The organism is Klebsiella pasteurii (assembly GCF_018139045.1).
Classification (GTDB): Bacteria; Pseudomonadota; Gammaproteobacteria; order Enterobacterales; family Enterobacteriaceae; genus Klebsiella; species Klebsiella grimontii.
Genome location: NZ_CP073236.1, coordinates 3,266,061 through 3,378,925, shown reverse-complemented (window position 1 = coordinate 3,378,925; position 112,865 = coordinate 3,266,061). Strand labels below are relative to the sequence as shown.

The 112,865-nt window shown below is 54.4% G+C and carries 117 protein-coding genes and 2 tRNA genes (2 of these 119 cut by a window edge); 68 read left to right on the top strand and 51 right to left on the bottom strand.

The features are described from left to right. The 3 genes from yhdP to fucR all read left to right on the top strand — a co-directional run. On the top strand, positions 1 to 58 hold the 3' end of the coding sequence (gene yhdP / locus KCG39_RS15890) for an AsmA2 domain-containing protein YhdP (RefSeq protein ID WP_004125823.1). Its footprint begins 3,740 nt before the window's first position; the window shows 58 of its 3,798 coding nt (coding positions 3,741–3,798); its start codon lies beyond the left edge, outside the window; it ends in the stop codon at positions 56 to 58. Between the two features lie 88 nt (positions 59 to 146). Continuing rightward, positions 147 to 1,592, top strand: a complete 1,446-nt coding sequence (gene tldD / locus KCG39_RS15885) for a metalloprotease TldD (RefSeq protein WP_142467986.1) — start codon at positions 147 to 149, stop codon at positions 1,590 to 1,592. Positions 1,593 to 1,650: 58 nt separating this feature from the next. Further along, positions 1,651 to 2,397 (top strand): L-fucose operon activator, encoded by a 747-nt coding sequence (fucR, locus tag KCG39_RS15880; protein ID WP_004125812.1) that lies wholly within the window; start codon positions 1,651 to 1,653, stop codon positions 2,395 to 2,397. Here the strand turns inward: fucR and aaeR are convergent. Further along, positions 2,394 to 3,323: an HTH-type transcriptional activator AaeR gene (gene aaeR, locus KCG39_RS15875; RefSeq protein ID WP_004125810.1), complete on the bottom strand. Its 930-nt coding sequence runs from the start codon at positions 3,321 to 3,323 to the stop codon at positions 2,394 to 2,396. The two genes, fucR and aaeR, sit on opposite strands and share 4 nt — an antisense overlap. Before the next feature lie 131 nt (positions 3,324 to 3,454). Between aaeR and aaeX the strand changes: the two genes are divergently transcribed. The 4 genes from aaeX (at position 3,455) to KCG39_RS15855 (ending at position 6,987) form a co-directional block, all read left to right on the top strand. Then, complete coding sequence (aaeX, locus tag KCG39_RS15870) at positions 3,455 to 3,658, top strand: p-hydroxybenzoic acid efflux pump operon protein AaeX (protein WP_002918640.1); 204 nt, start codon at positions 3,455 to 3,457, stop codon at positions 3,656 to 3,658. Between the two features lie 7 nt (positions 3,659 to 3,665). Next, the gene (aaeA, locus tag KCG39_RS15865; protein ID WP_142446448.1) at positions 3,666 to 4,598 is read left to right on the top strand and encodes a p-hydroxybenzoic acid efflux pump subunit AaeA; all 933 of its coding nucleotides are present in this window, start codon (positions 3,666 to 3,668) and stop codon (positions 4,596 to 4,598) included. Between the two features lie 5 nt (positions 4,599 to 4,603). Next, a complete protein-coding gene (gene aaeB, locus KCG39_RS15860) occupies positions 4,604 to 6,571 on the top strand; it encodes a p-hydroxybenzoic acid efflux pump subunit AaeB (protein ID WP_142467985.1) in 1,968 nt (655 codons plus the stop codon). A 140-nt stretch (positions 6,572 to 6,711) separates the two neighbouring features. After that, complete coding sequence (locus KCG39_RS15855; protein WP_004125798.1) at positions 6,712 to 6,987, top strand: barstar family protein; 276 nt, start codon at positions 6,712 to 6,714, stop codon at positions 6,985 to 6,987. Positions 6,988 to 7,037: 50 nt separating this feature from the next. On the opposite strand, the gene yhcN-B is transcribed toward KCG39_RS15855, so the two are convergent. The 3 genes from yhcN-B to argR form a co-directional block, all read right to left on the bottom strand. Then, entirely contained in the window at positions 7,038 to 7,304 is a 267-nt protein-coding gene (gene yhcN-B / locus KCG39_RS15850; RefSeq protein WP_049114908.1) for a DUF1471 family stress response protein YhcN-B, read from the bottom strand. 102 nt (positions 7,305 to 7,406) lie between these two features. Continuing rightward, positions 7,407 to 7,670 carry a peroxide/acid stress response protein YhcN gene (gene yhcN / locus KCG39_RS15845; RefSeq protein WP_004106226.1) on the bottom strand — a complete coding sequence of 88 codons (264 nt, stop codon included), beginning with the start codon at positions 7,668 to 7,670 and terminating at the stop codon, positions 7,407 to 7,409. Positions 7,671 to 8,024: 354 nt separating this feature from the next. Beyond that, positions 8,025 to 8,495, bottom strand: coding sequence for a transcriptional regulator ArgR (argR, locus tag KCG39_RS15840; RefSeq protein WP_004106225.1), 471 nt, complete (start codon positions 8,493 to 8,495; stop codon positions 8,025 to 8,027). 413 nt (positions 8,496 to 8,908) lie between these two features. Between argR and mdh the strand changes: the two genes are divergently transcribed. The 10 genes from mdh to KCG39_RS15790 all read left to right on the top strand — a co-directional run bounded on the left by mdh (position 8,909) and on the right by KCG39_RS15790 (position 18,748). Next, positions 8,909 to 9,847 (top strand): malate dehydrogenase, encoded by a 939-nt coding sequence (mdh, locus tag KCG39_RS15835; RefSeq protein ID WP_004125793.1) that lies wholly within the window; start codon positions 8,909 to 8,911, stop codon positions 9,845 to 9,847. A 131-nt stretch (positions 9,848 to 9,978) separates the two neighbouring features. Next, complete coding sequence (locus tag KCG39_RS15830) at positions 9,979 to 10,623, top strand: GntR family transcriptional regulator (protein WP_142446447.1); 645 nt, start codon at positions 9,979 to 9,981, stop codon at positions 10,621 to 10,623. Next, positions 10,595 to 11,260 carry a GntR family transcriptional regulator gene (locus KCG39_RS15825; protein WP_087829073.1) on the top strand — a complete coding sequence of 222 codons (666 nt, stop codon included), beginning with the start codon at positions 10,595 to 10,597 and terminating at the stop codon, positions 11,258 to 11,260. Before KCG39_RS15830 ends, KCG39_RS15825 begins: the two co-directional genes overlap by 29 nt. 210 nt (positions 11,261 to 11,470) lie before the next feature. Beyond that, entirely contained in the window at positions 11,471 to 12,739 is a 1,269-nt protein-coding gene (locus tag KCG39_RS15820) for an SLC13 family permease (RefSeq protein ID WP_004125778.1), read from the top strand. A 32-nt stretch (positions 12,740 to 12,771) separates the two neighbouring features. Next, complete coding sequence (ttdA, locus tag KCG39_RS15815) at positions 12,772 to 13,671, top strand: L(+)-tartrate dehydratase subunit alpha (RefSeq protein ID WP_004125775.1); 900 nt, start codon at positions 12,772 to 12,774, stop codon at positions 13,669 to 13,671. Next, a complete protein-coding gene (gene ttdB / locus KCG39_RS15810) occupies positions 13,671 to 14,288 on the top strand; it encodes a L(+)-tartrate dehydratase subunit beta (RefSeq protein ID WP_049114911.1) in 618 nt (205 codons plus the stop codon). Before ttdA ends, ttdB begins: the two co-directional genes overlap by 1 nt. Before the next feature lie 276 nt (positions 14,289 to 14,564). Further along, positions 14,565 to 14,813, top strand: coding sequence for an oxaloacetate decarboxylase subunit gamma (locus tag KCG39_RS15805; protein WP_123828720.1), 249 nt, complete (start codon positions 14,565 to 14,567; stop codon positions 14,811 to 14,813). 15 nt (positions 14,814 to 14,828) lie between these two features. Continuing rightward, a complete protein-coding gene (oadA, locus tag KCG39_RS15800) occupies positions 14,829 to 16,604 on the top strand; it encodes a sodium-extruding oxaloacetate decarboxylase subunit alpha (RefSeq protein WP_142468337.1) in 1,776 nt (591 codons plus the stop codon). Positions 16,605 to 16,619: 15 nt separating this feature from the next. Continuing rightward, on the top strand, positions 16,620 to 17,921 hold the full coding sequence (locus tag KCG39_RS15795; protein WP_004125763.1) for an oxaloacetate decarboxylase subunit beta: 1,302 nt from the start codon (positions 16,620 to 16,622) through the stop codon (positions 17,919 to 17,921). A gap of 122 nt (positions 17,922 to 18,043) precedes the next feature. Then, entirely contained in the window at positions 18,044 to 18,748 is a 705-nt protein-coding gene (locus KCG39_RS15790) for a triphosphoribosyl-dephospho-CoA synthase (protein WP_004125759.1), read from the top strand. Positions 18,749 to 18,774: 26 nt separating this feature from the next. Here KCG39_RS15790 and degS read toward each other — a convergent pair whose 3' ends face one another. From degS to zapG, 3 genes are all read right to left on the bottom strand, one after another. Then, on the bottom strand, positions 18,775 to 19,836 hold the full coding sequence (degS, locus tag KCG39_RS15785) for an outer membrane-stress sensor serine endopeptidase DegS (RefSeq protein WP_004125755.1): 1,062 nt from the start codon (positions 19,834 to 19,836) through the stop codon (positions 18,775 to 18,777). An 86-nt stretch (positions 19,837 to 19,922) separates the two neighbouring features. Further along, the gene (gene degQ, locus KCG39_RS15780; RefSeq protein WP_142468338.1) at positions 19,923 to 21,290 is read right to left on the bottom strand and encodes a serine endoprotease DegQ; all 1,368 of its coding nucleotides are present in this window, start codon (positions 21,288 to 21,290) and stop codon (positions 19,923 to 19,925) included. Between the two features lie 172 nt (positions 21,291 to 21,462). Continuing rightward, on the bottom strand, positions 21,463 to 21,861 hold the full coding sequence (gene zapG, locus KCG39_RS15775) for a Z-ring associated protein ZapG (RefSeq protein ID WP_004125749.1): 399 nt from the start codon (positions 21,859 to 21,861) through the stop codon (positions 21,463 to 21,465). A gap of 190 nt (positions 21,862 to 22,051) precedes the next feature. Between zapG and zapE the strand changes: the two genes are divergently transcribed. From zapE to KCG39_RS15730, 9 genes are all read left to right on the top strand, one after another. Next, on the top strand, positions 22,052 to 23,185 hold the full coding sequence (gene zapE, locus KCG39_RS15770; RefSeq protein ID WP_004125745.1) for a cell division protein ZapE: 1,134 nt from the start codon (positions 22,052 to 22,054) through the stop codon (positions 23,183 to 23,185). Between the two features lie 219 nt (positions 23,186 to 23,404). Then, positions 23,405 to 23,833 (top strand): 50S ribosomal protein L13, encoded by a 429-nt coding sequence (gene rplM, locus KCG39_RS15765; RefSeq protein WP_004106200.1) that lies wholly within the window; start codon positions 23,405 to 23,407, stop codon positions 23,831 to 23,833. Positions 23,834 to 23,848: 15 nt separating this feature from the next. Beyond that, complete coding sequence (gene rpsI, locus KCG39_RS15760; RefSeq protein WP_000829815.1) at positions 23,849 to 24,241, top strand: 30S ribosomal protein S9; 393 nt, start codon at positions 23,849 to 23,851, stop codon at positions 24,239 to 24,241. Between the two features lie 311 nt (positions 24,242 to 24,552). Next, positions 24,553 to 25,191: a stringent starvation protein SspA gene (gene sspA, locus KCG39_RS15755; RefSeq protein WP_004106197.1), complete on the top strand. Its 639-nt coding sequence runs from the start codon at positions 24,553 to 24,555 to the stop codon at positions 25,189 to 25,191. 3 nt (positions 25,192 to 25,194) lie between these two features. Continuing rightward, positions 25,195 to 25,683, top strand: coding sequence for a ClpXP protease specificity-enhancing factor (sspB, locus tag KCG39_RS15750; protein ID WP_014226996.1), 489 nt, complete (start codon positions 25,195 to 25,197; stop codon positions 25,681 to 25,683). A gap of 765 nt (positions 25,684 to 26,448) precedes the next feature. Beyond that, positions 26,449 to 27,129, top strand: a complete 681-nt coding sequence (locus tag KCG39_RS15745; RefSeq protein ID WP_049115732.1) for a DUF1120 domain-containing protein — start codon at positions 26,449 to 26,451, stop codon at positions 27,127 to 27,129. A gap of 136 nt (positions 27,130 to 27,265) precedes the next feature. Continuing rightward, entirely contained in the window at positions 27,266 to 27,946 is a 681-nt protein-coding gene (locus tag KCG39_RS15740) for a fimbria/pilus chaperone family protein (RefSeq protein ID WP_032742208.1), read from the top strand. A 9-nt stretch (positions 27,947 to 27,955) separates the two neighbouring features. Then, complete coding sequence (locus tag KCG39_RS15735; protein WP_123828722.1) at positions 27,956 to 30,370, top strand: fimbrial biogenesis usher protein; 2,415 nt, start codon at positions 27,956 to 27,958, stop codon at positions 30,368 to 30,370. Continuing rightward, the gene (locus KCG39_RS15730; RefSeq protein ID WP_004125733.1) at positions 30,361 to 30,921 is read left to right on the top strand and encodes a DUF1120 domain-containing protein; all 561 of its coding nucleotides are present in this window, start codon (positions 30,361 to 30,363) and stop codon (positions 30,919 to 30,921) included. The genes KCG39_RS15735 and KCG39_RS15730 overlap by 10 nt, the downstream gene beginning before the upstream one ends. 54 nt (positions 30,922 to 30,975) lie before the next feature. On the opposite strand, the gene gltD is transcribed toward KCG39_RS15730, so the two are convergent. Together gltD and gltB are read right to left on the bottom strand one after the other, a co-directional pair. Then, a complete protein-coding gene (gltD, locus tag KCG39_RS15725) occupies positions 30,976 to 32,394 on the bottom strand; it encodes a glutamate synthase subunit GltD (protein WP_004125731.1) in 1,419 nt (472 codons plus the stop codon). 9 nt (positions 32,395 to 32,403) lie between these two features. After that, positions 32,404 to 36,864 (bottom strand): glutamate synthase large subunit, encoded by a 4,461-nt coding sequence (gltB, locus tag KCG39_RS15720; RefSeq protein ID WP_004125728.1) that lies wholly within the window; start codon positions 36,862 to 36,864, stop codon positions 32,404 to 32,406. A 673-nt stretch (positions 36,865 to 37,537) separates the two neighbouring features. Between gltB and mnmL the strand changes: the two genes are divergently transcribed. From mnmL to mtgA, 4 genes are all read left to right on the top strand, one after another. After that, positions 37,538 to 38,473: a tRNA modification radical SAM protein MnmL/YtqA gene (gene mnmL / locus KCG39_RS15715; protein WP_032741965.1), complete on the top strand. Its 936-nt coding sequence runs from the start codon at positions 37,538 to 37,540 to the stop codon at positions 38,471 to 38,473. A gap of 142 nt (positions 38,474 to 38,615) precedes the next feature. Beyond that, positions 38,616 to 40,955, top strand: coding sequence for an aerobic respiration two-component sensor histidine kinase ArcB (gene arcB / locus KCG39_RS15710; protein WP_123828723.1), 2,340 nt, complete (start codon positions 38,616 to 38,618; stop codon positions 40,953 to 40,955). 234 nt (positions 40,956 to 41,189) lie between these two features. Next, positions 41,190 to 41,843: an isoprenoid biosynthesis glyoxalase ElbB gene (gene elbB / locus KCG39_RS15705; protein ID WP_142468340.1), complete on the top strand. Its 654-nt coding sequence runs from the start codon at positions 41,190 to 41,192 to the stop codon at positions 41,841 to 41,843. Further along, entirely contained in the window at positions 41,840 to 42,565 is a 726-nt protein-coding gene (gene mtgA / locus KCG39_RS15700) for a monofunctional biosynthetic peptidoglycan transglycosylase (protein WP_123828724.1), read from the top strand. The genes elbB and mtgA overlap by 4 nt, the downstream gene beginning before the upstream one ends. 53 nt (positions 42,566 to 42,618) lie before the next feature. Here the strand turns inward: mtgA and npr are convergent, their stop codons facing one another. The 11 genes from npr to KCG39_RS15645 all read right to left on the bottom strand — a co-directional run bounded on the left by npr (position 42,619) and on the right by KCG39_RS15645 (position 50,510). Further along, positions 42,619 to 42,891 carry a PTS phosphocarrier protein NPr gene (gene npr / locus KCG39_RS15695; protein ID WP_004106170.1) on the bottom strand — a complete coding sequence of 91 codons (273 nt, stop codon included), beginning with the start codon at positions 42,889 to 42,891 and terminating at the stop codon, positions 42,619 to 42,621. Continuing rightward, on the bottom strand, positions 42,888 to 43,742 hold the full coding sequence (rapZ, locus tag KCG39_RS15690) for an RNase adapter RapZ (RefSeq protein WP_004106169.1): 855 nt from the start codon (positions 43,740 to 43,742) through the stop codon (positions 42,888 to 42,890). Before rapZ ends, npr begins: the two co-directional genes overlap by 4 nt. Positions 43,743 to 43,787: 45 nt before the next feature. Next, a complete protein-coding gene (gene ptsN, locus KCG39_RS15685; RefSeq protein ID WP_004125714.1) occupies positions 43,788 to 44,276 on the bottom strand; it encodes a PTS IIA-like nitrogen regulatory protein PtsN in 489 nt (162 codons plus the stop codon). Between the two features lie 65 nt (positions 44,277 to 44,341). Next, complete coding sequence (hpf, locus tag KCG39_RS15680) at positions 44,342 to 44,629, bottom strand: ribosome hibernation promoting factor (RefSeq protein ID WP_004125711.1); 288 nt, start codon at positions 44,627 to 44,629, stop codon at positions 44,342 to 44,344. A 22-nt stretch (positions 44,630 to 44,651) separates the two neighbouring features. After that, on the bottom strand, positions 44,652 to 46,085 hold the full coding sequence (rpoN, locus tag KCG39_RS15675) for an RNA polymerase factor sigma-54 (protein WP_049115720.1): 1,434 nt from the start codon (positions 46,083 to 46,085) through the stop codon (positions 44,652 to 44,654). Between the two features lie 47 nt (positions 46,086 to 46,132). Continuing rightward, positions 46,133 to 46,858 carry an LPS export ABC transporter ATP-binding protein gene (gene lptB / locus KCG39_RS15670; protein WP_004125705.1) on the bottom strand — a complete coding sequence of 242 codons (726 nt, stop codon included), beginning with the start codon at positions 46,856 to 46,858 and terminating at the stop codon, positions 46,133 to 46,135. Positions 46,859 to 46,864: 6 nt separating this feature from the next. Further along, on the bottom strand, positions 46,865 to 47,410 hold the full coding sequence (gene lptA, locus KCG39_RS15665) for a lipopolysaccharide ABC transporter substrate-binding protein LptA (RefSeq protein ID WP_004125703.1): 546 nt from the start codon (positions 47,408 to 47,410) through the stop codon (positions 46,865 to 46,867). After that, a complete protein-coding gene (gene lptC / locus KCG39_RS15660) occupies positions 47,379 to 47,954 on the bottom strand; it encodes an LPS export ABC transporter periplasmic protein LptC (RefSeq protein ID WP_004125700.1) in 576 nt (191 codons plus the stop codon). The genes lptA and lptC overlap by 32 nt, the downstream gene beginning before the upstream one ends. After that, positions 47,951 to 48,517, bottom strand: a complete 567-nt coding sequence (gene kdsC / locus KCG39_RS15655; protein ID WP_004125698.1) for a 3-deoxy-manno-octulosonate-8-phosphatase KdsC — start codon at positions 48,515 to 48,517, stop codon at positions 47,951 to 47,953. Before kdsC ends, lptC begins: the two co-directional genes overlap by 4 nt. A 14-nt stretch (positions 48,518 to 48,531) precedes the next feature. Next, complete coding sequence (kdsD, locus tag KCG39_RS15650) at positions 48,532 to 49,536, bottom strand: arabinose-5-phosphate isomerase KdsD (protein ID WP_375293858.1); 1,005 nt, start codon at positions 49,534 to 49,536, stop codon at positions 48,532 to 48,534. Then, positions 49,533 to 50,510 carry a calcium/sodium antiporter gene (locus KCG39_RS15645; RefSeq protein ID WP_049115716.1) on the bottom strand — a complete coding sequence of 326 codons (978 nt, stop codon included), beginning with the start codon at positions 50,508 to 50,510 and terminating at the stop codon, positions 49,533 to 49,535. Before KCG39_RS15645 ends, kdsD begins: the two co-directional genes overlap by 4 nt. Before the next feature lie 209 nt (positions 50,511 to 50,719). Here KCG39_RS15645 and mlaF point away from each other — a divergent pair, with 209 nt between their 5' ends. The 7 genes from mlaF to murA all read left to right on the top strand — a co-directional run bounded on the left by mlaF (position 50,720) and on the right by murA (position 55,526). Next, positions 50,720 to 51,532, top strand: a complete 813-nt coding sequence (gene mlaF, locus KCG39_RS15640) for a phospholipid ABC transporter ATP-binding protein MlaF (protein ID WP_004125691.1) — start codon at positions 50,720 to 50,722, stop codon at positions 51,530 to 51,532. Between the two features lie 7 nt (positions 51,533 to 51,539). Beyond that, positions 51,540 to 52,322, top strand: coding sequence for a lipid asymmetry maintenance ABC transporter permease subunit MlaE (gene mlaE, locus KCG39_RS15635; protein ID WP_004125690.1), 783 nt, complete (start codon positions 51,540 to 51,542; stop codon positions 52,320 to 52,322). 4 nt (positions 52,323 to 52,326) lie between these two features. Next, positions 52,327 to 52,878, top strand: a complete 552-nt coding sequence (gene mlaD / locus KCG39_RS15630; protein ID WP_004125689.1) for an outer membrane lipid asymmetry maintenance protein MlaD — start codon at positions 52,327 to 52,329, stop codon at positions 52,876 to 52,878. Positions 52,879 to 52,896: 18 nt separating this feature from the next. Further along, a complete protein-coding gene (gene mlaC / locus KCG39_RS15625) occupies positions 52,897 to 53,532 on the top strand; it encodes a phospholipid-binding protein MlaC (protein WP_004125682.1) in 636 nt (211 codons plus the stop codon). Continuing rightward, positions 53,532 to 53,822: a lipid asymmetry maintenance protein MlaB gene (mlaB, locus tag KCG39_RS15620; RefSeq protein ID WP_004125681.1), complete on the top strand. Its 291-nt coding sequence runs from the start codon at positions 53,532 to 53,534 to the stop codon at positions 53,820 to 53,822. Before mlaC ends, mlaB begins: the two co-directional genes overlap by 1 nt. A gap of 135 nt (positions 53,823 to 53,957) precedes the next feature. Continuing rightward, entirely contained in the window at positions 53,958 to 54,212 is a 255-nt protein-coding gene (ibaG, locus tag KCG39_RS15615; protein WP_087828333.1) for a BolA family iron metabolism protein IbaG, read from the top strand. A 54-nt stretch (positions 54,213 to 54,266) separates the two neighbouring features. Continuing rightward, a complete protein-coding gene (gene murA / locus KCG39_RS15610) occupies positions 54,267 to 55,526 on the top strand; it encodes a UDP-N-acetylglucosamine 1-carboxyvinyltransferase (protein ID WP_004125680.1) in 1,260 nt (419 codons plus the stop codon). A 56-nt stretch (positions 55,527 to 55,582) separates the two neighbouring features. On the opposite strand, the gene sfsB is transcribed toward murA, so the two are convergent. Together sfsB and ispB are read right to left on the bottom strand one after the other, a co-directional pair. Continuing rightward, complete coding sequence (gene sfsB, locus KCG39_RS15605) at positions 55,583 to 55,855, bottom strand: DNA-binding transcriptional regulator SfsB (protein ID WP_004125679.1); 273 nt, start codon at positions 55,853 to 55,855, stop codon at positions 55,583 to 55,585. 199 nt (positions 55,856 to 56,054) lie between these two features. Then, positions 56,055 to 57,026, bottom strand: coding sequence for an octaprenyl diphosphate synthase (ispB, locus tag KCG39_RS15600; protein ID WP_142445284.1), 972 nt, complete (start codon positions 57,024 to 57,026; stop codon positions 56,055 to 56,057). Between the two features lie 259 nt (positions 57,027 to 57,285). On the opposite strand from ispB, the gene rplU reads away from it, so the two are divergent. The 4 genes from rplU to cgtA all read left to right on the top strand — a co-directional run bounded on the left by rplU (position 57,286) and on the right by cgtA (position 60,123). Then, positions 57,286 to 57,597, top strand: a complete 312-nt coding sequence (gene rplU / locus KCG39_RS15595; RefSeq protein ID WP_004106123.1) for a 50S ribosomal protein L21 — start codon at positions 57,286 to 57,288, stop codon at positions 57,595 to 57,597. Positions 57,598 to 57,616: 19 nt separating this feature from the next. After that, entirely contained in the window at positions 57,617 to 57,874 is a 258-nt protein-coding gene (rpmA, locus tag KCG39_RS15590; RefSeq protein ID WP_003861831.1) for a 50S ribosomal protein L27, read from the top strand. Positions 57,875 to 57,969: 95 nt separating this feature from the next. Then, entirely contained in the window at positions 57,970 to 58,935 is a 966-nt protein-coding gene (locus tag KCG39_RS15585; RefSeq protein ID WP_004125677.1) for a DMT family transporter, read from the top strand. 15 nt (positions 58,936 to 58,950) lie between these two features. Further along, positions 58,951 to 60,123 (top strand): Obg family GTPase CgtA, encoded by a 1,173-nt coding sequence (gene cgtA, locus KCG39_RS15580; protein WP_004125676.1) that lies wholly within the window; start codon positions 58,951 to 58,953, stop codon positions 60,121 to 60,123. A gap of 44 nt (positions 60,124 to 60,167) precedes the next feature. Here the strand turns inward: cgtA and dacB are convergent, their stop codons facing one another. Next, positions 60,168 to 61,601: a serine-type D-Ala-D-Ala carboxypeptidase gene (gene dacB / locus KCG39_RS15575; RefSeq protein WP_142468343.1), complete on the bottom strand. Its 1,434-nt coding sequence runs from the start codon at positions 61,599 to 61,601 to the stop codon at positions 60,168 to 60,170. A gap of 234 nt (positions 61,602 to 61,835) precedes the next feature. Here dacB and greA point away from each other — a divergent pair, with 234 nt between their 5' ends. Continuing rightward, positions 61,836 to 62,312 (top strand): transcription elongation factor GreA, encoded by a 477-nt coding sequence (gene greA, locus KCG39_RS15570; protein ID WP_004125674.1) that lies wholly within the window; start codon positions 61,836 to 61,838, stop codon positions 62,310 to 62,312. Positions 62,313 to 62,464: 152 nt separating this feature from the next. Here greA and yhbY read toward each other — a convergent pair whose 3' ends face one another. Next, positions 62,465 to 62,758: a ribosome assembly RNA-binding protein YhbY gene (yhbY, locus tag KCG39_RS15565; RefSeq protein ID WP_004139797.1), complete on the bottom strand. Its 294-nt coding sequence runs from the start codon at positions 62,756 to 62,758 to the stop codon at positions 62,465 to 62,467. A gap of 124 nt (positions 62,759 to 62,882) precedes the next feature. Here yhbY and rlmE point away from each other — a divergent pair, with 124 nt between their 5' ends. The 7 genes from rlmE (at position 62,883) to KCG39_RS15530 (ending at position 69,023) form a co-directional block, all read left to right on the top strand. Beyond that, a complete protein-coding gene (gene rlmE, locus KCG39_RS15560; RefSeq protein WP_004106110.1) occupies positions 62,883 to 63,512 on the top strand; it encodes a 23S rRNA (uridine(2552)-2'-O)-methyltransferase RlmE in 630 nt (209 codons plus the stop codon). Between the two features lie 99 nt (positions 63,513 to 63,611). Then, complete coding sequence (gene ftsH / locus KCG39_RS15555) at positions 63,612 to 65,546, top strand: ATP-dependent zinc metalloprotease FtsH (RefSeq protein WP_004854549.1); 1,935 nt, start codon at positions 63,612 to 63,614, stop codon at positions 65,544 to 65,546. A 97-nt stretch (positions 65,547 to 65,643) separates the two neighbouring features. Further along, positions 65,644 to 66,492, top strand: a complete 849-nt coding sequence (gene folP, locus KCG39_RS15550; protein ID WP_142468345.1) for a dihydropteroate synthase — start codon at positions 65,644 to 65,646, stop codon at positions 66,490 to 66,492. After that, entirely contained in the window at positions 66,485 to 67,822 is a 1,338-nt protein-coding gene (gene glmM, locus KCG39_RS15545) for a phosphoglucosamine mutase (RefSeq protein ID WP_004125671.1), read from the top strand. The genes folP and glmM overlap by 8 nt, the downstream gene beginning before the upstream one ends. A gap of 227 nt (positions 67,823 to 68,049) precedes the next feature. Beyond that, positions 68,050 to 68,379, top strand: coding sequence for a preprotein translocase subunit SecG (gene secG / locus KCG39_RS15540; RefSeq protein WP_004125669.1), 330 nt, complete (start codon positions 68,050 to 68,052; stop codon positions 68,377 to 68,379). Between the two features lie 14 nt (positions 68,380 to 68,393). Then, positions 68,394 to 68,480 (top strand) — tRNA-Leu (locus tag KCG39_RS15535). 147 nt (positions 68,481 to 68,627) lie between these two features. After that, complete coding sequence (locus tag KCG39_RS15530) at positions 68,628 to 69,023, top strand: hypothetical protein (RefSeq protein WP_004125667.1); 396 nt, start codon at positions 68,628 to 68,630, stop codon at positions 69,021 to 69,023. 37 nt (positions 69,024 to 69,060) lie between these two features. On the opposite strand, the gene KCG39_RS15525 is transcribed toward KCG39_RS15530, so the two are convergent. The 3 genes from KCG39_RS15525 to argG form a co-directional block, all read right to left on the bottom strand. Next, positions 69,061 to 69,612: a YfaZ family outer membrane protein gene (locus KCG39_RS15525; RefSeq protein ID WP_004125665.1), complete on the bottom strand. Its 552-nt coding sequence runs from the start codon at positions 69,610 to 69,612 to the stop codon at positions 69,061 to 69,063. A gap of 284 nt (positions 69,613 to 69,896) precedes the next feature. Further along, a complete protein-coding gene (locus KCG39_RS15520; RefSeq protein WP_004125663.1) occupies positions 69,897 to 70,526 on the bottom strand; it encodes a winged helix-turn-helix transcriptional regulator in 630 nt (209 codons plus the stop codon). A 165-nt stretch (positions 70,527 to 70,691) separates the two neighbouring features. Next, on the bottom strand, positions 70,692 to 72,035 hold the full coding sequence (argG, locus tag KCG39_RS15515; protein WP_004125661.1) for an argininosuccinate synthase: 1,344 nt from the start codon (positions 72,033 to 72,035) through the stop codon (positions 70,692 to 70,694). Between the two features lie 307 nt (positions 72,036 to 72,342). On the opposite strand from argG, the gene KCG39_RS15510 reads away from it, so the two are divergent. The 13 genes from KCG39_RS15510 (at position 72,343) to KCG39_RS15450 (ending at position 87,098) form a co-directional block, all read left to right on the top strand. Then, positions 72,343 to 72,419, top strand: a tRNA-Met gene (locus tag KCG39_RS15510). A 206-nt stretch (positions 72,420 to 72,625) separates the two neighbouring features. After that, positions 72,626 to 73,078, top strand: a complete 453-nt coding sequence (gene rimP / locus KCG39_RS15505; RefSeq protein WP_004125659.1) for a ribosome maturation factor RimP — start codon at positions 72,626 to 72,628, stop codon at positions 73,076 to 73,078. A gap of 27 nt (positions 73,079 to 73,105) precedes the next feature. Further along, positions 73,106 to 74,593 (top strand): transcription termination factor NusA, encoded by a 1,488-nt coding sequence (gene nusA, locus KCG39_RS15500; protein WP_004125657.1) that lies wholly within the window; start codon positions 73,106 to 73,108, stop codon positions 74,591 to 74,593. Positions 74,594 to 74,617: 24 nt separating this feature from the next. Next, positions 74,618 to 77,308 (top strand): translation initiation factor IF-2, encoded by a 2,691-nt coding sequence (infB, locus tag KCG39_RS15495; protein WP_004125655.1) that lies wholly within the window; start codon positions 74,618 to 74,620, stop codon positions 77,306 to 77,308. A gap of 91 nt (positions 77,309 to 77,399) precedes the next feature. Then, entirely contained in the window at positions 77,400 to 77,801 is a 402-nt protein-coding gene (rbfA, locus tag KCG39_RS15490) for a 30S ribosome-binding factor RbfA (protein ID WP_004106092.1), read from the top strand. Next, positions 77,801 to 78,745 carry a tRNA pseudouridine(55) synthase TruB gene (truB, locus tag KCG39_RS15485; protein WP_004125653.1) on the top strand — a complete coding sequence of 315 codons (945 nt, stop codon included), beginning with the start codon at positions 77,801 to 77,803 and terminating at the stop codon, positions 78,743 to 78,745. The genes rbfA and truB overlap by 1 nt, the downstream gene beginning before the upstream one ends. Before the next feature lie 147 nt (positions 78,746 to 78,892). After that, positions 78,893 to 79,162 carry a 30S ribosomal protein S15 gene (gene rpsO / locus KCG39_RS15480; RefSeq protein WP_002918244.1) on the top strand — a complete coding sequence of 90 codons (270 nt, stop codon included), beginning with the start codon at positions 78,893 to 78,895 and terminating at the stop codon, positions 79,160 to 79,162. 241 nt (positions 79,163 to 79,403) lie between these two features. Continuing rightward, positions 79,404 to 81,542, top strand: coding sequence for a polyribonucleotide nucleotidyltransferase (gene pnp, locus KCG39_RS15475; RefSeq protein WP_004125649.1), 2,139 nt, complete (start codon positions 79,404 to 79,406; stop codon positions 81,540 to 81,542). Positions 81,543 to 81,649: 107 nt separating this feature from the next. Next, a complete protein-coding gene (gene nlpI / locus KCG39_RS15470; RefSeq protein WP_004125647.1) occupies positions 81,650 to 82,534 on the top strand; it encodes a lipoprotein NlpI in 885 nt (294 codons plus the stop codon). Between the two features lie 100 nt (positions 82,535 to 82,634). Beyond that, the gene (yrbN, locus tag KCG39_RS15465) at positions 82,635 to 82,715 is read left to right on the top strand and encodes a protein YrbN (protein WP_085903200.1); all 81 of its coding nucleotides are present in this window, start codon (positions 82,635 to 82,637) and stop codon (positions 82,713 to 82,715) included. Further along, the gene (locus KCG39_RS15460; RefSeq protein WP_004125646.1) at positions 82,708 to 84,669 is read left to right on the top strand and encodes a DEAD/DEAH family ATP-dependent RNA helicase; all 1,962 of its coding nucleotides are present in this window, start codon (positions 82,708 to 82,710) and stop codon (positions 84,667 to 84,669) included. The genes yrbN and KCG39_RS15460 overlap by 8 nt, the downstream gene beginning before the upstream one ends. 144 nt (positions 84,670 to 84,813) lie before the next feature. Then, positions 84,814 to 86,058: a tryptophan permease gene (mtr, locus tag KCG39_RS15455; RefSeq protein ID WP_004125645.1), complete on the top strand. Its 1,245-nt coding sequence runs from the start codon at positions 84,814 to 84,816 to the stop codon at positions 86,056 to 86,058. 98 nt (positions 86,059 to 86,156) lie between these two features. Then, entirely contained in the window at positions 86,157 to 87,098 is a 942-nt protein-coding gene (locus KCG39_RS15450; protein ID WP_004125642.1) for a LysR family transcriptional regulator, read from the top strand. Here KCG39_RS15450 and KCG39_RS15445 read toward each other — a convergent pair. The 15 genes from KCG39_RS15445 to ubiU all read right to left on the bottom strand — a co-directional run bounded on the left by KCG39_RS15445 (position 87,061) and on the right by ubiU (position 100,332). Next, on the bottom strand, positions 87,061 to 87,492 hold the full coding sequence (locus KCG39_RS15445; protein ID WP_004125640.1) for a HutP family protein: 432 nt from the start codon (positions 87,490 to 87,492) through the stop codon (positions 87,061 to 87,063). The two genes, KCG39_RS15450 and KCG39_RS15445, sit on opposite strands and share 38 nt — an antisense overlap. 43 nt (positions 87,493 to 87,535) lie before the next feature. Next, positions 87,536 to 88,306 (bottom strand): malonate transporter subunit MadM, encoded by a 771-nt coding sequence (gene madM / locus KCG39_RS15440; RefSeq protein WP_004139827.1) that lies wholly within the window; start codon positions 88,304 to 88,306, stop codon positions 87,536 to 87,538. Continuing rightward, positions 88,306 to 88,701, bottom strand: a complete 396-nt coding sequence (gene madL / locus KCG39_RS15435) for a malonate transporter subunit MadL (protein ID WP_049112244.1) — start codon at positions 88,699 to 88,701, stop codon at positions 88,306 to 88,308. The genes madM and madL overlap by 1 nt, the downstream gene beginning before the upstream one ends. 267 nt (positions 88,702 to 88,968) lie before the next feature. Beyond that, the gene (locus tag KCG39_RS15430) at positions 88,969 to 89,187 is read right to left on the bottom strand and encodes an acyl-CoA carboxylase biotin carboxyl carrier protein subunit (protein WP_004125634.1); all 219 of its coding nucleotides are present in this window, start codon (positions 89,185 to 89,187) and stop codon (positions 88,969 to 88,971) included. Between the two features lie 31 nt (positions 89,188 to 89,218). Continuing rightward, positions 89,219 to 89,896: a malonate decarboxylase holo-[acyl-carrier-protein] synthase gene (gene mdcG / locus KCG39_RS15425; protein ID WP_087828338.1), complete on the bottom strand. Its 678-nt coding sequence runs from the start codon at positions 89,894 to 89,896 to the stop codon at positions 89,219 to 89,221. Then, on the bottom strand, positions 89,893 to 90,996 hold the full coding sequence (locus tag KCG39_RS15420; protein WP_142468346.1) for an acyl carrier protein: 1,104 nt from the start codon (positions 90,994 to 90,996) through the stop codon (positions 89,893 to 89,895). The genes mdcG and KCG39_RS15420 overlap by 4 nt, the downstream gene beginning before the upstream one ends. 18 nt (positions 90,997 to 91,014) lie before the next feature. Continuing rightward, the gene (gene mdcE / locus KCG39_RS15415; RefSeq protein WP_004125628.1) at positions 91,015 to 91,896 is read right to left on the bottom strand and encodes a biotin-independent malonate decarboxylase subunit gamma; all 882 of its coding nucleotides are present in this window, start codon (positions 91,894 to 91,896) and stop codon (positions 91,015 to 91,017) included. Beyond that, a complete protein-coding gene (locus KCG39_RS15410; protein ID WP_049112248.1) occupies positions 91,896 to 92,825 on the bottom strand; it encodes a biotin-independent malonate decarboxylase subunit beta in 930 nt (309 codons plus the stop codon). Before KCG39_RS15410 ends, mdcE begins: the two co-directional genes overlap by 1 nt. Next, a complete protein-coding gene (gene mdcC / locus KCG39_RS15405; protein WP_004125618.1) occupies positions 92,818 to 93,150 on the bottom strand; it encodes a malonate decarboxylase acyl carrier protein in 333 nt (110 codons plus the stop codon). Before mdcC ends, KCG39_RS15410 begins: the two co-directional genes overlap by 8 nt. Positions 93,151 to 93,161: 11 nt before the next feature. Next, entirely contained in the window at positions 93,162 to 94,829 is a 1,668-nt protein-coding gene (gene mdcA / locus KCG39_RS15400) for a malonate decarboxylase subunit alpha (protein ID WP_049112250.1), read from the bottom strand. A gap of 12 nt (positions 94,830 to 94,841) precedes the next feature. After that, positions 94,842 to 96,050, bottom strand: coding sequence for a Na+-transporting malonate decarboxylase, carboxybiotin decarboxylase subunit (gene madB / locus KCG39_RS15395; RefSeq protein WP_004125613.1), 1,209 nt, complete (start codon positions 96,048 to 96,050; stop codon positions 94,842 to 94,844). 155 nt (positions 96,051 to 96,205) lie between these two features. Further along, positions 96,206 to 97,096 carry a triphosphoribosyl-dephospho-CoA synthase gene (locus KCG39_RS15390; RefSeq protein ID WP_004125607.1) on the bottom strand — a complete coding sequence of 297 codons (891 nt, stop codon included), beginning with the start codon at positions 97,094 to 97,096 and terminating at the stop codon, positions 96,206 to 96,208. Between the two features lie 202 nt (positions 97,097 to 97,298). Continuing rightward, a complete protein-coding gene (locus KCG39_RS15385; protein ID WP_004125603.1) occupies positions 97,299 to 98,306 on the bottom strand; it encodes a luciferase-like monooxygenase in 1,008 nt (335 codons plus the stop codon). Between the two features lie 143 nt (positions 98,307 to 98,449). Next, complete coding sequence (locus KCG39_RS15380) at positions 98,450 to 99,328, bottom strand: U32 family peptidase (RefSeq protein WP_004125600.1); 879 nt, start codon at positions 99,326 to 99,328, stop codon at positions 98,450 to 98,452. A gap of 8 nt (positions 99,329 to 99,336) precedes the next feature. Beyond that, a complete protein-coding gene (gene ubiU, locus KCG39_RS15375) occupies positions 99,337 to 100,332 on the bottom strand; it encodes a ubiquinone anaerobic biosynthesis protein UbiU (protein ID WP_004125598.1) in 996 nt (331 codons plus the stop codon). Positions 100,333 to 100,553: 221 nt separating this feature from the next. On the opposite strand from ubiU, the gene ubiT reads away from it, so the two are divergent. Both ubiT and KCG39_RS15365 read left to right on the top strand, forming a co-directional pair. Further along, entirely contained in the window at positions 100,554 to 101,078 is a 525-nt protein-coding gene (ubiT, locus tag KCG39_RS15370; protein ID WP_004125595.1) for a ubiquinone anaerobic biosynthesis accessory factor UbiT, read from the top strand. Next, a complete protein-coding gene (locus KCG39_RS15365) occupies positions 101,072 to 101,575 on the top strand; it encodes a GNAT family N-acetyltransferase (RefSeq protein WP_004125592.1) in 504 nt (167 codons plus the stop codon). Before ubiT ends, KCG39_RS15365 begins: the two co-directional genes overlap by 7 nt. Here KCG39_RS15365 and KCG39_RS15360 read toward each other — a convergent pair. Next, on the bottom strand, positions 101,562 to 101,846 hold the full coding sequence (locus KCG39_RS15360) for a GIY-YIG nuclease family protein (RefSeq protein WP_142468347.1): 285 nt from the start codon (positions 101,844 to 101,846) through the stop codon (positions 101,562 to 101,564). The two genes, KCG39_RS15365 and KCG39_RS15360, sit on opposite strands and share 14 nt — an antisense overlap. Before the next feature lie 55 nt (positions 101,847 to 101,901). Here KCG39_RS15360 and KCG39_RS15355 point away from each other — a divergent pair, with 55 nt between their 5' ends. Beyond that, complete coding sequence (locus KCG39_RS15355; RefSeq protein WP_004139879.1) at positions 101,902 to 102,345, top strand: YhbP family protein; 444 nt, start codon at positions 101,902 to 101,904, stop codon at positions 102,343 to 102,345. On the opposite strand, the gene KCG39_RS15350 is transcribed toward KCG39_RS15355, so the two are convergent. Further along, entirely contained in the window at positions 102,325 to 102,843 is a 519-nt protein-coding gene (locus tag KCG39_RS15350; RefSeq protein WP_004125585.1) for a type 1 glutamine amidotransferase domain-containing protein, read from the bottom strand. The genes KCG39_RS15355 and KCG39_RS15350 overlap by 21 nt on opposite strands. A gap of 128 nt (positions 102,844 to 102,971) precedes the next feature. On the opposite strand from KCG39_RS15350, the gene KCG39_RS15345 reads away from it, so the two are divergent. Together KCG39_RS15345 and KCG39_RS15340 are read left to right on the top strand one after the other, a co-directional pair. After that, positions 102,972 to 103,619 carry an NAD(P)H-binding protein gene (locus tag KCG39_RS15345; RefSeq protein WP_004125583.1) on the top strand — a complete coding sequence of 216 codons (648 nt, stop codon included), beginning with the start codon at positions 102,972 to 102,974 and terminating at the stop codon, positions 103,617 to 103,619. A gap of 72 nt (positions 103,620 to 103,691) precedes the next feature. Continuing rightward, the gene (locus KCG39_RS15340; RefSeq protein WP_004125581.1) at positions 103,692 to 104,732 is read left to right on the top strand and encodes a permease; all 1,041 of its coding nucleotides are present in this window, start codon (positions 103,692 to 103,694) and stop codon (positions 104,730 to 104,732) included. A 106-nt stretch (positions 104,733 to 104,838) separates the two neighbouring features. Here KCG39_RS15340 and dolP read toward each other — a convergent pair whose 3' ends face one another. Genes dolP through KCG39_RS15320 form a run of 4 tightly spaced genes read right to left on the bottom strand, consistent with a single transcriptional unit; the run spans position 104,839 to position 108,462 of the window. Further along, positions 104,839 to 105,414 (bottom strand): division/outer membrane stress-associated lipid-binding lipoprotein, encoded by a 576-nt coding sequence (dolP, locus tag KCG39_RS15335; RefSeq protein ID WP_004125578.1) that lies wholly within the window; start codon positions 105,412 to 105,414, stop codon positions 104,839 to 104,841. A gap of 9 nt (positions 105,415 to 105,423) precedes the next feature. Continuing rightward, a complete protein-coding gene (gene diaA / locus KCG39_RS15330) occupies positions 105,424 to 106,014 on the bottom strand; it encodes a DnaA initiator-associating protein DiaA (RefSeq protein WP_002918211.1) in 591 nt (196 codons plus the stop codon). Positions 106,015 to 106,036: 22 nt separating this feature from the next. Next, positions 106,037 to 106,423 (bottom strand): YraN family protein, encoded by a 387-nt coding sequence (locus tag KCG39_RS15325; protein WP_049115747.1) that lies wholly within the window; start codon positions 106,421 to 106,423, stop codon positions 106,037 to 106,039. Next, positions 106,381 to 108,462: a penicillin-binding protein activator gene (locus KCG39_RS15320; RefSeq protein WP_004125572.1), complete on the bottom strand. Its 2,082-nt coding sequence runs from the start codon at positions 108,460 to 108,462 to the stop codon at positions 106,381 to 106,383. The genes KCG39_RS15325 and KCG39_RS15320 overlap by 43 nt, the downstream gene beginning before the upstream one ends. A 63-nt stretch (positions 108,463 to 108,525) precedes the next feature. On the opposite strand from KCG39_RS15320, the gene rsmI reads away from it, so the two are divergent. Then, positions 108,526 to 109,386: a 16S rRNA (cytidine(1402)-2'-O)-methyltransferase gene (gene rsmI / locus KCG39_RS15315; RefSeq protein ID WP_123828727.1), complete on the top strand. Its 861-nt coding sequence runs from the start codon at positions 108,526 to 108,528 to the stop codon at positions 109,384 to 109,386. A gap of 34 nt (positions 109,387 to 109,420) precedes the next feature. Here the strand turns inward: rsmI and KCG39_RS15310 are convergent, their stop codons facing one another. The 3 genes from KCG39_RS15310 to KCG39_RS15300 form a co-directional block, all read right to left on the bottom strand. Continuing rightward, positions 109,421 to 111,310 (bottom strand): alpha-galactosidase, encoded by a 1,890-nt coding sequence (locus tag KCG39_RS15310; protein ID WP_123828728.1) that lies wholly within the window; start codon positions 111,308 to 111,310, stop codon positions 109,421 to 109,423. Between the two features lie 99 nt (positions 111,311 to 111,409). Continuing rightward, positions 111,410 to 112,282: a tagatose-bisphosphate aldolase subunit KbaY gene (gene kbaY, locus KCG39_RS15305; protein WP_004125566.1), complete on the bottom strand. Its 873-nt coding sequence runs from the start codon at positions 112,280 to 112,282 to the stop codon at positions 111,410 to 111,412. Between the two features lie 12 nt (positions 112,283 to 112,294). After that, on the bottom strand, positions 112,295 to 112,865 hold the end of the coding sequence (locus KCG39_RS15300; protein WP_004125564.1) for an AgaS family sugar isomerase. The gene runs 584 nt beyond the window's last position; only the last 571 of its 1,155 coding nucleotides appear in the window; its start codon lies beyond the right edge, outside the window — the gene reads right to left on this strand; its stop codon occupies positions 112,295 to 112,297.

Here is a 112,865-nt window from a genome sequence, read left to right as displayed (position 1 = left end):
CGATCAGCCGCAAATTAACGAAGTTCTGCGCCAGGCGCGAAGTGACAAAAAGCAATGATTTGACGATTGTGCGTAATTACCGCACTCTCAATAGAGAGCCTATTTTATTTCCGCCCGAGAGGCGGCAACAAACGAGTAGCAAAACGATGAGTCTGAACCTGGTAAGTGAACAATTACTGTTGGCAAACGGCCTGAACCATCAGGATCTGTTTACCATTCTTGGCCAACTGGCCGAGCGCCGTCTGGATTACGGCGATCTCTATTTTCAGTCGAGCTATCACGAGTCCTGGGTTCTTGAAGACAGCATCATTAAAGATGGTTCGTACAATATCGACCAGGGCGTCGGCGTCCGTGCGGTGAGCGGGGAAAAAACCGGCTTTGCCTATGCGGACCAGATTAGCCGACTGGCGCTGGAACAGAGCGCGCAGGCGGCGCGTACCATTGTACGCGACCACTGCGATGGTAAAGTTCATACCCTCGGCGGAGTGGAGCACAGCTCGCTCTATACCAGTATCGACCCGCTGCAAAGCATGAGTCGGGAAGAGAAGCTGGATATTCTGCGCCGGGTAGATAAAACCGCCCGCGCGGCCGATAAACGGGTGCAGGAAGTTTCCGCCAGCCTGACCGGCGTCTATGAGTTAATTCTTGTTGCCGCCACTGACGGCACGCTGGCGGCGGACGTGCGCCCGCTGGTTCGTCTTTCCGTCAGCGTGCTGGTGGAAGAGGATGGCAAACGCGAGCGCGGCGCTAGCGGCGGCGGTGGTCGCTTTGGCTATGACTATTTCCTGGCCTCGCAGGATGGCGATGTGCGCGCAGATGTATGGGCGAGAGAAGCCGTGCGTATGGCGCTGGTCAATCTGACCGCCGTCGCAGCGCCTGCCGGAATGCTGCCGGTTGTGCTGGGGGCGGGCTGGCCTGGCGTGCTGCTTCATGAAGCCGTCGGTCACGGACTGGAAGGCGATTTTAACCGTCGCGGGACCTCGGTATTCAGCGGCCATATGGGCGAATTGGTGGCCTCTGAGCTGTGCACCGTGGTGGATGATGGCACCATTGCCAACCGTCGTGGCTCCGTCGCCATTGATGACGAAGGTACTCCGGGCCAGTATAACGTTTTGATTGAAAACGGCATTCTCAAAGGCTATATGCAGGACAAGCTCAACGCCAGGCTGATGGGTGTGGCGCCAACCGGCAACGGTCGTCGCGAATCCTACGCGCACCTGCCTATGCCGCGTATGACCAACACCTACATGCTGGCGGGGAAATCAACGCCGCAGGAGATTATCGAATCGGTCGATTACGGCATCTACGCGCCGAACTTTGGCGGCGGTCAGGTGGATATCACCTCCGGGAAATTTGTCTTCTCCACGTCTGAAGCCTACCTGATTGAAAAAGGCAAAGTGACCAAAGCGGTGAAGGGGGCGACGCTCATCGGCTCAGGTATCGAAGCGATGCAGCAGATTTCGATGGTGGGGAACGATCTGAAGCTGGACAGCGGCGTCGGCGTTTGCGGCAAAGAGGGCCAGAGCGTACCGGTTGGCGTTGGTCAGCCAACGCTCAAAGTGGATAAACTCACCGTCGGCGGCACCGCCTGATATCTCTCAATGCGCTTTCGCTCGCGGCGAAAGCGCACATCACCTCCGCGGGGTCGCGATGAAAGCCGCGCGTCAGCAGCAGATAGTCGAGTTACTCAGTCAGCACCGCACCCTAACCACTGAAGCGTTATCCCAGCTTCTGCAGGTCAGCATCGAGACCGTTCGTCGCGATTTGAGCGAGCTGCAGAAACAGGGGAGTATTCAGCGTAGCCACGGGCAGGCGCGCGTTCTCCTGCGCGATAATCACAGTGGCGAGAAGCCGTTTCATAGCCGCGTGAAAAGCCATTATGCCCATAAATCTGATATTGCCCGTACCGCGCTGGCGTGGATTGATGAAGGCATGACGATCGCGCTGGATGCGAGCTCAACCTGCTGGTTTCTGGCGCGTCAGCTACCGAATATTAACCTGACGGTGTTTACCAATAGCCACCCGGTTTGCGTAGAGCTGGGCCGCCGTGAACGGATCCAGCTGATCAGCGCCGGTGGTCAGCTTCAGCGTCAATATGGCTATTACGTTAACCCTGCGCTGTTATCGCAGGTCAAATCGCTGGAGATCGATCTGTTCATTTTTTCCTGCGAGGGGATCGATAACGACGGCGTTCTCTGGGATTCCAGCGCCAATAATGCCGCTTACAAATCGCTGCTCCTGAAACGGGCGGCACAGTCGCTATTGTTAATCGACAAAAGCAAATTTCATCGCTCCGGCGAGGTGAACATCGGCAATCTCCGCGACGTGACGCAGATTATTTCCGATGCCGGGCCTGATAATGCGTTATTACCCTTTTTCGCAGGCTCTGGACGCTAGCGGGCTATTCCCCGACCGTGCATACCCTGGTAAATATTTGCCACCCCGACGAAATACTCGGTCAGGTAATTAATGCATACCTGTACCTTCAGCGGCAGCTTATCTTTCTCGGTATACAGAGCGTATACCGGTCGCGGATCGGACTGGTAGCTCGGCAGCAGGATCTCCAGTTCGCCGCGGTTGATCTCTTCGATCGCCCACATCAGCGGAACGTAAGCTACGCCGACGCCTGCCGTCAGCCAGCGCACCAGCGTCATCGGATCGTTAGTGACGAATCTGCCCTGAGGGATCAGCTTGGTTGAAATGCCTTCCGGAGCGATGATTTCAAATTCGTTATCCGGCCGGACGCTGTATTCCAGCCAGGAGTGGCTGGCGAGATCCGCCGGCTTTTCCGGACATCCGGCGTGCTGGAGATAGCTTTTCGCCGCACAGAGCACCATTGGCATAGAGCCCAGACGGCGGGAAAAGAGGCTGGAGTCCTGCAGCGCTCCCACGCGAATCACCACGTCCAGACCGTCCGCGATCAGGTCCGGCGCCGGGATGCCGGTGACCAGGTTTATGGAGAGCCCCGGGTGCTCTTTGAGCATATCGGCGGTTATGCGAGCCAGGACATTCTGTGCCATAGTTGAAGAACAGCCGATGCGCAGCGTACCGATGGGCGTATTGTTAAACGCGTATAGCTGTTCATGGACATCCTGGACTTCGAACAGCATCCGCCGACAGCCTTGATAATATATTTTTCCCGCTTCTGTTAAGCCCAGGCTGCGCGTACTGCGGTTGAGTAGCTTAACCTGTAGCTCATCTTCCAGTTTGGCTACCGTCTGGCTGATGGAAGAAACGCTCATCTGGAGCTGGCGGGCCGCGGCGGTAAATGAACCTAATTCCACCACTCTGGCAAAAACGGACATGCGTTTTAATCGTTCCATTATTCACTCTGGCTTAAAAGTGATTTAGATCACACATTATAGATAAGACCGCAATTGTTACGTTACTATATAGTTAGCTTAATAATAAACGCATCGCGCATATCACCTGTACGCTTCTTATCAAGGTCATCATGAGTCTGTTTCCTGTCATTGTGATTTTCGGCTTGTCGTTTCCGCCGATCTTCTTTGAGTTGCTGTTGTCGCTCGCCATCTTCTGGCTGGTGCATCGCCTGCTGGTTCCGACCGGCATCTATGATTTTGTCTGGCATCCGGCACTGTTTAATACCGCGCTCTATTGCTGCCTGTTTTATCTGATATCGCGTTTGTTCGTTTGAGGTAGATGTGAAAACACTAACAAGAAATATCCTCCGTACCGCAATCACTGTGATACTGGTTATCCTGGCATTTTTGGCGATTTTTCGCGCATGGGTGTATTACACCGCCTCGCCCTGGACGCGCGATGCGCGCTTTAGTGCGGATATTGTGGCCATCGCTCCCGATGTTTCCGGCCTGATTACGCAGGTGAATATCAAGGATAACCAACTGGTTAAGAAAGACCAGGTTTTGTTCGTCATTGATCAGCCGCGTTACCAGAAAGCCTTAGCTGAGGCTGAAGCCGATGTCTCCTATTACCAGACTCTGGCGCAGGAGAAGCGCGTTGAAGCCGGCCGTCGTAACCGCCTTGGCGTCCAGGCCATGTCCCGGGAGGAGATTGACCAGGCGAATAACGTTCTGCAAACCGTTGAGCATCAGTTGGCAAAAGCGATCGCGAGTCGCGATCTGGCGAAGCTTGATCTTGAACGCACGGTCATTCACGCTCCGGCTGATGGCTGGGTGACGAACCTGAACGTCTACAGCGGCGAGTTTATCACCCGCGGTTCTACCGCGGTTGCGCTGGTCAAGCAGAATACCTTCTATGTGATGGCCTACCTGGAAGAGACCAAGCTTGAGGGCGTGCGTCCTGGCTTCCGCGCCGAAATTACCCCGCTGGGAAGCGTGCAAACCCTTAAAGGCACCGTCGACAGCATTGCTGCTGGGGTGACCAATGCCAGCAGCAGTAGCGATACGAAAGGGCTGGCCTCTATTGACTCTAATCTTGAATGGGTACGCCTGGCACAGCGGGTGCCGGTACGTATTCACCTTGACCAGCAGCAAGGTAATCTCTGGCCGGCCGGGACGACGGCGACGGTGGTGATTACTGGTAAAGACGACCGCGATTCCAGCCGGACAAGTTTCTTCCAGAAACTGGCGATGCGCCTGCGTGAGTTCGGTTAATCGCCATGGGGATTTTCACCATCGAACCCCGGCATCTCCGCTTTGCCATTAAATTAGCCTGTGCGGTGGTGCTGGCGTTATTCGTCGGTTTTCACTTTCAGCTGGAAACACCGCGCTGGGCGGTGCTTACCGCGGCCATCGTGGCCGCCGGCCCGGCGTTTGCCGCCGGCGGAGAGCCTTACTCCGGGGCTATCCGCTATCGCGGGATGCTGCGTATTGTCGGTACCTTTATCGGCTGTATCGCCGCGCTGGCGATTATCATCCTGATGATCCGCGCCCCGCTGCTGATGGTGCTGGTCTGCTGCCTGTGGGCAGGGTTCTGTACCTGGATCTCCTCTCTGGTGCGGGTTGAGAACTCCTATGCCTGGGGCCTGGCGGGCTATACCGCGCTTATCATTATTATCACTATCCACGAAGAGCCGATGCTGGCGCCGCAGTTCGCCGTCGAACGGTGCAGTGAAATTGTTGTTGGTATCGTCAGCGCTATCGTGGCCGACCTGCTATTTTCGCCGCGGTCGATTAAAAAAGAGATCGACCTTGAGCTGGATAACCTGCTGATCGATCAATACCGCCTGATGCAGCTTTGCGTGGCGTATGCCGATAAAGACGAAGTCGATAAGGCCTGGAGCGCGCTGGTTCGCCGCACCAACGGGCTGGAAGGGATGCGCGGAAACTTAATTATGGAGTCCTCGCGCTGGGCAAAAGTGAACCAGCGGCTGAAGGCGATCAATACCCTCTCTTTGACCTTAATTACCCAGGCCTGTGAAACCTATTTGATTCAGAATACCCGGCCTGAGATGGTCACCGATGACTACCGCGAGCTGTTCGCTGAACCGGTTGAGACCGTGCAGGACGTGCACCGCCAGTTAAAGCGGATGCGCCGCTTTTTAACCTGGAAGGGAGAGCACAATACGCCGGTGACGATCTACAGCTGGGTCGGGGCTGCGACGCGCTATCTACTTTTGAAGCGGGGCGTGGTTGGCAATACCAAAATCAGCCGTATTGAAGCGGAAGTGCTGCAAGGTGAAGTGGTGGTGAAGGCGGAATCCGCCGAGCGACATCATGCGATGGTCAACTTCTGGCGTACGTCGATCTCCTGCATCCTCGGTACGCTGTTCTGGCTGTGGACCGGCTGGACTTCAGGTAGCGGGGCGATGGTGATGATCGCAGTTGTCACTGCCTTAGCGATGCGTTTGCCTAATCCGCGAATGGTGGCTATCGATTTCCTCTACGGCACGTTGGCGGCATTACCGTTGGGGGCGCTGTTTTTCCTCGTGATTATGCCCGCGACTCAGCAAAGTATGCTGCTGCTGTGTATCAGCCTGGCGGTGATGGCATTTTTTATCGGTATCGAGGTGCAAAAGCGGCGGTTGGGTTCGCTGGGGGCGCTGGCCAGCACCATTAATATTCTGGTGCTGGATAATCCGATGAAGTTTCAATTCAACCAATTTCTGGATAGCGCCTTAGGCCAGATCGTGGGGTGTTTCCTCGCGCTGATGGTGATTTTACTGGTTCGCGATAACTCTCAGGCTCGCACCGGTCGCGTGTTGCTCAACCAGTTTGTCTCGGCGGCGGTATCATCGCTGACCACCAATACGGCGCGACGAAAGGAAAACCATTTGCCGGCCCTGTATCGCCAGCTCTTTTTGTTGCTGAATAAATTTCCCGGCGATATCGCACGCTTTCGTCTGGCGCTGACCCTGATTATTGCGCATCAGCGCCTGCGCGACGCGCCAGTACCGATAAATGACGACCTGTCGGTATTCCACCGGCAGTTGCGTCGTACGGCGGATCGCGTCATTTCCGCCAGTAGCGATGATAAGCGCCGCTACTATTTTGCCCGCCTGCTTAATGAGCTGGATATTTACCAGCAAAAATTACAGCTCTGGGAAGCCTCTCCGCAGGTGACCGAGCCGGTGCGAAGGCTGGTGGCGATGCTGCATAAGTACCAGCATGTATTAACCAATAGCTAGCCGCCAGAACCGACGCCTGAAGCGTCGGTTTTTTTATCGCTATACTTAATTGTCTGAGTATGAATTCTACCGTCAGAGTGGAACTACACGCCGGGATGACCGGGCTATGAAAAGTTGCAGGTGTGGACAGGATGCGGGCAATGACTACCTATACCTTTGATTTTGATGAAATAGCTGAACAGCAGGATTTTTATCGTGAGTTTTCACGTACCTTTGGCTTAACGCGTGAGAAAGTGAACAACCTGGATTCGCTGTGGGAAGCGGTGACCGCAGGGCTGCTGCCCCTGCCGCTAGAGATTGAGTTTATTCATTTAAGCGATAATCAGCGACGGCGCTTTGGCGCGATAATATTGCTATTTGATGAAGCGGAAGAAGAGCTGGAAGGGGAGCTTCGTTTTAATGTGCGGCAGTCGTAAAAAAGCCCCCGACAGAGCGGGGGCAAGTCGTCGGATAAGACGACGAGGGTTTATTTGTACAGCTCAGCCGTAGCGTGCCAGCTATCGCCGGTACGGGCTTCAATAATTCGGTAGCTGCTGGCGCCTTCTTTTTCAGCTTTAGCCGCCAGTTCCTGGCGCATATCCATCGGCGCGCTGCCTACCTGAGAAACGGAAACGGTGCCCATGGACTGCAGATTTTGCGCCTGTTCAGCATTCACTTGATTGACGGCAGCGTTTGCGCCGAAAGAGAGAACGGAAGCCAGACCCAGGGATGCGATGATAATTGCGCTTTTCATAATCTTTTCTCCAACCTTAATATTTGCAGCGGCGGGAGGCTTAATAAACCTGGGGCCGCTGGAGAGATTCTGTTTCAGTTAATGACCGACAATCGTTAAATCTTATTTATAAAGCTCAGCCGTTGCGTGCCAGTGGTCACCGGTACGTGCTTCAATAATGCGGTATGAAGAAGCACCTTCTTCTTGTGCTTTCTTGTTCAGCATTTCGTGCATATCCATCGGGGAAGAACTTACCGCGCCGACGGAAACGGTGCCGATTGCCTGACGGCCTTGAGCCTGTTCGCTGTTGATAGAGTCAGCGGCGAAGGCGCCGAAAGACAGAACGGAAAGGATGCTTAATGCTGCTACAGTGGTTTTGATTTTCATGATGTTCACCTCGTCGAATCTTTTTGTTGGGGGTCTTTGTTTCGTGACCCTCATCACAAAATCAAGTATACACTAATCACTGAAAATATTAATACCTTGCTAATTGTTTTTCATGTAAATAATTACAAAGAAATGTCTTTTTTATAACGTATAAGAATTAGAAATGTCACAATCTTGCCAGGTTAGGCGATTATGATTAATAAAATCATGAGGTTATATGAATTTGATCTTTTGTGCGCTTAAGTGGGTTTCATCACGTAAATGAATGTATAGAAACGGAAAAACACACAAAATGTTAAAGAAATGATAATTTTTTGAAGGGATACCCTCTGGCGTTAACCAGAGGGGAGGCGATCAGAGTTCCTGCTCAAACAGAACGAGAATGGCGTCATGCAGCTCTTTAACGGTAAAACCCCTGGCCGGGGTGGTAAAGATAGTGTCATCACCGGCAATGCTGCCGAGAATACCTTCAGCTTTGCCCAGGGAGTCCAGAAGCCGGGCGATCAGCTGCGCTGCGCCTGGGCTGGTATGAATAACCACGACCGAATCGTTATAGTCGATATCCAGCACCAGGTTTTTTAGCGGGCTGGAGGTCGTCGGGACGCCAAGCTCGGCGGGCAGGCAGTAAACCATTTCCATTTTGGCGTTACGCGTGCGTACGGCGCCAAACTTAGTGAGCATACGTGAGACTTTCGATTGGTTGATATTATCGAAGCCTTCCTCTTGCAGAGCCTGTACGATTTCACCTTGAGAGCTGAATTTTTCTTCTTTAAGCAGCGCTTTAAACGCCTTAACCAGTTCTTCTTGTTTTGCCGAACTACGCATAAGTCACCCAATTATGGTGGTAAAAACAACATCATTATGCATAAACATGCATTTTTATGCAAATAATCCGCAGGGGAGAAGCGTAAATAATGTTATGAAGGGCGCATATTTTAGCAAAAAACCCTAATAAGGAACATGCTTTCGTCACGGCGCGCAAATTGCTACAAAAGTAAATGAAATGTTATTAAATGATGTTGTTCTGCTCAATGCGCTGGGTGTATTGTAACCAATAGTCGATCCGGTACTACGCTTTGCTGGATGGTCAGTCTCAGGGAGGAAAATGCGAAGCTGCTGCATCGCTGCGCACGACCACGCATTCTTCAGCCATAATTATTGTAATTGTTCATCTTGTGAATTAAGGTCCAGGCGACGGAGTAACGAAAGACTATTTTAACCATAATAAGGAGTTTAGGATGAAAGTTGCAGTCCTCGGCGCCGCTGGTGGAATCGGCCAGGCGCTTGCCCTACTACTTAAGACCCAACTGCCTTCAGGTTCAGAACTCTCGTTGTACGACATCGCTCCGGTAACACCGGGCGTGGCGGTTGATCTTAGCCATATCCCTACCGATGTAAAAATCAAAGGTTTTTCCGGCGAAGACGCCACCCCTGCGCTGGAAGGTGCTGATGTGGTGCTGATATCCGCGGGCGTAGCGCGTAAGCCCGGAATGGATCGCTCCGATTTATTCAACGTTAATGCCGGTATTGTGAAAAATCTGGTACAGCAAATCGCCAAAACCTGCCCGCAGGCCTGCGTCGGGGTTATCACCAACCCGGTGAACACCACCGTGGCGATTGCCGCAGAAGTGCTGAAAAAAGCCGGTGTTTACGATAAGAACAAGCTGTTTGGCGTCACGACGCTGGATATTATCCGCTCGAATACCTTTGTCGCTGAACTAAAAGGCAAATCTTCGTCAGACGTTGAGGTTCCGGTTATTGGCGGCCACTCCGGTGTGACTATTCTTCCTTTATTGTCACAAATTCCGGGTGTCAGCTTCAGCGATCAGGAAGTGGCGGATTTGACTAAACGCATTCAAAACGCTGGTACTGAAGTTGTTGAAGCAAAAGCCGGTGGTGGCTCAGCAACGCTATCAATGGGGCAGGCCGCCGCGCGATTCGGTCTCTCTTTAGTTCGTGCCATGCAGGGAGAGAAAGGCGTGGTGGAATGCGCCTATGTTGAAGGTGATGGCCAATATGCCCGCTTCTTCTCTCAGCCGTTGCTGTTAGGTAAAAATGGCGTAGAGCAGCGTCAGTCTATCGGTAAACTGAGCGCGTTTGAGCAGCAGGCGCTGGAGGGGATGCTGGATACGTTGAAGAAAGATATCGCCCTTGGCGAAGACTTTGTGAATAAATAACGCTTCATTAAAAGAGAAGCCGGAGCCTGGGTTCCGGCTTTTTTATGCCTTTCTCCCGCCCCTGAATGACTCAACCTGCTGGTAAATCTGCTAAACTCCCCGCGTCTTGAGCGGCAACAAACGAGGACGTCGTGAAAAAAATTGAAAGAAAGCAGACCAGGGACCAAATTACTCAAATGATCCGTTACGAGATCCTTTCCGGCAGTATGAAGTCGGGGGATGAGCTCGCGCAGGAGAGTATTGCGGAACAGCTGGGGCTTTCTCGTATGCCGGTTCGTGAAGCGTTACAGGCCCTGGAGCAGGAAGGGTTTCTGGTGCGCTTGCCAAACCGCCATATGCAGGTCTCTCGGCTGGAACCTGACCACATCAGCCATATTTTCCAGGCCATTGCGGCGATGGCAACGGCGCTTTTTTCACTGGTGCCCGCGTCGGCAGGCGAGTCGCTGGCTACGAGAGCGCGAGAGTTGGGGCTTCCTGGTGAAAGGATTCGGGAGCTGGCGTTTCATCAGGCGCTTATTTCTTATATTGATAACCGCTATCTGGAAAAAATTTATCAGCAGTTTTTAGATGGTTATATCGGCTATGTCATTCTGTATCTGAAAGAGGATAATCAGGAGTCGGCGCAAATACTCAGTTCTCTGATGGATGCTATCCATCAAGGCGATCGCGCCGAGATCGCGCAGGAAACGCAGCGTTATTTCCTCTCTCTGGCAGAAATAATGCGTCAACACATGAAGGATTGGGAAAGTGCAGAAGCCTCGATTAGGGAAAATTAAGCTTCTTTCAGCGAAAGAGCAGGTCGCGGCAGTCTTACGTAAAGCGATACTGTCGCGAGATTTAGTTGAAGGGCAAGAAATAACCCTTGAAGGGATCGCCAGTATGGTTGGCGTATCCAGTATGCCCGTGCGTGAAGCATTTCAGATACTGGCTGCGGATGGGCTGATTAAAGTCCGCCCCAATAAAGGGGCGGTTGTGCTGGGGATTAACGAACAAACGATTCGCGAGCATTACGAGATTCGCGCGCTGCTGGAGAGTGAAGCGGTCGCTAAAGCTTCTCGCCCTGGGACGGACATTTCGCGCATTGCCGAAGTTCATTACGCTGCGGAAAAAGCGTTGGCGGAAAATAACTCAGCTGAATATTCTGACCTCAATCAGGCTTTTCATATGGAGATATGGAACGCGGCCGGAAACGGCAAAATGAAGCTGCTGCTCAGCAATATGTGGAACGGGCTCTCGATGGGGCATAAGGTCACCGAGGAAGAGTACGCGATCATTTCCATACGCGAGCATAAAGGGATTTTACTGGCCCTGGAGCAGCATAATGAAGCGTTGGCCCGTCAGCTAATGCGCGAGCATATCATCCGTTCGATGGAAAATATGCTGACGCGCTATGTCGGCGAGCCCTCGGCCTGACCTAATCGCCTGTACGATCGTTGCAGGCGTCTTATCTATTCATTCCATAAATTAATTTCGCTAAGGTACTGCTTTTGCGGGATTTTGATAAAGATCGCAATCCTGACTCTTTCGTGAAAAACGCATTGACTTAGTCTTTGTATGGGAATAGTTTCCCTCTCGTCAATATTGGATACAATATCATATATCATTGATGGGATAACTATAAATATGGAACCGATTACCATTACTCTATGTTTGCTGGTGTTTGCTATCGCCATGTTTGTGTGGGAAAAAATACCGCTCGCGGTCACGTCTATGGTGGTTTGCGTCGCGCTGGTTCTCACCGGCGTGCTCAATCTCAAGCAGGCTTTCGCCGGCTTTATCGACACCAACGTTATTCTCTTCGTCGCCATGTTTATCGTCGGCGGGGCGCTATTTGAAACCGGGATGGCGAATAAGGTGGGGGGCGTGATTACTCGCTTCGCGAAAACGGAAAAGCAGCTGATTTTTACCATTATGGTCGTGGTTGGCGTGATGTCCGGTTTCCTCTCCAATACCGGTACCGCAGCCGTCCTGATCCCGGTCGTTATCGGTGTGGCGGCAAAATCAGGCTTTGCTCGTTCCCGACTGCTGATGCCGCTGGTTTTCGCTGCCGCGCTCGGCGGTAACCTGTCGTTGATTGGCGCGCCGGGCAACCTGATTGCGCAGTCAGCTTTGCAGAATATTGGCAGCGGTTTTGGCTTTTTTGAATATGCCAAACTCGGTTTACCGATGCTGGTTTGCGGCGTTATTTACTTCTTGACCATCGGCTATAAATTCCTGCCCAACCACCCGAACCGTGGGGAAGTTGGCAGCGTCGGCGAACAGCGCGATTACAGTCACGTTCCGCGTTGGAAGCAAATCCTCTCTTTCGTTGTTCTGATCGCCACGATCCTCGGCATGATTTTCGAAAAGCAGACCGGTGTGAGTCTTGCGGTAGCGGGCTGTATCGGCGCGCTGGTGCTGGTGGTTACCGGCGTGCTTACAGAAAAGCAGGCCTATAAAGCCATTGATTCTCAGACTATTTTTATCTTCGGCGGCACGCTGGCGCTGGCGAAAGCGCTGGAAATGACCGGGGCGGGAAAACTGGTGGCGGATCACGTGATTGGCCTGCTGGGACAAAACTCTTCGCCGTTTATGCTGCTGGTGGTGGTCTTTGCGCTGTCCATCATTATGACTAACTTCATGTCCAACACCGCGACCGTCGCGTTGTTAGTACCGGTGAGCCTGTCGATTGCGGCGGGCATGGGCGCCGATCCTCGTGCGGTGCTAATGGCGACGGTTATTGGCAGTTCTTGCGCCTACGCCACGCCAATCGGCATGCCTGCCAACATGATGGTGCTGTCGGCAGGCGGCTATAAGTTCGTTGACTACGCCAAATCCGGCATCCCACTGATTATCGTTTCCACCATTGTCAGCCTGATTCTGCTGCCAATCCTTTTCCCTTTTCATCCGTAATGAACGGAAGCTGTCCTGACTAAGGAGCCTGTATGAGCAAAAGTGAACAGATATCCCATATGACCAATATTATGGCCAAATTTGTGGGGTACACCGGCAAAGTCTTGCCTGATGATGTCACCGTAAAACTGGAAGAGTTGCATAAGAAAGAGACCAGTAAACTGGCCGACGTCATCTTTACGACCATGATTGAGAACCAGCGTCTGGCAAAAGAGCTGGATCGCCCTTCATGCCAGGATACCGGCGTGATTCAGTTTCTGGTGGAGTGCGGGGCTAACTTCCCGCTGATCGGTGAACTGGAAGCGCTGCTGCGTGAAGCGGTGATCAAAGCGACCGTGGATTCCCCGCTGCGCCACAACAGCGTTGAGACTTTTGATGAATACAACACCGGTAAAAACGTGGGTAAAGGTACGCCGACGGTATTCTGGGAGATCGTTCCCAATTCCGATCGGTGCAGCATTTATACCTATATGGCGGGCGGCGGCTGTTCCCTGCCGGGGAAAGCGATGGTGCTGATGCCGGGCGCGGGTTATGAAGGCGTTACCCGCTTTGTTCTCGACGTGATGACCAGCTACGGTTTAAACGCGTGCCCACCGCTGCTGGTAGGCGTGGGCGTGGCGACTTCCGTTGAAACGGCGGCGCTGCTGTCGAAAAAAGCGCTGATGCGCCCTATAGGCTCGCACAATGAGAATGAACGTGCGGCGTCGTTGGAAAAAATGCTGGAAGACGGCATTAACAAAATTGGCCTTGGGCCTCAGGGGATGTCCGGTAATACCTCCGTCATGGGTGTGAATATTGAAAACACCGCGCGCCATCCCTCCACCATCGGGGTGGCGGTGAACGTCGGCTGCTGGTCGCACCGAAAAGGACATATCGTTTTTGATAAAGACTTGAACTACACCATTACGTCTCACAGCGGAGTGAATTTCTGATGACTAAAAAAATCCTTACGACGCCGATTAAAAATGAAGATTTAGCCGATATTAAAGCGGGCGATATTATTTATCTCAACGGTCATATTGTGACCTGTCGCGATGTGGCGCACCGTCGTTTAATTGAAGGTGGGCGCGAATTACCCGTTGATGTTAGCGGTGGCGCTATTTTACACGCCGGACCGATTGTCCGTCCGATTAAAGGTGAGGACGATAAGTTTGAAATGGTTTCCGTTGGGCCGACCACCAGCATGCGCATGGAAAAATTCGAGAAAGAATTTATTGCAAAGACCGGCGTGAAATTAATTGTTGGGAAAGGCGGCATGGGGAAAGGCACCGAGGAGGGATGCGCGGAGCATAAAGCGCTGCACTGCGTATTCCCGGCCGGTTGCGCGGTAGTGGCTGCGGTGTGCGTGGAAGAGATCGAAGATGCGCAGTGGCGCGATCTGGGAATGCCGGAAACGCTATGGGTATGCCGGGTAAAAGAGTTTGGTCCGCTGATTGTCTCTATTGATACCCATGGAAATAACCTGTTCGAACAGAACAAAATTATTTTTAACCAGCGTAAAGAGCTCGTCGCTGATGAAATATGCCAGAACGTAAGCTTTATCAAATAATCTGGGTTATATGAATTGCACGATAATGATGGCGATACGTTTATTGCGATAATAAACAAGGATTCTGGCCGGGGCGGTTCAGGGAACTCCATCCTTATTATTTTCGTTATATACCCAATGGATTTCGAGTTGCTTTGAGGCGGCAAGAGAGAGAATCCCCAGGAGCTTACTCAAGTAAGTGGCTGGGGTGAACGAACGTAGCCAACAAAGAAGCAACTTGAAAGACGATGGATATAAATAACATCATTATCGTGCCTCCTGCCTGAAGGCTATTTTATGACTAATGCAGCACTGTTACTGGGTGAAGGCTTCACCCTGATGTGCCTCGGCATGGGCTTTGTGCTGGCGTTTCTGTTCCTGCTGATTTTCGCCATCCGCAGCATGTCCGCCGCCGTCAACCGCTTCTTCCCGGAACCGGCTCCCGCGCCGAAGGCCACACCTGCCGCCGCGCCCGCTGACGACTTCGCCCGCTTAAAGCCGGTAATTGTCGCCGCTATTCACCACCATCGCCGCCTTAACCCTTAATTCACGGAGGAATCCATGACCGTTGCCATTACCGATGTCGTCCTGCGCGACGCCCACCAGTCCCTTTTTGCCACCCGCCTGCGCCTCGACGATATGCTCCCCGTCGCCGCGCGGCTCGACGACGTGGGCTACGGCTCCCTCGAATGCTGGGGCGGCGCCACCTTCGACGCCTGCATCCGCTTCCTCGGCGAAGACCCCTGGGTCCGCCTGCGCGAACTGAAAAAGGCCATGCCGAAGACCCCGCTGCAGATGCTGCTCCGCGGCCAGAATCTGCTCGGCTACCGCCACTACGCCGATGACGTGGTGCAGCGCTTCGTTGAACGCGCCGTCAAAAACGGCATGGACGTGTTCCGCGTCTTCGACGCCATGAACGACCCGCGCAATATGCAGGCCGCCCTGCAGGCGGTGCGCAGCCACGGCGCGCACGCCCAGGGCACGCTCTCCTACACCACCAGCCCGGCTCACACCCTGCAGACCTGGCTCGACCTGACCGAACAGCTGCTGGAAACCGGCGTCGATTCCATTGCGATTAAAGACATGTCGGGCATTCTCACCCCGATGGCCGCCTTTGAGCTGGTGAGTGAAATCAAAAAACGTTATGACGTGAAGCTGCACCTGCACTGTCACGCCACCACCGGGATGGCGGAGATGGCCCTGCTGAAGGCCATCGAGGCCGGCGTCGACGGCGTCGATACCGCCATCTCGTCCATGAGCGCCACCTACGGCCACCCGGCCACCGAGGCGCTGGTGGCGACGCTGGCCGGAACGGAGCATGACACCGGGCTGGATATCCTGGAGCTGGAGAGCATCGCCGCGTACTTCCGCGAAGTGCGCAGAAAATACCACGCCTTCGAAGGCCAGCTGAAGGGCACCGACAGCCGTATCCTCGTGGCCCAGGTGCCGGGCGGCATGCTCACCAACCTCGAAGGCCAGCTGAAGCAGCAGAACGCCGCCCACCGTCTGGATGAGGTGCTGGCGGAAATCCCCCGCGTGCGCGAAGACCTCGGCTTTATCCCGCTGGTCACCCCCACCTCGCAGATTGTCGGCACCCAGGCGGTGCTTAACGTCCTCACCGGGGAGCGCTACAAAACCATTGCGAAGGAGACCGCCGGCATTCTGAAGGGCGAGTACGGCCACACCCCGGTGCCGGTCAACGCGGCATTACAGGCCCGCGTGCTGGACGGCGCCGAAGCCATCACCTGCCGCCCGGCGGACCTGCTGAAGCCGGAGCTGGCGGAGCTGGAAGCCGACGTGAAGCGCCAGGCGCAGGAGAAGGGCATCACGCTTGCGGAGAACGCCATCGACGACGTGCTCACCGTGGCGCTGTTCCCGCAGGTCGGCCTGAAGTTCCTTGAGAACCGCCATAACCCGGCGGCCTTTGAGCCGCTGCCGCAGGCGGAAGAGGCAAAACCTGCCGCCGCTCCGGTGAAAGCCGCCGCTTCCGGCGTCTACACCGTGGAAGTGGAAGGGAAAGCCTTTGTGGTGAAGGTCAGCGACGGCGGCGATATCAGCCCGCTGACAGCGGCCGCTCCGGCGGCGCCTTCCGCCCCGGCTCAGGCTGCCGCCCCGGCAGGCGCCGGTACGCCGGTGACCGCGCCGCTGGCGGGCACTATCTGGAAGGTGCTGGCCACCGAGGGCCAGAGCGTGGCCGAGGGCGACGTACTGCTGATTCTGGAGGCCATGAAGATGGAAACCGAAATCCGCGCCGCGCAGGCCGGAACCGTGCGCGGTATCGCGGTGAAATCCGGGGACGCGGTCGCGGTGGGCGACACCCTGCTGGCCCTGGCGTAAGGAAGAGGAACGGAAATGGAAAGTCTGAACGCCCTGATTCAGGGCATGGGGCTGATGCACCTCGGCGGCGGCCAGGCCGTCATGCTGCTGGTGAGCCTGCTGCTGCTGTGGCTGGCCATCGCGAAGAAGTTCGAGCCGCTGCTGCTGCTGCCGATTGGCTTCGGCGGGCTGCTGTCGAATATTCCCGAGGCCGGGCTGGCGCTGACCGCCCTGGAGAGCCTGCTGGCCCATCACGACGCCGGGCAGCTGGCGGTGATTGCGGCGAAGCTTAACTGTACGCCGGACGTTCATGCCATCAAGGAGGCACTGGCCCTGGCGCTGCCGTCGGTGCAGGGGCAGATGGAAGACCTCGCCGTGGATATGGGCTACTCCGCCGGGGTGCTGGCGATTTTTTATAAGGTCGCCATCGGCTCGGGCATCGCCCCGCTGGTGATATTTATGGGCGTCGGGGCGATGACCGACTTCGGCCCGCTGCTGGCCAACCCGAGGACCCTGCTGCTGGGGGCGGCGGCACAGTTCGGCATCTTCGCCACGGTGCTCGGGGCGCTGACGCTGAACTACTTCGGGATTATCAGCTTCACCCTGCCGCAGGCGGCGGCCATCGGCATCATCGGCGGCGCGGACGGGCCGACGGCGATTTACCTCTCCGGGAAACTGGCGCCGGAGCTGCTGGGCGCCATCGCGGTGGCGGCGTACTCGTATATGGCGCTGGTGCCGTTAATCCAGCCGCCGATTATGAAGGCGCTGACCAGCGAGAAGGAGCGGAAAATCCGCATGGTGCAGCTGCGCACGGTGAGTAAGCGGGAGAAGATTCTGTTCCCGGCGGTACTGCTGCTGCTGGTGGCGCTGCTGCTGCCGGACGCGGCGCCGCTGCTGGGGATGTTCTGCTTCGGCAACCTGATGCGCGAGAGCGGGGTGGTGGAGCGCCTGAGCGACACGGTGCAGAACGGGCTGATAAATATCGTGACGATATTCCTCGGGTTATCGGTAGGGGCGAAGCTGGTGGCGGACAAGTTCCTGCAGCCGCAGACGCTGGGGATACTGGTGCTGGGGGTGATTGCGTTCTGCGTGGGGACGGCGGCGGGCGTGCTGATGGCGAAGCTGCTGAACCTGTGCAGTAAGCACAAAATCAACCCGCTGATTGGCTCGGCGGGCGTGTCGGCGGTACCGATGGCGGCGCGGGTGTCGAACAAAGTGGGGCTGGAGTCGGATGCGCAGAACTTCCTGCTGATGCACGCGATGGGCCCGAACGTGGCGGGAGTGATTGGCTCGGCGATTGCCGCCGGGGTGATGCTCAAGTACGTGCTGGCGATGTAGTTCTGTGCTCTTCACGGAGGCGGCGCGTTGCGCCTGCCCGGGCTACGGGATCGCAGATGACTGTAAACCCGTAGCCCGTCTGAGCGCAGCGCGAGCCGTGGAATTTCCATAAGGAGACTTTGATGAATGAAACCATAGCATTACGTCCTGGCTGCAGGGCGTCGACATCAACAAAGGACGTGGTCGTGGATGACATGCTGGCGTCGCTCAATGAGCTCGAACAGCTGCAACCGGCGCTGAATTTGCTGGCACACCCCTCAATCGCTCAGGGTAGCCATGATTTCTTTGTCCAGTGTTATGATGCTGGCGTACGGCATGCGCAGGCCGGGGCTTTTGAAACGGTGCCGACGCTGCCTGGTTCGCTGTCACATGAGCGGCAAAGATACGCGCTGCTGTGTGCGGCGGCCGGTCGCCTGGATGCTCTGGGGCAGGCGCTGACGCACAATCGTCTGTGCGATTTGGCCGGTCAGTTTTGTGCTGGCATGGCGGATGTTGATAGCGAAATCCGCAGCGGTTTCTATACCGTGCGTAGCATACCGCTACCGGTTTACCGGCGGCTGCAGCGGGATAATCATTCACATGGCATCTGCCTGCAGCAGGCGCTGCTGCATCTGCTGGCCTGGAAAAGTGATTCCCCCTGGGCGCGGCAGCAGGCCCAGCGGTTGCTCTGGCAGGGCGGCGTTCTGGGAGATAAAGGCGAGTTTGCGCTGATAACGCTGGATGACGAGCTGCGGGAGCGCCAGTTTGCGTGGCCCGGGCTGCGGTCGCTGCTGGCCGTGACCGGGTTTCTGGCGAAATTCCCGGCCGGGCCATTGTTTGCTGATTGAAAGGCGCTCCCCTGGCGGGGAGCCTGTTAATTGGTCGCCGGATATTCCTGGACGGCGATATGCAGCGTAATTTTTTTATCATCGCGCATAATCACCACCGGAATTTCCGAGCCCGGGCGAATCTCTGCGACCTGATCCATGGTTTCCAGGGCGGAAACGGCGGGTTTGTCGTTAACCGAAATAATGACGTCGTTGGCGCGGATCCCTGCCTGGGCCGCCGGGCCTTCCGGCGCAACATCATTCACCACAATCCCCTGCAGCTGATCGATGCCGCCGCCGCCCTGCGCATGCAGCGGCGCAATTTCGCGGCCGCTGATCCCAATATAACCGCGAATAACGCGGCCATCGCGGATCAGCTTATCCATAATCTTGGTTGCCAGTTGGAAAGGGATTGCAAAGCCGATCCCTTCCGGCGTTTCGCCATCGTTGCTTTTATCAAATGACAGGGTGTTGATACCCATCAGCTCACCCAGCGAGTTCACCAGCGCGCCGCCTGAGTTACCGTGGTTGATTGACGCGTCGGTCTGCAGGAAGTTCTGGCGTCCGGTGGGGTTCAGGCCGATACGGCCAGTGGCGCTGATAATGCCCTGGGTAATGGTTTGCCCAAGGTTGTACGGGTTGCCGATCGCCAACACGACGTCACCGATATGTGGCACGCGTTTCGGGTTAATCGGAATGACCGGCAGGCCGCCGCTGGCGTTGATTTTTAACACCGCGAGATCGGTGAGAGTATCCGAGCCGACCAGCAGCGCTTCAAAAACCCGACCATCCTGTAGGGCCACGATAATCTGATCGGCATCGTTGATAACGTGCTTATTGGTCAGGATATAGCCGCGCTGGTCCATGATCACACCGGAACCGAGCGTTAGCTGGTTATGGCTGGTGCTGTTGAGGGCGCGGTTATAGACGTTCACGACCGCCGGGGCGGCGCGGCGAACGGCGGAATTATAGCTGGCAGGGGATTCATCCGCGCTATCGTATTGCGTGGTTGGCGAAAGCTGCCACTGGCGCAACGAAGGCATAACGGCCAGCAGCAGACCGCCGACAATCAAACCAATAAGTATCGAACGTAAAAGCTTTCCAGGCATGATGCAGATATCGTTGATGGATGGACAGGCGCAGCATAACACGTCTTGTCCGGACATCGCACTGCACGCGATGCCCGGAAGGCGAGTTAACGTAGCAGCAGATAGATGCTTTCGCTGCCGCGAATGACGTTCAGCGCAATCACCGTCGGCTTGCTTTCAAGCACTTTTCGCAGTTCGGCAATGGACCGTACGCGCTCGCGGTTGAGGCCAATAATGATGTCGTCTTTATGCAGCCCCGCCTGGGCGGCAGGGCTAGCTTTATCGACATTATCAATGACGACGCCTTTGGTCCCGTCTTTCATCTGACCGTCGCTTAACGATGCGCCCTGCAGTGCTGGCGCGATAAGTTCGGCGCTGGCGGAAGAAGAGGTGCTCTTGTCGAGAGTGACTTCAACTTCTACGGGCTTTCCTTCGCGCAGGAGCCCCAGTTTCACCTTGGTCCCCGGCTCGGTCGTGGCGATGCGGGAGCGCAGTTCGGCGAAGCTGTTGAGCGGCTTGCCGTTCAGGCTGATGATAACGTCGCCAGATTTGATGCCCGCTTTGGCCGACCCGGAATTTGGCAGCACTTCGCTGACGAAGGCGCCGCGCTGGACGTCGAGATTCATCGCTTTGGCGATATCCGCGCTCATTTCCATGCCTTTGATGCCCAGCAGGCCGCGTTTGATTTCACCAAATTGAATTAGCTGCTGGGAGAGGATTTTCGCCATATTGCTGGGGATCGCGAAGCCAATGCCGACGCTGCCGCCGCCGGGGGCCAGAATTGCAGTATTGATACCAATCAGCTCGCCGTTGAGGTTCAGCAGCGCGCCGCCGGAGTTGCCGCGGTTAATCGAGGCATCGGTCTGGATAAAGTTCTCCAGCCCTTCAAGGTTCAGGCCGCTGCGGCCAAGGGCTGAAATAATCCCGGAAGTGGCGGTCTGACCCAGACCAAACGGGTTACCGACGGCGACGGCGAAATCGCCTACCCGCAGCTTATCGGAGTCGGCGATAGCGATTTGCGTCAGATTACTGGGTTTTAACAGCTGCAGCAGGGCGATATCGCTCTGCTCGTCGCTGCCGACCAGTTTGGCATCGAGCTCGCGGCCATCGTTAAGCTGGACGCTGATTTTCTGCGCCTGATTAATCACGTGATTATTGGTCAGCACGTAGCCTTTTGCCGCGTCAATGATGACCCCAGAACCCAGGCCTTCAAACGGCTGCGCCTGCTCTTGCGGCGCATTGTCGCCAAAGTACTTCTTCAGCTCTTCCGGCATATTCTGCGCGGGTGACGCGGTGCCCTCAACCTGTACGCTCACCACCGCCGGTAACACTTTTTCCAGCATCGGCGCGAGGCTTGGCAACGCGCCCTGGCCGGGAACCTGTGTCGGTAAAGACGCTGCTGCCGGAGGTAAGGCGGACAACGACAACCCAACGCTTAACGCTAACGCACTTAACAGCAAAGTCTGTTTATTCATTAGATGCTGGCTCTCGTAACCTGAGGTGTATGGGAAACGTCCCGAATGGTCCGATGTTATTGAATTTTCGGCCCGGTAACAATGTGGGCAATAGCTAAATTGTAGCTGGGATGAGAGGTTGAAACGGGCGCAGAGGGTGCGCCCGGAAAATATTTTTACTGGTGTTGGCGGATTAATCGCGCTTTACGCCGCCGCGCAGCAGGCCGGATGCGCCTTCAGAGTAATCGCGCGGCATCTGGACCGGGGCCTGATCGTTGCCCGCTTCAGACTCTTCCAGACGATTACGGAACGGATTGGCGTCCGCCATGCTGTCCGGCAGTAGGTTGCTGGAGCTTTTCGCCATATGCTGATACAGCTGGCGGTAATCATGCGCCATGTTATCCAGCAGCTCTGCGCTCCGGGCAAAGTGGCTTACCAGCTCTTCGCGGTACTCTTCCAGCTCTGCTTTATTCTTTTCCAGTTCAAACTGCAGCGCCTGCTGTTGGCGTAATTTGCGATTGCCAAAACGCATCGCGACGGCGCCGATAATGATGCCGACAACTAGCCCAATTAGCGCGTATTCCCAGGTCATGAACATCTCCCGTTGTTTTGTGGTTCCGTAGGGTGGCTGTGAGGCTCTCCGCCTGCGCCCGATAATGCCACTATAACCGCTAATTCCACAGAAGTGGAATCCTGGCGTATCATCACGTAGTGTAGAGCGGCCTTTTTTTCGTCAATCGTGAGCTATGGCATTACGGTTTTCAAGGAATAACAATTAGATCATGCAAAGCCTGTCCCCAACATCGCGTTACCTTTCCTCTCTCAAGGAGGGGAGCCATCAACCTGACGACGTCCAGCGAGAAGCGGTCAGCCGCCTCGATACGATTTATCAAGAACTGCAGAATAAACCTTCGGTCGCACCGCAAACCGGCGGCGGTCTGCGGGCCAAATTCGGCAAACTGCTGGGCAAGCGCGAACCCGTTGCCGAAACGGTCGCGGTTCGCGGTCTCTATATGTGGGGCGGGGTCGGCAGGGGAAAAACCTGGCTGATGGACCTGTTCTATCAAAGCCTGCCGGGAGAACGCAAACAACGTCTGCATTTTCATCGGTTTATGCTGCGGGTACATGAAGAGTTAACGACGCTGCAGGGGCATAGCGATCCGCTGGAAATTGTTGCGGACCGTTTCAAAGCTGAAACCGACGTGCTCTGCTTCGATGAGTTTTTCGTCTCTGATATCACCGATGCGATGCTGTTGGGCGGTCTGATGAAAGCGCTGTTCGCTCGTGGCATAACCCTGGTGGCGACGTCGAATATTCCTCCTGACGAACTGTACCGGAACGGCCTTCAGCGCGCCCGTTTCCTGCCCGCCATCGACGCCATTAAGCAACATTGCGATATCATGAATGTCGATGCCGGTATTGATTACCGCCTGCGCACGCTAACCCAGGCGCATTTGTGGCTGTCGCCGCTGAACGCTGAGACCCAGCAGCAGATGGATAAACTGTGGCTGGCGCTGGCAGGCGCGAAGCGCGAACAGGCACCGACGCTGGAGATCAACCATCGCCCGCTGCCGACGCTGGGCGTTGAGAACCAGACGCTGGCGGCATCGTTCGCCACGCTGTGCGTGGATGCGCGCAGCCAGCATGACTATATTGCGCTCTCGCGTTTGTTTCATACCGTGATGCTCTTTGACGTTCCGGTGATGACCGGGCTGATGGAGAGCGAAGCGCGGCGCTTTATCGCCCTGGTCGATGAGTTCTATGAGCGCCACGTTAAACTGGTGGTCAGCGCGGCGGTACCGCTTTATGAGATCTATCAGGGCGAGAGGTTAAAATTCGAGTTCCAGCGCTGTTTGTCGCGCCTGCAGGAGATGCAGAGCGAGGAGTATCTGAAGCGAGAACACTTACCGGGGTAAAACCGGGTACAAATCACATAAAGGGGTCGATCTTTGACCCCGACTTCTCTATAATCTTGCGACCCCACGTTACGAGAAGGTTTTTTTCCCAAAACTTTCTATGTGCCGGCATAGGCTATTCGAAGGGGTAGGTTTGCTGGACAATGTCGTGTGAACCTCAACTGACTAAACGTTTGGGTGTTCACCAACGTGTAACTTATTTATTTGGGTAAGCTTTTAATGAAAACTTTTACAGCTAAACCAGAAACCGTAAAACGCGACTGGTATGTTGTTGACGCGACCGGTAAAACTCTGGGCCGTCTGGCTTCCGAACTGGCTCTGCGCCTGCGCGGCAAGCATAAAGCGGAATACACTCCGCACGTTGATACTGGTGATTACATCATCGTTCTGAACGCAGAAAAAGTTGCTGTAACCGGCAACAAGCGCGAAGACAAAATGTACTACCACCACACCGGCCACATCGGTGGTATCAAAGAAGCGACCTTTGAAGAGATGATTGCCCGCCGTCCTGAGCGTGTGATTGAAATCGCGGTTAAAGGCATGCTGCCAAAAGGCCCGCTGGGTCGTGCTATGTACCGTAAGCTGAAAGTTTACGCGGGTAACGAGCACAACCACGCGGCACAGCAACCGCAAGTTCTTGACATCTAATCGGGATTATAGGCAATGGCTGAAAATCAATACTACGGCACCGGTCGCCGCAAAAGTTCCGCAGCTCGCGTTTTCATCAAACCGGGCAACGGTAAAATCGTTATCAACCAGCGTTCTCTGGAACAGTACTTCGGTCGTGAAACTGCCCGCATGGTAGTTCGTCAGCCGCTGGAACTGGTCGACATGGTTGAGAAATTAGATCTGTACATCACCGTTAAAGGTGGTGGTATCTCTGGTCAGGCTGGTGCGATCCGTCACGGTATCACCCGCGCTCTGATGGAGTACGACGAGTCCCTGCGTGGCGAACTGCGTAAAGCTGGTTTCGTTACTCGTGATGCTCGTCAGGTTGAACGTAAGAAAGTCGGCCTGCGTAAAGCACGTCGTCGTCCTCAGTTCTCCAAACGTTAATTGTTTTCTGCTCACGCAGAACAATTTGCGAAAAAACCCGCTTCGGCGGGTTTTTTTATGGATAAATTTGCCATTTTCCCTCTACAAACGCCCCATTATTACCACTTTTTCAGCATTTCCAGAATCCCCTCACCACAACGTCTTCAAAATCTGGTAAACTATCATCCAATTTTCTGCCCAAATGCAGGTGATTGTTCATTTTTTGTTTGGATGACGAACGAAATGAAGTCACGCAAATGGGGTTTTTACATCTGGCTGGCCATGCGTGGTCGGCAGCAGTACAAAAATTCTGAATATACCTGGAGGTTTTCATGGCTGTCGCTGCCAACAAACGTTCGGTAATGACGCTGTTTTCTGGTCCTACTGACATCTATAGCCATCAGGTCCGCATCGTGCTGGCCGAAAAAGGTGTTAGTTTTGAGATAGAGCACGTGGAGAAGGACAACCCGCCTCAGGATCTGATTGACCTCAACCCGAATCAAAGCGTACCGACGCTTGTGGATCGTGAGCTCACTCTGTGGGAATCTCGCATCATTATGGAATATCTGGATGAGCGTTTCCCGCATCCGCCGCTAATGCCGGTTTACCCGGTGGCGCGTGGGGAAAGCCGTCTGTACATGCAGCGTATCGAAAAGGACTGGTATTCGTTGATGAATACCATTCAAACCGGTACCGCTTCTCAGGCTGATACTGCGCGTAAGCAGCTGCGTGAAGAACTACAGGCGATTGCGCCAGTTTTCACCCAGAAGCCCTACTTCCTCAGCGATGAGTTCAGCCTGGTGGACTGCTACCTGGCGCCGCTGCTGTGGCGTCTGCCGGTTCTCGGCGTAGAGCTGGTCGGTGCTGGTGCGAAAGAGCTTAAAGGCTATATGACTCGCGTATTTGAGCGCGACTCTTTCCTCGCTTCTTTAACTGAAGCCGAACGTGAAATGCGTCTCGGTCGGGGCTAAATGATGGATGTATCACAGCTGACGCCGCGTCGCCCGTACCTGTTACGAGCGTTCTATGAGTGGCTGCTGGATAACCAGCTGACTCCGCATCTGGTCGTTGACGTGACTCTGCCGGGCGTAATGGTCCCGATGGAGTACGCTCGCGATGGGCAAATTGTTCTCAATATTGCCCCACGCGCTGTCGGTAACCTCGAGCTGGCCAACGACGAAGTGCGTTTTAACGCGCGCTTCGGCGGCGTGCCGCGCAATGTTTCTGTGCCGATGGCTGCCGTACTGGCGGTTTACGCGCGTGAGAATGGCGCGGGGACCATGTTCGAACCGGAAGCGGCCTATGATGAAGATGTCACTAGCCTGAACGATGACGAAGAGCTGCCTGACAGCGAAACGGTCATGTCGGTGATCGATGGCGATAAGCCGGATAATCATGACGACGATCCTGACGATACGCCGCCACCTCGCGGCGGGCGTCCGGCGCTACGCGTCGTGAAATGATTTTTTCCAGGCCCTTCGGGGCCTGTTTTACTTTCTGCCATTCACAGTGATTACCGTAAAGCAAAGCATCCCCGCTTTAATTCTCTATTTCATACTCTCCGATGCGGGTACGCGGCGCTGATTTCAAACTCCGCTAATAAACTTCATAATTCTACTACACTCCGTGTAGGGCTTCTGGGTTTATTTTATTCCCCTTCCCCCCTCTTTTCATTGTGTATCTGCTACCTGGTATGTCTTTGCTTAAATTATTAAACTGAGTTGTCGATGAGTGAAAGAGCTTGCTGGATCTGTAATAAATGAGGGTGCATCTGAAATTAAAATATTGCGCGAGAAATTTATTTGAATTTATTGAATTTATTGAATTCATATAATTAATATTCGAGAGTTTGATATGAACTTATTTCTCTTGTAAATGAGTGTTCGGAATGATGGTATTTCATTGCCGCCCAGATAATAAAATATATTAATATTATTTTTATCATGCATGGTGGTTTTATAATTAAAGTCAATGAATATCCATGTTAAGGCCCAAAATCTTCAGGTTCTTGCCATGATTCATTCTTGTTGTTTTTGTTTTCGTGAATGGCAGAAGGATAATTATATTGATTAATTATTGATTAAGCTTCCCTACATTTAAAGTTAATTTTTCTAAGTGTATTTTATTGTACCCTTTAATGTATTGTTCGTTTCGTATTCAAGACGCGCCTTTTCTTTTAAAATGCGTTTATTAGATATATAAATATATTGTACGTTAAGGATTGACTAATGAAAAAAACACTTCTGGCTGCCATTCTGGCAATGAGCGCGACTTCGGCTATTGCTGCTAATCCTACTGCTGTATTAAAAGTAAAGGGTACTTTAACAAACGCAGCATGCACACCCACTCTCGATAATGGTGGTGTGGTGGACTATGGTACGATTAACCTGGGTGAATTATCCGCCACAGCAGTTAATCAACTGGGGCAGAAAAATATCAACCTGACCATTAACTGTACTGCTGCAACCAAATTATCCTGGAATTTGATTGATGAGCGTAGCAGCTCTAATGCTAAATTAACCGTTGAAAATGCCAGCGCTCTTGGTAACTCCCTTGATGACGATCGCATGACTTACGGCGTGGGCAAAGCGGGTAACGTCAATATTGGTTCTTATGGCATGTTCGTAAAAGTTGATGGCGTAACCGCTGACGGCCAAGGTGTGACCGCTATTAGCACTGATTATTATGATTCAGGTGTTAAGTGGGCCAAGAGCGCCGATGGTATCACAGCAGGCTCTTTCCGCGACTTTTCTGTTGCGGCCTTTGGTTCTTCTAGCACACCGGTTGCATTCAAAACCGCGACGTTCCCACTGGTAACGTCTCTGGCTATTCAAAATACCAGCACGCTGGCTATTACTGATGACACTGCGATGGATGGTGAGCTAACTATCAGCCTGCGTTATCTGTAATTCTTGATATCATAGACTATTAATAAAATGGGAGCGACTATTTTGGGCTGCTCCCATTTTTATTGTCCTGGTTAACACGGGGCGTGAATTATCCAAGGGGTTTGTTTTGCGCTTTTTTAATTATTCATCAGCCAAAATTATTATTTTTTCTATTTTCTATTTTGCCTCACTCTCTGTTTTTGCTGAGGGGATGGTGCCGGAAACAAGTTTATTAGTGATTGATGAGGCGACTCACAGTGGCACAATGAACGTGAAAAATACGGATGCGCACCCCGCATTATTGTATACAACGGTTATTGATTTGCCTGATGAAAGTAAGGATTTGAAGCTGATACCTACGCAACCCGTCGTTCGCGTAGAACCCGGGCAAACGCAACAAGTCCGTTTTATTCTGCAGAATAATAACCCATTGGCCGTCGAACATTTTAAACGCGTGACGTTTGAAGGCATTCCGCCAAAAAGTGAAAATAAAAGAATTAAAATTGGCTTCAATATTCGTCAGGATTTACCCGTGCTGATTCGTCCTGCGAGCCTTGCCGTTGTGACGGATGCGTGGAAGTATCTGCAGTGGTCAGGCTCAGGAAATACTGCAAAAGTCATCAATCCTGATAAATATGTTGTTCGTCTGGCTCCTGAGATAGTTTTTCTACCATCTGGTACGAAGGGGCATATTAGTAAAAGTTACATCTTGCCAGGAGAAACTTTGAATATCACCGTTTCAAAAAATATTAATGGTGATAATAAAGTTCAATTCTATCCGGCTAGCCGCTATGGTATTGAAGTGCCTAGTTTTATTTCGGACCTGAATGCAAAATAAGAAGCGTCTATGTTTAAAAAACGCCGTCTTACTTCTCGCTCCTGTGCGTCATTGTATGGAATCTTGCCGCTGGCTGCACTCTGTTCCGTTGATGTACTAGCCAAAGAGATAACGTTTGATACTGAGATGATTCAGTCACGCGGATTGAATGTCAATCTCAACCGTTATTTTGCGCGTGCTCCACGCTTTCTCCCCGGTCCGCATTCCGTGCGGGTGAAGATTAACGGTAAGGATAAAGGAACCGTCGCGGCACGTTTTGGTGAGGATGGTACGCTGTGCGTTGATGGTGATTTTATTGAGTTTTCCGGATTAATGCCGGTCCCCCTGAAAAAAAATGAAGAGTGCCATGACATCGTCAATGACTACGCGCAGGCGGTAGTGAAAGCCTTGCCTGGTCAGGAAATGATCGAACTGTATCTCCCGCCGGAGGCGCTGAATGGGATGAATGGTGATATCAAAAGCTTTCAGCACGGCGGAATAGCTGGATTGCTCAACTATGACCTGTTCAGTACCCGCAGCGAATATGGTGGCAGCGATACCAGCCTCTATTCTCAGGCCAGTCTGGAAGGTGGCATAAACATTAGCGACTGGTCGTTGCGTAGCCGCTATATCCTTACCGACGATAATGGCGATAAGAATGTTGAAAGTGTTTATACCTTTGCCGAGCACGTTTTTGACGCCTTGAAGATGACTGCGCAGGTCGGGGAGATCAATGTCAGCTCATATGTCCTGAGTGGAGCCCCGATTGTTGGCGTGCAACTGATGCCTACCCGAGCTTTGCAGGGCAGCGGAAGCGGCGTCAGCGTTTCAGGAATGGCGCATAATGCTCAGGCGCGCGTGGAGGTTCGTCAGAGCGGACGACTTCTCTACAGCATGCTGGTTCCGGCAGGACCGTTCACGCTCGATGATGTACCAATAGCGAGCACTAATGTGGAACTGGAGGTGACGGTTATTGAATCCGATGGTTCAAGCAATCGCTTTATTGTTCCAGCCGCATCCGTCACGGCGCGGAAGCTTTCCCGACCGCAGGGTCTGGCCGTCTCTTTTGGTCAGATACGCGATATTAAAGGGGATTATGAAAATCCCTGGGTGTTTAATCTCTCTGACGGTTGGCGCATATTGCCTCGGCTGAATCTGCTGGCTTCTGGTGCGGCGACGAAAAATTACCTTGGCGGCGGCGCCCATACAGAATACCTGCTTACCGATAACTGGAGTGCCTCCACCAGCGTGGCTGCAAGCCAGGGAAAATTCGGCGAGAAAAATAGCGGAGTGAAAACTGAGCTACAGAGTTCACTTAAGCTGGCAGAATCTTTAAGTATGTCAGCGAGCGCGGCGCATTTTAGCCCCGGCTATCGCGAGCTGACTGACGCGCTGAACGATGATTTTCAGCCTTATAGTAATACGTATTCCACCAGTTTGGCCTGGTTTACGCCGCTTGGGGGGGCATTTAGCGCCGGTTTTAGTTACAACCAAAGCAGAGGTGAGGGTAATGATTCCCGCTACCTGTTGCTTTCATGGGGCAGGAGCTTCGAACGAGCCACCGTTTCTGCGAACTGGCAGAGAGCAATGGGGAACAAAGACGGGAGACAGGATGATGACCTGATCTACGTTAACCTGAGCATTCCGTTTGGCGGTTCGCAGCACGTCAGTAGCTATATGCGTAAACAGGGCAACCGTAACAGCTACGGCGTGCAGAACTCTGGCGCACTGTCACCGGATTCTTACTACTATATCTCCGTCGATCGGGACAGGGGAGAGAGTGAGAATAGCGTTAACGGCAACCTGAGCACTAACTTACATTACACTCGATTAGGCATTGGCGGCGGGAGCGTGGGTTCGCGCCAGCGTAATTATAATGCCACGCTCTCAGGTGGGGTTGCGGCGCATAAAAGCGGCGTCACCTTCACGCCTTATACCATTCGGAATACGTTTGCCATTGCAAAACTGAATGAATCGAAAGCTGGCGTTGAAATCAGTACTCCGCAGGGGACGGTCTGGACCGATTATTGGGGGCAGGCTGTTATCCCTGGGTTGAATGAGTGGCGTAATTCGCGCATTGAAATTAACGCGAACAAGCTGCCTGCGAGTATGACGCTGGCAAATGGAACAAAGTATGTGGCAGCTGCGCATGCTTCGGTGAGCGAAGTCGGTTTTAAAGTCCTGAATAATCGTCGGGTGATGATCCGCGTTAAGCGTGCGGATAACAGGGCGCTGGATAAGGGATTATCCATCGTTGATGAGAAGGGCAATTATATTGTCACCAGCGTGGATGACGGGCATGTTTTCCTTAATGAGGCTGGCCAGCTTTCGGCACTGTATGCCATGGACGACAATAATAACCGACTGTGCAAGATTGATTACATCTTAAGCAATAAGAGGGATGAAGACGCATTTTACGAAGAGGTGGACGGCGTATGTCGATGAATCAGTGGGTAGGGATGCTGTTATCTGCGGGAATGTTGCTGTCAGGTGCTGTTCGTGCCGAAGAGTGCCAGATTACGCTTTCCCGGACAAAAATTGATTATAACCAGATACGCCGTGATGACATTGTTTCCACTACCCAGAATTGGCACAAACTGTCTGAGTGGGAAGTGAATGTGAATGTTTCCTGTTCTGAAATGCATCAGATGGCGGTGCTGGTTCAGGGGGCTGCTGGCGAGAAAGGTCGCTTGTTGTTTGGCACTCGCGGTGGGGTTGGGCTTAAGGTTGAAAATATTACCGTTGATGGCAAGTCCTACAGCGCTGGAAAAACAGCGGACCAGCTGAACTTTACGCCGGAAAGCGGGACACCATCTCCGCTATATGTGCGAAACAATGAGGCGGTAATCGCCGTAGAAAATAATGTCGTGCCGAAAGGGAAGCAAATGAGTTTTCGCGTGATGCTGTTCCCGGTGCTCAACGAGAGTATGTTCAGTGGAAACACCGATAACACAACAATTGAAGCGGATATCGCCTGGCGACTGCTAATCAAATAGCACTTAGCTAAATGCTAAACGCCGGACGATTTTCTCATCCGGCGTTTTGTTTTTTTACACTTCCAGGTAGTTCAGGATCCCGTCAGCCGCTTTACGGCCTTCGGCAATCGCCGTCACCACCAGATCGGAACCGCGAACGATGTCGCCACCGGCGAAGATTTTCGGGTTGCTGGTCTGGAAGGCGTTGTCGCTGCCTTCCGGCGCAATCACGCGGCCCTGAGAATCCAGCTCGACGCTGTGCTTCGCCAGCCATTCCATGCTGTGTGGGCGGAAACCAAACGCCATGACCACGGCATCGGCGGGTACCACATGCTCAGAACCGGCCACGATTTCCGCGCGGCGGCGGCCTTTCGCATCCGGCTGGCCCATCTCCGTACGCGCCATCTTCACGCCGCAGACTTTACCGTTGGCATTCACTTCAATGCCCAGCGGTTGAACGTTGAACTGGAACTCCACGCCTTCTTCACGCGCGTTTTTCACTTCGCGCTTCGATCCCGGCATGTTCTCCTCATCACGGCGATAGGCGCAGATGACGTGGGTGGCGTTCTGGCGAATCGAGGTACGCACGCAGTCCATTGCGGTGTCGCCACCGCCAAGAACCACGACGCGCTTACCTTCCATGCTGACGTACGGTTCGTCCGCCGTTTCGCCAAAGCCCATGATCTGCTTGGTATTGGCGATCAGGAACGGCAGCGCATCAAAGACCCCGCTGGCGTCTTCGTTTTCCAGCCCGCCGCGCATAGACTGATAGGTCCCGACGCCGAGGAACACCGCATCGTAATCTTTCAGCAGATCGTCGAGCTGCACATCACGGCCCACTTCGACATTGAGTTTGAACTCGATGCCCATACCGGTGAAGATCTCGCGACGGCGGGTCATCACCTCTTTTTCCAGCTTAAACGCCGGAATACCAAAGGTCAGCAGACCGCCGATTTCCGGATGGCGATCGAAAACCACCGCCTTCACACCGTTGCGGGTCAACACGTCGGCGCATGCCAGGCCCGCCGGACCCGCGCCGATAATGGCGACGGTTTTACCGGTTTGCTTTACGCCGGTAAGGTCGGGGCGCCAGCCCATTTCGAACGCTTTATCGTTGATATAGCGTTCGATGTTGCCGATGGTGACCGCGCCGAACTCATCGTTCAGCGTACAGGAACCCTCGCACAGGCGGTCCTGCGGGCAAACGCGCCCGCAGACTTCCGGTAGGGTATTGGTCTGATGCGACAGCTCCGCCGCTTCAAAAATACGCCCTTCATTAGCCAGCTTCAGCCAGTTCGGGATGTAGTTATGCACCGGGCACTTCCATTCGCAGTACGGGTTGCCGCAGGACAGGCAGCGGTCCGCCTGTGCTTTGGCCTGGCCTTCTGAAAACGGCTCGTAAATTTCCACAAATTCAATTTTACGGATCTTCAGCGCTTTCTTTGGCGGATCAACTCGCTGTAAGTCGATAAATTGATAGACATTCTGACTCATCTTAACCCCTTACTGCGCCTGCACCCGCAGCTCAGCTGCGGAACGACTACGGTGACCCAACAGTGCTTTAACATCGCTGGACTTCGGTTTAACCAGCGCAAACTTCGCTGAGAAGGCCGGCCAGTTCGCCAGGATCTCTTCGCCGCGCTGCGAGCCGGTAAGCTGCACGTGCTCGGTAATCAAACCGCGCAGGTGCTCTTCATGGATGGCCAGAGAGTCAACGTCCAGCACTTCTACCAGTTCAGGGTTCACGCGTTTGCGGAAGTCGCCATCTTCATCCAGAACGTAACCAAAGCCGCCGGTCATGCCTGCGCCAAAGTTGACGCCGGTTTTGCCCAGCACGCAGACGATGCCGCCGGTCATGTATTCACAGCCGTTGTCGCCGATACCTTCGACGACGGTGATAGCCCCGGAGTTACGCACTGCGAAACGCTCGCCCGCACGGCCCGCAGCATACAAGCGACCGCCGGTCGCGCCGTACAGGCAGGTGTTGCCGATGATGCTGGCTTCGTGGCTGCGGAAGGCCGAGCCTACCGGAGGACGAATGGCGAGCAGGCCGCCGGCCATCCCTTTGCCCACGTAGTCGTTCGCGTCGCCGGTCAGATGCAGCTCGACGCCGCCTGCATTCCACACGCCGAAGCTCTGGCCCGCAGTACCGCTAAAGTGGGCGATAATTGGGTCGGCAGCGAGCCCCTGGTCGCCGTGGGTCTGGGCGATATAACCGGACAGCGATGCGCCAACGGAGCGGTCGGTGTTGCGGATATCGAACCAGAACGTTTTGCTCTGCTTGCTGTCAACAAACGGTTTCGCCTGCTGCAGCAGCTGCGCGTTGAGTACGCCATTGTCGAACGGCGGGTTGTTCTCCGTGCAGTACAGCGCTTTGCCTGGATGCGGCTCTGCGGTTTCCAGCAGTTTGCTCAGATCCAGTTTCTGCTGCTTGGCGGTAAATCCGTCCAGCTCTTTCAGCAGGTCGGTGCGGCCAATCAGATCCACCAGACGCTTCACGCCCAGCTGCGCCATCAGCTCGCGCGTTTCGCGGGCGATGAATTCAAAGTAGTTGGTCACTTTAAACGGCAGACCGTGATAATGGTTCTTACGCAGTTTGTCATCCTGGGTTGCTACGCCGGTTGCGCAGTTGTTCAGGTGGCAAATACGCAGATACTTACAGCCCAGCGCGACCATTGGGCCGGTACCGAAGCCGAAGCTCTCAGCCCCGAGGATGGCCGCTTTGATGATATCAAGGCCGGTTTTCAGGCCGCCGTCCACCTGCAGACGAATTTTGTGGCGCAGCCCGTTGGCAACCAGCGCCTGCTGTGTTTCCACCAGTCCCAGTTCCCACGGACAGCCCGCGTACTTCACTGAAGAGAGCGGGCTGGCGCCGGTGCCGCCGTCATAGCCGGCGATAGTGATTAAATCCGCGTAAGCTTTTGCAACGCCGGTGGCGATAGTCCCGACGCCCGGTTCAGAAACCAGCTTCACGGAGATCATCGCTTTCGGGTTGACCTGCTTCAGGTCGAAAATCAGCTGCGCCAGATCCTCGATAGAGTAAATATCGTGGTGCGGCGGCGGGGAGATCAGCGTCACGCCCGGCACTGAATAGCGTAGTTTAGCGATGTACGGCGTCACTTTATCACCCGGCAACTGGCCGCCTTCGCCAGGCTTCGCGCCCTGAGCGACTTTAATCTGGATAACGTCGGCGTTGACCAGATAAGCCGGGGTTACGCCGAAGCGGCCGGAAGCAACCTGCTTAATGCGCGACACTTTATTGGTGCCATAGCGCGCTGGGTCTTCGCCGCCTTCGCCGGAGTTGGAGTTACCGCCGATGCTGTTCATCGCTTCCGCCAGCGCTTCGTGCGCTTCGGGGCTCAGCGCGCCGATAGACATCGCCGCGGTATCGAAGCGTTTAAACAGTTCGCTGGCCGGTTCAACGTCGTCCAGGCTCACCGTGGTTCCGTCCGGCGTCACGGCCAGCAGATCGCGCAGCGTTGCCGCCGGGCGCTCGTTAACCAGCTTCGCGTACTGCTGGTAATCGCTGTATTCGCCGCTTTGTACCGCTTGTTGCAGGGTACGCACCACGTCCGGGTTGTAGGCGTGATATTCGCCGCCGTGGACGTACTTCAGCAGGCCGCCCTGGTCCAGCGGTTTACGCGCCAGCCAGGCACGTTTCGACAGGTTCAGCAGATCCTGCTGGAAGTCATCGAAGCTCGCGCCGCCGATGCGGCTGACAACGCCCTGGAAGCACAGGTCTGAGACGTCGCGATGCAGGCCGACTGCTTCAAACAGCTTCGAGCAGCGATAGGACGCAATAGTCGAAATCCCCATCTTCGACATGATTTTATACAGGCCTTTGTTGATGCCGTTACGATAGTTCAGCATCACCGCGCGGTACGCTTTGTCGATGGCTTTGTTATCCACCAGCTTCGCCAGGGTTTCATAGGCGAGGTACGGATAGATAGCCGTCGCACCGAAGCCGAGCAGCACGGCAAAATGGTGCGGATCGCGGGCGCTGGCGGTTTCGACAATAATGTTGGCATCGCAGCGCAGGCTCTTGTCGACCAGCCGGGTCTGAATCGCGCCTACCGCCATCGGAGCCGGTACCGGCAGACGGTTTTTCGCGATGTTGCGGTCAGAGAGCACCAGCAGAACGGTACCGTTACGCACCATCTGTTCGGCTTTATCGCACAGCGCCTTCACGGTTTCAGCCAGCGTGGTTGCGGTGGCATCAAAAGTGATATCCAGGACGTCGGCGCGATAGTGCTCCTCTTCCATGGTGGTCAGCTGTTTAAAATCGGAGTACAGCAGAATCGGCGATTTGAAGCTCAGGCGGTGCGCCTGGCCTTCCGCTTCGCAGAAGACGTTCATTTCACGGCCGATGCTGGTGGCCAGCGACATGACGTGCGCTTCGCGCAGCGGGTCGATCGGCGGGTTGGTCACCTGCGCGAATTGCTGGCGGAAGTAATCGTAAATGATACGCGGCTGGCTGGAGAGCACGGCAAATGGGGTATCGTCGCCCATTGAGCCGACCGCCTCCTGGCCGTTTTCACCCAGTACGCGCAGGACGGAGTCCAGCTCTTCAGCGCTGTAGTTAAACTGTTTCTGGTAACTGGCGAGGGTATCATCGTCCAGTTGGCGGCTACCGACCTCTTCATCCGGCAGATCTTCGAATGGCACCAGGCGACGGACGTTTTTCGCCATCCACTCTTTATACGGGTGGCGGCTTTTCAGATCGTTGTCGGTTTCCGCGGAGTGCAGAATACGCCCCTCGCGGGTATCAATAACCATTAGCTCGCCCGGGCCGACGCGGCCTTTTTCGACCACTTCATCCGGCTGGTAATCCCAGATACCGACTTCGGAAGCGCAGGTGATGAGCTTATCTTTAGTGATGACGTAGCGTGCCGGGCGCAGACCGTTACGGTCGAGATTACAGGCGGCATAGCGACCGTCGGACATGACGATGCCCGCCGGGCCGTCCCACGGCTCCATATGCATGGAGTTAAAGTCGAAGAACGACCGCAGGTCTGGGTCCATATCCGGGTTGTTTTGCCAGGCTGGCGGCACCAGCAGGCGCATGGCGCGGATGATATCCATCCCGCCCGCCAGCAGCAGCTCCAGCATGTTATCCATGGAGCTGGAGTCAGAGCCGGTTTCATTGACGAACGGTGCAGCGTCGTGGAGGTCCGGGATCAGTGGCGTCTGGAACTTATAGGTTCGGGCGCGGGCCCATTGGCGGTTGCCGGTGATGGTGTTGATCTCGCCGTTGTGCGCCAGATAGCGGAACGGCTGCGCCAGCGGCCAGCGCGGCACGGTGTTGGTGGAAAAGCGCTGGTGGAACAGGCAGATTGCCGACTCCAGGCGCAGGTCCGCGAGGTCCAGGTAGAAGCGCGGCAGATCCGCCGGCATACACAGACCTTTATAAATGTTGACCAGGTTCGACAGGCTGCAGACGTAGAAATCTTTATCTTCCTGCAGACGCTTTTCGATACGGCGACGCGCGATGAATAAACGGCGCTCCATGTCGCGCGGACGCCAGCCAGCCGGGGCGTTCACAAAGATTTGTTCAATACGGGGCAGCGAGGAGAGGGCGATTTCACCGAGAACGCCTTCATTGGTTGGCACATCGCGCCAGCCGACGATAGACAGCGTTTCGCGTTGAAGTTCTTCTTCGACGATGCGGCGCGCCGCTTTGGCCAGATCAGGATCCTTATTAAGGAACAGCATCCCAACGGCGTAATTTTTGGCTAAACGCCAGCCGCGCTCTTCCGCAACAATTCGGAAGAAACGATCGGGTTTTTGTAGCAGCAAGCCACAACCGTCGCCGGTTTTTCCATCGGCAAGAATTGCGCCGCGGTGCTGCATTCGGGCCAGTGCGTGTATAGCGGTTCGCACTACCTTGTGGCTAGGTTCGCCTTCTATGTGGGCGATCAGGCCGAAACCACAGTTATCCCTCTCAAGGGATTTATCGTACAACATATCAGTGAACCTCCCCAGGCTCTACGGGATACCCTCCGATACCGATTGCGCACGGGCACAGAAAGAGTATGGCGACGGGGTTTACACCTCGCATTCGCCCTCTTTAAATCCTTTTCGCGTCGGTACACAAGTTTGAGGACTTGCTGTTAAGAGGGAATCTCAATTACTGCATAAATATGATGAGCAGAGCGCTCATCCAGAAAGCTTCCAGCGGATTCCCAACTTATCGGGAATCCACACATACGTCAAATGGCAATCTTATTTATACAAAAATGTGCTATACAACATCTAATATAATGATTTTTAAGAAAATAATGGCCTTTTGAATGCTGGTGAGGCGTAGGGAACGACTTGATCGAGTGTGATCTGTCTCACTATATCGACGGCACGGTATTATCGTTCTGTGCTGAACTGTTTATTTATTGCAGTTTTTTAAACTGGTTTTTGTTTAATTAAAAGTGACTAATACTGTTTTATGCCCTGGTAAAGATAATGGCAAATCAGAGGTTATATATAAGGAAAAGTCATTACCATGAAGGTGAATTAAATTGCAGTTATCTTGATTGTTTATGCAATGAGATAAGCGGCCGCGTTGACGATTGATCCAGGTCATCGCCGTCGGTAGCTAAAAATGGCAGGCTTGGCCCCTTTCTTAAGGCCGGTCTATCAGATTATGCAGTTACAAAAATTAGTCAATATGTTTGGTGGGGATCTTATGCGCCGATACGGTGAAAAGGTTCATAAACTGACGCTGCATGGTGGATTTAGCTGCCCAAATCGCGATGGCACCATTGGCCGCGGCGGCTGTACGTTCTGTAATGTCGCCTCTTTTGCTGATGAAGAACAGCAGCACAGCTCGATCGCTGAACAGCTGGCCCATCAGGCGCAGCGGGTTAATCGCGCCAAACGCTACCTGGCCTATTTCCAGGCTTATACCAGCACCTTTGCCGAGGTACAGGTGCTGCGCTCCATGTATCAGCAGGCGGTCAGCCAGGCTAATATCGTCGGGCTCTGCGTGGGCACTCGCCCGGACTGCGTCCCTGGAGCGGTATTGGATCTGCTGTCTGAATATCGGCAGCAGGGTTATGAAGTCTGGCTCGAGTTGGGTTTACAAACCGCGCACGATAAAACGCTGCGCCGAATTAATCGCGGCCACGATTTTGCCTGCTACCAGCGTACAGCCCGCCTGGCGCGCGAGCGGGGCCTCAAAGTGTGCAGCCACCTTATTGTTGGCCTGCCTGGCGAAGGGCAGAGCGAATGCCTTGAGACACTAAAACAGGTGGTAGAGACCGGCGTAGACGGCATTAAGCTACATCCACTTCATATTGTGAAGGGCAGTATTATGGCCAGGGCGTGGCAGGCCGGAAGGTTGAACGGTATTGATCTGGCGGACTATACGGTCACCGCAGGCGAGATGATCCGTCATACCCCGGCAGAGGTGATTTATCACCGTATTTCCGCCAGCGCCCGACGTCCTACGCTGCTGGCGCCGCTGTGGTGTGAGAACCGGTGGACCGGGATGGTTGAGCTGGATAAATATCTCAATGAATATGGCGTCCAGGGGTCAGCTATTGGTCGTTGCTGGAGATCTCCGGCCGCTGCCGAATAACGTCATCGCCAGCTGCATTCCGGCTAACTGCTACCCGCAGGCAGGCGCGTAACTACAATCCTTCCCGCATTTTTCGCACAACTTACAGCGTCTTGCTCAGAATTGAGTATTATTGTGCGAAGTTGTCGCGAAGGAATCCCTTATGAAGCAAATCCGTATGCTGGCGCAGTATTATGTTGATCTGATGATGAAGCTGGGTCTGGTGCGCTTTTCCATGCTGCTGGCCTTTGCGCTGGTGGTGCTGGCGATCGTCGTGCAGATGGCCGTAACTATGGTGCTGCACGGCCAGGTGGAAAGTATTGATGTGATCCGCTCTATCTTCTTTGGCTTGCTGATTACCCCGTGGGCGGTCTATTTCCTGTCGGTGGTGGTTGAGCAACTGGAAGAGTCCCGGCAGCGTCTTTCGCGGCTGGTGGAGAAACTGGAGGAGATGCGCGAGCGCGATCTCAAGCTGAATGTGCAGCTTAAGGACAATATCGCCCAGCTTAACCAGGAAATCGGCGAACGTGAAAAAGCTGAAGCGGAACGTGAAACGACGCTTGAGCAGCTGAAAGTTGAGATGAAGGAACGTGAAGAAACGCAAATTCAGCTTGAACAGCAATCTTCCTTTCTGCGCTCCTTCCTTGACGCTTCACCGGACCTGGTTTTCTATCGTAATGAAGATAAAGAGTTTTCAGGCTGTAACCGCGCCATGGAACTGCTGACCGGTAAAAGCGAAAAACAGCTTATTCATCTGAAGCCACAGGATGTCTACAGCGAAGAGGTGGCGGAGAAGGTGCTGGAGACGGATGAGAAAGTCTTCCGCCATAACGTCTCGCTCACCTACGAGCAGTGGCTGGATTATCCGGACGGGCGCAAGGCCTGCTTTGAAATTCGCAAAGTGCCCTATTATGACCGCGTCGGTAAGCGGCGCGGCCTGATGGGGTTCGGTCGTGATATTACGGAACGTAAGCGCTATCAGGACGCGTTGGAGCGGGCCAGCCGCGATAAGACCACCTTTATCTCAACGATTAGCCACGAGCTGCGTACGCCGCTTAACGGCATTGTTGGGCTGAGCCGAATCCTTCTCGATACCGACCTGACCGACGAACAGGAAAGATACCTGAAAACCATCCACGTCTCAGCGGTAACGCTGGGCAATATCTTCAATGATATTATTGAGATGGATAAGATGGAGCGGCGTAAAATTCAGTTGGATAACCAGCCGGTGGACTTTACCGGCTTCCTGGCCGACCTCGAAAACCTCTCCGGTCTGCAGGCGCAGCAGAAAGGGCTGCGCTTTGTGCTGGATCCTTCGCTTCCGCTGCCGCATAAAGTGATCACCGACGGAACGCGTTTACGCCAGATCTTGTGGAATCTTATCAGTAACGCCGTGAAGTTTACCCCGCAGGGTGGAAACGTGAATGTCCGCGTGCGCTATGACGAAGGAGACATCCTGCACTTTGAAGTGGAGGATTCAGGCATTGGCATCCCTGAAGCGGAACAGGATAAAATTTTCGCCATGTATTACCAGGTGAAAGATAGCCAGGGCGGCAAGCCAGCGACAGGTACCGGCATCGGCCTCGCCGTGTCGCGGCGTCTGGCGCGGAATATGGGCGGCGACATTAGCGTTGCCAGCCTCCCGGGTAAAGGCGCGACTTTTACGCTTACCGTACACGCTCCGGCCGTGGCTGAAGAGGTTGAAGACACGCTGGCGGAAGATGAAATGCCATTACCTGCGCTGAACGTGCTGCTGGTGGAAGATATTGAGCTCAACGTGATCGTGGCGCGCTCGGTACTGGAGAAGCTGGGCAATAGCGTGGATGTGGCGATGACCGGTAAGGCTGCGCTGGAGATGTTTGTACCCGGCGAGTACGATCTGGTTCTGCTTGATATTCAACTGCCGGATATGACTGGACTCGATATTTCTCGTCAGCTGAAACAACGCTTTGCCGCCGATGAGCTCCCGCCGCTGGTGGCGCTTACCGCTAACGTCCTGAAGAACAAGAATGAGTATCTGGAAGCGGGAATGGATGATGTTCTGAGCAAGCCGTTATCGGTTCCGGCATTAACCGCGATTATCAAAAAATTCTGGGATGCGCCGGAAGAGGAGGAGAATGAGATGCCATCTGTAGATATCAGTAAATCGGCTTCCGTACTGGATATTCCGATGCTTGAGCAGTATATCGAACTGGTAGGGCCGAAGCTGATTAATGACGGTCTGGCCGTTTTTGAAAGAATGATGCCGGGCTACCTGGCGGTCCTGGAATCCAATTTAACCGCTCGCGACCAGAAAGGCATTGTCGATGAGGGTCATAAGATTAAAGGGGCTGCGGGCTCAATCGGTTTGCGCCATATCCAGCAGTTAGGGCAGCAGATTCAAACGCCGGATTTACCTGCGTGGTCGGATAACGTGGGTGAATGGGTTGAAGAGATGAAATCAGAGTGGCAAAACGATGTCGCGGTGCTGAAAGCGTGGGTCGCGGCGGCAGATAAAAAATGACCCCGGATAAACCGGGGTGCGCGAATACTGCGCCAACACCAGGGAACTGGTCGTTACGCCAGAATCATTTGAGTGATTTTTTTACACGGCGCAACCTGAGGATTTGGCTTACTCGCTCATTAAGATAGCAAACCTTAAATAGTTTGTTACATGAAACAGTAAAATATGTGAAGCATAGCGAGTAATTCAAAATTTTTGACTGCTTTCATAAACTTGTACTAAGGGGCTGATGTGATGAAGAAAATTGGTGTGGTGCTGAGCGGCTGCGGCGTTTATGACGGAAGCGAAATTCATGAAGCCGTTATTACTCTGCTGGCTATTGCCCGCAGCGGCGCTCAGGCTATCTGCTATGCGCCTGATAAAGCGCAAACCGATGTTATCAATCACCTGACCGGCGAAGCGCAGGCGGAAAGCCGTAATGTGCTCGTGGAAGCGGCGCGTATCGCGCGCGGAGAGATTCAGCCTTTAGCAAACGCACGGGCGGATGCGCTGGACGCGCTGATTGTGCCCGGAGGTTTTGGCGCGGCAAAGAACCTCAGCAGCTTTGCTGCGCAGGGAAGTGAATGTGAAGTGGATAGCGATCTTAAGACACTGGCGCTGGCGATGCATCAGGCGGGTAAACCGTTGGGCTTTATCTGTATCGCTCCGGCGCTGTTGCCGAAAATATTTTCTATTCCGCTACGCCTAACTATTGGTACCGATCTTGATACCGCCGATGCGGTAGAGGAGATGGGGGCCGAACATGTGCCTTGCCCGGTCGATGACATTGTGGTTGATGAAGACAACAAAGTGGTGACGACTCCCGCGTATATGCTGGCGCAGAACATCGCCGAAGCGGCGAGCGGCATTGAAAAACTCGTTTCTCGCGTATTGGTTCTGACGGCATGACATTTCGCTTTTCGCCGTTGCGCTTGATTAAACGTTTTTTCCTGAGGCTACTGCTGGCTTGCGCGGTGCTATGGGGCGGCGGGGTTGCTCTGTTTAGCATCGTCCCCGTCCCGTTTTCAGCGGTGATGCTGGAGCGGCAGCTCGGCGCATGGCTCTCAGGGAATTTTCATTACATCGCCCATTCCGATTGGGTGGGCATGGATGAAATTTCTCCGTGGATGGGGCTGGCGGTTATTGCCGCGGAAGACCAGAAATTCCCGGAGCACTGGGGGTTTGACGTCCCAGCGATTGAGAAGGCGCTGGCGCACAATGAACGCAATGAGAACCGCATCCGCGGTGCATCAACCCTGTCGCAGCAGACGGCAAAAAACCTGTTCCTGTGGGATGGTCGCAGCTGGCTAAGGAAAGGGCTGGAGGCGGGGCTGACCGTTGGCATTGAGACGGTCTGGAGCAAAAAGCGGATCCTCACCGTTTATCTGAATATTGCTGAGTTTGGTGAAGGGACGTTTGGCGTTGAAGCTGCATCGCAGCGCTATTTTCACAAACCGGCCAGTAGATTAACGGCTGCTGAAGCCGCGCTTTTAGCGGCGGTCTTGCCTAATCCCATTCGCTTTCGCGCTGACGCGCCGTCAGGTTATATTCGCAGCCGCCAGGCGTGGATCCTGCGCCAGATGAGGCAATTAGGTGGGGAAGGGTTTATGCGGGCGAATCAGCTACATTGATGATTTCACGGCTCAGTACCCCGGAAGGCGCGCTGCGACCGGGGGAGTGAAATCTAATCCTCATCAAACCCGGCGTTGAACAGCGCGATAACCGCTGCCAGCGCCTCCACTTCTTGCGGGCCGTTAGCTTCAATCTCAATCTGACGCCCTTTAGCTGAGTCAAGCATCAGCAGGGCAATTACGCTATTCGCTTCAGCTTCAGTTCCTTCATCATTGCGCAGCAGCACTTCAGCATCATAGTTCTGCATTAATTCAAACAGCTTCATCGCCGGGCGAGCGTGCATGCCCAGCTTATTGGTGATTTCAACGGTTTGCTTAACGGTCATGATTTGCGTTTTTCCAGCGTCCGATGACGAGACTGCACGTTCTTGCCGCGCGAGCGGAAGTAGTCAGCCAGCTGTTCGGCGATGTAAACCGAACGGTGTTTACCACCGGTACAACCAATGGCCACCGTCAGATAGCTGCGGTTATTGGTCTCCAGCATAGGTAACCATAGCTCAAGATAGCTGCGGGTCTGGTAGATAAAATTGTGAACTTCCGTGTGCCGGTCGAGGAAGGCGGCAACGGGTTTATCAAGGCCGGTCATGGGACGCAGTTTTGGATCCCAGTGCGGGTTCGGCAGGAAGCGCACGTCAAAAACGTAGTCGGCATCAATAGGAATACCATGCTTAAATCCAAAGGATTCAAACACCATCGTCAGCTCGCGTTCGCGCTTGCCTAACAAACGCGTGCGCAGCATTTCTGCCAGCTCATGTACCGACATTTCTGAGGTATCGACGATCAGGTCAGCGCGGGAACGCAGAGGTTCCAGCAGGTCGCTCTCTTCATCAATGGCGCTCTCCAGCGACAGGTTTTTGCTGGAGAGGGGATGCAAACGACGCGTGTCGCTGTAGCGGCGAATCAAGGTGTTACGATCGGCATCCAGGAACAGCAGTTGAGGTGAAAATTCTGCGGGCAGATTTTTCATCGCCTGCTCGAAGATTTCCGGCGACTCAGGCATGTTGCGCACGTCAATACTGACCGCGGCCGAGATGTTTCTGTCAGCGAGCGAGCGCGCCAGCTCAGGTAAGAGCACAACCGGCAGGTTATCCACGCAGTAAAAACCCATATCTTCCAGCGCTCGCAGGGCGACGGATTTCCCCGACCCTGAACGGCCGCTGACGATCATCAGTACCATGTACCGTTTCTCCTCAGTACGAAAAAGCGTAAGGTGCGGCTTTCGTTACGCCTCATTATTGCTTCCCGCTTCAGTGATGATTTCATACAGCTCTTCATCGCTTTGCGCAGCGCGCAGACGGCGGCAAATTGTTTTATCGGCCAGACGTTTCGCCACCAGCGAGAGCGTATGCAGATGCGTTTTAGTTTGATCGGCCGGGACGAGAAGGGCAAATAACAGATCGACGGGTTGGTTGTCGATAGCATCGAAAGCAATGGGAGTTTCCAGCTGGACAAACACGCCCACGGCCCGCAGCGTATCCTCTTCGAGTTTGCCGTGGGGAATTGCAATGCCGTTGCCAATCCCGGTACTGCCCATTTTCTCACGGGTAAGGATCGCCTCGAACACTATCTGGGACGATAAGCCTAACTGCTTTGCCGCCAGCTCGCTGATGATTTCCAGCGCGCGTTTCTTGCTCTGGCAGTGAACCTGGCTACGGGTACATTCCTGGTTAAGGACATTGCTCAGTTGTAGAGCCGAATCGTTATTTATCATAATTTCACCTGAGCTCTCCTTGCCAACCGCCGGCAGGCGGTTGGCGTAGGCGATTGCCCGGACAATTAGTGTTGTTTCAGTTTATCTTTATGTTTTGTTAACTGTCTTGCCAGCTTATCGATAAGTCCATCGATAGCAGCATACATATCCTGCCCTTCCGCACTGGCATGGATTTCGCCACCGTTGACATGCAGATTGGCGTCCGCAATTTGCGTCACCTTCTCCACTTTTAACACAATATAGACCTGGTTGATCCTGTCGAAAAACTGCTCCAGTTTGCTGAACTTCGTGGTAACGAAATCGCGCATGGCGGGGGTTATCTCGACGTTGTGTCCTGTAATGTTGAGCTGCATAGTGTCTTCCTTATCGGTTGGGTCAAACCAATTGCTTGCGCTGATTTGACGGCGGAATGGATAAAGACTCTCGGTACTTAGCAACGGTTCGCCGTGCCACCATAATACCCTGATCGGATAGCATGGTGGTGAGCTTACTGTCACTCAATGGTTTCGCGGGGTTTTCCGCGGCAATTAATTTCTTCACCAGCGCGCGAATAGCCGTCGACGATGCTTCGCCGCCGCCTTCAGTGTTCACATGGCTGGAGAAGAAATACTTCAGCTCAAAAATACCGCGTGGACTGTGCAGGTATTTTTGCGTAGTAACGCGTGAAATAGTGGATTCATGCATTTCGACGGCCTGAGCGATATCCGCCAGCACCATCGGTTTCATAAACTCTTCGCCTTGTTCAAAAAAAGCCTGCTGTTGTTCGACGATACAGCGGCTGACGCGCAGAAGGGTGTCGTTGCGGCTCTCCAGGCTCTTGATCAGCCAGCGCGCTTCCTGCAGGTTGCTACGGATAAACTGGCCGTCAGCGTCATTGCGCGTGCTGTTACCCATAGCGGCATAGTGCTGATTGATCTTCAGGCGCGGAAGGCTATCTGAATTGAGCTCAACCACCCAACGATCGTTCACTTTACGCACCAGAACGTCAGGAATGACATATTCTGGCTCGCCAGTTTGGATCGACTGCCCCGGGCGCGGATCCAGCGATTGGATCAAATTTACCGCTTCCTTTAACACTTCTTCTTTGAGGCGGGTTACACGCATCAGGCTGCGGAAGTCGTGGTTGGCCAGCAGATCGAGATGATCGCTGATGATCAGACGGGCTTCTTCAATCCACGGCGTCTCTTTGGCAAACTGTGAAAGCTGGACCAGCAGGCAATCGCGCAAATCTTTCGCCGCCACGCCGACGGGGTCGAAACGCTGAATGCGCTTGAGAACCGCCTCAACTTCTTCAAGTCCGATTTCATCGTCGCCAATACTTTCCACGATGTCTTCGATAGAAATCGTCAGGTAGCCGGTATCATCAACGGCATCGACGATAGAGGTCGCGATGGCGCGATCGGTATCAGTGAATGGCGTAAGTTCAACCTGCCACATCAGGTAATCCTGCAGACTTTGCGTGGTCTCACCCTGATAGACGGGCAGATCGTCATCCTGGTAATCGACGCCGTTGCCTGATGGCGTTCCGGCGGTGTAAATCTCATCCCAGCTGGCATCAAGCGGCAGCTCTTCGGGCATCTCTTTTTGCTCAAGGGCATCGACGGTATCCAGAGATTCGCGATCCTCAGCTTCTTTGGTTTCTACCTCATCGTGAAGATCGGTTTGCTCCAGCAACGGGTTGCTGTCCAGCGCCTGCTGGAGTTCTTGCTGGAGTTCTAACGTGGACAGCTGCAGTAGACGAATCGCCTGCTGCAGTTGTGGCGTCATGGCAAGCTGTTGGCTTAGCCTTAATTGCAAACCTTGCTTCATATTCAGGGCCAATATCTCCGGCTAAAACGTCTGTAACCTCTACCCTATCAGAGTCTGAAGTCTTCCCCAAGATACACGCGCTTAACCTGCTCGTCTTCAAGGATTTGCTGCGGCGTACCGTGGGCTATCAGGTGGCCCTGGCTGACGATATAGGCACGCTCGCAAACGGCCAGCGTTTCCCTGACGTTATGGTCGGTTATCAGGACGCCAAGGCCGCTGTCGCGCAGGTGTTCAATAATGCGTTTGATATCGATAACGGAGATGGGGTCAACGCCGGCAAAGGGTTCATCCAGCAGGATGAATTTCGGGTTAGCCGCCAACGCGCGGGCGATCTCGACGCGGCGGCGTTCACCACCGGAGAGCGCCTGGCCGAGACTATCGCGCAGGTGCTCAATGTGAAACTCCTCCATCAGCTCTTTCGCGCGATCTTCACGCTGCTCGTTGCTCAGATCGTCGCGAATCTGCAATACCGCCATCAGGTTATCGTAAACGCTGAGACGGCGGAAAATGGAGGCCTCCTGCGGCAAATAGCCGATGCCGCGACGCGCGCGCGCGTGTAGCGGCAGCAGGCTGATGTCTTCATCATCGATGATAATGTTGCCCGCGTCGCGCGGTACGATACCAACAACCATATAGAAGGTAGTGGTTTTACCGGCGCCGTTTGGGCCTAGCAGGCCAACAATCTCGCCCGAATTCACGGTCAGGCTGACGTCTTCTACAACGCGGCGGCCTTTATAGGCTTTAGCAAGATTCTTTGCGGTTAATGTTGCCATAACGAATTACTTACCCTTCTTTGACTGATCGCTACCCTTGTCCTGCAGCTGCGAAGGAACCAGAACCGTGGTCACGCGCCCGCCTTTATTGCTGAAGGCCTGCATTTTTTGCTCTTTCACCAGGTAAGTGATTTTGTCGCCCTGGATATTGCTATCGATCTGTTCCAGATGCGCATTGCCGGTCAGCACGACAAAGTCGTTTTGCAGTTCATAATGCATTTTTGACGCGCGGCCTTTTACCGGTTTGCCGTTATCCTGCATCTGGTAGAAGGTGGCCGGGTTACCATAGCCATCGATAACCTCTTTGCCTTTTTCGCCGCCCGGGCGGGTCACGACGACTTTGTCGGCGTTGATTTTGATCGTTCCCTGAGTGACGACGACATTACCCGTAAAGGTGACGACGTTGCCCTGCATATCCAGCGACTGCTGATCGGATTCAATATGAATCGGCTGATCGGTATCACCCGTCTTGGCCTGTGCCGACAGGCTGGCGGCCAGTAAGGCGCTGGCGAGCGCAATCTTAAGGCTGAGTTTGTTTGTTCTGAATTTCATATGAGGTTCTAACCTTTTCAATCAGCTCGGCATTTTTGCTGCGCAGGTTCCCGCGCATTTTCAGGCCGCTGGAATTAAATGTTGTTCCGTACAACGTCACCATGTCATCGGAGGTAACATCCTGCGTCACCAGGTTTATCTGGGCGTTATCCGTCGTAATTTTGCGCAGTTGAGAATCCGCCGTCAGCGCATTAACCTCAACGTGCCCGTAAAGATACAGCATGCGGTCATTCGTCAACTTAGCTTTATCCGCTTTGATAGACCAGGTTGGTACTTTATTCGTATCGAAGGTGGTCATCACCGGCTTTGCGAACCACGAGAGCTGCTGTTCGGAAAAATACTCTACGTGTTCCGCTATTAGCCTGTAGTTAAGCGCCCCTTCGGGACTATAAACGACGGTATCGGTATGCTCGCTGGTATACGTCGGATCGTCAGGATTGATCGCTTGCTGGGTGGCATCGTCCGTACTCGCCAGGTTCAGGCCGATCAGGATCAGCGCGACCAGCGATAGTAAAATGATAACCCAACGTCTGGTTTTACTCATATAGATTGCCCTTTGGCCTCATCCAGCTTGCCCTGCGCCAATAGTAGCAAATCGCACACTTCGCGTACCGCTCCGCGACCGCCGTTGATACGAGTAACGTAATCCGCGCGCGGGAGCAGCAACGGATGCGCATCGGCTACCGCTATGCTTAAACCCACTTCCGCCATCACCGGCCAGTCGATCAGATCGTCGCCAATATAGGCCACTTCATCCGCGCTAACGGCCAGTTTATTGAGTAGCTCATGAAACGCCAGCAGCTTATCAGACTGCCCCTGGTAGAGATGAGTGATGCCGAGCGTCTGGCAGCGATCTTCCACCAGTTTAGCGTTTCGCCCGGTAATTATCGCCACTTCAATCTCTGAAGTCAGGGCGCAGCGGATACCGTAGCCGTCGCGCACGTTAAACGCTTTCAGCTCTTCGCCGTTGTTGCCCATATAGATAAGACCGTCGGACAGAACGCCGTCCACATCAAGTATCAGTAAACGGATCTTCGCTGCCCGGTCAATAAAACCCTGGCTTACCGGACCATAGCAGGTCGCTATCAGGGCATCAGCATTATTCATTATTTTTTCCTTACTTACACTACGCCCGCGCGCAGGAGATCGTGCATATGTATCACACCTACCAGACGGTCGCCATCTGCAACCAGCACGCAGGTGATATGACGGGACTGCATCAGGTTCAGTGCATCAACGGCCAGCGTACCGGGACGGATACGGATACCGCCTCGCGTCATCACTTCGGCGATGCTGGCGTTACGCATATCAATGCCGGTATCAAAGACGCGGCGCAGATCGCCATCGGTGAAAATGCCGATGATATTCATTCCGTCGTCGCAAATAGCGGTCATGCCTAAATTTTTGCGCGTGATTTCCAGCAGCGCATCGCGCAGCGTGGCCCCCAGGCCAACATGCGGAATTTCATCGCCGGTGTGCATAATATCATTGACCCGCAGCAGTAGCTTACGGCCCAGCGCGCCGCCAGGATGCGATAGCGCAAAATCTTCAGCAGTAAAACCGCGGGCTTCCAGCAGCGCTACGGCAAGGGCATCGCCCATGACCAGCGCGGCGGTGGTGCTTGAGGTGGGGGCCAGCCCTAACGGGCAAGCCTCTTTGGGCACTTTCACACACAGATGAATATCCGCCGCGCGCGCCATGCTGCTTTCTGGTCGGCTGGTGATACAGATAAGCGACACCTGCAGGCGCTTGAGGACTGGAATCAGGGCGAGAATTTCATTTGATTCCCCGGAGTTAGATAGCGCGATCACTACGTCGCATGGGGTGACCATGCCCAAATCGCCGTGCGCGGCCTCGCCGGGATGGACGAAGAATGATGATGTCCCGGTGCTGGCGAAAGTTGCGGCCATCTTTCGCCCGATATGGCCGGATTTACCCATTCCCATCACCACAACTTTACCGGTACAGCGAAAAATGGTCTCACAGGCACGGGTAAAGTCTTCATTAATATATTGATCGAGCTGGGCCAGACCTTCACGTTCAATGTCCAGCACCTCACGGCCTGCCCGTTGAAAGTCAAAATCCGCTGGCAAATCTATTTGCGACATAATGTTATCCCGAATCATTCAACGAAGAGCGGCGCTGTCCAGTACAGCATCGCTAACCAAAGCACAAAACCACCCAGCAGCAGGGCACCGGCAAGGCGACCGGGCTGTTGTTTACGACGCCAGCACAGCACCGCGAAGATCAGGCTGACCAGCAGCATGACACCATAGTCGCGGCTAAAGGCCTCGGCGGCAAAGGCGCCTGGCGCAATCAGCGCGGGGAGCCCGAGAACCAGTACGATATTAAGAATATTAGCGCCAATGATATTGCCGATGGCGATGTCATTTTCGCCTTTTCGCGCTCCGGCAATGGCGGTGGCCAGCTCGGGCAGGCTGGTGCCGATGGCAACGACCGTTAAGCCGACGGTCAGTTCGCTGATGGCAAAAAAGTTTGCCAGCACCGTGGCGTTATCCACCACCATCCGCGTGGCCATCGGCATCACTATCATCGCGACGCCCAACCAGAGCAGCGCGACGGGAAGCGAGCCTTCCCGCGGCAGCTCCGCCAGCTGTTCACGGGTCAGGCTGTCGTTCCCCTGGCGTTCCGCAAGGCGGGCAATCTTAAGGGTAAACAGCAGCCACAGTACGGCCAGCGCCAGCAAAAAAAGGCCGTCTATCCGCGTGAGCTGCCCGTCATACAGAACGAATCCTGCCAGTAAACTGACCAGCAACATTAGCGGTAATTCGCGGCGCAGGATATCAGAATGCACGGTAAAAGGTTGAAACAGAGCGGTGAGGCCGAGGATCAGCAGAATATTGGTGATATTCGATCCGAGAGCGGTTCCGATCGCCAGATCGGTTTGTCCATGCAGGGAGGCGGCAGCAGAAACAATGACTTCCGGTAAACTGGTACCGATGCTGACCACCGTCATCCCTATAATAAGGGGGGGGATTCCCAGCATACGGCAGAGTATTGAAGCGGCGTAGACCAGACGATCGGCGCTGTAGACAACCAGCAATAAACCAATAATTAACAGAGCCGTCGCTAAGAGCATCTAAAGTCCTTTCTTCAGGTATAATCGTCGCCTCGCTGGCCGTCCGTAGGCAGCGTAACGAATTCTTAATTTTGACTTTATGTGTGCCAAAAGTAAAACAAATGCCAGCTTTCGCTAACCCGGGCGGGTAAGATTCTGTAAAAATGTTGGGTTTGTGGTGAAAGAAAGCGCCATGCTTAGCCCGACGGGTGTCTAGTAAGGATGATTTTATGAGCCAGAGTTCGGCGAATCTAGTCGAAGTGCGCGGTATTCGCTTCTCGAGGGGCGATCGGGTGATCTTCGATGATATCTCGCTATCGGTACCCCGCGGCAAGATCACCGCGATAATGGGGCCATCAGGGATCGGCAAAACCACCCTGTTACGTCTGATCGGCGGTCAGATCCCGCCCGACAAAGGCGAGATCCTGTTTGATGGTGAAAACGTACCGCAGATGTCGCGCTCGCGCCTGTATACCGTCCGCAAGCGTATGAGCATGCTGTTTCAGTCCGGCGCGCTGTTCACCGACCTGAACGTTTTCGATAACGTCGCTTATCCGCTGCGCGAGCATACGCGTCTGCCGGAAGCGCTGCTGCACACTACGGTGATGATGAAGCTGGAGGCCGTCGGATTACGCGGAGCCGCGAAGTTGATGCCTTCTGAGCTTTCCGGCGGCATGGCCCGCCGTGCCGCGCTGGCGAGGGCGATTGCGCTGGAACCTGATTTAATCATGTTCGATGAGCCCTTTGTCGGGCAGGACCCCATTACGATGGGGGTGCTGGTGAAGCTGATTTCTGAACTCAATAGCACCCTGGGTGTCACCTGTATCGTGGTTTCGCATGATGTGCCGGAGGTGCTCAGCATCGCGGACTTCGCATATATCGTGGCGGACAAAAAGGTGGTAGCGCACGGGAGTGCGCAGTCGCTGCGGGAAAATGCCGATCCTCGGGTTCGTCAGTTCATTGATGGTATCGCCGACGGCCCGGTGCCGTTCCGCTATCCGGCGGGTGATTATCATCATGATTTATTGGGCAAAGGGAGTTAAGCGACTCATGTTGTTAAATGCGCTAGCCGCGCTTGGGCATCGCGGTATTAAAACTATCGCGACGTTTGGGCGTGCTGGATTAATGCTCTTCAACGCGGTTGTGGGCAAGCCTGAGTTTCGCAAGCATGCGCCGCTGCTGGTGCGTCAGCTGTACAACGTTGGCGTGCTATCAATGCTGATCATCATTGTATCGGGGCTGTTTATCGGTATGGTGCTGGGTCTGCAGGGCTATCTGGTGTTGACCACCTATAGCGCCGAAACCAGTCTGGGCATGCTGGTGGCGCTATCGCTGCTGCGTGAGCTGGGGCCGGTGGTCGCTGCGCTGTTGTTTGCCGGGCGTGCCGGCTCGGCGCTGACTGCCGAAATTGGCCTTATGCGCGCAACCGAGCAGCTCTCCAGCATGGAGATGATGGCGGTCGACCCGCTTCGCCGCGTGATCTCTCCGCGCTTCTGGGCGGGGGTGATTTCACTGCCGTTGTTAACGATTATTTTTGTGGCGGTCGGCGTTTGGGGCGGCTCGCTGGTCGGTGTCAGCTGGAAGGGCATCGATGGCGGATTCTTCTGGAGCGCGATGCAAAACGCCGTTGACTGGCGGATGGATCTGGTTAACTGCCTGATTAAGAGTCTGGTTTTTGCCATTACGGTAACATGGATCGCGTTATTTAACGGTTATGACGCTATCCCCACTTCCGCCGGGATTAGCCGGGCGACGACGCGTACCGTGGTGCATGCGTCGCTGGCGGTTCTGGGGCTGGATTTTGTGCTGACTGCGCTGATGTTTGGGAATTGAGTTCATGCAAACGAGAAAAAATGAAATCTGGGTAGGGGTGTTTTTACTGGTTGCGCTGCTGGCCGCGCTGTTTGTCTGCCTGAAGGCGGCAAATGTCACCTCTTTACGTACCGAACCGACTTATCGGCTCTATGCCACTTTTGACAATATCGGCGGTCTGAAAGCGCGCTCTCCGGTGCGAATTGGCGGCGTTGTCGTTGGACGCGTGGCGGATATTACGCTTGACCCTAAAACCTACCTGCCTCGCGTCGCTCTCGATATTGATGAGCGCTACAACCATATCCCGGATACCAGCTCGCTGGCGATCCGAACTTCCGGTCTGCTGGGCGAACAGTACCTGGCGATGAACATCGGGTTTGAAGATCCTGAGCTGGGAACCACTATCCTTAAAGATGGCGGTACCATTCAGGACACCAAATCCGCAATGGTGCTGGAAGATTTGATAGGCCAGTTCCTTTATAACAGTAAAGGTAGCGACAATAAGAATTCTGGCGATGAACAGTCTGCCGGGGAGAGTCATACTGACGCTACGCCGCCAGCCGGCACGACGCACTAATTTCAGGAGAGATAAGACATGTTTAAACGCTTACTAATGGTCGCCATGCTGGTGATTGCCCCTTTGACTGCGGCAACCGCCGCGGACCAATCCAATCCTTATAAGCTGATGGACGAAGCGGCGCAGAAAACCTTCGATCGCCTGAAGAACGAGCAGCCTAAGATTCAGGCTAACCCGAACTACCTGCGCGACATCGTCGATCAGGAACTGCTGCCCTATGTTCAGGTGAAATACGCCGGCGCGTTGGTGTTAGGGCGTTATTACAAAGAAGCGACCCCGGCGCAGCGTGAAGCCTATTTCGCCGCTTTCCGCGAATATCTGAAACAGGCCTATGGCCAGGCGCTGGCGATGTATCACGGTCAGACCTATCAGATTGCCCCTGAGCAGCCTCTGGGCAGCGCGACCATTGTTCCTATTCGCGTCACCATCCTCGATCCTAATGGCCGTCCGCCGGTGCGCCTGGATTTCCAGTGGCGTAAAAATACCCAGACCGGTAACTGGCAGGCGTACGACATGATTGCTGAAGGGGTGAGCATGATCACCACTAAACAAAACGAGTGGAGCGACCTGCTGCGTACTAAAGGCGTTGATGGTCTGACGGCGCAGCTGAAGGCAAGCTCAGCGCAGCCGATTACTCTGGAACAGAAAAAATAATGACCGGGCAGCTGAGCTGGACTCGCGATGGTGAGACGCTGGCGCTGCGCGGAGAGCTGGACCAGGATCTTTTGGTCCCGCTGTGGGAAGCGCGCGCTCAGGCGACGGATGGCGTGTCCGCAATCGACCTGAGCGCCGTGACCCGCGTGGACACCGCCGGGCTGGCGCTATTAGTGCATTTTATCGCACTGGTTCGTCGGCAGGGCGGGGAAGCGAAGTTGACCGGGAAGAGTGAAAATCTGCAAACCCTGGTCAGGTTGTATAACCTTCCTGCCGATATGATCCCATAACTTTTTCAGTGCCTTAGTGCTGAAGCTATTCTGAAAGCCCCATCAAACTTTTCGATGGGGCTTTTTGCTTGTTTAAGACAGCGCCACTTTCCTCTAAGATGTTGGGCTGTTTTCACTATCAGATAAATGTAGCCCATGGAAAATCATGAAATTCAGACCGTGCTGATGAGCGCACTCTCCCTTCAGGAAATCCACGTCTCTGGCGATGGTAGCCACTTTCAGGTTATTGCTGTGGGTGAGATGTTCGACGGCATGAGTCGGGTCAAGAAGCAACAGGCTATCTATGCCCCGCTGATGGAATATATTGCCGATAACCGCATCCATGCTCTGTCGATAAAAGCGTTTACCCCGCAGGAGTGGGCGCGAGACCGCAAACTAAATGGCTTATAAGCTGTGGGGATGTTCCCCGCAGCATATGTGAATTCTTAACAGAGAACAGAATCAATGGATAAATTCCGTGTTCAGGGGCCTACTCGCCTGCAGGGCGAGGTCACTATTTCCGGCGCGAAAAACGCCGCCCTGCCAATCCTCTTTTCCGCGCTATTAGCCGAAGAGCCGATTGAGATCCAGAACGTACCGAAGCTGAAAGACATCGATACCACCATGAAACTGCTGAGCCAGCTGGGCGCGAACGTTAAGCGCAACGGCTCCGTATGGATCGATGCCGGCCCGGTCGACGTTTTCTGTGCGCCGTATGATCTCGTCAAAACCATGCGTGCTTCGATTTGGGCGCTGGGTCCGCTGGTGGCGCGTTTTGGTCAGGGACAGGTATCACTCCCCGGCGGTTGCGCCATCGGCGCGCGCCCGGTTGATTTACACATAACCGGTCTTGAGCAACTGGGTGCGGAAATCAAACTGGAAGAAGGTTATGTCAAGGCGTCGGTTAATGGACGCCTGAAAGGCGCGCATATTGTGATGGATAAGGTCAGCGTTGGCGCTACCGTCACCATCATGAGCGCTGCGACGCTGGCGGAAGGCACCACCGTTATCGAAAACGCCGCGCGCGAGCCGGAAATTGTCGATACTGCGAACTTCCTCAACACGCTGGGCGCGAAGATCAAAGGTCAGGGCACCGATCGTATCACCATCGAAGGCGTAGCGCGCCTTGGCGGCGGCGTCTACCGCGTTCTGCCGGATCGTATTGAAACCGGGACGTTCCTGGTGGCGGCGGCGATTTCTGGCGGTAAGATTCTGTGCCGCAATGCCCAGCCGGATACCCTTGATGCGGTTCTGGCCAAGCTACGCGACGCCGGCGCGGACATTGAAACGGGCGAGGACTGGATTAGCCTCGATATGCACGGCAATCGTCCGAAGGCCGTCAACGTTCGTACTGCCCCACACCCGGGTTTCCCGACCGATATGCAGGCCCAGTTCACTTTGCTGAATCTGGTTGCAGAAGGAACCGGCGTGATCACCGAAACGATTTTCGAAAACCGTTTCATGCATATCCCGGAGCTGATCCGTATGGGCGCGCATGCGGAAATCGAGAGCAATACGGCGATTTGCCACGGCGTGAAGCAGCTTTCTGGCGCCCAGGTAATGGCGACCGATCTGCGTGCGTCAGCCAGCCTGGTGCTGGCGGGCTGTATTGCGGAAGGTACGACGATTGTCGATCGTATTTACCACATTGACCGCGGCTACGAACGTATCGAAGACAAACTTCAGGCGCTTGGCGCGAATATCGAACGCGTGAAAGCCGAATAAGCCTATTGCAGCAGCCCTCTGACGTATGTCCGGGGGCTGTTGTCTGCAACCTCGCTTTATTTGTTATTCTTCCTCTGACGCATCATCTGCGTTCTGTCGATAAACTGGTGGGTATGGGGATCGTGATAGCGCGATGGCCATATTACCCAAGGATCGGTTTCCAGCGCGTGAGCGATAATCAGCTCGCCCTTGGGCCAGGGCCGACTCAGCGCATTGGCGAGCGTTGAAGAACTTAAACCATTACGCCGCGATTCAGCTGCCAGCGACGTCCCTTTTTTGCGTAATCCGGCAATAATATCCGCCGGATGCCAGTCGATGAACTTATCCATAAATTCTCCTGGTAATAAACATTCCGTTCGTCCCTTAATGGGCGACAAAATGACTATACCTTGAGTTCCAGTAATGTTCTAACAAGTTCTTTTAATGGCTTTGATATTAAGAATAAATCAAGAAGTGAGGTTGAAAATGACTTTAATGGCGCTTACTGGAACTTTCCCGCGATTCTACGCGGGAAAGTGAGAGGAGGGGTTAATGGTCGCGCTGCACGGCGATGTGGGCAAGACCAATTAGCGCTTCACGCCACGGAGAATCGGGAAGGACCTGGAGGGCGGCAATTGCTTTATCAGCCTCTTCCTCCGCGCGTTTTTGGGTCCATTCCAGCGAGCCACAGGCTGCCATGGTTTCCAGCACGGCTTCGAGTAGATGGCGGCCGTTACCCTGCTCGATCGCTCCGCGGATCATGGCGGACTGTTCTGCGTTGCCGTGTTGCATAGCGTGCAGGAGCGGAAGGGTGGGTTTGCCTTCATTCAGATCATCACCGACGTTTTTACCCAGCCGCTTACCATCCGAACTGTAGTCAAGCAGATCGTCAATCAGCTGGAAAGCGGTACCCAGATAGCGCCCGTAGTCCTGTAACGCTTTCTCTTGTTCCATGGTGCAGTCGGCCAGGATCCCGGAGCACTGGGCCGCGGCTTCAAACAAACGGGCGGTCTTGCTGTAAATGACCCGCATATAGTTTTCTTCGGTGATATCCGGGTCGTTCACGTTCATCAGCTGCAGGACTTCGCCTTCAGCAATGACGTTAACGGCTTCCGACATCACTTCCAGCACTCTCAATGAGCCGAGGCTGGTCATCATCTGAAAGGCGCGGGTGTAGATGAAATCGCCAACCAGCACGCTAGCGGCATTGCCAAAAGCGGCGTTTGCGGTGGCTTTGCCCCGGCGCATATCAGACTCATCGACGACGTCATCATGTAGTAGGGTGGCGGTATGGATAAATTCGATCAGCGCAGCAATGGCGACGTGAGCGTTTCCCTGATATCCAACGGCACGCGCGGCCAGCACGGCGATCATCGGGCGAATGCGTTTACCGCCTCCGCTAACGATGTAATAGCCTAACTGGTTGATAAGCTGAACATCCGAGTCGAGTTGCTCAAGAATTGTCGCATTGACGCCCGCCATATCCTGCGCGGTTAACTCATTGATTTTTTCTAAATTCATCGCAAAAGCCGGGCCAAATGTCCTGTTCCCGCGTATCCAATAGGATCACAGAAGGATTAAGATAGAATTAAAAGAAGATGTGATTGTACTGAAAAATTGCCGCAGATAAACGCTGGAGTGAAAGTTGTGTTTTTTTTCTGCGTTGATCGCTGATCGCTCTTGTCAAAGGCTCGCGTTTTGCGTAATATTCGCGCCCTATTGTGAATATTTATAGCGCACTCTGAATCATACGAAGAGGTGCGCGGAAGCGGAGTTCTATATGTACGCGGTTTTCCAAAGTGGTGGTAAACAACACCGAGTAAGCGAAGGTCAAACCATTCGCCTGGAAAAGCTGGACATCGCAACTGGCGAAGCTGTTGAGTTCGCAGAAGTGCTGATGATCGCAAACGGTGAAGAAATTAAAATCGGCGTTCCTTTCGTTGAGGGCGGCGTAATCAAAGCTGAAGTTGTTGCACACGGTCGTGGCGAGAAAGTTAAAATCGTTAAGTTTCGTCGTCGTAAACACTACCGTAAGCAGCAGGGCCATCGTCAGTGGTTCACTGATGTGAAAATTACTGGCATCAGCGCCTAAGACCTGAGGAGAGATTTAAATGGCACATAAAAAGGCTGGCGGCTCAACTCGTAACGGTCGCGATTCAGAAGCTAAACGCCTGGGCGTTAAGCGTTTCGGTGGCGAATCCGTTCTGGCGGGTAGCATCATCGTTCGTCAACGTGGCACCAAATTCCACGCTGGCACTAACGTAGGTTGCGGTCGTGACCACACTCTGTTTGCTAAAGCAGACGGTAAAGTGAAATTCGAAGTTAAAGGCCCGAACAACCGTAAATACATCAGCATCGTTGCTGAGTAAGTTTTTCGTGGTCCGGTAACGGATTAAAGCCCCGCAACGTGTTGCGGGGCTTTTTACATTGAAAACCCGGAAAATTTTCTGCAGGGAAAACGGGCATGAAGCAGCAGGCCGGCATCGGCATTCTTTTAGCGCTCACCACGGCGATGTGTTGGGGGGCCCTGCCGATCGCAATGAAGCAGGTTCTTGAAGTGATGGAGCCGCCGACGGTGGTTTTTTATCGCTTTTTGATGGCAAGTTTTGGTCTTGGCGCCATCCTGGCCATGAAAAGAAAGCTGCCTCCGCTGCGTATTTTTCGTAAGCCGCGGTGGTTGATACTGCTGGTCATTGCGACGGGTGGTTTGTTCGGTAACTTCATTCTGTTTAGTTCTTCCTTGCAATATCTCAGCCCCACCGCTTCCCAGGTGATTGGCCAGCTGTCCCCGGTCGGCATGATGGTGGCCAGCGTTTTTGTCCTTAAAGAAAAAATGCGCGGCACTCAGGTTGTGGGAGCGCTGATGCTGGTGAGCGGTCTGGTGATGTTTTTTAACACCAGCCTGATCGAGATTTTTACTCGCCTGACGGACTACACGTGGGGGGTAATTTTCGGCGTCGGGGCGGCGACGGTATGGGTATGCTACGGCGTCGCGCAAAAGGTGTTATTGCGGCGTCTGGCGTCACAGCAAATTCTTTTTTTGCTGTACACTTTATGTACGATATCGCTATTGCCATTAGCGAAGCCTTCGCAGGTACTGGCATTAAGCGACTGGCAGCTGGCCTGCCTGGTTTTTTGCGGCCTAAACACCCTGGTAGGCTACGGTGCGCTGGCGGAAGCGATGGCGCGCTGGCAGGCAGCGCAGGTGAGCGCGTTGATTACCTTAACACCGTTGTTTACGCTGCTATTTTCAGATTTATTATCACTGGCCTGGCCCGACGTTTTCGCCAGACCGCTGTTGAACCTGATGGGTTATCTCGGTGCGTTTGTCGTGGTTGCGGGCGCGATGTATTCCGCCGTCGGTCATCGTCTTTGGGGACGATGGCGTAAGCGAGAAGCGGTTGTGCCGCTCCCCCGCTCAGGCGAATGATTTACGGAGAGTAAAATGAAGTTTGTTGATGAAGCAACGATCCTGGTCGTAGCAGGTGATGGCGGCAATGGTTGCGTTAGCTTCCGCCGCGAAAAATATATCCCGAGAGGCGGCCCGGACGGCGGTGACGGTGGTGATGGCGGTGACGTCTGGCTTGAAGCGGACGAAAACCTGAACACCCTCATCGACTATCGTTTTGAGAAGTCTTTCCGCGCCGAGCGCGGGCAAAACGGCCAGAGCCGCGACTGTACCGGTAAACGCGGTAAAGACGTGACGGTGAAAGTGCCGGTAGGGACCCGTGTAATCGACCAGGGGACCGGCGAGACGATGGGCGATATGACCAAGCATGGTCAGCGCCTGATGGTCGCCAAAGGCGGCTGGCACGGGCTGGGCAACACCCGTTTCAAATCATCCGTCAACCGTACTCCGCGTCAAAAGACGATGGGGACGCCGGGCGATAAGCGCGATCTGCAGCTGGAGTTAATGCTGCTGGCGGACGTCGGGATGCTGGGGATGCCGAATGCGGGTAAATCGACCTTTATTCGTGCCGTTTCCGCTGCCAAGCCTAAAGTCGCTGACTATCCGTTTACGACGCTGGTGCCAAGCCTCGGCGTGGTGCGTATGGATAACGAGAAGAGCTTTGTGGTGGCGGATATCCCTGGGCTGATTGAAGGCGCAGCGGAAGGCGCAGGCCTCGGTATTCGCTTCCTGAAGCACCTGGAGCGCTGTCGCGTGCTGCTGCATCTCATCGATATCGAGCCGATTGACGGATCCGATCCCGTTGAGAACGCGCGGATTATTATCGGCGAGCTGGAAAAATACAGTGAGAAACTGGCTTCTAAGCCGCGCTGGCTGGTCTTTAACAAGATTGACCTGATGGACAAAGCTGAGGCGGAAGCGAAAGCAAAAGCTATCGCGCAGGCGCTGGGCTGGGAAGATAAGTTCTACCTGATTTCGGCGGCCAGCCAGCAGGGCGTAAAAGACCTGTGCTGGGACGTGATGACCTTTATCATCGAAAACCCGATTGTCCATGCGGAAGAAGCGAAGCCGGCAGAAAAAGTCGAGTTTATGTGGGACGACTATCATCGTCAGCAGCTTGAAGAAGCTGAAGTAGAAGATGATGAAGACTGGGATGATGATTGGGACGAAGACGACGAAGAAGGCGTCGAATTCATCTACAAACGTTAATCCTGAACAAACGAAAGGGCCGCCAATGATGCGGCCCTTTTGCTTTAGTTGTTCTGATAGAGGTCTTCGTATAATCGGCTTTCGAAGCGCACTAGCGGAATGCGGCGATTACGCTGGTCGGCCGGAGGCACGGCGTAGCCAGACAGGTATTGCACGAACGCAATCTTCTGCCCGCTGGCGGTGGTGATGAAACCGGCCAGGTTATACACCCCTTGCAGTGAACCCGTTTTCGCCGAAACTTTGCCATCAACGCCGGCCTGATGCAGACCCGCTCGATATTGCAGAGAACCATCGTGGCCGGCCAGAGGCAGCATCGAAATAAAGTTGAGCTCGTTATCGTGCTGGGCGATGTACTGCAGCACCTGCATCATCGTGGCTGGCGCGATGAGGTTATGGCGCGACAGACCTGAGCCATCGGCAATAATGGTATTCCCGAGATCGACGCCGGCCTGCTGGCGCAGGATCTGCCGTACGGCATCGGATCCGGCTCGCCAGGTACCCGGTACGCTGAAGCGGGCATGTCCAATGGTGCGGAATACCGTATCGGCGATCATGTTGTCCGATTTTTTCAGCATAATACGCAGCAGATCGTGCAGCGGCGCAGATTGGGTGCTCGCCAGGACGGTACCCGGATCGTTCGCCAGCGTCTGACGCAGCAGCGTACCGCTCCAGGTGATGTCAGCATCGGTCAGCTCCGCTTTCAGAATTGCGCCGGCGTAGCTGGCGCCATCCTGGATAGCGAAAGCCAGCGGCAGCGGCTCGCTGCGCTGCGGCAGACAGCCGGTCAGGGTGTATCGGTTCAGATCGCCGGGAACCACGTCAAGCTCACAGTACTGTGCTTCAGAAGAGCCACGCGCCAGCGTTCGTACCTGGCTGAACATGGTCACCGGGTAGTAAGACGCCACGCGAATAAATGCCAGATCGCCCGGTTTTTGCGCGCTATAGAGCGAGATGGAGAAACAGTTTCGATCGACAATAGCCGCCGCCGGCGGGGCGCTAAAGCACTGCGTCATATCGTTCCATGGCCAGCCCGGCGCTTTGTCATGGCTGGCGAAGATGGAGGTATCGATCAGGACATTACCTTCAATTCGTTGGACGCCGGCTTTCTTCAGCGTGGCCACCATATTACGAATATCCTGACGCCGAAGGGTAGGATCGCCGCCAAAGCGCGCAATAAGGTCGCCTTTCAGGACACCGCCATCAAGACTGCCTTTCGTTTCCAGCGTGGTGGTGAAGCGGAAGTCCGGACCCAGCTGCAGCAGCGCAGCAAGCGCGGTTATCACCTTTTGGGTGCTGGCCGGGAGCGCCATCTGCTGGCTATGATAGTCTATCTCCGGCGTTGGGGATCCCACCTTCTGCGCCATAAAGGCAAGGTTTGCGCCCGCAGGAAGCTGGTTGATGTACTCGTCAATATTCGCTGCCTGAGCGCTAAGCGCTATACCGGCAGTCAATCCGATGATAAATCTGGAAAATCGCATAATCTCGCGCTAACAGCCTGAAACCAGTCCGTCATACTACGGTGCATCGCCCTGTAAAGTAAACGATGACCCATAGTGAACTTCAGGGTAAAATACGTATCAAATTGAAAATTGCTGCTGACCTGGGGATGACTTTCCGGGTCGGTTTTCTTTTGCTCCGGCCCTGCTCAAGTCTTGACCGGCTGCGGAGCGGTATTGTCTGCTCCATGAAGGAATGAAAAAGAGGTATAACAAATGCAAGCTATTCCGATGACCTTACGTGGCGCTGAAAAACTGCGCGAAGAACTGGATTTCCTGAAGTCCGTACGTCGCCCTGAAATCATCGCTGCCATCGCTGATGCGCGCGAGCACGGCGATCTGAAAGAAAATGCAGAGTATCATGCTGCCCGCGAACAGCAGGGCTTCTGTGAAGGCCGCATTAAGGATATTGAAGCAAAGCTGTCGAACGCGCAGGTTATCGACATCACTAAAATGCCTAACAATGGCCGGGTGATTTTTGGTTCGACGGTCAGCGTTCTGAATCTCGATACGGATGAAGAGCAAACTTACCGTATCGTCGGCGATGATGAGGCCGATTTTAAGCAAAATCTAATCTCTGTTAACTCACCGATTGCACGTGGTTTAATCGGTAAAGAGCAGGATGATGTTGTGGTAATCCGTACACCGGGCGGTGAAGTCGAATTCGAAATTCTGAAGGTTGAGTACCTTTAATCCGAATTTAACGCTACGATGTTGATGGATTGTAAAGAAAGGAAAAAGGCCGCGTAGCGGCCTTTTATCAGCGTCCGGAGCATGGCATTTTGCTCGTCTACCCGCAGAAAACCCTCGATTTACACAAAGTTGTGTCGATAACCAGGATATTCTTAGCGTGGCAGCGAGATTTTACGCTCTTTAGTTGGGCGGTACAGAACCAGCGTTTTACCGATGACCTGTACATTACAGGCGCCGGTTTCGCGCACGATAGCTTCCACGATCAAGGTTTTAGTTTCGCGATCTTCCGAGGCGATCTTCACCTTGATAAGTTCATGGTGCTCTAACGCTTGTTCAATCTCGGCCAGTACCCCTTCGGTCAAACCATTGTTGCCAAGCATAACTACCGGCTTGAGCGGATGTGCCAGACCTTTCAGGTGCTGTTTTTGTTTAGTACTCAGATTCATCGTATTTTTTTGCTTACGTTGGGATTGAAAACGGTTCATTCTACCGCCATCTCCCATATATCGCCAAACTACCGCGTCGATTTTTACGTCGCGAAGTACGATGAACCCGAAATGGGAATGTTAAATGACAGGTAAAAAGCGTTCTGCCAGCTCAAGTCGTTGGCTTCAGGAACACTTTAGCGATAAATATGTTCAGCAGGCACAGAAAAAGGGGTTACGTTCCCGTGCCTGGTTTAAACTTGATGAAATACAGCAAAGTGACAAGATTTTTAAACCGGGGATGACGATAGTTGACCTCGGCGCTGCACCCGGTGGCTGGTCGCAATACGCGGTTACGCAGATCGGTAACAGCGGCCGCATCATTGCTTGCGATCTTTTACCTATGGATCCAATCGTTGGTGTGGACTTCCTTCAGGGCGACTTTCGTGATGAATTAGTCCTGAAAGCGTTACTTGAGCGTGTAGGTGACAGTAAAGTACAAGTTGTCATGTCCGATATGGCGCCAAATATGTGTGGAACACCGGCGGTGGATATTCCCCGGGCCATGTATCTGGTGGAACTGGCGCTTGGAATGGCTCGTGATGTATTAGCGCCAGGTGGTAGTTTTGTAGTGAAGGTGTTCCAGGGCGAAGGTTTCGATGAGTATCTAAGAGAGATTCGCTCCCTGTTTACGAAGGTCAAAGTTCGTAAGCCGGACTCTTCTCGCGCCCGTTCGCGTGAAGTGTATATTGTAGCGACCGGGCGTAAACCATAACCGGCAGATTTCAAACGAAAGTTTGAAAGACGCTGGATATAGAGTATCCTGACGCTGTTTTTAACACAGTTGTAATATGAGGTTAATCCCTTGAGTGACATGGCGAAAAACCTAATACTCTGGCTGGTCATTGCCGTTGTGCTGATGTCAGTATTCCAGAGCTTTGGGCCCAGCGAGTCGAATGGCCGCAAGGTGGATTATTCTACCTTCCTGCAGGAGGTCAATCAGGACCAGGTTCGCGAAGCGCGTATCAACGGACGTGAGATAAACGTTACCAAGAAAGATAGTAACCGTTACACGACCTACATCCCGGTGAACGATCCTAAGCTGCTTGATAACCTTCTGACTAAAAACGTCAAGGTGGTAGGTGAGCCGCCAGAAGAACCGAGCCTGCTGGCTTCTATCTTCATCTCCTGGTTCCCGATGCTGCTTCTTATCGGCGTCTGGATCTTCTTTATGCGCCAGATGCAGGGCGGCGGTGGCAAAGGCGCCATGTCGTTCGGTAAGAGTAAGGCGCGTATGCTGACGGAAGACCAGATCAAAACCACTTTTGCCGATGTCGCCGGTTGTGACGAAGCGAAAGAAGAAGTGGGTGAACTGGTTGAATATCTGCGTGAACCGAGCCGTTTCCAGAAACTGGGCGGTAAAATCCCGAAAGGCGTCCTGATGGTCGGCCCTCCGGGTACCGGTAAAACCTTGCTGGCAAAAGCCATCGCGGGTGAAGCCAAGGTTCCATTCTTCACGATTTCAGGCTCTGACTTCGTTGAAATGTTCGTTGGTGTCGGTGCATCCCGCGTGCGCGACATGTTCGAACAGGCCAAGAAAGCGGCACCGTGCATCATCTTTATCGATGAAATCGACGCCGTGGGCCGTCAGCGTGGCGCTGGCCTGGGTGGTGGTCACGATGAACGTGAGCAGACGCTGAACCAGATGCTGGTAGAGATGGACGGCTTCGAAGGTAACGAAGGTATTATCGTTATCGCGGCAACCAACCGTCCGGACGTTCTTGACCCTGCGCTGCTGCGTCCAGGCCGCTTTGACCGTCAGGTTGTGGTCGGTCTGCCGGATGTCCGCGGTCGTGAACAGATTCTGAAAGTACATATGCGTCGCGTACCGCTGGCGCCGGATATCGACGCGGCAATTATCGCCCGCGGTACGCCTGGCTTCTCCGGTGCTGACCTGGCAAACCTGGTGAACGAAGCAGCGCTGTTTGCCGCTCGTGGCAACAAGCGCGTTGTATCGATGGTTGAATTCGAGAAAGCGAAAGACAAAATCATGATGGGTGCGGAACGTCGCTCCATGGTGATGACGGAAGCGCAGAAAGAGTCCACCGCGTATCACGAAGCCGGTCACGCAATTATTGGTCGCCTGGTGCCGGAACACGATCCGGTACACAAAGTGACGATTATTCCGCGCGGTCGCGCGCTGGGCGTTACCTTCTTCCTGCCTGAAGGCGACGCGATCAGCGCCAGCCGTCAGAAGCTGGAAAGCCAGATTTCTACCCTTTACGGCGGTCGTCTGGCGGAAGAGATTATCTACGGCGTAGAGCATGTTTCTACCGGTGCGTCGAACGACATCAAAGTCGCGACCAACCTGGCGCGTAACATGGTGACTCAGTGGGGCTTCTCTGACAAACTCGGCCCGCTGCTGTATGCCGAAGAAGAAGGTGAAGTTTTCCTTGGCCGCAGCGTCGCGAAAGCGAAGCATATGTCCGATGAAACGGCGCGCATTATCGACCAGGAAGTGAAGTCACTGATTGAGCGTAACTACAATCGTGCACGCCAGTTGCTGAACGATAACATGGACATCCTGCACGCGATGAAAGATGCGCTCATGAAATATGAAACCATCGACGCCCCGCAGATAGATGACCTGATGGCTCGCCGCGATGTTCGCCCGCCAGCTGGCTGGGAAGAACCGGGCTCGTCCAACAATTCTGACAACAATGGCACGCCGCGTGCGCCGCGTCCGGTCGATGAACCGCGTACGCCAAACCCGGGCAATACCATGTCAGAACAGCTGGGCGACAAATAAGTTAGCCGTTATTGACGCTGTTGTACTTTTTAAAACCCCTGAGCATATGCTCCGGGGTTTTTCTTTTTTAACCTTTCTCTGACTCAGGGATTTAGCGATGAAACTTGTAGCCCAGGGCTCAACCCTCGATCTCTCTCACCCACATGTGATGGGTATTCTTAACGTTACTCCGGATTCTTTCTCTGACGGCGGGACTCACAACACGCTGGTCGAAGCCGTTAAACACGCCAATCTGATGATCAATGCCGGGGCGACTATCATTGATATCGGTGGGGAGTCGACGCGTCCGGGGGCTGCGGATGTCAGCGTCGAGGAAGAGCTGGCGCGAGTCATTCCGACGGTGGAGGCGATTGCCCAGCGCTTTGAAGTCTGGATCTCCGTTGATACCTCAAAACCGGAAGTGATTCGCGAGTCGGCGCGTGTTGGCGCGCATATCATCAATGATATCCGTTCGCTGACCGAACCGGGAGCGCTGGAGGCTGCGGCTGAAACGGGCTTGCCGGTGTGTCTGATGCATATGCAGGGCCAGCCGAAGACAATGCAGGACGCGCCGAAGTACGCGGACGTGTTTGCTGACGTTGAGCGCTTTTTTGTCGAACAAATTGTGCGCTGCGAACGTGCCGGTATCGCAAAAGATAAATTGTTGCTCGACCCGGGATTCGGTTTCGGTAAAAATCTTTCTCATAATTATGAACTGCTTGCCCGACTGGGAGAGTTCCATCATTTTGGTCTTCCGCTGCTGGTAGGTATGTCGCGTAAGTCGATGGTAGGTCAGTTGCTCAATGTCGGGCCGACGGAGCGCCTGAGTGGCAGCCTGGCCTGCGCTGTCATTGCTGCAATGCAGGGCGCGCAGATTATTCGCGTCCATGATGTCAAAGAAACGGTAGAAGCGCTGCGCGTGGTGGAAGCTACCCTGGCCGCTAAGGAAAATAAACGTTATGAGTAACCGCAAATATTTTGGTACAGATGGTATTCGTGGCCGCGTAGGCGATGCGCCAATAACGCCAGAATTTGTATTAAAGCTGGGCTGGGCAGCTGGTAAGGTGCTGGCACGTCACGGCTCACGGAAGATTATTATTGGTAAAGATACCCGTATCTCAGGCTATATGCTGGAGTCCGCGCTGGAGGCTGGCCTGGCTGCCGCGGGATTATCCGCTTCTTTTACCGGGCCGATGCCAACGCCGGCAATTGCTTATCTGACGCGCGCCTTCCGCGCGGAAGCCGGGATTGTCATTTCCGCTTCACATAATCCGTTCTATGACAACGGCATCAAATTCTTCTCTATCGAAGGCACCAAGCTGCCGGATGAGGTAGAGGAAGCCATTGAAGCCGAAATGGAAAAAGAGCTGACCTGCGTCGATTCCGCCGAGCTGGGTAAAGCCAGTCGTATCGTCGACGCCGCTGGTCGCTATATCGAGTTTTGCAAAGGCACCTTTCCGAACGAGCTTAGCCTCAATGCTTTGAAGGTGGTAGTCGACTGCGCTCACGGGGCGACTTATCACATTGCGCCGAATGTTTTCCGCGAGCTGGGCGCTCAGGTTATTGCGATGGGTTGTGAGCCTGATGGCCTCAACATCAATGAAGAGGTCGGGGCGACGGATGTTCGTGCCCTGCAGGCCCGTGTGCTGGCAGAAAAAGCCGACCTGGGTATTTCTTACGATGGTGATGGCGATCGGGTCATTATGGTGGACCACGAAGGCAACAAAGTTGATGGTGACCAGATCCTCTATATCATTGCCCGTGAGGGCCTGCGTCAGGGGGGGCTGCGGGGCGGCGCTGTTGGGACGCTCATGAGCAACATGGGACTTGAACTGGCGCTTAAACAGCTGGGCATTCCATTCGTTCGCGCGAAGGTAGGCGACCGCTATGTGCTGGAGAAACTGCAGGAGAAAGGTTGGCGCATTGGCGCAGAAAACTCCGGCCATGTGATCTTATTGGATAAAACCACGACGGGGGATGGGATTGTCGCCAGCCTGCAGGTGGTGGCGGCGATGGTGCGTAACCATATGAGTCTGCACGACCTGTGCAGCGGAATGAAAATGTTCCCGCAGCTTCTGGTTAATGTTCGCTTTACTGAAGGTAGCGGCAACCCGCTGGAACATGAGCATGTAAAAGCAGTAACCGCGGAAGTAGAAGCGGCGCTGGGAAATCGGGGTCGCGTACTGCTGCGTAAATCAGGCACAGAGCCGCTGATTCGCGTTATGGTGGAAGGCGAGCATGAAGAGCAGGTGCACGAATTTGCCCATCGTATCGCCGATGCCGTCAAAAGCGTTTAATCTCTTTGTTAAGTGACTAAAAAGGCGACGGCTGCCGCCTTTTTAGTCGATAGAAATCGCTTTTTGCTGTTTTTTTCCGCACTTGATACAATGCACTGAAATTGCCCTTGCGAAGGTCATTCGCTTTGGTTAGTATTCACACCCGCTTCAGTGGGAAACGTTAAAACGTCCCGCTTTATTGGTCGAAGCACTTGGTATGCGGCAAATCCGCAAGGAACAGGTTGATTATGTACGAAGCTCTTTTAGTTGTTTTCCTTATTGTGGCAATTGGCCTTGTGGGTCTGATTATGCTGCAGCAAGGTAAAGGCGCTGATATGGGAGCCTCCTTCGGAGCAGGCGCTTCCGGCACTCTGTTTGGATCCAGCGGTTCTGGTAACTTCATGACCCGTATGACTGGTATCCTGGCTGCGCTGTTCTTCATCATCAGTCTGGCGCTGGGCAATATCAACAGCAACAAGACCAATAAAGGAAGTGAGTGGGATAATCTGAGCGCTCCGAAAACTGAGCAAACTCAGCAGACAGCGCCGGCGCAGCCGAGCAGCGACATCCCGCACTGATAAGTAGTATCCGTACCGAGGTGGTGGAATTGGTAGACACGCTACCTTGAGGTGGTAGTGCCCTAACGGGCTTGTGGGTTCGAGTCCCATCCTCGGTACCAATTTTTGAAAAAAGACGCTGAAAGCGTCTTTTTTCGTTTTTATTTCCCTATCCGTTGTTTATTTATAAACAACACTGCGCTGGTTTTGACCCCTGCTAAATCGCTAAAGTCATCCTCATCAATTTTTAGACGAGGTACAGTGACGCCATGCGTACTTTTCAAATAGTTATCATTGCCAGCATATTAGGCCTGGCTGGATGTAGTCGTCATTCATCTCCAGAAACGGTTGATACCCTGAATACTATCCTTGTACCGGTGATCGCGAATTCGGAACCCGCGCAGGCGTCGGCAAAGGTAGTCAGCTGTTTTCAGGATAACAGTATGCTAATCGGCAAGCTCAGCCAGTCGCTTAAAGACAACTATTTACAGGATGCGGATAATCGAGATGTCTTTAATAAAGACGGTGAAGCGTACCAGGTCTACGGTGCGTTAACCAAACTGGAGCAAATATCTTCAATGAATGATGTCTACCGTAAAGAGAACAATATCGCGGGCTTGCAGGAGATTAACAAATTGCTGAAGTCTGTCCCTTCGGTTGCATGAACCAGGGATTGCCGATTGGCAACCCCTGGTTAAACGATTAGAAGCGGAAATTGAAACCTGCATAGGCGCCATCCGCAAGTTTATTATCGCGATGGTCATGCTTGCCTGTCATATTGATGTAGCGATAACCCGCTTCAATGTTCATAGACTTAATGATATTTATCCTGACACCGGCATTCGCTTCGAGGTAATCATTTACGCCGCTGGACATGGAATCAGGTGAATAATAAGACTCGCCGAACAGAGTAACGAAGTCGCCAAGCGGTAACTGCGCGCCTCCTCCGAGCGCGATAGCGTAGCCCTCATCCCCATCTTTCGGATTCAGGTATAGCGCTTTTCCGCCAGCGGTTAACAGAAACGGGCCGAGATTAAAATTGTAACCCAGCCCTAATCCTGCCGTATCACCATCATTATCGCTGTGCGCCCAGTTACCGCTAACGGCCATGCCGGGGTGCTCCGCGCCAAAGCTTGCCGACAGATTGGTAAACTCTGAACCGGCTTCGCCGTGGAGGTTGAGGGAGGCGAAGGCGGTACTGCTGGTACAGAGAGTAGCGATTAGCAGGATAGGCTTTGCTGTAAACATGCGCATTTTTCATATTCCTTCGGGTAAAAAAATGCCCGATACGATTGTTCGGGCAAAATTAACGGGATTCTGGATTAAGCTTTTTTCGCTGTTACCCAGCGCCGATGCTATACATACGGTGCAGGTATCCGCATTCAGGCCAACCGATGAATGACGCTATTGAATAATTAATTTATCCAGCTGTCGATTGACACGGACTCCCAGCATAAAAGTATTTATCGTTCGCCGTTATCGTTTATACGTTTAAATTTAAACGATAGCGGGAGACGACAAAGGAACGGGGGAAGGCGTTAAAATTTCTCAGGCAGGGAGGCGATACTTTGTAAATAACCGCCGCGGGCATACTCGATATAGGCCCCTTTTTTCAAGGCTGATAGCACATTGAGAATGCTGCTACGGGAGAGGTGTGTTCGGTCCTGAATGTATTCCAGAATAGATACCCGCAGCCGGGTTTCCTCTGATAACAGGATCATTTCCATTAAGTGATTGCGAATCACGGAATAAGTACGCTGCTGTAAGACTAGATCGTCACGATACACTAAATAAGAAGTATGATAGGCCAGCAGTCTGGTGACTTCTTCCCACATGCTGTGCTGACTGAATAACTGCATCGCGATGTCGCTGTCAATCCGCAATATCTCTGAGTCAATTTCCGCGCGTAGACCATGGCTACGGCTCGGTTGTAGCATCTCAGCCACGCCAAACAAGTGCGGTTCATACACCGTGACCATCAGTAACCTATCCGATGAACGAAAAATGGATAGCCCGCCTTTCTTGAAAAGATAGAGCTGGATTTTTCCTTTATATTCCCAGCTTAGCCTTTTGCGAGCGACAACATTCAGCGGTGTGGCATGCGGTTCCAGCATGGCCATTAGACGATCGATATGGGCTTGTGGCCTGACGGGAGGCTTAATATTCATCATGATCCTCTCGGAATAACTATAAAGGCGTTCACCAATTATAGGCTGTGATTATTGAAAGTTTCTATATCATCAGTTATAGCAATTAATTGGTTATGTTATTTAGGATTTATTGCGAGAGTAAAAAAGCCGGCGGGTTAAGGCCGGCTGGAACGTTTTTGCGGATTATTTATCGCGATTCTCCAGATTTTCCACCTGCGGTAAACCGGTGGCGGAAGAGGCGGTCAGCAGTCCGGACTGCGCGTAGCCAAACAGCTTATCGCGAGTATCGGTGATATCCAGATTGCGCATCGTCAGCTGGCCGATACGGTCCTCAGCGGAGAACATCGAGTCACCTTTTTCCATCGTCAGACGCTCTGCTTTATAGGTCAGATTATCAGAGACAGTATTCAGAATGGAGTAATCGTTGCCGCGACGCAGTTCTAACGTGACTTCGCCAGTGATTTGACTTGCTACCCAGCGCTGCAGGCCGTCGCGAAGCATCAGCGCCTGGGAATCGAACCAGCGCCCTTGATACAGCAGACGACCCAGTTGACGACCGTGCGCATGGTACTGCTCAATGGTATCTTCGTTATGAATACCGGTCAGCAGACGCTCATAGGCAATATGCAGCAGCGCCATGCCCGGGGCTTCATAAATGCCGCGGCTCTTCGCTTCGATGATACGGTTTTCGATCTGATCGCTCATACCCAGACCATGGCGGCCGCCGATGCGGTTAGCTTCCAGCATCATCTCAACGTCATCGCTAAAGATTTGTCCGTTTAACGCAACCGGGTGGCCTTGTTCAAAGCGAACGGTGACTTCTTCCGCCGGGATTTTGACGCTTTCGTCCCAGAACTTGACGCCCATAATCGGGTTCACAATCTTGACGCTGGAGTTCAGGAACTCAAGATCTTTAGCTTCGTGCGTGGCGCCCAGCATATTGGAGTCGGTTGAGTAGGCTTTTTCAACGGACATTTTATAGTCAAACCCGCAGGAGATCATAAACTCTGACATCTCCTGGCGGCCGCCTAACTCATCGATAAAGTCGCTATCCAGCCAAGGTTTGTAAATTTTCAGCTCAGCGTTGGTCAGCAGGCCGTAACGATAGAAACGTTCGATATCGTTGCCTTTATAGGTACTCCCGTCGCCCCAAATGTTAACACCGTCTTCCTTCATGGCCGCGACCAGCATGGTACCGGTCACTGCGCGGCCCAGCGGAGTGGTATTAAAGTAGGTCAATCCGCCGGTGGTGTTATGAAATGCGCCGCACTGGATCGCGGCGATGCCTTCCGCAACCAGTTGCTTACGGCAGTCGATCAGACGAGCCCCTTCAGCACCATACTCTTTGGCACGACGAGGAATGGCCTCGTAATCGTCTTCGTCTGGCTGTCCCAGATTGGCGGTATATGCATAAGGGACTGCTCCCTTTTTACGCATCCACAGCAGCGCGGCGCTGGTATCCAGCCCACCAGAAAAAGCAATACCAATACGTTGGCCAACCGGGAGATGCTTGAGAATCGTCGTCATAAATAAAACCCTGCTAGATAGACTGTGGTGAGTTTGACTCAACAATCTTTATTGCATGTTTATGCATTAATTGTGAGTTTTCATTTAATCATTTTTTGCTGGCGACAGGAAGAGGCTGAGCCGCTTTTTGCCAAAAAACCCAGAAATACCAGCATGAACCGAAACCTGGCAATGTGAAATTCATGTTGACAAAATATATGAAGTATCAATACAATTCACTACGATTTTATGTCCCGTCTCTCGGTACCAAATCCCAGCAGTATTTGCGTCTTTTGCTCAAAACGAGTAAAATATGCCACGTTTCAGGCGCGGGGTGGAGCAGCCTGGTAGCTCGTCGGGCTCATAACCCGAAGGTCGTCGGTTCAAATCCGGCCCCCGCAACCACTTTCCCATTAAGTACTTTTTCAAATATACTGTGAGGACCGGGTCCTTCGTAGACGAATTTGAAAGAATTCTTCTGGAAAGTGTTCCAGATCGCAGTTGCGATCTCAGGGTTCAGTTATCTAAAGCCCCGATTTATCGGGGTTTTTTGTTATCTGACTTCAGAATAACTGGGCTATACGCCCTTTTTTTATGTCTTGGGGGTGGGTTTGTCCACATTAGAGCAAAAATTAACAGAGATGCTCACTGCGCCAGTTGAAGCGCTTGGCTTTGAGCTGGTCGGCATCGAATTTATTCGCGGTCGCACGTCCACACTGCGCATCTATATTGATAGTGAAGATGGCATCAATGTTGATGATTGTGCTGATGTGAGCCACCAGGTCAGTGCTGTTATGGACGTAGAAGACCCAATTACAGTCGCTTATAACCTGGAAGTTTCTTCCCCTGGTCTCGATCGTCCTATGTTTACCGCCGAGCACTATGAGCGTTTCATTGGCGAAGAAGTTTCGCTGGTTTTGCGTATGGCGGTGCAGAACCGACGCAAATGGCAGGGCCTTATCAAAGCGGTAGACGGTGAGATGATCACGGTAACCGTCGAAGGCAAAGATGAAGTGTTCGCGCTGAGTAACATCCAGAAGGCGAACCTGGTTCCCCACTTTTAACAGTCTGGATTGAGGTGAAAGGCCCCGATGAACAAAGAAATTTTGGCTGTTGTTGAAGCCGTTTCCAACGAAAAGGCGCTGCCGCGTGAGAAAATTTTCGAAGCGTTGGAAAGTGCGCTAGCAACGGCTACCAAGAAAAAATATGAGCAAGAGATCGACGTTCGCGTAGAAATCGATCGTAAAAGCGGTGATTTCGACACATTCCGTCGCTGGCTGGTTGTGGAAGAAGTGACCCAGCCGACGCGCGAAATCACGCTGGAAGCTGCGCGCTACGAAGATGAAAGCATGAATCCTGGCGATTACGTCGAAGACCAGATTGAATCTGTTACCTTTGACCGTATCACTACGCAGACCGCCAAGCAGGTTATCGTACAAAAAGTACGTGAAGCCGAACGCGCGATGGTGGTCGATCAGTTCCGTGAGCACGAAGGTGAAATCATCACGGGCGTAGTGAAGAAAGTGAACCGCGACAACATTACGCTGGATCTGGGCAACAATGCTGAAGCCGTGATCCTGCGCGAAGACATGTTGCCTCGTGAGAACTTCCGTCCGGGTGACCGTATCCGCGGCGTACTGTACGCAGTTCGTCCGGAAGCGCGCGGCGCGCAGCTGTTCGTGACTCGCTCCAAGCCGGAAATGCTGGTTGAACTGTTCCGCATTGAAGTACCGGAAATTGGTGAAGAAGTTCTCGAAATTAAAGCGGCTGCACGCGATCCTGGCTCTCGTGCCAAAATCGCTGTTAAAACTAACGACAAGCGTATCGATCCGGTTGGCGCCTGCGTCGGTATGCGCGGCGCGCGCGTTCAGGCTGTCTCGACTGAACTGGGCGGCGAGCGTATTGATATCGTGCTTTGGGACGATAACCCGGCTCAGTTCGTGATTAATGCCATGGCTCCGGCTGACGTCGCATCTATCGTGGTAGATGAAGACAAGCACACCATGGATATCGCAGTAGAAGCGGGCAACCTGGCGCAGGCCATTGGCCGTAACGGTCAGAACGTACGTCTGGCATCTCAGCTCAGCGGCTGGGAGCTCAACGTCATGACCGTTGACGACCTCCAGGCTAAGCATCAGGCCGAAGCCCATGCAGCGATTGATACCTTCACTAAATATCTTGATATTGATGAAGATTTCGCCACGCTGCTGGTTGAAGAAGGTTTCGCCACTCTGGAAGAACTGGCCTATGTGCCAATGAAGGAACTGCTGGAAATCGACGGTCTGGATGAAGCGACCGTTGAAGCACTTCGTGAGCGGGCGAAAAACGCGCTGACCACGCTGGCGCTGGCCAAAGAAGAGAGCCTGGGAGATAGCAAACCTGCCGACGATCTGTTGAATCTCGAAGGTATGGATCGCGCTCTGGCATTCACCCTGGCCGCCCGTGGTGTTTGTACGCTGGAAGATCTCGCCGAGCAGGGCATTGATGATCTGGCTGATATCGAAGGCTTGACCGACGAGAAAGCCGGAGAACTTATCATGGCCGCTCGTAATATTTGTTGGTTCGGCGACGAAGCGTAATAAACTGTAGCAGGAAGGAACAGCATGACAGATGTGACCATTAAAGCGCTGGCCTCAGAGATTCAGACCTCTGTGGATCGCCTGATACAGCAGTTTGCTGATGCAGGGATCCGCAAATCGGCTGATGATTCTGTGACCGCGCAAGAGAAGCAAACCTTGTTGACGCACCTGAACCGTGAACACGGCTCGGCGCCCGACAAGCTGACGCTGCAGCGCAAAACGCGCAGCACGTTAAATATTCCGGGTACCGGTGGAAAGAGCAAATCGGTACAAATCGAAGTCCGCAAGAAACGCACCTTTGTGAAACGCGATCCGCAAGAGGCCGAACGCCTTGCCGCGGAAGAGCAGGCGCAGCGTGAAGCGGAAGAGCAAGCCCGTCGTGAAGCTGAAGAATCAGCCAAACGCGAGGCGCAATTAAAAGCTGAACGTGAGGCCGCAGAACAAGCGAAACGTGAACTCGCCGATAAAGCGAAACGTGAAGCCGCGGAAAAAGACAAAGTGAGCAATCAACAAACCGACGATATGACCAAAACCGCCCAGGCTGAAAAGCAACGCCGCGAAAACGAAGCTGCGGAGCTCAAGCGCAAATCGGAAGAAGAAGCACGCCGCAAACTTGAAGAAGAAGCGCGCCGTGTAGCGGAAGAAGCACGCCGTATGGCTCAAGAAAATGAAAAGAACTGGACTGAAGCGCCAGAAACTCCTGAAGAGACCACTGACTATCACGTAACGACTTCTCAGCATGCGCGTCAGGCTGAAGACGACAACGATCGTGAAGTTGAAGGCGGTCGTGGCCGTGGACGTAATGCGAAAGCAGCGCGCCCGGCTAAGAAAGGCAACAAACACGCTGAATCGAAAGCCGATCGTGAAGAAGCCCGTGCGGCCGTTCGCGGCGGTAAAGGCGGTAAGCATCGTAAAGGTTCTGCTCTGCAGCAAGGCTTCCAGAAGCCGGCTCAGGCGGTTAACCGTGATGTTATCATCGGCGAAACCATCACCGTTGGCGATCTGGCCAACAAGATGGCCGTCAAAGGTTCTCAGGTCATCAAAGCGATGATGAAGCTGGGCGCCATGGCGACGATTAACCAGGTCATCGATCAGGAAACCGCGCAGTTGGTTGCCGAAGAGATGGGCCACAAAGTTATCCTGCGTCGTGAAAACGAGCTGGAAGAAGCGGTAATGAGTGACCGTGACACCGGCGCTGCGGCTGAACCGCGCGCACCGGTTGTGACCATCATGGGTCACGTTGACCACGGTAAAACCTCTCTGCTGGACTACATTCGTTCAACGAAAGTGGCCTCTGGCGAAGCGGGCGGCATTACCCAGCACATCGGTGCGTACCACGTTGAAACCGATAACGGTATGATCACCTTCCTGGATACCCCGGGTCACGCCGCGTTTACTTCTATGCGTGCTCGTGGTGCGCAGGCGACGGATATCGTGGTTCTGGTCGTGGCGGCAGACGACGGCGTGATGCCGCAGACTATCGAAGCTATCCAGCACGCGAAAGCGGCGCAGGTACCTCTGGTCGTTGCGGTGAACAAAATCGATAAGCCGGAAGCGGACCTTGATCGCGTTAAAAACGAGCTCTCTCAGTACGGCGTTATGCCGGAAGAGTGGGGCGGCGAAGCGCAGTTCATCCCTGTATCCGCTAAAGCCGGTACCGGTATTGACGATCTGCTGAATGCTATCCTGCTGCAGGCTGAAGTTCTGGAGCTGAAAGCGGTTCGCAACGGTATGGCGAGCGGCGCGGTGATCGAATCCTTCCTCGATAAAGGTCGTGGTCCGGTTGCAACCGTTCTGGTACGCGAAGGTACGCTGCATAAAGGCGACATCGTCCTGTGCGGTTTCGAATACGGTCGCGTTCGTGCGATGCGTAACGAACTGGGTCTGGAAGTGCTGGAAGCGGGTCCATCTATTCCGGTGGAAATCCTCGGCCTGTCTGGCGTACCGGCTGCCGGCGACGAAGTGACCGTCGTGCGTGACGAGAAGAAAGCGCGTGAAGTTGCGCTGTATCGTCAGGGCAAATTCCGTGAAGTTAAACTGGCTCGTCAGCAGAAATCTAAGCTGGAGAACATGTTCGCCAACATGACCGAAGGCGAAGTTCACGAAGTGAACATCGTCCTCAAGGCGGACGTTCAGGGTTCTGTGGAAGCGATCTCCGACTCCTTGCTGAAACTGTCTACCGACGAAGTGAAAGTGAAGATCATCGGTTCCGGCGTAGGTGGTATTACCGAAACCGACGCAACCCTGGCGGCCGCATCCAACGCGATTCTGGTTGGCTTTAACGTTCGTGCTGATGCATCTGCGCGTAAAGTTATCGACGCGGAAAGCCTGGATCTGCGCTACTACTCCGTCATTTACCATCTGATCGACGAAGTGAAAGCTGCGATGAGCGGCATGCTGTCTCCGGAACTGAAACAGCAGATCATCGGTCTGGCTGAAGTGCGTGATGTGTTCAAATCGCCGAAATTCGGCGCCATCGCGGGCTGTATGGTCACCGAAGGTACGATTAAGCGTCACAACCCAATCCGCGTTCTGCGCGACAACGTGGTTATCTATGAAGGCGAGCTGGAATCCCTGCGCCGCTTCAAAGATGACGTAAACGAAGTCCGTAACGGCATGGAATGTGGTATCGGCGTTAAGAACTACAACGACGTTCGCGTCGGCGATATGATCGAAGTGTTCGAAATCATCGAGATTCAACGTACCATCGATTAATCGTTTAGTAGGCCGGGGAAGCGCAGCGCCACCCGGTTATACAAAATTAAAGGGGGCCGCGTGGCCCCCTTATTTGTCTGGAGAATTTATTATGGCGAAAGAATTTGGTCGCCCGCAGCGCGTGGCCCAGGAGATGCAAAAAGAGATCGCAATCATCCTGCAGCGCGAAATTAAAGACCCGCGTCTGGGCATGATGACGACCGTTTCAGGCGTTGAAATGTCCCGCGACCTGGCCTATGCCAAAGTGTTTGTGACCTTCCTGAACGATAAAGACGAAGCCGCCGTGAAAGCGGGCATCAAGGCTTTGCAGGAAGCGTCTGGTTTTATTCGCTCGCTGCTGGGCAAAGCGATGCGCCTGCGTATCGTGCCGGAACTGACGTTTTTCTACGATAATTCGTTAGTCGAAGGGATGCGCATGTCGAATCTGGTGACCAGCGTGGTGAAACATGACGATGAGCGTCGTGTGAACCCGGACGACAGCAAGGAGGACTAATGAGTCGTCCTCGTCGTCGCGGCCGCGATGTGCACGGCGTTCTGTTGCTGGATAAACCGCAAGGCGCATCCAGCAATGACGTGTTGCAGAAAGTCAAACGGCTTTATAATGCCAACCGGGCAGGGCACACGGGGGCGCTGGATCCGCTGGCGACCGGTATGCTGCCGATTTGCCTCGGGGAAGCGACAAAGTTTTCCCAGTATCTGCTCGATTCTGACAAGCGCTACCGCGTGATTGCAAAGCTCGGACAGCGCACCGATACCTCTGATGCCGATGGTCAGGTGGTGGAAGAGCGTCCGCTGACTTTTAGCCCAGAGCAGCTGGCAGCCGCGCTTGACGGCTTCCGCGGCGAAACTCAGCAGATACCCTCGATGTATTCGGCGCTGAAATACCAGGGGAAAAAGCTGTACGAATATGCCCGACAGGGGATTGAAGTACCGCGTGAATCCCGGCCGATTACGGTATACGAACTGCTATTTATTCGTCATGAGGGTAGCGAGCTTGAGCTGGAAATCCACTGCTCGAAAGGCACCTACATTCGCACGATTATTGATGATTTAGGCGAGAAACTAGGATGCGGCGCGCACGTCACTTTCCTCCGTCGCCTGGCGGTCAGTAAATATCCTGTCGAACGAATGGTGACGCTGGAGCAGCTGCAGGCGCTGGTCGAACAGGCCAATGCGCAGGATATTCCCGCCGCCCAGCTGCTGGACCCGCTGCTGATGCCGATGGACAGTCCGGCTTCGGATTACCCGTTGATTAATATTCCGGAAACCTCAGCCGTCTACTTTAAAAACGGTAACCCGATTCGTACATCGGGCGCGCCGCTGCAGGGACTGGTTCGCGTCACGGAAGGTGCGGAAGAGAAGTTTCTTGGTATGGGGGAAATTGATGATGAAGGCCGCGTTGCGCCTCGTCGTCTGGTGGTTGAATACCCTGCCTGAGCGCTTTCCTTGCGATAAAAGGCTGCTGCGAGTAGAATATCGCCGCTTAACGCTCGCCAAAGTGATTTAACATTTGCGGGCGTTATATCAGGGGTTGCTGAATTAGAGATCGGCACCCTTTCTTTCTTTTAATTTTGGAGTTCGAAAATGTCTCTAAGCGTTGAAGCTAAAGCAAAAATCGTTTCTGAGTTCGGTCGTGGCGAAAACGACAGCGGTTCTACTGAAGTTCAGGTTGCACTGCTGACTGCACAGATCAACCACCTGCAGGGTCACTTTGCAGAGCACAAAAAAGATCACCACAGCCGTCGTGGTCTTCTGCGCATGGTTTCTCAGCGTCGTAAACTGCTCGACTACCTGAAACGTAAAGATGTTGCACGTTACTCTGCGCTGATCGAGCGTCTGGGTCTGCGTCGCTAATTCTGCGAGTTTCAGAAGAAGGGGCCTCACGGCCCCTTTTTTCGACCGGGCGGCAGCAATTCATTAAAAACTCATGTATTGTTGCTATTAATGATCTTCATGCAGAGGTTCGCGCGGCTAATGAGAGGCTTGACTCGCAGGGGCGGGTAAAGGTTGTCATTAGTCGCGAGGATGCAGAAGATCGGGTCATACGATGTCTTATCGTGGATTTGACATCATCTATAGATATAAGGATAGAATTTTGCTTAATCCGATCGTTCGTAAATTCCAGTACGGCCAACATACCGTAACCCTGGAGACCGGCATGATGGCGCGCCAGGCAACTGCCGCCGTTATGGTTAGCATGGATGACACCGCGGTATTCGTTACCGTTGTGGGCCAGAAAAAAGCGAAACCAGGCCAGGATTTCTTCCCGCTGACCGTTAACTATCAAGAGCGTACCTACGCTGCAGGTAAAATCCCGGGTGGTTTCTTCCGTCGTGAAGGCCGTCCGAGCGAAGGCGAAACCCTGATCGCGCGTCTGATTGACCGTCCGGTTCGCCCGCTGTTCCCGGAAGGTTTTGTCAACGAAGTTCAGGTTATTGCGACCGTGGTTTCCGTTAACCCGCAGGTTAACCCGGATATCGTCGCGATGATTGGTGCTTCCGCAGCCCTGTCCCTGTCTGGTATTCCGTTCAACGGCCCAATTGGCGCCGCTCGCGTTGGTTATATTAATGACCAGTACGTGCTGAACCCGACCCAGGAAGAGCTGAAGTCCAGCAAACTGGATCTGGTTGTTGCAGGCACCGAAGCCGCAGTACTGATGGTTGAATCCGAAGCTGAACTGCTGAGCGAAGACCAGATGCTGGGCGCGGTTGTGTTTGGTCACGACCAGCAGCAGGTTGTTATTCAGAACATCAACGACCTGGTGAAAGAAGCCGGTAAACCGCGTTGGGACTGGCAGCCGGAAGTGGTTGATGCGGCGCTGAACGCGCGCGTTGCCGCGCTGGCTGAATCTCGCCTGAGCGATGCTTACCGTATCACCGACAAACAAGAGCGTTATGCTCAGGTTGACGTGATCAAATCTGAAACTATCGCAACCCTGGTTGCGGAAGATGAATCCCTGGACGCTAACGAACTGGGTGAAATCCTGCACGCAATCGAGAAAAACGTGGTTCGTAGCCGCGTACTGGCCGGTGAGCCGCGTATCGATGGTCGTGAAAAAGATATGATTCGTGGTCTGGACGTTCGTACCGGCGTTCTGCCGCGTACCCACGGTTCCGCACTGTTTACCCGTGGCGAAACTCAGGCGCTGGTTACCGCGACGCTGGGTACCGCACGTGATGCGCAGAACATCGATGAGCTGATGGGCGAGCGCACGGATTCCTTCCTGTTCCACTATAACTTCCCTCCGTACTCCGTAGGCGAAACGGGAATGGTTGGTTCTCCGAAGCGTCGTGAAATCGGTCACGGTCGTCTGGCTAAACGCGGCGTCCTGGCCGTTATGCCGACTATCGAAGAGTTCCCGTACACCGTTCGCGTGGTTTCTGAAATCACCGAATCTAACGGTTCCTCCTCCATGGCTTCCGTCTGTGGCGCTTCTCTGGCGCTGATGGACGCAGGCGTGCCGGTGAAAGCCGCCGTTGCGGGTATCGCAATGGGTCTGGTGAAGGAAGGCGACAACTTCGTCGTACTGTCTGACATTCTGGGCGATGAAGATCACCTGGGCGATATGGACTTCAAAGTAGCGGGTTCCCGCGAAGGTATCTCTGCTCTGCAGATGGATATCAAAATTGAAGGTATCACCAAAGAGATCATGCAGGTTGCTCTGAACCAGGCTAAAGGTGCGCGTCTGCACATCCTGGGCGTGATGGAACAGGCGATTAACGCGCCGCGCGGCGATATCTCTGAATTCGCACCGCGTATCCACACGATCAAAATCAGCCCGGACAAAATTAAAGACGTCATCGGTAAGGGCGGTTCCGTTATTCGTGCGCTGACCGAAGAAACCGGCACCACTATCGAAATCGAAGACGACGGTACCGTGAAGATCGCGGCAACCGACGGCGACAAAGCGCAGCACGCGATTCGTCGTATCGAAGAGATCACCGCTGAGATCGAAGTTGGCCGTATCTATAACGGTAAAGTGACCCGCATCGTTGACTTTGGCGCGTTTGTTGCCATTGGCGGCGGTAAAGAAGGTCTGGTCCACATCTCTCAAATCGCCGACAAGCGCGTTGAGAAAGTGACCGACTATCTGCAGATGGGTCAGGAAGTGCCGGTTAAGGTACTGGAAGTTGACCGTCAGGGCCGTGTCCGTCTGAGCATCAAAGAAGCAACTGAACAAACTCAGCCTGCGGCTGCGCCGGAAGCTCCGGCTGCCGAACAGCAGGGCGAGTAAGGTTGCCGTTTGCCCTCCGCATAGCGGAGGGCGCATTACGGGCAGGACGCCCTGTTTGCAGCCGGGGAACTGGACGTTCATCCAATCGTTGTCTTCGGGAGTGGGAAATGAAGCCTTTTTTGCGCTGGTGTTTCGTGGCGACAGCTCTCACGCTGGCAGGATGCAGCAACTCTGCCTGGCGTAAGGACGCAGTCCTCGCGGTGCCATTGCAACCGACTTTGCAGCAAGAAGTGATTCTGGCGCGCATGGAACAAATTCTTGCCAGTCGGGCTTTAACCGATGACGAACGCGCACAGCTTTTATATGAGCGCGGAGTGTTGTATGATAGTCTCGGTCTGAGGGCATTAGCGCGAAATGATTTTTCACAAGCGCTGGCAATCCGACCGGATATGCCTGAAGTATTCAACTACTTAGGCATTTATTTAACGCAGGCAGGCAATTTTGATGCTGCCTATGAAGCGTTTGATTCTGTACTTGAGCTTGATCCAACTTACAACTACGCGCACTTAAATCGCGGCATCGCCCTGTATTACGGCGGTCGTGCTAAGTTAGCGCAAGATGATCTGCTGGCGTTTTATCAAGACGATCCCAATGATCCTTTCCGAAGCCTGTGGCTTTATCTCGCTGAGCGTCAGCTCAATGAGAAGCAGGCGCTTGAAGCACTGAGACAGCGCTTAGACAAGTCGGATAAAGAACAATGGGGATGGAACATTGTCGGGTTCTACCTTGGCGACATTAGCGAAAAAGAGCTAATGACCCGCCTGAAGGCAGACGCAACGGATAACACCTCGCTCGCTGAGCATCTCAGTGAAACCAACTTCTATTTAGGTAAGTACTACCTAAGTCTGGGGGACAAGGACAGCGCTACGGCACTGTTCAAACTGGCGGTCGCAAACAACGTTCATAACTACGTTGAGCACCGATACGCATTGTTGGAATTATCGCTCTTGGGCCAGGAGCAAGATGACCTGGCAGAATCGGACCAGCAATAGCTGACGAACACATCAGCCTTTTTTTGATTGCCATCACCTTTGCGGGTGAGGGCGTTGTTGTTCGTTAATACACCTACTTTGAGCCGGTTCACACTTTTCAATGAAAATTACCGTAAATTTTCACGATGAGTTATGTAGACTGGCCGCCATTAATTTTGAGGCACACGTACTACATGGCTGAATTCGAAACCACTTTTGCAGATCTGGGCCTGAAGGCTCCCATCCTTGAAGCGCTTAACGATCTGGGTTACGAAAAACCATCTCCGATCCAGGCTGAGTGCATTCCGCATCTGCTGGGCGGCCGCGACGTTCTGGGTATGGCCCAGACGGGTAGCGGTAAAACCGCAGCGTTCTCTTTACCGCTGCTGAACAACATTGATCCTGAGCTGAGAGCACCGCAGATTCTGGTGCTGGCGCCGACCCGCGAACTGGCGGTACAGGTTGCTGAAGCAATGACGGAATTTTCTAAACATATGCGCGGCGTAAACGTGGTTGCCCTCTACGGCGGCCAGCGTTATGACGTGCAGCTGCGCGCGCTGCGTCAGGGACCGCAAATTGTTGTTGGTACCCCGGGTCGTCTGCTGGACCACCTGAAACGCGGTACGCTGGATCTCTCTAAGCTGAGCGGTCTGGTTCTGGATGAAGCTGACGAAATGCTGCGCATGGGCTTCATCGAAGACGTAGAAACGATTATGGCGCAGATCCCGGAAGGTCATCAGACCGCTCTGTTCTCCGCTACCATGCCGGAAGCGATTCGTCGTATTACCCGCCGCTTTATGAAAGAGCCGCAGGAAGTGCGCATCCAGTCGAGCGTAACGACTCGCCCGGACATCAGCCAGAGCTACTGGACTGCTTACGGTATGCGTAAAAACGAAGCGCTGGTGCGTTTCCTGGAAGCGGAAGATTTTGATGCGGCGATTATCTTCGTTCGTACCAAAAACGCGACCCTGGAAGTTGCCGAAGCGCTGGAGCGTAGCGGCTATAGCAGCGCTGCGCTGAATGGCGACATGAACCAGTCCCTGCGTGAGCAGACCCTGGAGCGTCTGAAAGACGGTCGTCTGGATATCCTGATTGCGACCGACGTTGCGGCCCGTGGCCTGGACGTTGAGCGTATCAGCCTGGTGGTTAACTACGATATCCCGATGGATTCTGAGTCTTACGTTCACCGTATCGGCCGTACCGGTCGTGCGGGTCGTGCTGGCCGCGCGCTGCTGTTCGTTGAGAACCGCGAGCGTCGTCTGCTGCGCAACATCGAACGCACGATGAAGCTGACCATTCCGGAAGTTGAACTGCCGAACGCAGAACTGCTGGGTAAACGTCGCCTGGAAAAATTTGCCGCGAAAGTTCAGCAGCAGCTGGAAAGCAGCGATCTGGATCAGTACCGCGCGCTGCTGGCGAAAATCCAGCCGTCTGCCGAAGGTGAAGAGCTGGACGTGGAAACGCTGGCCGCAGCGCTGCTGAAAATGGCTCAGGGCGAACGTCCGCTGATCCTGCCGCCGGATGCGCCTATGCGTCCTAAGCGCGAGTTCCGCGACCGTGACGATCGTTTTGAGCGTCGTGGCGACCGTAACGACCGTGGCCCGCGCGGCGATCGTCCTGAACGCAGCGGCGAAGATCGTCCTAAGCGTGAACGTCGTGACGTTGGCGATATGGAACTGTACCGGATTGAAGTGGGCCGTGATGACGGTGTTGAAGTTCGTCATATCGTTGGCGCAATCGCCAACGAAGGCGACATCAGCAGCCGTTACATCGGTAACATCAAACTGTTTGGTTCTCACTCCACCATCGAACTGCCGAAAGGTATGCCGGGCGAAGTGCTGCAGCACTTTACTCGTACCCGCATCCTGAACAAGCCGATGAACATGCAGCTGCTGGGTGATGCTCAGCCGCGTCCTGAGCGCAGCGGCGAACGTCGTGGCGGCGGAGAGCGTCGTGAAGGCGGTCGTAGCTTCGGCGGCGGTGAACGTCGTGAAGGCCGTGGTTTCGGCGGCGAGCGTCGCGAAGGCGGTCGTAGTGAAGGTCGTCGTTTCAGCGGCGAACGTCGTGAAGGCGGCCGCGCGCCGCGCCGCGATGATGCTTCAGCTCCGCGTCGCGATGACTCCGCAGGTCGTCGTCGTTTCGGTGGCGATGCATAATTAGCGTTTCCGCTAACGTAAAGTAAACGATACAGCCCCGATCTCAACGATTGGGGCTTTTTTTTATTTTCTTTGTACTCGTGTACTGGTACAGTGCGTCACGTTGATAACAACAAAAGTATTTTCGACTGGAGATTTCGGCAAATGGCGACACTTACCACTACGGCAACCCGACCGTCCTTGTTTGGCGGCGTAGTGATTATTGGCGGGACGATTATTGGGGCGGGCATGTTCTCACTGCCGGTTGTGATGTCCGGCGCGTGGTTCTTCTGGTCTCTGGCGGCGCTGGTTTTTACCTGGTTTTGTATGCTTCACTCCGGGTTAATGATCCTCGAAGCGAACCTGAATTACCGGATTGGCTCGAGCTTCGATACTATTACGAAAGATCTGCTCGGCAAAGGCTGGAATCTGCTTAACGGCGTGTCGATCGCCTTTGTACTTTATATTCTGACTTACGCCTATATCTCTGCCAGCGGCTCGATCCTGCACCATACGTTTAGCGAAATGTCGCTGAACATACCGGCAAGGGCGGCAGGTTTTGGTTTTGCCCTGCTGGTGGCGTTTATTGTCTGGCTGAGTACCAAAGCGGTGAGCCGCATGACGGCCATTGTGCTGGGAGCTAAGGTCATTACCTTCTTTCTGACCTTTGGCAGCCTGTTGGGACACGTCCAGCCGAGCACCCTGTTTAACGTGGCTGAACAAAATGCCTCGTATATGCCCTATCTGCTGATGACGCTGCCGTTCTGCCTCGCGTCCTTCGGTTATCACGGCAACGTGCCGAGTCTGATGAAGTACTACGGTAAGGATCCGCGCACTATCGTTAAATGCCTGGTTTACGGCACGCTGCTGGCGCTGGGTCTGTACGTAGTGTGGCTGCTGGTGACGATGGGCAATATCCCTCGTCCGGAGTTTATCGGTATCGCGCAGAAGGGGGGCAATATTGATGTCCTGGTCCAGGCGCTCAGCGGGGTACTGAATAGCCGGAGTCTGGATCTGCTGTTAGTGATCTTCTCAAACTTTGCCGTAGCCAGCTCATTCCTTGGCGTGACGCTCGGCCTGTTTGATTATCTGGCGGATCTGTTCGGGTTCGACGACTCCGCGCTGGGACGCTTTAAAACTGCGATTCTCACCTTTTTCCCGCCAATGGTGGGCGGCCTGCTGTGGCCGAACGGGTTCCTCTACGCGATCGGTTATGCGGGTCTGGCAGCGACCATCTGGGCGGCAATCGTACCAGCGCTGCTGGCTCGCGCATCGCGTAAACGTTTTGGTAGCCCATTGTTTCGCGTTTGGGGCGGAAAGCCGATGATTGCTTTGGTCCTGCTGTTTGGTCTGGGTAACGTGATTGTGCATTTCCTGTCGAGCTTTAATGTATTACCCACCTATCAATAATTGAATTTTCCGCTGAGCCAGATTTAACGATCTGGCTCAAAAAATATTTTCTTTATTTCTCTTACTATAAATATTGTCTTGAATAAGGGAATATTTATATGCTGAATAACGATATTACTCTGCGGAAGCTCGAGATTTTCCTTAGCTATATGGAGTCGATGAACATATCAAAAACTGCAGAGCTAATGAACATTTCATCCGTTAGCGTTCATCGCGCGCTTCATTCGCTGGAAGATAATTTACGCTGTCCTTTGTTTACCCATAATGGCCGCAATCTTTATCCTTTACCTGGCGCATGGGTTATGCAAAAGGAAGCGCGGGAAGTCATTAATGCATTGGAACGCTGTATTTATCTTACTCGCAAGGCTTCGGGGTACCATTCTCAGGTTTTACGGTTAGGGCTACTTTATTCGTTAGTGTTAAAAACTGCACCGCAAATTGTTCAGGGTTTGAAAAAACGCTGCCCGGAACTGACCATTGAATTTATCATGAATTCTAATAAAAAATTATTAGAAGCGCTTAATGAAGAGAAGATTGATGCGGTTCTGATATCGACTCCCGATGATTACAACATCCAGTTATTTGAGACATGGACCATATTCTCTGATTCCATCTACCTTGCGGTTCCGGTAACCGAAGCGGATAGCTTATCGACCCCCGTAGATTTACGGCATCTGCAAAATAAAAAGTTTATTGCCTTGAGCGAAGGCTTCGCGACCTGGAGAGGATTTCAGGAGGCCTTTCAGATTGCTGGATTTACGCCCGACATCACCGTCCGGGTACATGATGTTTTTTCACTGATGAGTATGGTGAACGCCGGCATGGGCTATACCTTAATCCCGGGGCGGATGAGCGGCCTGTTTAGTAACGGCATTCGTCTGCTGCCGCTGCAGGAGCCCTATAGAATGGAACAGGAAATTTCGCTGGTTTTCCCACGTAGTCAGGAAAATCATCCGGGTCTGCTGTCTTTGCTAGCCGAGTGCCGTATGTACGCCAGACAGCTTATGATGGAGAAAAGCGAGACAGAGAAAACCCCATAAGCTCATGACTCAATCGCTGATAGACCACGCTTTCGCCGTAGATAGCGACGGCAAGCCACTTTGGATTACTGACTAAGGCTATCTTGATTCTCATCCGGTCGCCGTTGATGCTGTTTGCTAAAGCATGGGTCAGTGCCTGGTGGCTGACCTGGCATAACGTAAAAATGGCCGACTCCTGGCGCGTAATTATCTGATGCTTAAACGCGCAGCCGATGATACAGCGCTGTAGCTTATTTTTTAATTCATCCGACGTCCCGGTCATAAAAACAAAACCCACCTTATGTTCGGGCTTATCCGCTAACAGCTTCTGGCGAAAATTATCTTCGTCTTCTTGCGTACAAAGTGAGGCCAGAAGCGCGATTTGCCCTGGTTTCATGCGCTGAAATGAATACATTGAACATCCCTTGCGCCTGCTGCATAACAGCAGGCGATCGTCATTAAAAGAAGGGGGTTAAAGAGAGATAGAGGGCCGAAGGGGCCAGCAGACAGCCAAGGCCGGTATAAAAGGTTGCCGTCATTGCGCCATAGGGAACGAGTTTCGGGTCCGTGGCCGCCAGACCCGCGGCGACCCCGCTGGTGGAGCCCATTAGCCCGCCGTAGACTATAGCGGCGGCAGGCGAGTTCAGGCCTGCGGCTTTCGCTACCAGCGGCGTTAAGATCATGACGGCAATAGACTTAATCACGCCAGCGGCGATGCTCAGCGCGATAACATCCGAGCTTGCGCCAAGCGCTGCGCCGGTTACCGGGCCGACGATAAAGGTTACGGCCCCCGCGCCAATGGTCGCCATGCTGATGGCGTCGGTATAGCCAAAAGCCCAGGCGACAATTGCTCCGAGATAAAAAGAGAGCACCGTCGAGATAACCAGCGCCAGCGCGCCGGCCATACCGGCTTTTTTCAGCTCTTCAAGCTTAACGCCGAAGGCGGTGGAAATGATGGCGAAATCGCGGAACATACCGCCGCCCATCAGCGCAATACCGCTGAACAGGCTGATATCGGCCAGACCTTTTTTACCGCCGGTCAGTTCCCCGCCAAGCCAGGCCAGCAGCAATCCGGCGACGATGGCAATAGCTGAGCTGTGTATCTTGCCGCGAAGCAGATGTGTTGAGATCCAGCTTGCGGCCCAGCATACGATACCCACCACGACAAAAGCGGTAATCAAACCGTTGCTGGTGAAGCTACCGGTTAAAATCTTTGTCAGCTGTTCCATTACTTACACTCCTCGCTAACGGTGGAGCTTTCCTGATGGCCGTGACCGCCGATTTTGCTCAAAGGTTTAATCAGCAGAAAACCAATAAAAACGGCGCCAACGCCGGCAATCAATGCGACCGGACCGCCTTTAAGGGCGGCGATAACGTTCTGGTTTGCCGACATGGCGACGACAATCGGGATATACATTGCATTCCAGAAACCTACTCCCTGTTCTGCAGGCTTTGAGAGCAATCCTTTATCCACTAATTTTTGTGACACGATAACTAAAAACAGCATCGCGAAGCCGATGCCGCCGATATTGGCGGAAATACCCAACGCCATGCCAAGAAGATCGCCAACGATTAGCCCGGCGAACATGCACATTCCCATTAACATCAATCCGTAAATAATCATGATGTTTCTCTTTGTCTATCCATACTAAAAGCGAATTACACAAAGCGGGTTGATAATGCCCGCGTTGGAGAAATGACAAAAAATAAATCAGCGGCTTTTAGCATAGCGCGTTTTTATTTGCGGACATTCGTAAGAACACAGGTTTGCTCAGTCACTATGATTTATCATATCAGCAAGCAAAATGCTTACTGATATGACATTAACATAGAAATAATCTCACAATAGAATGTCGCATTGTTTTTTTAATTAAATGCGTGTTGACTCACTTTACTCTGCAATAATTTCAAATAACACCATGCCTGGGTTGACGCGGTCTCCGGTATTGAGCGCCAGAGTTTTTATTATACCCGCCTCCGGCGAGGCGACCGGCATTTTCATTTTCATGGCTTCGAGCACAATCACCACCTGGCCTTTTTCAATTTTATCTCCGGCAGAGGCTTTTACTTCATCGACCACACCCGGAACTTTTGATTTAACTTCAGACATATTAGATTCCTTTTTGATATATTAAACAGAGTTATGTTCTTATTGCTGCCGTGACCTGCTGTCGCGATCTTAATTGAACATCATTCTCACCTTTAGCCAGCAGAGTTGCGCTTCCGCTGAACCACTCTTTGATATTGATTGCGTATCCATCAGCTAAACCAATCTCGCCATCAATACGTAACTGAAATTGCTCTTCGGTATGACGTAAACAGGCCCAGCATGCTTTGAGTTCGCCTGGCGCGGTGGGAATAACGCGAATATCCAGATCTGAGTGGGTATCGCTCCACTGCCACGGCGTGACCATTTCCAGCGCCACCGAACCCCAGACCCCGAGCCGGAGCCCGTGCCAGCGCCATGCCTGTCGCAAGGCATGGAATGCGCGTATCGCATTAGTACGCTCTGCAATGGAGAGCGATGCCGTTTGCTCTGGCGTTGAGTAACGGGTTATCGCTGATAACGCCGCTTCAGTGGCCAGACGCACTCGCTGACCTTGCCAGCGCAGTGGGAAACAGAACCCAAGGGGAACACGATTCTCACTCCGCAAGCCGCGACGTACGATGCCCGGTAGCGATCCGCTGAGCAGATATTCCCACGTTTGCTGCCGCAGTACGGCAGGAAGGTGGCTGAATTCACACTCCAGCTGCGCCGCGATTTCATTCAGCGCCGAAGGCTCCAGCCAGCATAGGGTATGTCGTTGCAGGGCGGTCATCGCGCTTTACACCAGGCAGGATCGTTTTTCGCCTGCTGCTGTAAATCCCGTTGGGACTGCAGCAGAGCGTCAAACTGGGCCGTTGCCTGCGGACCGATAATATCGATGGGCGCAACGCCTGCGGTACATTCGCCGGGAACCGACTTTGGCCAGAGGCGGATATGGGTGGCCGTGGCCTCGGTTATCAGCTGCGTTGACACGTGGCAAACGCGTCCCTTAATACGCAAAATCGTCCGGGCGGTGCGCTCCACGATCTCCCGATACCGCGCGGTGGTCGCCATGACCACCATGTCGTATTCCGGCGTGGTGCGCTGGCGCTTCCAGGTCTGGATTTTGCCCTGCGGATTGCAGAGATGTCCGCTGGCGGCGACGGGAAAGCTGTCGCCGGTTGGTAAACCGCCGACGATCGCTTCCCGCCAGTCTCCGCCCTGTGGAGCGGGAACCAGCGAAATATCTTCGCGTAGCGGGATGCCATCAAGCGTCAGCCAGCCGAATTCCTGACAGCCATACATATCGTGCAGTGCATAACCCAGCGAAGCTGCCAGCGGAACCAGCGCTTCATCCAGCGGCGTACCCGCCACGATCAGCGTCAGCTTTTTCGCTAGCCTGTGCTCCAGGCCCATCTTCAGCGCCTGCTCCAGGGTGGCGCGTAAAAAAGAGGACTCACCCACCACCGCGTCCGGCGGATGCCGGCACAGGGCGATCAGCAGCGCATCCCGGCAGGAGCGGGATAAAAACGACCAGCGAAGGCCGCTCTCATCCAGCGCCTGGTGGGTAAACACGTTGACCAGCGGCGCGTAGGTCACCAGCACCAGCTGCCCTGCGGTTACGCCACATGCTGCCAGCGCTCGCTTTCCGGCGGCGGTGCGCAGCGCCAGTTCGTTGTGCGTGACGCCGACGATATTCTGAAACGCGCTACTGCCGGTGGTAAAGGTCACCAGCGCCAGGTTGAGCGGCGTATGGATCTCTTCAATCACGTGCGCAGCCGTGGGGCCGGCAATGCCTTTATCATCCAGCGTCCGGCACGGCATCTCCTCCAGAGAGGGAATGCCGGGCTGGGCCTCAAGCAGCCATTCAAGCGTGGCGATGGGATCGTTCATTTTGCTCTTCTCCCTGGCTCAGCCGGGCTGATAACGCGCCGCGACGTGCTGGTACTCTTCGCGCATTTGCGCCAGAATGACGCCACGCGCTTTTCTGCCGCCTCGCTCTTCGCCGGAGACTCCACGACCTTGTGGGCCAGTCGATGGGATACCCGCGGCCGCTTTTTGCCGGCGCACTTCAGCTATGTGTCGGGCGATGGTCTCTTTCATTGCCGGGATGGTTTTCACCAGCTCTTCAACACCGCCTAGCTGCCAGAAGAACTCTGGTCCCGCCGCAAACACCGGGTTGCTGCGGGCAAGTTCGCTCAGGCGCTCGACGTCCTGACGCGTAATGCGCGCGATGCTGCTGAGCGGCATCACGTGGATCATGGTGCCGAATTCCGAGGTCAGGCTGAGAATATGGTCGGCCTGCAGGCCGTGGCAGAGAAACGCGCCGCTTATTGCGCGACCAATGACCATGGCGACGATCGGGTGCCCTGCATGGCGTGCTTCGGCCAGCGCCAGCTGATACGCGCCGGTGGCCTTATTCATGCCGATAATCTCTTCCAGCTTGCCCGGCCCATTCCCTGGCGTATCGACAATCAGCACCAGCGGACGCTTTTCGGCAGCCGGTTTGTCTTTATCCATCGCCAGCGTACGGTAGACCGCCAGCGCCATTTTATACCCCTCCTCCAGGCCGATAACGCCCGCGTAGACGACGGGGAAGCGGGGGTTGAAGGTCATGGCGTCGTTGGCGATCGTCGTGCAGATTTCGCCGTTAATCCGTGCGCTGCCAACCACCGCGCCGGGGCCGTAGTCGTCGCAGGGGAGATTGAGTCCCGCCAGCGCGTTTTCGGCAAAGCTGCCCTCATCGACAATCAGGTCGATAGCGGCGCGCCCCTGGCCAAGTAAATTTTCCATTATGCTTCCTCCACGGACAGGCGTTGGACATTGCTCAGGAAGGTTTCCAGATCCATATCAACCAGCGATTGCGGCGCTGAATTTCCTGCCGCAGCCCAGACATCGCGCGCATCGACGGGAGCAAGCTCGTTGATTTTTTGCGTCAGCGCCATTTGGGTGCGGACTTTCGCCTCGCTGCCGATCCGGCGCATCGCTTCAATCTCAGACCACGGCAGGTCGGCAATCAGTGAAGCCTGCTGGTGGAAGGCGGCCAGCGAATCGGCAACCAGGTAGTTGCAGTCGCCGACGATATATTTGTGCTTGCCGCCGGTGGTGCGGAACACCAGTGCGCGATCGGAGGCGTCGAATTCGCTTCGGCCCATCTCCTGCTCAATGACTTCCGGGCCGGTAAGTCCGAGACGGCCTGATTCGCTCATGACGATCAGGTCGGTCGCGGCGGCGACAAAGCCCATACCGCCGAAGCAGCCGATCTTGCTGCCGATCAGGGCGACGACCGGTACGCGGCCGCGCAGGGTTTGCAGCATATCCATGCACTCGGCGTGCGCCAGCAGCCCGGCGTTGGCCTCGTGCAGGCGTACGCCGCCGGTTTCAAACGAGATAAGCACGATTGGGCGGCGTGCCGGGTCGTGAGTCTGTGCTGCCAGCTTATCCGCCAGCATCAGCGCGCCAACCATCTTTGCGCCGCCAACCTCGCCAACGGAGCCGCCGATAAAACGGCCTTCCTGAGAGATGACGATGGTCGGGTGCTGGCCGAGCAGGCCAACTCCGGTGACCATGCCATCATCGAACTCCACGGCTTCGCCCAGTACCGGCAGGTGGGGGCTGATCCATTTTGCCGCCGGGCCGATCAGCTCGGTAAATGTGCCTTTATCCACCAGACCTTTGGCGCGCTCGCGGGCGCTGGCTTCCAGAAAGCGCAGATCATTCATAATGGTTTTCTCCCGGCATGGCCTGTTGTAATGCTTGCTGAAGTCGCAGCGCCACGACGGCGGGCGTCGCGCTATTATCGTTAATGCTGACCTGCATATCGCCCAGCGGGCCATTATCGAGAAAACGGGTGAGGACGATTTCCCAGATAGCGTCGAAGCCGGTGACCGGCGTACAAATGCTGATGTCGATTCCGCCTGCCAGGGTTTTCGGTTCCAGTAACACTTCCAGATCGCCGGAACCGACGATGCCGCAGTGCACGGTGCGCGGCAGAGACGGACGGTCGCTTTTGCCGCTGAAATGATGTGATATTTGATGTAGAGCCATTTGCTATTCCCTTACCAGTTACGGAATCGAGCAGGAGGGTTGTACAGGCCGCCGGACCACTCGACCAAATCGCGAATACTCTTCGCCGCCAGCATCTGGCGGTTGGCGCGGCGTCTGTCGATGCCTAAATCCTCCGGCGTTTGCACAATGCCTGCATCGCGTAGCGCTTGTGTTTGCGCTGGGTCGGCGGCGAGGCCGATATCGGTGTAGCCCGCGACGGCGCGAATGGCCGCCATCCGCTGCTCCAGCCCTTCGCAGCGGTGCAGGTGGGCGAGCCCCTCTTCGGTGAGCACGTGGGTAACGTCATCGGCGTAAACCATCACCGGTGGCAGGGCGAGACCGGCTTTTTCCGCCAGTTTCCAGGCATCCAGTTTGTCAACGAAGGCAGGCTGGCGCTTCTCGCGAAAGGTCTCCTGCATCTGGACGACCAGGCGTTTGCCGCGCGGCATCTCGCCAATAAGCTGCTGCTGAGTGGCGTTGAACTCTTCTCCGCACTTAAGCCAGGAGCGGGTTACGTGGCGACGGCCTTTGGCATCGCAGCCCATATTCGGCGCGCCGCCAAAACCGGAAACGCGGCTGGCTGTGGCGGTGCTGCTGTTGCCGTACTTATCGATTTGCAACGTGCCGCCGATAAACATATCCAGCGCGTAGTGCCCGGCGGCCTGGGCGAAGGCGCGGTTCGATCGCAGGCTGCCGTCCTGGCCGATGTAAAACACGTCCGGGCGTTCAGCGACGTATTTTTCCATACCCAGTTCGCCGCCGAAGCAGTGAACGGACTGGATCCATCCGCTCTCGATCGCCGGGATCAGCGTCGGGTGCGGGTTCAGCACCATGTGGGTACAGGCTTTGCCTTTTAACCCCAGCTCTTCGCCGTAGGTGGGCAGCAGCAACTCAATGGCGGCGGTGAAGAAGCCGATGCCATGGTTAATGCGCTCGACGCCGTATTCGGCATAAATGCCTTTGAGCGCCATCATCGCCATCAGCACGTGGGTATCGGTGATCAACGCCGGATCGCGAGTGAACAGGGGTTCAACGTAGAATGGGCGCGGCGCTTCAATAACCGCATTTACCCAGTCGCCGGGAATATCGACGCGCGGTACTTTATCGACAATCTTGTTCACCTGGGCGATGACGATCCCCTGGCGAAAATGGGTGGCTTCGGCGATCACCGGCGTATCTTCGGTGTTAAAACCGGTGTAGAGATTGCCGTCTTTGTCCGCCTCAAAAGCAGTGATTAACGACACTCGCGGCGTGAGATCGACAAAATAGCGGCTGAACAGCTCAAGGTAGGTATGGATGGCGCCAAGTTTGATCTTACCCTGCTGAATAAGCTGCGCGAGGCGGCCATCCTGCGGGCCGGCGTAGGCGAAGTCGAGCTTTTCGGCAATGCCCTTCTCGAACAAATCGAGGTGCGAACTGAGCGGCACGGACGACTGCACCATATGCAGGCCAGAGATTTTTTGCGGGTCGACTTTGCACAGGCATTCGGCGAGAAAGTCGGCCTGCTTCTGATTGTTACCTTCAATATTGACGCGATCAAAGCTGCGGATCGCCGCCTCCAGCACCGCGACGGTATCGTTAGCATCGACGATCTTTCCAGTGCGGAAATACGGAGCCAGCAGCTTCAGGCGCTGCGCCGTGTCATCCTTAAGTTGATGCCAGTTGTGCTCTTTAAGCATGTTTTTACTCCCTTATTTCAGCAGGAATAGCGTGGAGATAAAGACCCCGGTGGCGATGGCCGAAACGATCAGGCCGCTGACGCCTGCGCCCATCGCCAGCGGCAGAATGACGGCATAGGGGTTTTCATGGCTGACTTCTTTCTGCGCGATTTTGGCGGTGGTCGGCAGGCACGAAACCCCAGCGATGCCGATGGCCGGGTTGTAGCGTCCTTTCGAGATAAGCCAGATAAACCAGCCGCCGAGCAGGGCGCCGATTGCCGATATAGCCAGCGCGCCAATACCGAGAACCAGAATGATGCCGACTTTCGGGTCGAGAATGGTTTGCGCTTCGCACAGCGTGCCGAGCAGGAGGCCGAGAAACAGCGTCGCGGTATAAGTCAGGGTGGTCTCAAGCAGCTTCTGGAACGGTTCGATCTCCGCTTCTTTAATCGCGATCCCGAGAAAGAAAGAGAGGATCAGCGGCGCGGCGACCGGCAGCAGCAGACACAGCAGCAGGCAGGCGCAGATGGTGAAGATAAACTTCGCTTTTTTGGATACGGTGGGATATTCGATATCCACTTCCATCCCGCGGTACTTTTTCGGTACCAGCAGACGCACCAGATACGGATAGCCGGCGTAGGTCAGGCTCAGATACAGGTAGGCGATAATGGCGATGGGGACAAACAGATTCGGCGCCAGAATCAAGGAGGCGAAGAGCACCATCGGACCATCCGCGCCGCCGATGGTCGCAATAGAAGCCGCTTCGTTAGCCGGGAGGCCAAATACTTCTATTCCCAGCAGCAGCGCGGCGAAGGTACCCGCTTCGGCGAACAGCGCAACGATGATGCTGGCCCAGGGGCGGAGCAGAATAAAGCTGATATCGCTCATCGCGCCGATGCCGAAGAAAACGATACAGGCGATCAGACCGTTACTGAAGGTCAGGTTATAAACCGGCTGCAGGAAGTTAATCTGCATGATGTTGACCAGCTCAACGGGGTCGCTGACCATCGGGTCGAGAATTAAGGTGCCGGTTTGCCCGCCGGCGAGAAACAGTACCCCGGCGTTAACGGCAATCATGCCTAAGCCCATCGGCACCATAATCAGCGGTTCGAGGGTGCGGCGAAAACCCATCCACGCCAGGATAAAACCCAGAATGATTAATAATATTCGCGCAATGGCTATTTTGGGATCTTCAATAAAAAAGGTACCAATACCCGAAAAGAGCTTAATAAAGATATCCATAAAATATATTCCTGATAACGCATAAACCAAGGCGTATTAGTCGTCGGTAATATTCAGCTTGTTCATTACTCTATTAACGCCAACAATTACTCCGACCACGGCAAACGAAATAAAAATCGTCATGGCATAAGTTAATAATGTATATAAATAGATACTCATATATCTTCCTCGTTAGGGACCTCTTGCAATTGATAGCAAAGAAAATACATCGCCAGGGTCAGCGCTAATAAATCTGCCGACCCGCCCGGACTGACCCATTTGTCCACGCACCATGCATTAAATTCGTTGAGCTCATGTTCTATGCCGGGGTGGCTCATTCCTCCCAGGTTGACCAGGCGCTGCGCGCGATGTTTCATTTCGTGCAGCGCAGGGGGGCCTGCGCGCGAAAGTACCGTCGTATCATCGCAGTGCGCCATTAGCGCGAGCAGCGTATGTACCAGTGCTTCACGCCAGCTAAATCTCAGCGAGAGCGCCTGGCGCAGGGTTGGGAGACCAATACGGCAGACCAGCGGAAAGCCCCGTTCTGCCTCGCCGCGAACGCCTGTGACGCCAAACGCCAGATACAGTTTTTCACCGTGGGTTCTCGGTGAACGATGAGCGAGCGCCGCAAAATCGTTGCGGCAGAGATCGAGGCAGAGCCCGGCGACGCACTGACTTAATGACTCGCTGGAAAGCGGCTGTCTCTGACCTTTCAGCCAGCCTGCGGCCGCTGCCAGAACGGCTCCGGCAAAGAGTATGCCGCGCTGAGTATTTATCTGGCGGGTGGATTGCAGCAGCCTGGATTCGTATTCAATACCGATAAGACGTATTTGGGGAAATAAATCTGCCAGCGCACCCTGATGATATTCACCGGCCTGCGCGCAAGCATAAAAACAGGGCGCTATGGCAGAACTACTGGTAATAAAAAGCCATATATCCATATCGTCATGTGCGCCCTGCGAGTGCGGCGTCACCAGGCCGGGTTTCGGCCAGGCGCAAACTTCCATTAATAGCGCTTTTAATAAGCACTCACCGATCCTTATCGCACTGGCTGTTGGTTGGCTCATGGCGGTTCTCTTTGAGGCGTGCATTTATGAAAAGTAAAACAAGAGAGAAAGTAACATCGCTCTTTTTAGAGAACAATTACGCTCGGGGTAACGTAATTACGCTTAACGTAACCAGATGAGGGAAATGGCGCGAGAAGAATGAGGTGGGTCACAGATTGTCATTCAGGCGGAAAAAAATGCGGCAAAAATGCCGCATTGCTCACTATCCGAGAAGCGCTTCTTTCACCTGCATCGCCAAATCAAATGAATGCAGGCGCGCCTGATGATCGAAGATTTGGCCGTTGACCATGATTTCATCGGCCTGGGTTTCCCGCAGGATCGATTCCAGCCCGTGGCGGATTTTGGTTTTATCGCCGACCAGCGACATGCTCAGCGCCTTTTGGACGCCATACTGCTCTGAAGCGGACCACAGTTGATGCATATTTTGCACCGGCGGCGGCAGCTGCCCGGTTTCGCCGCGGCGCAGTTTGACGAACGCCTGCTGCATAGAGGTAAACAGAAACTCCGCATCTCTGTCGCTGTCGGCGGCAATAATATTAATGCACACCATCGCGTACGGCTTCTCTAACCGTTCTGACGGCTGGAAGTGGGTGCGGTAGAGGTGCAGGGCCTGGAAAAGCATATCCGGGGCGAAGTGCGAGGCAAAGGCGAACGGCAGCCCAAGCTGCGCCGCCAGCTGGGCGCTGTACAAGCTTGAGCCGAGCAGCCAGACCGGGATCTTCTCGCCATAGCCGGGAACCGGGCGCACGTGCGGATTAGGATCGCGGGCGTCGAACCAGTCCACCAGCTCCGCGACGTCGCGCGGGAAGTTATCGACATCGCCGCTCATATGGCGACGCAGCGCGCGCATGGTTGGCTGATCGCTGCCCGGCGCGCGGCCAAGGCCGAGATCGATACGTCCTGGGTACAGCGTATTGAGCGTGCCGAACTGCTCGGCAATTACCAGCGGCGAATGATTCGGCAGCATCACGCCGCCGGAGCCAAGATGAAGAGTGGTGGTATTCGCGGCAAGGTAGCCAATCAGCACCGAAGTCGCGGCGCTGGCGATACCGACCATATTATGGTGCTCGGCCAGCCAGTAGCGGTGATAACCGCGCTTTTCCGCCAGCTGCGCCAGGTCTAAAGAGTGGGAGAAGGCTTCCTTTGCGGAAGAACCTTGCGGGATCGGCGCCAGATCGAGCACCGAGAACGAAACAGGTTTGTCAGTCATAAAGGCTCACTTTGCTACAGCATCGTCATCAGATTGAAGGTCTTCTTCCAGCCAGGCGTATCCGTGATACGCCTGCCAGAAAAGCTGCATCTTTAATAGTGCATTAAAAAGCAGCGATAGCCATTAACAAAGTGAGCGGTTAATCAGCTCTGCAATTCCAGTCCGGCCAGCCGTCGCCAGTAGCCGTTGCAGTCGCTGTTCGCCGTCAGCGGCAGCGGCGCAGCGCCGTTTTCATTGGCGCGGAAGGCCTCCAGCATCGCGAAGGTCTCGCTGCCGAGCGGCGACAGGCGAACCATATCCACCAGCCCGTTCATGGTGCTGAGCTCATTCCCGAGGTTGTAGACGTAGCCGCTCATGGTCTGAATGCCGTTGAGGACGAATACCTGCTGCTGCTCCTGCGAGAGCACGTCGCGCCCATTAGGGTATTTGATGCAGCAGGTTTCACATTCATCTTTAGGCCGGTCTTCCGAGCGCGCGGTAAAGCAGCGGGCGGAGTAGGCCAGCGGCAGGTGGCCATAGCTGAGCACCTCCACTTCAAACTGATGGCGGATGCCCAGGTCGTCACACTGGGTCAGCAAGTTCGCCAGCCAGTCACGGGAAAGCTCAACCGGCATACACCAGCGCACCATACCTTGCTTGAGCAGCAGGCGCAGGGTGACGGCGTTGTAGCAGTTGAGCGCATGGCCGGCGACGAACGGCAGCTTACGTTCCGCGCACAGGTTGACGACCCCGAGATCGCTGGCTTCAATCAGAAACTCGCCGTTATCGACATAGCGTTTAAGTTCGCCCAGCTCAGAGGAGGCCTGCACTAGCGCGAGGGTAGAAAGCACCACCTGTTTACCGCTTCCCGCCAGCGCTTTTGCCATGTCGATCCAGTCGCCGACTTTGGTGGCGCGACGTTTGCTGCATACCGCTTCGCCGAGGTAAATCGTATCCGCGCTGCAGCTTGCCGCCTGCTGATAAAAATTTTCCAGCGTCTCTTTTGGCCAGTAATAAAGCACCGGCCCTAATGAATATTTCATTGCTGTTCTCACTGCCATTTACGGTGATAGGCGCCAAGGGTGGTTTGCGTCCCCTCGGACATGGAACCGAGGGTTTCCATCCACGCGGACTGCGGCACGAAGTTTTGCGGATCGGCTTTGCAGCGATCGATCGCCTGACGCCAGACTTTCGCCACTTGGGTAACGTAGGCCGGGCTGCGCTGGCGGCCCTCGATTTTCACCGAGGCAATATTTGCCGCCATCAACTCCGGCAGCAGCTCCAGGGTATTCAGGCTGGTGGGTTCTTCCAGCGCGTGATAGCGCTCGCCGTCGACCAGATAACGCCCTTTACAGAGAGTGGGATAACCGGCGTTTTCACCATCCCGGTAGCGGTCGATCAACACTTCGTTAAGGCGTGATTCCAGGCCCTGCGGCGTTTGTTGCCAGCGCACGAAGCGCGCCGGCGAACAGGCGCCGACGGTATTCGGCGATTCGCCGGTGAGGTAGGAGGAAAGGTAACAGCGTCCTTCCGCCATAATGCACAGGCTACCGAAGGCGAAAACCTCCAGCGGCACCGGCGTGACGCGCGCCAGCTGTTTGACCTGGTGAATCGACAGCACGCGCGGCAGCACCACGCGGGCGACGTCGAAATTGCGATGATAAAACTTCACCGCCTCTTCGTTGGTGGCCGAAGCCTGAACGGAAACGTGACGCTCAATATGCGGGTAACGCTCGGCGGCGTATTCCAGCATCGCGATATCGGCGAGGATCAGCGCATCGGCGCCCAGCTGCGCCGCCATGTCGACCGCGCGCTGCCAGCGGGCATAACCATCAGGATGAGCGAAGGTGTTAATGGCAATATGCAGTTTGCGACGATGCTGGTGCACAAAGCTGACGGCTTCCTGCAGTTTCTTTTCGGTGAAATTAAGGCCGGCAAAGTGGCGGGCGTTGGTGTCATCTTTCAGCCCGATATAGACGGCATCGGCGCCGTTTTCGATGGCCGCCTTAAGCGCCGGAAGGTTACCGGCTGGGCAGAGCAGCTCCATAATTTTTCCTGAAAAACGCGGCCCGTCAGGGACGCTGGATGGTTAATGAGCTGGGATTTTAGTTAACCTTCTGGTGACAATTTTTGATTTGAGGCAGTTAAAAGCGTATTGGCGGGATCAATACCAGCGGCCCGGCATCGTGATTTTGTTGATTTACGCCGCTATGTCGTTTATTTGATATGGCACAATAGATGAACTATTGCATTCATGGAGTAAAGCTTGTGTTGGATAAACTGCGTTCCAAACTGGTTCACTTTGGCCCGTCGATGATGAGCGTGCCGGTTAAGCTGGCGCCATTTGCCCTCAAGCGCCAGGTGCTGGAACAAGTATTAAGCTGGCAATTTCGCCAGGCGCTGGCGGATGGGGAACTGGATTTTCTCGAGGGGCGCTGGTTAAGTATTCATGTGCGTGACATCGGTCTGCTGTGGTATACCTCGGTGGTTGATGGGCGTCTGGTGGTCAGCCCTGCGGCCGAAGCGGACGTCAGCTTCAGCGCTGACGCCAGCGACCTGCTGATGATTGCGGCGCGTAAGCAGGATCCGGATACGCTGTTCTTCCAGCGTCGCCTGGTTATCGAAGGCGATACCGAGCTGGGACTGTATGTAAAAAACCTGATGGATGCCATTGAGCTGGAGCAGATGCCAAAGGCGCTGCGCATCATGCTGCTGCAGCTGGCGGACTTTGTTGAAGCTGGTCTGAAAGGCCCGCAGAAACCTGAACAGACATCGGTAGGTGAGGCATGCTGATTCGAGTAGAGATTGGGATTGATGCGCCGGGAATCGATGCTTTATTGCGTCGTACCTTCGGCGGCGACGCGGAAGCGCAGCTGGTGCACAGTCTACGTGAAGATGGTCTGATCACGCTGGGCGTGGTGGCGACGGATGACGAAGGCCAGGTCGTAGGCTACGTGGCTTTTAGCCCGGTCGCCGTCGAAGGCGAAGAGCTGCAGTGGGTCGGACTGGCTCCGCTGGCGGTCGATGAAAGCTACCGCGGCCAGGGCATCGGGCGTCAGCTGGTCTATGAAGGGCTCGATTCCCTGAACGAGTTTGGCTATGCCGCCGTCGTGACGCTTGGCGATCCGGCACTCTATGGCCGTCTGGGCTTTGAACCCGCGGCGCGTTTCGACCTGCGCTGCCGCTGGCCCGATAGCGCCGAGGCTTTCCAGGTTCATCGTCTGGCCGATGACGCGCTGAACGGCGTGAGCGGGCTGGTCGAATATAGCGACCACTTTAACCGCTTCTGAGGCTTTCCAGCAGAGCCTCAAATGATCCGTCCCCGGCAACGAGGCGCTCTTTCTGGCGCTTCGTTAGCTGCTTGATACGATATTCAAGACGCAACGCTAGTGAGCGTTCACCAACTTCTTTGTTAAAGGCCAGCTGAAGCTCTCCTTTGCCACGCAGCGCTTTCGCGCCCTTGCCGTCCTGGTGCTGGCAAAAGCGGCGTGCAACATCGGTGGTAATCCCGGTATAGAGGCGATTATCGGCGGTACGAATCAGATAGAGAAACCAGCACACGGTACAGAGATCGCTATGTTAAGGTGTGAGCACCATAACATACTGGAGAGTAAAGATGGATACGCTCGCTGCTATCAGCCGCTGGCTGGGCAAACAGCACGTCGTGACCTGGTGCGTCGCCCGCGATGACGAGCTGTGGTGCGCCAACGCCTTTTACGTCTATGACCCGCAGCAGGTCGCATTTTATCTGCTCAGCGATGAAAAAACGCGCCATGGCCAAATGACCGGGGAAGGCGCCAACGTAGCCGGGACGGTCAACGGCCAGCCGAAGACCGTCGCGCTGATCCGCGGCGTGCAGTTTAAAGGCAAAATTCGCCGCCTGGCCGGGGAAGAAGAGGCGGCGATGCGTAAGCGCTACGTCAGCCGTTTTCCGGTGGCCCGCATGCTATCGGCGCCCGTCTGGGAGATTCGTCCCGATGAGATCAAGTTCACCGATAACACGCTGGGCTTTGGTAAAAAGCTGCACTGGCTGCGTGAATCAGGCGCCGAGCAGGCGTAAGGCTTCACGATTAAACGCCGGCAGGTCGTCCGGGGTTCGGCTGGTCACCAGCTGCTCGTTGTCGATAACCACTTCCTGGTCATAGAATTCGCCGCCGGCGTTTTTCACGTCGACAACGATAGGCTTCACGGCCGTCAGCTTACGCCCGCGAATCACATCGGCGCTAATCAACAGCTGCGGACCATGGCAGATGGCGAAGACCGGTTTGCCGCTGTTGACAAAGTCGCGGGTGAAGGTGACAAAGCGTTGGTCGCCGCGCAGCGAGTCCGGTGAATATCCGCCCGGCAGCAGCAGGGCGTCGAAGTCGGCAGGGCTGACGTCATCAATAGCTTTATCGATAACAACTTCGGCTTCCCCTTTTTTCCCCTTTACCTTCTTCCCCGCCTGTTTTTCAATCGTGACCACCTCGTGGCCGGCCAGACGGTAGGCGTCAGCCGGTGAGGTAAATTCTGAATCTTCAAAGTCGTCGGTAATTAATACGGCTATCTTCTTACTCATTCTTCCTCCAGTGTTTCGGTGTGGAATGAGGCATTTCCTTGATGATGATGGATAATTACCTCGTAGAGTATTAAGTCTGGAACATGAGGCTGGGATCGCAACATAGAAAAGTCTGCAAAGGAGTTTCGATGAGTCAGGTACTGTTAACGGGGGCGACCGGGTTAGTTGGTGGTCACTTACTACGAATGCTGCTTAACGCGCCGGCGATTAAATCCATTGCCGCGCCCACGCGTCGACCGCTGGCCGATATCGCCGGCGTGTTTAACCCGCACGATCCGCAGCTCACGGATGCTCTGGCGCAGGTGATCGATCCGATCGATATCGTTTTCTGCTGCCTGGGAACTACCCGCCGGGAGGCGGGGAGCAAAGAGGCGTTTGTGCATGCCGATTATACGCTGGTTATTGATACCGCGCTGGTGGGGAAAAGGCTGGGCGCGCAGCATATGCTGGTGGTCAGCGCGATGGGGGCGAACGCGCATTCGCCCTTTTTCTACAATCGGGTAAAAGGCGAGATGGAAGAGGCGCTGATTGCGCAGCAGTGGCCGCGGTTGACCATTGCTCGCCCGTCCATGCTGATAGGCGAACGCGAAAAGCAGCGGACCAGCGAGACCCTGTTTGCGCCGCTCTTCCGCCTCCTGCCGGGGAACCTGAAATCGATAGACGCGCGGGACGTGGCGAGCGCATTGCTCGCGGAGGCGCTATCGCCAACGCATGAAGGCGTACAGATTCTCTCGTCATCGCAGCTTCGTGAGAGAGCGGCGCGGTCAGGGGATTAATAATTTCCAAAATTTCCCTGAAAGCGTAGTATTCATGGCCTCAATTTAACATGACACTCCCTGGGGAATGCTATGGCTGGTCAGTCTTCATCTCAGGCGGCAGCACCGTTTCAATGGTGGAAGCCCGCGCTCTTTTTTCTCGTCGTTATCGTCGGCCTGTGGTTCGTCAAATGGCAGCCCTACTACGGCAAAGCTTTTACCGCCGCCGAGACGCACAGTATCGGTAAATCTATCCTCGCTAACGGTGACGCAAATCCTTTCGCTGCGGCCTGGGATTACGCGCTGGTCTATTTTCTGGCGGTATGGAAAGCAGCGGTATTAGGCGTGCTGCTGGGATCGCTTATTCAGGTGCTGATCCCACGTGACTGGCTGCTGCGCACGTTGGGCCAGTCGCGCTTTCGCGGCACGCTACTAGGGGCCGCGTTCTCTCTGCCGGGGATGATGTGTACCTGCTGCGCCGCGCCGGTGGCGGCGGGCATGCGTAAACAGCAGGTATCCATGGGCGGCGCGCTGGCATTCTGGCTGGGCAATCCGTTGCTCAACCCGGCGACGCTGGTGTTTATGGGCTTCGTGCTGGGCTGGCAGTTCGCGCTAATTCGCCTGCTGGCCGGACTGGCGACCGTACTGGTGGTCGCCACGCTGGTGCAGAAATGGGTGAAAGAAGCGGCGACGCAGCCCGCAGATGTGCCGGAATTGTCTGCGGAAACCGCGCAGGGCGCCTTCTTCAGCCGCTGGCTGCGCGCGCTGTGGACGCTGTTCTGGAATACCATCCCGGTTTATATTCTGGCGGTTCTGGTGCTGGGCGCCGCGCGCGTGTGGCTATTCCCTCACGCTGATGGCGTGGTGGATAATACGCTGTTCTGGGTGATTGCCATGGCGATTGCCGGCTGCCTGTTTGTCATACCGACGGCGGCGGAGATCCCAATTGTGCAGACCATGATGCTGGCTGGAATGGGCGTGGCGCCCGCGCTGGCGCTGCTGATTACGCTGCCTGCTGTTAGCGTACCGTCACTGATTATGCTGCGTAAAGCGTTCCCGGCGAAGGCGCTGTGGCTGACCGGCGGGCTGGTGGCGCTGTGCGGTGCGGTGGTTGGGGGCGTCGCTTTACTCTGATGATCTTACCGGAGGCGGCTTTGCGCGCCTGTCCGGGCTACCGGCCCACAGCCAACGGTGAACCCGTAGCCCGGCTTAGCGTAGCGCAGGCCGGGAGGCAGAACGCTTACTTGATATAGGTAAAGGCGGTGGTGACGCGAGACACGCCGCTCACCCGGCTGGCGATATCCGCCGCCGCGCGACCTTCACGGTCGGTAACCAGCCCCATCAGGAACACTTCACCGTTTTCGGTTGTCACCTTCACGTTAGAGGATTTCACCTGGTCGGTACCCAGCAGTTGGGAGCGGACTTTGGTGGTGATCCAGGTATCCGAAGACGCGGTGCCTAAGCCGATCGGCTGGCCCTGACGCACTTCGTTAAACACCTCCGTTGTCCCTTCTACGCCCATAGCGATTTGCTTCGCGCGCGCGGAGAGATCGGACGTTGGGGACTGCCCGGTCAGCAGGACTTTGCCCTGATAGGCGGTCACGTTGATGCGAGCCTGTTTCTTGATTTGTTCATCTTTCGACAGCGCGCTGTTGACGCGCAGCTCCAGCGTGCTGTCGTCCACCTGAGTACCTACCGTACGCGGGTCCGTCGCGGCTTTAGTGCCGACAGCTGCCGTTCCGACTACCGCGGCAGCAACGCATCCCTGAAGCAGTAGCGCAGACAGCAGAATGGCGAGGGGCGAGAGAGCCTTCATGTGTTCTCCTTAATCGTCCTGGTGTGGAAAAAGCGTGTTATCGATCAAATCGCACAGACAGTTGACGGTGAGCATGTGCATTTCCTGAATTCGCGCGCTGCGATGCGAGGGAATGCGGATTTCGACGTCCTGCTGCCCTAACAGGCCAGCCAGTTCACCGCCGTCATAACCGGTTAACGCCACGATAGTCATATCGCGGGTGACCGCCGCTTCCACGGCTTTCACGATGTCCCGGCTGTTGCCGCGCGTAGAAATAGCCAGCAGCACGTCGCCGGCGTGTCCCAACGCACGCACCTGCTTAGCATAGATTTCGTCATGCAGGCGATCGTTGGCAATTGCGGTTAAGACCACATTATCGGTATTTAGTGCAATGGCGGGTAAACCAGGACGCTCTGTTTCAAAACGGTTAATCATACTGGCAGCAAAATGCTGTGCGTTGGCGGCGGAAGTGCCATTACCACAACAGAGGATTTTGTTGCCGTTCAGCAGCGACTGAACGAGCGTCATCGCCGCACGGGAGATGGCGTCCGGGAGTGCTTCCGCTGCTGCAATTTGGGTTTGAATGCTTTCGGTGAAGCAGGCTTTGATTCTGTCGAGCACGGGATCCCTTAATTCGTTTACGCTATTCGCCAAAGGCGTTTTTTAGCCACTGGATGTCGTTTCCGGTGAAGGCTACCACATCGAAACGGCAATCCACAGTCTCAAAGCTCCCATTCTGTCGGCAGAGCCACAGACGCGCGGCTTTGAGCAGTCGTTGTTGCTTTTGCGGCGTGACGCTGGAGGCGGCATCGCCGTAGTTTGCGCTGCGACGATAGCGTACTTCGATAAAGACGGTGATGCTGCCGTCGCGCATGATGAGGTCTATCTCGCCGCCGCGCTCGCGGACGTTGGCGGCGATAAAACGCAGACCCTGGCTCTCCAGCCAGCGGCGCGCCTGGATTTCCCAGGCGTCGCCGGTCTGTTTACTTAGTTGGCCGCGACGATTTGCCCACCCTGGTATTTGAGCCATGACAGTTTCCTGTTGATCACGCAATCCTGCGTGGCCGTGAGATCGCCAGTATTGCCGTTCAGTTCAAAGCCGGGAACCTGGCGCATCTGCGAGAAATGGTTGGCCAGCGACCAGGCGTCGGCGCCCATGGCGTACAGACGCGCCAGCGAGTAATCGTTACGAACGGCGGCCAGCGCCTGCTGCTGCAGGGCCGGGTTACTTCCTGCCAGCATCGGGATCTCGCTATATTGCAGGCCTTCCATTTCCAGGCGGAAGTCCGGGCCGGAAGTCCCCTGGGCGCTGCGAGAGCTGGCGTACAGCGTCACGCCGCTCTGGCTGCCGTTACGCAGGGCGATCATCGGCTTGATGTAGGCGATTTGTTCCGGCGTGGCCAGAATATACGCGGCGTCGACGCCGCCAGTGCTGCTGACCGGCATATCGCTCGGGCTGCCCAGGGCGCTGTCCTGCCCTGACGGTAGGGTTGAGACCGGCGTACCGCTTAGCGAAATACCGCTGTTGACGCTGCCGCGCAGCTCGGCGGTGGAGCCCAGACGCTGTTGCAGCACCGTACCGCCCCCCAGCTTCAGCCACTCGTTGGCGAAGGCGGTAACGACCCGATCGCCCAGGGCGCCGCGCGGCACCAGCAGCAGCGGAGTCTGTTTGCCTTGATCGTGAATGTGATGCGCCGCGTCACGGGCTTCATCTTCCGGCGAGAGGGCGAAATAGCAGATATTGGCTCGGCTTTCGACTTTCTCCGGCTGATTGAGCGCCAGCACGTTCAGCGAGGTATTACTCTTGATGACATCTTCGACGTTATCTTTCAGCAGCGGACCGACAACGATGGTCGCGCCGTCCTGCTGCACCTGGGCCAGCAGCTGGCTCATTGGCTGAGTGGTCGTATCGTAGATTTTCAGTTCTGCCGAAGGGTTGGCTGGCGTTGCGGCGACGGCCTGAGCCTGCGGCGCTTCCGTCGGTTGGCTGGTAGCCTCCGGCGTCGGGGCTTGTACTGCAGCTGGCGCGGTGACCGGCGCCGCGGGTTGCGCCTGGTCGGCCGCTGGCGCCTGTACCGGGGTCTGGGCGTTATTGGTCGTCGTCAGATCGGTAACCTCCGCCTGCGATGGGCTGATCACCGTGCTTTCGGCAACATTCGCCGCCTGGGCGACCTGGGCGGGAACCGCGCTTCCTGCAACGGCAGGCGCGCCGTTCTTCGCCGCTTCAAAGCCCTGCTGGATGGTGCGGCCAAAAATCGCCGCCTGGCCGTTTAGCGGCAGCAGCAGGGCGATTTTATTGGTCGATGCGGCCTGGTAGTTCTGCATATTCACTAACTGCGTCGGGAGCATCTTCGCCCCCGGGTTTTGCGGATAGCGGGTCTGCCAGTCTTTCACACCCGCCTTGAGCATCGTCGGGTCGTTGCGGTTATCAAACCACATGCGCTGCAGGTCCAGCCAGCCCTGCAGGACGTTCTCGTCGGCGTTAATGACCAGCGCGTTGGCCTGATCTTTGGTCATGGCGGTGAGCGCTTTCCAGGTCGCGTCGATGTTTTTCTGCTTTTGCGCAGGCAGGCTTAACAGCGACTGCTGGGCAATCAGGGCCCGCAGCAGGTTCAGCGAGGGTTGACCCTGGCTGGCGTCAATTTGCGCCTGCCAGTAGCGGGGCTGCTGATTCTGCTCAAGGCTTGCCGGGTCGAGCTTGCTGAGCAGCGTCTGCGCGCCCTGGAAATCGTTCTGCGCCAGCTTCACTTCAACCGCCAGCAGCGATCTTTCGCGGCTTTGCGCGGCGTTGAGATTAGATGGCAGCTGATTGAATAGATCAATCGCCTGCGGTTTCTTACCTTCCTTCAGCAGTGCACGAATGGCAAGTAATTGCCAGTTGGTCTTGCTATCATTCGCGCTTTGCTGCATCTGTTGCAGATAGTAACTGGAGTCAGCCTGGGCCGTACCCTGCAAATATGCCGTGCTTTGGTCCGGGGTATGGGTGCCGCAGCCAGCAAAGATCAGAGCGGCCAGCAGTACGGGCAGACAACGCACGGGTTTAGAACGAAGAAATGTTGACGGTACCATATGTATCCAGTGATATTTTTTTGGCTCAATGCTCAATATTAATTCGGCAATACGGACGAGACAATGAAACAACACGAATCAGCAGATAATTCTCAGGGACAGCTCTTTATTGTACCCACTCCGATAGGGAATCTGTCTGATATCACGCAGCGCGCGCTGGAAGTGCTGCAAGCCGTTGATTTAGTTGCGGCGGAAGATACCCGTCATACCGGTTTGCTGCTGCAGCATTTTGCGATCAACGCCCGATTATTCGCGCTTCATGACCACAATGAGCAGCAAAAGGCGGAAACGCTGGTCGCGAAGCTTAAAGCGGGGCAAAACATCGCGCTGGTTTCCGACGCCGGAACGCCGCTGATTAATGATCCCGGCTATCATCTGGTGCGCACCTGCCGCGAGGCCAATATCCGCGTGGTGCCGCTGCCCGGACCCTGTGCGGCGATTGCGGCGCTAAGCGCAGCCGGCCTGCCTTCGGATCGTTTCTGCTATGAAGGCTTTTTGCCCGCCAAATCCAAAGGGCGTCGCGATACGCTGAAGGCGCTGGAAGAAGAACCGCGGACGATTATTTTTTATGAATCCACCCACCGCCTGCTGGAAAGCCTGGAAGATATTTGTATCGTGCTGGGCGAGTCCCGCTACGTGGTGCTGGCGCGCGAGCTGACCAAAACCTGGGAATCGATTCACGGGGCGCCAATTGGCGAGCTGCTGGCATGGGTGAAAGAGGACGAAAATCGCCGTAAAGGCGAGATGGTGCTGATCGTAGAAGGTTTTAAAGCGCAGGAAGAGGCGCTGCCGGCGGTAGCGCTGCGTACCCTGGCCCTGCTGCAGGCCGAGCTGCCGCTAAAAAAAGCGGCCGCTCTGGCCGCGGAAATCCACGGCGTGAAGAAAAACGCCCTGTATAAGTATGCCCTGGAGCAGCAGGGGTAAGCAGAATGCCCGGGCGATTGCCCGGGCCAATACCTTATTTAGCGGGGGTTGCTTCGAATACAAGCATCTGTAATGGCTGCAACGTGACGACAATTGGGGCCTGGTATTTATCAGGGAATGTCGAATTGCTCCCGTAGATGCTTTTTAACGTGAAGTTTGAGGTTGCCCCATGCGGAAGCTCAAATGCTTTCGTCAGATCGAGATAGTATTGCTGCGGTTTATCCGATGGGTTACGTATCCCCAGGATAGCTTTTTCTTTGCTCCAGGATGCCCAACCATACACTTCCAGCGCAGTCGGATCGCCGCCCACCCAGTGGGTATCGACTAATATATTGGCGTTAGCGCGGGACCATTTTGCCGCCTGCGCCAGGATATCCCATTTCGCTTTATTGAGCATGGACGGTGTGATGTAAAGCTCTTGTAGCTGGGTGCCGGTAGCGAAATAGCTCCATACTTGATCGGCAAAGTCGCTATCCGTTTGTACCTTCTCAAGGCCGTAATAGGCGTTTTCAGCGCTAACTATGCCGTGGTACATCAGTGAGTTAAGTGGAAATAGTGGACCTTTTCGTACGATAGAGCGCCAGGTTTCTGCATCCCGATAAGTCATCCATTGCTGTACTGGCGTGCCGGGACCGTAGAGATTAATGTCATCACCCTGACGCCAGATAGCGTCAGCATAGAACAGCCATGAGGGGCTGGCGTTGGTCCCGGTGGTTAAATTAATAAACTGATTTGGGTTGGCGCTACGCATATTATGAAGTAGGGCAATTGACGCATCGAAGTCAGATGCGAACTCACTACCTTTAATATGTGAATTTGCGTTCCCCATACCATCCAGTTTAAATGAAGTGATATGCTCTTTTTTAATTAGATTAATAACCTGTGCATTAAAGTTTTTAAAATAGTTAGGGCCGGAGAGCGCAAATTTTCCATCGACGGTTTCGAAGCCATATTCTTTAGCATGGGATACGCGAATATCCCGCGGCTTGTTATATCCGCCCCAGGGAGAAAGCCAGAGTCCGATTGAACTATGCAAACTATCGGCTTTTTCTCTTACCTTACTGAATCCGTTGCTAAAAGCCGGGCCAAATAACCATCTTCCGGTCCGATCATCCCAGCCATCATCTAACAGGAAGGCATCCAGCATTACACCGCGTCCGGTAATGAATTCCTTATTCCATTCATCCATACGCTGTAGCACTTCGGGTTCGGTATAGGTGGTAAAGAATCCAATATCCATCCAGCTGTTGTAGTGCAGATAGGGCTTATAGGGCCGCGGGCGAACCGCATCGATAAACTGGTTGACGCTTCGGCGTAGCTGATTGATTTCCGGGAATGTACCGAACCAGGTGGTATAGCTAACGGCGGTGCCTGGCTGTAAAGGTGTTTTTAGTTCAACATTAAGATTGGTGGTTGCTTCATAAGCCCAGGTGTTCACTACAGGTTTATTCGGCAATATAAAAAATGAATCAGCAATAATCGGCGAGCTATTTATTGAACCTTCTACCCACGGGGCTTGTGACTGTTTTCTGGTGGGGAAAAACGTGATTTTCGAGACCTCTTGCGCCTTCCCGAGGGCGGTAATCGTATAATCAATGCTGGCGTATTTATCTTTAACCAGATTCAGTTTTACCTCGACGTTAAAATCCGGATGAGCATAATCAATGATAATGGTGTTATCTTTCTTATCCACATGCTTTATTTTAAAGTCAGCGGCGTGAATGACCGTTTCATCCGGAAGAGTAAGAAAGAAAAGCTCTTCGGGTGAAAGCTGATGCTGTGATTTAACGTCTTTAAGCGCCATCACAGAATTCGCATCGTTAAATGAAACGGCAAGGTATTCGCTATCCAGTGCATATTGGGCGGCGAAAGCCCCGTTGGAAATAAGCAGAGCCAGTAACGAAACATTGAGCATTTTTTTCATGAGAAAAGTCCTTGTTTTCGTTTTTTTCAGAGGTAAGCAGCGTTAGCCTCCATTGGGTTAACGCTTTGGTAAGGGGGAGGTGCTGGGGGCTGGCTACACTCAGGCTTCGGCGATTTGTAAAAGGCGGTTGGCCGACCCGCATACGGCGATCTTACTGCGTACCACCTCTTTCATCGCGTTCATGCCAACGCGCATGTAATAACGCGGATCGTTACCTTGCGGGTTTTCGGCAAACCATTTTTTCACCGCAGCAGCAAAGGCGATTTTCAGTTCAGTAGCGACATTGACTTTGCACACACCCAGTTCGATGGTGCGGCGAACATACTCATCAGGCACATCGCTTGCGCCATGGAGTACCAGCGGAATATCCACCACTTCACGGATTTCCGCCAGACGCTGGAAGTCGATTTTGGGTTTTTTGGTGTAAAGGCCATGAGCAGTACCAATCGCTACGGCCAGGCTATCTACGCCCGTTAGCTCAATAAAACGTTTGGCTTCTTGCGGATCGGTCAAAAACGCGCTTTCCGCATCCACACTCATGTCGTCTTCTACTCCACCCAGGCGTCCGAGTTCTGCTTCTACGCTACAGTCGCGGGCATGGCAAAAATCCACCACCGATTTTACTAGTTTCACATTCTCTTCAAACGGGAAGTGGCTGCCGTCGATCATGGCGCTGCGTACGCCTGCGTCCACTTTCCGGCGAATATCTTCCAGCGATTCATGGTGATCGAGATGCAGAGCCAGCGGAATGCCGAAACTGGTGGAGTAGGCGCGGCATAGCGCGTAGATCTCCTCCAGCGCAATATGCTTAAAAGTACCCGGGGTTCCGGCGAGGATCACGGGTGATTGCATTTCGCTGCACACTTCCAGAATCGCCTGGATCGTTTCGGCGTTATGGATGTTGAACGCGGGTACCGCGTAGCCTTTTGCCTGGGCATCCTGCAGGAGATACTTGGTAGAAATAATGCTCATGATCGGATCCTCTTAAGCCAGCCATGGATGAATAACGACGCCCTGCACTACGCGGTTAACCGTGCCGCTGGCGGAGGGGGTATCCGGCGTATTTCCTACGGCGATCGACTGCGTAAGGGCGAATACCTGGGCGTACATCAGGAAGCAGAAGGCCAGTTCTACATCAACGAAGTGACGCGCTGGCGGCAGAAGGATATGTGGGCCAGCTTCAATAACGGCATCGCTCTCCGCGGCGATGGCCACCACACGTAAGGCCTGCCGATCGCGCCGTAGTTCTGCCAGCAGGTCGAGATCGTATTGGCGGGTGTAAGGGTGGCTAGATATATACACCACAACCAGCGTTTCGTTATCGACCAGTGATTTTGGTCCATGGCGGAAACCGGTCGGTGAGTCATAGAACGCTGCCAGCTTACCCGCCGTTAGCTCCAGGACCTTTAACGCCGATTCACGCGCAGCGCCCTGTAACCCACCGCTGCCGAGATAAACGATCCGCTTCCAGGGCTCGCTGCCAAATACGCCGTGGCTGAAATCGCCGAGTGAGGTCAGTATTGCGTGGCAGCGATCGGCCACATCGCGGAATGTC

Coding starts and splice junctions, on each gene's coding strand:
- tldD (WP_142467986.1), top strand. CDS start 147: ATGAGTCTGAACCTGGTAAGTGAACAATTACTGTTGGCAAACGGCCTG.
- fucR (WP_004125812.1), top strand. CDS start 1,651: ATGAAAGCCGCGCGTCAGCAGCAGATAGTCGAGTTACTCAGTCAGCAC.
- aaeR (WP_004125810.1), bottom strand. CDS start 3,323: ATGGAACGATTAAAACGCATGTCCGTTTTTGCCAGAGTGGTGGAATTA.
- aaeX (WP_002918640.1), top strand. CDS start 3,455: ATGAGTCTGTTTCCTGTCATTGTGATTTTCGGCTTGTCGTTTCCGCCG.
- aaeB (WP_142467985.1), top strand. CDS start 4,604: ATGGGGATTTTCACCATCGAACCCCGGCATCTCCGCTTTGCCATTAAA.
- KCG39_RS15855 (WP_004125798.1), top strand. CDS start 6,712: ATGACTACCTATACCTTTGATTTTGATGAAATAGCTGAACAGCAGGAT.
- yhcN-B (WP_049114908.1), bottom strand. CDS start 7,304: ATGAAAAGCGCAATTATCATCGCATCCCTGGGTCTGGCTTCCGTTCTC.
- yhcN (WP_004106226.1), bottom strand. CDS start 7,670: ATGAAAATCAAAACCACTGTAGCAGCATTAAGCATCCTTTCCGTTCTG.
- argR (WP_004106225.1), bottom strand. CDS start 8,495: ATGCGTAGTTCGGCAAAACAAGAAGAACTGGTTAAGGCGTTTAAAGCG.
- mdh (WP_004125793.1), top strand. CDS start 8,909: ATGAAAGTTGCAGTCCTCGGCGCCGCTGGTGGAATCGGCCAGGCGCTT.
- KCG39_RS15820 (WP_004125778.1), top strand. CDS start 11,471: ATGGAACCGATTACCATTACTCTATGTTTGCTGGTGTTTGCTATCGCC.
- ttdA (WP_004125775.1), top strand. CDS start 12,772: ATGAGCAAAAGTGAACAGATATCCCATATGACCAATATTATGGCCAAA.
- ttdB (WP_049114911.1), top strand. CDS start 13,671: ATGACTAAAAAAATCCTTACGACGCCGATTAAAAATGAAGATTTAGCC.
- KCG39_RS15805 (WP_123828720.1), top strand. CDS start 14,565: ATGACTAATGCAGCACTGTTACTGGGTGAAGGCTTCACCCTGATGTGC.
- oadA (WP_142468337.1), top strand. CDS start 14,829: ATGACCGTTGCCATTACCGATGTCGTCCTGCGCGACGCCCACCAGTCC.
- KCG39_RS15795 (WP_004125763.1), top strand. CDS start 16,620: ATGGAAAGTCTGAACGCCCTGATTCAGGGCATGGGGCTGATGCACCTC.
- KCG39_RS15790 (WP_004125759.1), top strand. CDS start 18,044: ATGAATGAAACCATAGCATTACGTCCTGGCTGCAGGGCGTCGACATCA.
- degS (WP_004125755.1), bottom strand. CDS start 19,836: ATGCCTGGAAAGCTTTTACGTTCGATACTTATTGGTTTGATTGTCGGC.
- degQ (WP_142468338.1), bottom strand. CDS start 21,290: ATGAATAAACAGACTTTGCTGTTAAGTGCGTTAGCGTTAAGCGTTGGG.
- zapG (WP_004125749.1), bottom strand. CDS start 21,861: ATGACCTGGGAATACGCGCTAATTGGGCTAGTTGTCGGCATCATTATC.
- zapE (WP_004125745.1), top strand. CDS start 22,052: ATGCAAAGCCTGTCCCCAACATCGCGTTACCTTTCCTCTCTCAAGGAG.
- rplM (WP_004106200.1), top strand. CDS start 23,405: ATGAAAACTTTTACAGCTAAACCAGAAACCGTAAAACGCGACTGGTAT.
- rpsI (WP_000829815.1), top strand. CDS start 23,849: ATGGCTGAAAATCAATACTACGGCACCGGTCGCCGCAAAAGTTCCGCA.
- sspA (WP_004106197.1), top strand. CDS start 24,553: ATGGCTGTCGCTGCCAACAAACGTTCGGTAATGACGCTGTTTTCTGGT.
- sspB (WP_014226996.1), top strand. CDS start 25,195: ATGGATGTATCACAGCTGACGCCGCGTCGCCCGTACCTGTTACGAGCG.
- KCG39_RS15745 (WP_049115732.1), top strand. CDS start 26,449: ATGAAAAAAACACTTCTGGCTGCCATTCTGGCAATGAGCGCGACTTCG.
- KCG39_RS15735 (WP_123828722.1), top strand. CDS start 27,956: ATGTTTAAAAAACGCCGTCTTACTTCTCGCTCCTGTGCGTCATTGTAT.
- KCG39_RS15730 (WP_004125733.1), top strand. CDS start 30,361: ATGTCGATGAATCAGTGGGTAGGGATGCTGTTATCTGCGGGAATGTTG.
- gltD (WP_004125731.1), bottom strand. CDS start 32,394: ATGAGTCAGAATGTCTATCAATTTATCGACTTACAGCGAGTTGATCCG.
- gltB (WP_004125728.1), bottom strand. CDS start 36,864: ATGTTGTACGATAAATCCCTTGAGAGGGATAACTGTGGTTTCGGCCTG.
- mnmL (WP_032741965.1), top strand. CDS start 37,538: ATGCAGTTACAAAAATTAGTCAATATGTTTGGTGGGGATCTTATGCGC.
- arcB (WP_123828723.1), top strand. CDS start 38,616: ATGAAGCAAATCCGTATGCTGGCGCAGTATTATGTTGATCTGATGATG.
- elbB (WP_142468340.1), top strand. CDS start 41,190: ATGAAGAAAATTGGTGTGGTGCTGAGCGGCTGCGGCGTTTATGACGGA.
- mtgA (WP_123828724.1), top strand. CDS start 41,840: ATGACATTTCGCTTTTCGCCGTTGCGCTTGATTAAACGTTTTTTCCTG.
- npr (WP_004106170.1), bottom strand. CDS start 42,891: ATGACCGTTAAGCAAACCGTTGAAATCACCAATAAGCTGGGCATGCAC.
- rapZ (WP_004106169.1), bottom strand. CDS start 43,742: ATGGTACTGATGATCGTCAGCGGCCGTTCAGGGTCGGGGAAATCCGTC.
- ptsN (WP_004125714.1), bottom strand. CDS start 44,276: ATGATAAATAACGATTCGGCTCTACAACTGAGCAATGTCCTTAACCAG.
- hpf (WP_004125711.1), bottom strand. CDS start 44,629: ATGCAGCTCAACATTACAGGACACAACGTCGAGATAACCCCCGCCATG.
- rpoN (WP_049115720.1), bottom strand. CDS start 46,085: ATGAAGCAAGGTTTGCAATTAAGGCTAAGCCAACAGCTTGCCATGACG.
- lptB (WP_004125705.1), bottom strand. CDS start 46,858: ATGGCAACATTAACCGCAAAGAATCTTGCTAAAGCCTATAAAGGCCGC.
- lptA (WP_004125703.1), bottom strand. CDS start 47,410: ATGAAATTCAGAACAAACAAACTCAGCCTTAAGATTGCGCTCGCCAGC.
- lptC (WP_004125700.1), bottom strand. CDS start 47,954: ATGAGTAAAACCAGACGTTGGGTTATCATTTTACTATCGCTGGTCGCG.
- kdsC (WP_004125698.1), bottom strand. CDS start 48,517: ATGAATAATGCTGATGCCCTGATAGCGACCTGCTATGGTCCGGTAAGC.
- kdsD (WP_375293858.1), bottom strand. CDS start 49,536: ATGATTCGGGATAACATTATGTCGCAAATAGATTTGCCAGCGGATTTT.
- KCG39_RS15645 (WP_049115716.1), bottom strand. CDS start 50,510: ATGCTCTTAGCGACGGCTCTGTTAATTATTGGTTTATTGCTGGTTGTC.
- mlaF (WP_004125691.1), top strand. CDS start 50,720: ATGAGCCAGAGTTCGGCGAATCTAGTCGAAGTGCGCGGTATTCGCTTC.
- mlaE (WP_004125690.1), top strand. CDS start 51,540: ATGTTGTTAAATGCGCTAGCCGCGCTTGGGCATCGCGGTATTAAAACT.
- mlaD (WP_004125689.1), top strand. CDS start 52,327: ATGCAAACGAGAAAAAATGAAATCTGGGTAGGGGTGTTTTTACTGGTT.
- mlaC (WP_004125682.1), top strand. CDS start 52,897: ATGTTTAAACGCTTACTAATGGTCGCCATGCTGGTGATTGCCCCTTTG.
- mlaB (WP_004125681.1), top strand. CDS start 53,532: ATGACCGGGCAGCTGAGCTGGACTCGCGATGGTGAGACGCTGGCGCTG.
- ibaG (WP_087828333.1), top strand. CDS start 53,958: ATGGAAAATCATGAAATTCAGACCGTGCTGATGAGCGCACTCTCCCTT.
- murA (WP_004125680.1), top strand. CDS start 54,267: ATGGATAAATTCCGTGTTCAGGGGCCTACTCGCCTGCAGGGCGAGGTC.
- sfsB (WP_004125679.1), bottom strand. CDS start 55,855: ATGGATAAGTTCATCGACTGGCATCCGGCGGATATTATTGCCGGATTA.
- ispB (WP_142445284.1), bottom strand. CDS start 57,026: ATGAATTTAGAAAAAATCAATGAGTTAACCGCGCAGGATATGGCGGGC.
- rplU (WP_004106123.1), top strand. CDS start 57,286: ATGTACGCGGTTTTCCAAAGTGGTGGTAAACAACACCGAGTAAGCGAA.
- rpmA (WP_003861831.1), top strand. CDS start 57,617: ATGGCACATAAAAAGGCTGGCGGCTCAACTCGTAACGGTCGCGATTCA.
- KCG39_RS15585 (WP_004125677.1), top strand. CDS start 57,970: ATGAAGCAGCAGGCCGGCATCGGCATTCTTTTAGCGCTCACCACGGCG.
- cgtA (WP_004125676.1), top strand. CDS start 58,951: ATGAAGTTTGTTGATGAAGCAACGATCCTGGTCGTAGCAGGTGATGGC.
- dacB (WP_142468343.1), bottom strand. CDS start 61,601: ATGCGATTTTCCAGATTTATCATCGGATTGACTGCCGGTATAGCGCTT.
- greA (WP_004125674.1), top strand. CDS start 61,836: ATGCAAGCTATTCCGATGACCTTACGTGGCGCTGAAAAACTGCGCGAA.
- yhbY (WP_004139797.1), bottom strand. CDS start 62,758: ATGAATCTGAGTACTAAACAAAAACAGCACCTGAAAGGTCTGGCACAT.
- rlmE (WP_004106110.1), top strand. CDS start 62,883: ATGACAGGTAAAAAGCGTTCTGCCAGCTCAAGTCGTTGGCTTCAGGAA.
- ftsH (WP_004854549.1), top strand. CDS start 63,612: ATGGCGAAAAACCTAATACTCTGGCTGGTCATTGCCGTTGTGCTGATG.
- folP (WP_142468345.1), top strand. CDS start 65,644: ATGAAACTTGTAGCCCAGGGCTCAACCCTCGATCTCTCTCACCCACAT.
- glmM (WP_004125671.1), top strand. CDS start 66,485: ATGAGTAACCGCAAATATTTTGGTACAGATGGTATTCGTGGCCGCGTA.
- secG (WP_004125669.1), top strand. CDS start 68,050: ATGTACGAAGCTCTTTTAGTTGTTTTCCTTATTGTGGCAATTGGCCTT.
- KCG39_RS15530 (WP_004125667.1), top strand. CDS start 68,628: ATGCGTACTTTTCAAATAGTTATCATTGCCAGCATATTAGGCCTGGCT.
- KCG39_RS15525 (WP_004125665.1), bottom strand. CDS start 69,612: ATGCGCATGTTTACAGCAAAGCCTATCCTGCTAATCGCTACTCTCTGT.
- KCG39_RS15520 (WP_004125663.1), bottom strand. CDS start 70,526: ATGAATATTAAGCCTCCCGTCAGGCCACAAGCCCATATCGATCGTCTA.
- argG (WP_004125661.1), bottom strand. CDS start 72,035: ATGACGACGATTCTCAAGCATCTCCCGGTTGGCCAACGTATTGGTATT.
- nusA (WP_004125657.1), top strand. CDS start 73,106: ATGAACAAAGAAATTTTGGCTGTTGTTGAAGCCGTTTCCAACGAAAAG.
- infB (WP_004125655.1), top strand. CDS start 74,618: ATGACAGATGTGACCATTAAAGCGCTGGCCTCAGAGATTCAGACCTCT.
- rbfA (WP_004106092.1), top strand. CDS start 77,400: ATGGCGAAAGAATTTGGTCGCCCGCAGCGCGTGGCCCAGGAGATGCAA.
- truB (WP_004125653.1), top strand. CDS start 77,801: ATGAGTCGTCCTCGTCGTCGCGGCCGCGATGTGCACGGCGTTCTGTTG.
- rpsO (WP_002918244.1), top strand. CDS start 78,893: ATGTCTCTAAGCGTTGAAGCTAAAGCAAAAATCGTTTCTGAGTTCGGT.
- nlpI (WP_004125647.1), top strand. CDS start 81,650: ATGAAGCCTTTTTTGCGCTGGTGTTTCGTGGCGACAGCTCTCACGCTG.
- yrbN (WP_085903200.1), top strand. CDS start 82,635: ATGAAAATTACCGTAAATTTTCACGATGAGTTATGTAGACTGGCCGCC.
- KCG39_RS15460 (WP_004125646.1), top strand. CDS start 82,708: ATGGCTGAATTCGAAACCACTTTTGCAGATCTGGGCCTGAAGGCTCCC.
- mtr (WP_004125645.1), top strand. CDS start 84,814: ATGGCGACACTTACCACTACGGCAACCCGACCGTCCTTGTTTGGCGGC.
- KCG39_RS15450 (WP_004125642.1), top strand. CDS start 86,157: ATGCTGAATAACGATATTACTCTGCGGAAGCTCGAGATTTTCCTTAGC.
- KCG39_RS15445 (WP_004125640.1), bottom strand. CDS start 87,492: ATGTATTCATTTCAGCGCATGAAACCAGGGCAAATCGCGCTTCTGGCC.
- madM (WP_004139827.1), bottom strand. CDS start 88,306: ATGGAACAGCTGACAAAGATTTTAACCGGTAGCTTCACCAGCAACGGT.
- madL (WP_049112244.1), bottom strand. CDS start 88,701: ATGATTATTTACGGATTGATGTTAATGGGAATGTGCATGTTCGCCGGG.
- KCG39_RS15430 (WP_004125634.1), bottom strand. CDS start 89,187: ATGTCTGAAGTTAAATCAAAAGTTCCGGGTGTGGTCGATGAAGTAAAA.
- mdcG (WP_087828338.1), bottom strand. CDS start 89,896: ATGACCGCCCTGCAACGACATACCCTATGCTGGCTGGAGCCTTCGGCG.
- KCG39_RS15420 (WP_142468346.1), bottom strand. CDS start 90,996: ATGAACGATCCCATCGCCACGCTTGAATGGCTGCTTGAGGCCCAGCCC.
- mdcE (WP_004125628.1), bottom strand. CDS start 91,896: ATGGAAAATTTACTTGGCCAGGGGCGCGCCGCTATCGACCTGATTGTC.
- KCG39_RS15410 (WP_049112248.1), bottom strand. CDS start 92,825: ATGAATGATCTGCGCTTTCTGGAAGCCAGCGCCCGCGAGCGCGCCAAA.
- mdcC (WP_004125618.1), bottom strand. CDS start 93,150: ATGGCTCTACATCAAATATCACATCATTTCAGCGGCAAAAGCGACCGT.
- mdcA (WP_049112250.1), bottom strand. CDS start 94,829: ATGCTTAAAGAGCACAACTGGCATCAACTTAAGGATGACACGGCGCAG.
- madB (WP_004125613.1), bottom strand. CDS start 96,050: ATGGATATCTTTATTAAGCTCTTTTCGGGTATTGGTACCTTTTTTATT.
- KCG39_RS15390 (WP_004125607.1), bottom strand. CDS start 97,096: ATGAGCCAACCAACAGCCAGTGCGATAAGGATCGGTGAGTGCTTATTA.
- KCG39_RS15385 (WP_004125603.1), bottom strand. CDS start 98,306: ATGACTGACAAACCTGTTTCGTTCTCGGTGCTCGATCTGGCGCCGATC.
- KCG39_RS15380 (WP_004125600.1), bottom strand. CDS start 99,328: ATGAAATATTCATTAGGGCCGGTGCTTTATTACTGGCCAAAAGAGACG.
- ubiU (WP_004125598.1), bottom strand. CDS start 100,332: ATGGAGCTGCTCTGCCCAGCCGGTAACCTTCCGGCGCTTAAGGCGGCC.
- KCG39_RS15365 (WP_004125592.1), top strand. CDS start 101,072: ATGCTGATTCGAGTAGAGATTGGGATTGATGCGCCGGGAATCGATGCT.
- KCG39_RS15355 (WP_004139879.1), top strand. CDS start 101,902: ATGGATACGCTCGCTGCTATCAGCCGCTGGCTGGGCAAACAGCACGTC.
- KCG39_RS15350 (WP_004125585.1), bottom strand. CDS start 102,843: ATGAGTAAGAAGATAGCCGTATTAATTACCGACGACTTTGAAGATTCA.
- KCG39_RS15345 (WP_004125583.1), top strand. CDS start 102,972: ATGAGTCAGGTACTGTTAACGGGGGCGACCGGGTTAGTTGGTGGTCAC.
- KCG39_RS15340 (WP_004125581.1), top strand. CDS start 103,692: ATGGCTGGTCAGTCTTCATCTCAGGCGGCAGCACCGTTTCAATGGTGG.
- dolP (WP_004125578.1), bottom strand. CDS start 105,414: ATGAAGGCTCTCTCGCCCCTCGCCATTCTGCTGTCTGCGCTACTGCTT.
- KCG39_RS15325 (WP_049115747.1), bottom strand. CDS start 106,423: ATGGCTCAAATACCAGGGTGGGCAAATCGTCGCGGCCAACTAAGTAAA.
- KCG39_RS15320 (WP_004125572.1), bottom strand. CDS start 108,462: ATGGTACCGTCAACATTTCTTCGTTCTAAACCCGTGCGTTGTCTGCCC.
- rsmI (WP_123828727.1), top strand. CDS start 108,526: ATGAAACAACACGAATCAGCAGATAATTCTCAGGGACAGCTCTTTATT.
- KCG39_RS15310 (WP_123828728.1), bottom strand. CDS start 111,310: ATGAAAAAAATGCTCAATGTTTCGTTACTGGCTCTGCTTATTTCCAAC.
- kbaY (WP_004125566.1), bottom strand. CDS start 112,282: ATGAGCATTATTTCTACCAAGTATCTCCTGCAGGATGCCCAGGCAAAA.